Origin of the sequence: [Borrelia] tanukii (genome assembly GCF_030439725.2) — a bacterium.
Lineage (GTDB): Bacteria > Spirochaetota > Spirochaetia > Borreliales > Borreliaceae > Borreliella > Borreliella tanukii.
Genome location: NZ_CP124034.1, coordinates 173015 through 288357, shown reverse-complemented (window position 1 = coordinate 288357; position 115343 = coordinate 173015). Strand labels below are relative to the sequence as shown.

Annotated in this window: 104 protein-coding genes, 5 tRNA genes and 1 pseudogene (2 of these 110 running past the window's edge); 62 read left to right on the top strand and 48 right to left on the bottom strand. The window is 28.4% G+C overall.

Annotation, left to right across the window (positions count from 1 at the left end; genetic code table 11):
- The 13 genes in view from QIA27_RS01885 to QIA27_RS01825 are tightly spaced (at most 35 nt apart) and all read left to right on the top strand, a layout consistent with a single transcriptional unit that may run on beyond the window.
- Positions 1 to 420, top strand: partial view of a flagellar biosynthesis protein FliZ gene (locus tag QIA27_RS01885; protein ID WP_301386312.1) — the 3' portion only. It extends 204 nt beyond the left edge of the window; 420 of the gene's 624 nt are visible here — the last part of the coding sequence; the start codon falls outside the window, past its left edge; its stop codon occupies positions 418 to 420.
- Between the two features lie 10 nt (positions 421 to 430).
- The gene (gene fliP, locus QIA27_RS01880) at positions 431 to 1195 is read left to right on the top strand and encodes a flagellar type III secretion system pore protein FliP (RefSeq protein ID WP_301386311.1); all 765 of its coding nucleotides are present in this window, start codon (positions 431 to 433) and stop codon (positions 1193 to 1195) included.
- Positions 1196 to 1201: 6 nt separating this feature from the next.
- The gene (fliQ, locus tag QIA27_RS01875; protein ID WP_038628195.1) at positions 1202 to 1465 is read left to right on the top strand and encodes a flagellar biosynthesis protein FliQ; all 264 of its coding nucleotides are present in this window, start codon (positions 1202 to 1204) and stop codon (positions 1463 to 1465) included.
- 35 nt (positions 1466 to 1500) lie between these two features.
- A complete protein-coding gene (gene fliR / locus QIA27_RS01870; protein ID WP_301353573.1) occupies positions 1501 to 2289 on the top strand; it encodes a flagellar biosynthetic protein FliR in 789 nt (262 codons plus the stop codon).
- The gene (gene flhB, locus QIA27_RS01865) at positions 2289 to 3407 is read left to right on the top strand and encodes a flagellar biosynthesis protein FlhB (protein WP_301403516.1); all 1119 of its coding nucleotides are present in this window, start codon (positions 2289 to 2291) and stop codon (positions 3405 to 3407) included. The genes fliR and flhB overlap by 1 nt, the downstream gene beginning before the upstream one ends.
- Before the next feature lie 8 nt (positions 3408 to 3415).
- Positions 3416 to 5509, top strand: a complete 2094-nt coding sequence (gene flhA / locus QIA27_RS01860; protein ID WP_301403515.1) for a flagellar biosynthesis protein FlhA — start codon at positions 3416 to 3418, stop codon at positions 5507 to 5509.
- Positions 5510 to 5513: 4 nt separating this feature from the next.
- Positions 5514 to 6680, top strand: coding sequence for a flagellar biosynthesis protein FlhF (gene flhF, locus QIA27_RS01855; protein WP_301354316.1), 1167 nt, complete (start codon positions 5514 to 5516; stop codon positions 6678 to 6680).
- An 11-nt stretch (positions 6681 to 6691) separates the two neighbouring features.
- Positions 6692 to 7579, top strand: coding sequence for a MinD/ParA family protein (locus tag QIA27_RS01850; RefSeq protein WP_183220274.1), 888 nt, complete (start codon positions 6692 to 6694; stop codon positions 7577 to 7579).
- Positions 7580 to 7585: 6 nt separating this feature from the next.
- Entirely contained in the window at positions 7586 to 8065 is a 480-nt protein-coding gene (locus QIA27_RS01845) for a hypothetical protein (RefSeq protein ID WP_301353570.1), read from the top strand.
- A 2-nt stretch (positions 8066 to 8067) separates the two neighbouring features.
- Positions 8068 to 9972 (top strand): FapA family protein, encoded by a 1905-nt coding sequence (locus tag QIA27_RS01840; protein ID WP_301403514.1) that lies wholly within the window; start codon positions 8068 to 8070, stop codon positions 9970 to 9972.
- Between the two features lie 25 nt (positions 9973 to 9997).
- A complete protein-coding gene (locus QIA27_RS01835) occupies positions 9998 to 10300 on the top strand; it encodes a hypothetical protein (protein WP_301403513.1) in 303 nt (100 codons plus the stop codon).
- Between the two features lie 19 nt (positions 10301 to 10319).
- Entirely contained in the window at positions 10320 to 10841 is a 522-nt protein-coding gene (locus QIA27_RS01830) for a hypothetical protein (RefSeq protein WP_301353566.1), read from the top strand.
- Positions 10819 to 12288 carry an Hsp70 family protein gene (locus QIA27_RS01825; RefSeq protein ID WP_301386307.1) on the top strand — a complete coding sequence of 490 codons (1470 nt, stop codon included), beginning with the start codon at positions 10819 to 10821 and terminating at the stop codon, positions 12286 to 12288. The genes QIA27_RS01830 and QIA27_RS01825 overlap by 23 nt, the downstream gene beginning before the upstream one ends.
- 23 nt (positions 12289 to 12311) lie before the next feature.
- Here QIA27_RS01825 and lepB read toward each other — a convergent pair whose 3' ends face one another.
- Positions 12312 to 12818 carry a signal peptidase I gene (lepB, locus tag QIA27_RS01820; protein WP_301386306.1) on the bottom strand — a complete coding sequence of 169 codons (507 nt, stop codon included), beginning with the start codon at positions 12816 to 12818 and terminating at the stop codon, positions 12312 to 12314.
- Positions 12819 to 12879: 61 nt separating this feature from the next.
- On the opposite strand from lepB, the gene QIA27_RS01815 reads away from it, so the two are divergent.
- A complete protein-coding gene (locus tag QIA27_RS01815) occupies positions 12880 to 14133 on the top strand; it encodes a M23 family metallopeptidase (protein ID WP_301403512.1) in 1254 nt (417 codons plus the stop codon).
- Between the two features lie 6 nt (positions 14134 to 14139).
- Here QIA27_RS01815 and QIA27_RS01810 read toward each other — a convergent pair whose 3' ends face one another.
- Positions 14140 to 15522 carry a tetratricopeptide repeat protein gene (locus tag QIA27_RS01810; RefSeq protein ID WP_301353560.1) on the bottom strand — a complete coding sequence of 461 codons (1383 nt, stop codon included), beginning with the start codon at positions 15520 to 15522 and terminating at the stop codon, positions 14140 to 14142.
- 202 nt (positions 15523 to 15724) lie between these two features.
- On the opposite strand from QIA27_RS01810, the gene QIA27_RS01805 reads away from it, so the two are divergent.
- The 4 genes from QIA27_RS01805 to QIA27_RS01790 are packed head-to-tail and all read left to right on the top strand — an operon-like array spanning position 15725 to position 22065.
- Entirely contained in the window at positions 15725 to 16756 is a 1032-nt protein-coding gene (locus tag QIA27_RS01805) for a hypothetical protein (RefSeq protein WP_301403511.1), read from the top strand.
- The gene (locus tag QIA27_RS01800) at positions 16749 to 18902 is read left to right on the top strand and encodes a flagellar assembly lytic transglycosylase (RefSeq protein ID WP_301354315.1); all 2154 of its coding nucleotides are present in this window, start codon (positions 16749 to 16751) and stop codon (positions 18900 to 18902) included. The genes QIA27_RS01805 and QIA27_RS01800 overlap by 8 nt, the downstream gene beginning before the upstream one ends.
- 14 nt (positions 18903 to 18916) lie before the next feature.
- Positions 18917 to 19717 (top strand): undecaprenyl-diphosphate phosphatase, encoded by an 801-nt coding sequence (locus tag QIA27_RS01795; protein ID WP_301353557.1) that lies wholly within the window; start codon positions 18917 to 18919, stop codon positions 19715 to 19717.
- On the top strand, positions 19714 to 22065 hold the full coding sequence (locus QIA27_RS01790) for a DNA translocase FtsK (protein WP_301403510.1): 2352 nt from the start codon (positions 19714 to 19716) through the stop codon (positions 22063 to 22065). Before QIA27_RS01795 ends, QIA27_RS01790 begins: the two co-directional genes overlap by 4 nt.
- A gap of 37 nt (positions 22066 to 22102) precedes the next feature.
- On the opposite strand, the gene rpsU is transcribed toward QIA27_RS01790, so the two are convergent.
- The 3 genes from rpsU to recJ are packed head-to-tail and all read right to left on the bottom strand — an operon-like array spanning position 22103 to position 25390.
- Positions 22103 to 22312, bottom strand: coding sequence for a 30S ribosomal protein S21 (gene rpsU / locus QIA27_RS01785; protein WP_002656880.1), 210 nt, complete (start codon positions 22310 to 22312; stop codon positions 22103 to 22105).
- A 14-nt stretch (positions 22313 to 22326) separates the two neighbouring features.
- Entirely contained in the window at positions 22327 to 23271 is a 945-nt protein-coding gene (locus QIA27_RS01780) for a M23 family metallopeptidase (protein WP_301403509.1), read from the bottom strand.
- Positions 23264 to 25390 (bottom strand): single-stranded-DNA-specific exonuclease RecJ, encoded by a 2127-nt coding sequence (recJ, locus tag QIA27_RS01775; protein WP_301386301.1) that lies wholly within the window; start codon positions 25388 to 25390, stop codon positions 23264 to 23266. Before recJ ends, QIA27_RS01780 begins: the two co-directional genes overlap by 8 nt.
- A 274-nt stretch (positions 25391 to 25664) precedes the next feature.
- On the opposite strand from recJ, the gene lon reads away from it, so the two are divergent.
- Complete coding sequence (lon, locus tag QIA27_RS01770) at positions 25665 to 28085, top strand: endopeptidase La (RefSeq protein ID WP_301403508.1); 2421 nt, start codon at positions 25665 to 25667, stop codon at positions 28083 to 28085.
- 3 nt (positions 28086 to 28088) lie between these two features.
- Here the strand turns inward: lon and QIA27_RS01765 are convergent, their stop codons facing one another.
- From QIA27_RS01765 to rdgB, 7 genes are all read right to left on the bottom strand, one after another.
- Positions 28089 to 30377: an efflux RND transporter permease subunit gene (locus tag QIA27_RS01765; RefSeq protein ID WP_301403507.1), complete on the bottom strand. Its 2289-nt coding sequence runs from the start codon at positions 30375 to 30377 to the stop codon at positions 28089 to 28091.
- Positions 30378 to 30389: 12 nt separating this feature from the next.
- Positions 30390 to 32912: a leucine--tRNA ligase gene (gene leuS / locus QIA27_RS01760; protein ID WP_301386298.1), complete on the bottom strand. Its 2523-nt coding sequence runs from the start codon at positions 32910 to 32912 to the stop codon at positions 30390 to 30392.
- Positions 32913 to 33009: 97 nt separating this feature from the next.
- Positions 33010 to 33093: transfer RNA gene (locus QIA27_RS01755), tRNA-Leu, on the bottom strand.
- Positions 33094 to 33113: 20 nt separating this feature from the next.
- Entirely contained in the window at positions 33114 to 33728 is a 615-nt protein-coding gene (locus tag QIA27_RS01750; RefSeq protein ID WP_301386297.1) for a DedA family protein, read from the bottom strand.
- Positions 33725 to 34429 carry a phosphatidylcholine synthase gene (pcsA, locus tag QIA27_RS01745; RefSeq protein WP_301353544.1) on the bottom strand — a complete coding sequence of 235 codons (705 nt, stop codon included), beginning with the start codon at positions 34427 to 34429 and terminating at the stop codon, positions 33725 to 33727. The genes QIA27_RS01750 and pcsA overlap by 4 nt, the downstream gene beginning before the upstream one ends.
- Positions 34430 to 34442: 13 nt before the next feature.
- Entirely contained in the window at positions 34443 to 36215 is a 1773-nt protein-coding gene (gene pepF, locus QIA27_RS01740; protein ID WP_301403506.1) for an oligoendopeptidase F, read from the bottom strand.
- A 113-nt stretch (positions 36216 to 36328) separates the two neighbouring features.
- Positions 36329 to 36940 carry an RdgB/HAM1 family non-canonical purine NTP pyrophosphatase gene (gene rdgB / locus QIA27_RS01735; protein ID WP_301386295.1) on the bottom strand — a complete coding sequence of 204 codons (612 nt, stop codon included), beginning with the start codon at positions 36938 to 36940 and terminating at the stop codon, positions 36329 to 36331.
- A gap of 195 nt (positions 36941 to 37135) precedes the next feature.
- On the opposite strand from rdgB, the gene QIA27_RS01730 reads away from it, so the two are divergent.
- Genes QIA27_RS01730 through QIA27_RS01720 form a run of 3 tightly spaced genes read left to right on the top strand, consistent with a single transcriptional unit; the run spans position 37136 to position 39197 of the window.
- Entirely contained in the window at positions 37136 to 38161 is a 1026-nt protein-coding gene (locus QIA27_RS01730; protein ID WP_301353541.1) for a M23 family metallopeptidase, read from the top strand.
- Entirely contained in the window at positions 38162 to 38716 is a 555-nt protein-coding gene (locus tag QIA27_RS01725; protein WP_301353540.1) for a bactofilin family protein, read from the top strand. It begins immediately after the preceding gene.
- A complete protein-coding gene (locus tag QIA27_RS01720; RefSeq protein ID WP_301353539.1) occupies positions 38703 to 39197 on the top strand; it encodes a DUF327 family protein in 495 nt (164 codons plus the stop codon). Before QIA27_RS01725 ends, QIA27_RS01720 begins: the two co-directional genes overlap by 14 nt.
- 86 nt (positions 39198 to 39283) lie before the next feature.
- On the opposite strand, the gene QIA27_RS01715 is transcribed toward QIA27_RS01720, so the two are convergent.
- The 3 genes from QIA27_RS01715 to QIA27_RS01705 all read right to left on the bottom strand — a co-directional run bounded on the left by QIA27_RS01715 (position 39284) and on the right by QIA27_RS01705 (position 43288).
- A complete protein-coding gene (locus tag QIA27_RS01715; RefSeq protein WP_301403505.1) occupies positions 39284 to 40873 on the bottom strand; it encodes a glycerol-3-phosphate dehydrogenase/oxidase in 1590 nt (529 codons plus the stop codon).
- A 107-nt stretch (positions 40874 to 40980) separates the two neighbouring features.
- Positions 40981 to 42486 (bottom strand): glycerol kinase GlpK, encoded by a 1506-nt coding sequence (glpK, locus tag QIA27_RS01710; protein ID WP_301403504.1) that lies wholly within the window; start codon positions 42484 to 42486, stop codon positions 40981 to 40983.
- Positions 42487 to 42523: 37 nt separating this feature from the next.
- On the bottom strand, positions 42524 to 43288 hold the full coding sequence (locus QIA27_RS01705) for an MIP/aquaporin family protein (protein WP_301353536.1): 765 nt from the start codon (positions 43286 to 43288) through the stop codon (positions 42524 to 42526).
- Between the two features lie 408 nt (positions 43289 to 43696).
- Here QIA27_RS01705 and QIA27_RS01700 point away from each other — a divergent pair, with 408 nt between their 5' ends.
- Complete coding sequence (locus tag QIA27_RS01700; RefSeq protein ID WP_301353535.1) at positions 43697 to 44299, top strand: deoxynucleoside kinase; 603 nt, start codon at positions 43697 to 43699, stop codon at positions 44297 to 44299.
- A gap of 63 nt (positions 44300 to 44362) precedes the next feature.
- Positions 44363 to 45133 carry a hypothetical protein gene (locus QIA27_RS01695; RefSeq protein WP_301403503.1) on the top strand — a complete coding sequence of 257 codons (771 nt, stop codon included), beginning with the start codon at positions 44363 to 44365 and terminating at the stop codon, positions 45131 to 45133.
- On the opposite strand, the gene lnt is transcribed toward QIA27_RS01695, so the two are convergent.
- Complete coding sequence (gene lnt / locus QIA27_RS01690) at positions 45073 to 46638, bottom strand: apolipoprotein N-acyltransferase (protein WP_301353532.1); 1566 nt, start codon at positions 46636 to 46638, stop codon at positions 45073 to 45075. The two genes, QIA27_RS01695 and lnt, sit on opposite strands and share 61 nt — an antisense overlap.
- Before the next feature lie 148 nt (positions 46639 to 46786).
- On the opposite strand from lnt, the gene QIA27_RS01685 reads away from it, so the two are divergent.
- The 8 genes from QIA27_RS01685 to QIA27_RS01650 all read left to right on the top strand — a co-directional run bounded on the left by QIA27_RS01685 (position 46787) and on the right by QIA27_RS01650 (position 53781).
- Entirely contained in the window at positions 46787 to 48793 is a 2007-nt protein-coding gene (locus QIA27_RS01685; protein ID WP_301403502.1) for a hypothetical protein, read from the top strand.
- A 32-nt stretch (positions 48794 to 48825) separates the two neighbouring features.
- Positions 48826 to 49932, top strand: coding sequence for a redox-regulated ATPase YchF (gene ychF / locus QIA27_RS01680; protein WP_301353530.1), 1107 nt, complete (start codon positions 48826 to 48828; stop codon positions 49930 to 49932).
- Between the two features lie 14 nt (positions 49933 to 49946).
- Entirely contained in the window at positions 49947 to 50774 is an 828-nt protein-coding gene (locus tag QIA27_RS01675; RefSeq protein WP_301386289.1) for a hypothetical protein, read from the top strand.
- A 69-nt stretch (positions 50775 to 50843) separates the two neighbouring features.
- Entirely contained in the window at positions 50844 to 51101 is a 258-nt protein-coding gene (gene rpsT / locus QIA27_RS01670; protein ID WP_301353527.1) for a 30S ribosomal protein S20, read from the top strand.
- Between the two features lie 12 nt (positions 51102 to 51113).
- On the top strand, positions 51114 to 51440 hold the full coding sequence (locus QIA27_RS01665; RefSeq protein WP_301353526.1) for an HU family DNA-binding protein: 327 nt from the start codon (positions 51114 to 51116) through the stop codon (positions 51438 to 51440).
- Positions 51441 to 51848, top strand: a complete 408-nt coding sequence (locus QIA27_RS01660; RefSeq protein ID WP_301353523.1) for a bactofilin family protein — start codon at positions 51441 to 51443, stop codon at positions 51846 to 51848.
- A 79-nt stretch (positions 51849 to 51927) separates the two neighbouring features.
- Positions 51928 to 53475, top strand: a complete 1548-nt coding sequence (gene rho, locus QIA27_RS01655; protein ID WP_301403501.1) for a transcription termination factor Rho — start codon at positions 51928 to 51930, stop codon at positions 53473 to 53475.
- Positions 53476 to 53535: 60 nt separating this feature from the next.
- On the top strand, positions 53536 to 53781 hold the full coding sequence (locus QIA27_RS01650; RefSeq protein ID WP_151551523.1) for a type B 50S ribosomal protein L31: 246 nt from the start codon (positions 53536 to 53538) through the stop codon (positions 53779 to 53781).
- 34 nt (positions 53782 to 53815) lie between these two features.
- Here QIA27_RS01650 and QIA27_RS01645 read toward each other — a convergent pair whose 3' ends face one another.
- Positions 53816 to 56731: an insulinase family protein gene (locus QIA27_RS01645; RefSeq protein ID WP_301403500.1), complete on the bottom strand. Its 2916-nt coding sequence runs from the start codon at positions 56729 to 56731 to the stop codon at positions 53816 to 53818.
- A 15-nt stretch (positions 56732 to 56746) separates the two neighbouring features.
- The gene (locus QIA27_RS01640) at positions 56747 to 57448 is read right to left on the bottom strand and encodes a hypothetical protein (protein ID WP_301403499.1); all 702 of its coding nucleotides are present in this window, start codon (positions 57446 to 57448) and stop codon (positions 56747 to 56749) included.
- Between the two features lie 129 nt (positions 57449 to 57577).
- Here QIA27_RS01640 and serS point away from each other — a divergent pair, with 129 nt between their 5' ends.
- On the top strand, positions 57578 to 58855 hold the full coding sequence (gene serS / locus QIA27_RS01635; RefSeq protein WP_301403498.1) for a serine--tRNA ligase: 1278 nt from the start codon (positions 57578 to 57580) through the stop codon (positions 58853 to 58855).
- On the opposite strand, the gene dusA is transcribed toward serS, so the two are convergent.
- Positions 58845 to 59852 carry a tRNA dihydrouridine(20/20a) synthase DusA gene (gene dusA / locus QIA27_RS01630; RefSeq protein WP_301353517.1) on the bottom strand — a complete coding sequence of 336 codons (1008 nt, stop codon included), beginning with the start codon at positions 59850 to 59852 and terminating at the stop codon, positions 58845 to 58847. The two genes, serS and dusA, sit on opposite strands and share 11 nt — an antisense overlap.
- 69 nt (positions 59853 to 59921) lie before the next feature.
- Between dusA and QIA27_RS01625 the strand changes: the two genes are divergently transcribed.
- Genes QIA27_RS01625 through QIA27_RS01600 form a run of 6 tightly spaced genes read left to right on the top strand, consistent with a single transcriptional unit; the run spans position 59922 to position 65202 of the window.
- A complete protein-coding gene (locus tag QIA27_RS01625; RefSeq protein ID WP_301353516.1) occupies positions 59922 to 60245 on the top strand; it encodes an SIMPL domain-containing protein in 324 nt (107 codons plus the stop codon).
- Positions 60246 to 60295: 50 nt separating this feature from the next.
- Positions 60296 to 60619, top strand: a complete 324-nt coding sequence (locus QIA27_RS01620) for an SIMPL domain-containing protein (protein ID WP_301353515.1) — start codon at positions 60296 to 60298, stop codon at positions 60617 to 60619.
- Between the two features lie 24 nt (positions 60620 to 60643).
- The gene (locus QIA27_RS01615) at positions 60644 to 61351 is read left to right on the top strand and encodes a 6-phosphogluconolactonase (protein ID WP_301353514.1); all 708 of its coding nucleotides are present in this window, start codon (positions 60644 to 60646) and stop codon (positions 61349 to 61351) included.
- Positions 61338 to 62555 carry a flagellar motor switch protein FliG gene (locus QIA27_RS01610; RefSeq protein ID WP_301354314.1) on the top strand — a complete coding sequence of 406 codons (1218 nt, stop codon included), beginning with the start codon at positions 61338 to 61340 and terminating at the stop codon, positions 62553 to 62555. The genes QIA27_RS01615 and QIA27_RS01610 overlap by 14 nt, the downstream gene beginning before the upstream one ends.
- Positions 62555 to 64339: an alanine--tRNA ligase gene (locus QIA27_RS01605; protein ID WP_301403497.1), complete on the top strand. Its 1785-nt coding sequence runs from the start codon at positions 62555 to 62557 to the stop codon at positions 64337 to 64339. The genes QIA27_RS01610 and QIA27_RS01605 overlap by 1 nt, the downstream gene beginning before the upstream one ends.
- A gap of 41 nt (positions 64340 to 64380) precedes the next feature.
- Complete coding sequence (locus QIA27_RS01600) at positions 64381 to 65202, top strand: ZIP family metal transporter (protein ID WP_301353512.1); 822 nt, start codon at positions 64381 to 64383, stop codon at positions 65200 to 65202.
- 2 nt (positions 65203 to 65204) lie between these two features.
- On the opposite strand, the gene pstB is transcribed toward QIA27_RS01600, so the two are convergent.
- From pstB to QIA27_RS01580, 4 genes are all read right to left on the bottom strand, one after another.
- Positions 65205 to 65987, bottom strand: a complete 783-nt coding sequence (gene pstB, locus QIA27_RS01595; protein WP_301386282.1) for a phosphate ABC transporter ATP-binding protein PstB — start codon at positions 65985 to 65987, stop codon at positions 65205 to 65207.
- Complete coding sequence (gene pstA, locus QIA27_RS01590) at positions 65988 to 67424, bottom strand: phosphate ABC transporter permease PstA (protein ID WP_301403496.1); 1437 nt, start codon at positions 67422 to 67424, stop codon at positions 65988 to 65990.
- A 104-nt stretch (positions 67425 to 67528) separates the two neighbouring features.
- Positions 67529 to 68437, bottom strand: coding sequence for a phosphate ABC transporter permease subunit PstC (gene pstC, locus QIA27_RS01585; protein WP_301353508.1), 909 nt, complete (start codon positions 68435 to 68437; stop codon positions 67529 to 67531).
- Between the two features lie 89 nt (positions 68438 to 68526).
- Complete coding sequence (locus QIA27_RS01580; RefSeq protein ID WP_301353507.1) at positions 68527 to 69366, bottom strand: extracellular solute-binding protein; 840 nt, start codon at positions 69364 to 69366, stop codon at positions 68527 to 68529.
- 159 nt (positions 69367 to 69525) lie between these two features.
- On the opposite strand from QIA27_RS01580, the gene efp reads away from it, so the two are divergent.
- Positions 69526 to 70104, top strand: coding sequence for an elongation factor P (gene efp, locus QIA27_RS01575; RefSeq protein ID WP_301353506.1), 579 nt, complete (start codon positions 69526 to 69528; stop codon positions 70102 to 70104).
- Positions 70082 to 70735: a hypothetical protein gene (locus QIA27_RS01570; protein WP_301353505.1), complete on the top strand. Its 654-nt coding sequence runs from the start codon at positions 70082 to 70084 to the stop codon at positions 70733 to 70735. Before efp ends, QIA27_RS01570 begins: the two co-directional genes overlap by 23 nt.
- 11 nt (positions 70736 to 70746) lie before the next feature.
- Here the strand turns inward: QIA27_RS01570 and QIA27_RS01565 are convergent.
- From QIA27_RS01565 to QIA27_RS01535, 7 genes are all read right to left on the bottom strand, one after another.
- Positions 70747 to 70820 (bottom strand) — tRNA-Ile (locus QIA27_RS01565).
- A 27-nt stretch (positions 70821 to 70847) separates the two neighbouring features.
- Positions 70848 to 71882 carry a hypothetical protein gene (locus QIA27_RS01560; RefSeq protein ID WP_301386278.1) on the bottom strand — a complete coding sequence of 345 codons (1035 nt, stop codon included), beginning with the start codon at positions 71880 to 71882 and terminating at the stop codon, positions 70848 to 70850.
- Between the two features lie 18 nt (positions 71883 to 71900).
- The gene (mutL, locus tag QIA27_RS01555; protein WP_301353503.1) at positions 71901 to 73736 is read right to left on the bottom strand and encodes a DNA mismatch repair endonuclease MutL; all 1836 of its coding nucleotides are present in this window, start codon (positions 73734 to 73736) and stop codon (positions 71901 to 71903) included.
- 6 nt (positions 73737 to 73742) lie between these two features.
- Positions 73743 to 76778, bottom strand: coding sequence for a tetratricopeptide repeat protein (locus tag QIA27_RS01550; protein ID WP_301403495.1), 3036 nt, complete (start codon positions 76776 to 76778; stop codon positions 73743 to 73745).
- Positions 76771 to 77538, bottom strand: coding sequence for a tetratricopeptide repeat protein (locus QIA27_RS01545; RefSeq protein WP_301353502.1), 768 nt, complete (start codon positions 77536 to 77538; stop codon positions 76771 to 76773). The genes QIA27_RS01550 and QIA27_RS01545 overlap by 8 nt, the downstream gene beginning before the upstream one ends.
- Before the next feature lie 26 nt (positions 77539 to 77564).
- Positions 77565 to 79313: a BB_0208 family protein gene (locus QIA27_RS01540; RefSeq protein WP_301403494.1), complete on the bottom strand. Its 1749-nt coding sequence runs from the start codon at positions 79311 to 79313 to the stop codon at positions 77565 to 77567.
- On the bottom strand, positions 79300 to 80136 hold the full coding sequence (locus tag QIA27_RS01535; RefSeq protein ID WP_301353499.1) for a UTP--glucose-1-phosphate uridylyltransferase: 837 nt from the start codon (positions 80134 to 80136) through the stop codon (positions 79300 to 79302). Before QIA27_RS01535 ends, QIA27_RS01540 begins: the two co-directional genes overlap by 14 nt.
- Before the next feature lie 52 nt (positions 80137 to 80188).
- On the opposite strand from QIA27_RS01535, the gene rsmD reads away from it, so the two are divergent.
- The gene (rsmD, locus tag QIA27_RS01530; protein WP_301386273.1) at positions 80189 to 80758 is read left to right on the top strand and encodes a 16S rRNA (guanine(966)-N(2))-methyltransferase RsmD; all 570 of its coding nucleotides are present in this window, start codon (positions 80189 to 80191) and stop codon (positions 80756 to 80758) included.
- Here rsmD and QIA27_RS01525 read toward each other — a convergent pair.
- The 7 genes from QIA27_RS01525 to QIA27_RS01495 form a co-directional block, all read right to left on the bottom strand.
- Complete coding sequence (locus QIA27_RS01525; protein WP_301386272.1) at positions 80736 to 82313, bottom strand: HD domain-containing phosphohydrolase; 1578 nt, start codon at positions 82311 to 82313, stop codon at positions 80736 to 80738. The two genes, rsmD and QIA27_RS01525, sit on opposite strands and share 23 nt — an antisense overlap.
- 28 nt (positions 82314 to 82341) lie before the next feature.
- Positions 82342 to 82414, bottom strand: a tRNA-Phe gene (locus tag QIA27_RS01520).
- Between the two features lie 19 nt (positions 82415 to 82433).
- Positions 82434 to 82506 (bottom strand) — tRNA-Phe (locus QIA27_RS01515).
- Between the two features lie 271 nt (positions 82507 to 82777).
- Positions 82778 to 83749: a protease modulator HflC gene (gene hflC, locus QIA27_RS01510; protein WP_301386271.1), complete on the bottom strand. Its 972-nt coding sequence runs from the start codon at positions 83747 to 83749 to the stop codon at positions 82778 to 82780.
- Complete coding sequence (hflK, locus tag QIA27_RS01505; RefSeq protein WP_301353495.1) at positions 83750 to 84685, bottom strand: FtsH protease activity modulator HflK; 936 nt, start codon at positions 84683 to 84685, stop codon at positions 83750 to 83752.
- Between the two features lie 49 nt (positions 84686 to 84734).
- On the bottom strand, positions 84735 to 85973 hold the full coding sequence (locus tag QIA27_RS01500) for a hemolysin family protein (protein WP_301353494.1): 1239 nt from the start codon (positions 85971 to 85973) through the stop codon (positions 84735 to 84737).
- Between the two features lie 84 nt (positions 85974 to 86057).
- Positions 86058 to 86130 (bottom strand) — tRNA-Cys (locus QIA27_RS01495).
- Positions 86131 to 86244: 114 nt separating this feature from the next.
- Between QIA27_RS01495 and QIA27_RS01490 the strand changes: the two genes are divergently transcribed.
- Both QIA27_RS01490 and QIA27_RS01485 read left to right on the top strand, forming a co-directional pair.
- Positions 86245 to 87771, top strand: a complete 1527-nt coding sequence (locus tag QIA27_RS01490; RefSeq protein ID WP_301386270.1) for a UDP-N-acetylmuramoyl-L-alanyl-D-glutamate--2,6-diaminopimelate ligase — start codon at positions 86245 to 86247, stop codon at positions 87769 to 87771.
- Between the two features lies 1 nt (position 87772).
- Positions 87773 to 88858 (top strand): D-alanine--D-alanine ligase, encoded by a 1086-nt coding sequence (locus QIA27_RS01485; RefSeq protein WP_301386269.1) that lies wholly within the window; start codon positions 87773 to 87775, stop codon positions 88856 to 88858.
- 4 nt (positions 88859 to 88862) lie between these two features.
- Here the strand turns inward: QIA27_RS01485 and QIA27_RS01480 are convergent, their stop codons facing one another.
- From QIA27_RS01480 to prfA, 4 genes and pseudogenes are all read right to left on the bottom strand, one after another.
- Positions 88863 to 91127 (bottom strand): hypothetical protein, encoded by a 2265-nt coding sequence (locus tag QIA27_RS01480; RefSeq protein WP_301403493.1) that lies wholly within the window; start codon positions 91125 to 91127, stop codon positions 88863 to 88865.
- A complete protein-coding gene (gene spoT / locus QIA27_RS01475) occupies positions 91117 to 93120 on the bottom strand; it encodes a guanosine-3',5'-bis(diphosphate) 3'-pyrophosphohydrolase (RefSeq protein WP_301353490.1) in 2004 nt (667 codons plus the stop codon). The genes QIA27_RS01480 and spoT overlap by 11 nt, the downstream gene beginning before the upstream one ends.
- A pseudogene (gene prmC / locus QIA27_RS01470) lies at positions 93104 to 93938 on the bottom strand (peptide chain release factor N(5)-glutamine methyltransferase). The gene spoT and the pseudogene prmC overlap by 17 nt, the downstream one beginning before the upstream one ends.
- A gap of 2 nt (positions 93939 to 93940) precedes the next feature.
- Positions 93941 to 95014: a peptide chain release factor 1 gene (prfA, locus tag QIA27_RS01465; RefSeq protein ID WP_301353488.1), complete on the bottom strand. Its 1074-nt coding sequence runs from the start codon at positions 95012 to 95014 to the stop codon at positions 93941 to 93943.
- Positions 95015 to 95352: 338 nt separating this feature from the next.
- Here prfA and QIA27_RS01460 point away from each other — a divergent pair, with 338 nt between their 5' ends.
- Both QIA27_RS01460 and QIA27_RS01455 read left to right on the top strand, forming a co-directional pair.
- Positions 95353 to 96492 (top strand): tetratricopeptide repeat protein, encoded by a 1140-nt coding sequence (locus tag QIA27_RS01460; RefSeq protein ID WP_301353486.1) that lies wholly within the window; start codon positions 95353 to 95355, stop codon positions 96490 to 96492.
- Positions 96489 to 97298, top strand: coding sequence for a TatD family hydrolase (locus tag QIA27_RS01455; protein ID WP_301353485.1), 810 nt, complete (start codon positions 96489 to 96491; stop codon positions 97296 to 97298). Before QIA27_RS01460 ends, QIA27_RS01455 begins: the two co-directional genes overlap by 4 nt.
- Before the next feature lie 55 nt (positions 97299 to 97353).
- Here the strand turns inward: QIA27_RS01455 and QIA27_RS01450 are convergent, their stop codons facing one another.
- Positions 97354 to 98094, bottom strand: a complete 741-nt coding sequence (locus tag QIA27_RS01450; protein WP_301386265.1) for a hypothetical protein — start codon at positions 98092 to 98094, stop codon at positions 97354 to 97356.
- 1 nt (position 98095) lies between these two features.
- On the bottom strand, positions 98096 to 98749 hold the full coding sequence (locus tag QIA27_RS01445; protein WP_301386264.1) for a hypothetical protein: 654 nt from the start codon (positions 98747 to 98749) through the stop codon (positions 98096 to 98098).
- A 197-nt stretch (positions 98750 to 98946) separates the two neighbouring features.
- Here QIA27_RS01445 and infC point away from each other — a divergent pair, with 197 nt between their 5' ends.
- The 6 genes from infC to tsaB all read left to right on the top strand — a co-directional run bounded on the left by infC (position 98947) and on the right by tsaB (position 101627).
- Complete coding sequence (infC, locus tag QIA27_RS01440) at positions 98947 to 99507, top strand: translation initiation factor IF-3 (RefSeq protein ID WP_301353482.1); 561 nt, start codon at positions 98947 to 98949, stop codon at positions 99505 to 99507.
- 22 nt (positions 99508 to 99529) lie between these two features.
- Positions 99530 to 99730: a 50S ribosomal protein L35 gene (gene rpmI, locus QIA27_RS01435; RefSeq protein ID WP_301353481.1), complete on the top strand. Its 201-nt coding sequence runs from the start codon at positions 99530 to 99532 to the stop codon at positions 99728 to 99730.
- Positions 99731 to 99749: 19 nt separating this feature from the next.
- Positions 99750 to 100097 (top strand): 50S ribosomal protein L20, encoded by a 348-nt coding sequence (rplT, locus tag QIA27_RS01430; protein WP_301353480.1) that lies wholly within the window; start codon positions 99750 to 99752, stop codon positions 100095 to 100097.
- 213 nt (positions 100098 to 100310) lie between these two features.
- The gene (locus QIA27_RS01425) at positions 100311 to 100571 is read left to right on the top strand and encodes a hypothetical protein (RefSeq protein WP_301353479.1); all 261 of its coding nucleotides are present in this window, start codon (positions 100311 to 100313) and stop codon (positions 100569 to 100571) included.
- The gene (tsaE, locus tag QIA27_RS01420) at positions 100568 to 100981 is read left to right on the top strand and encodes a tRNA (adenosine(37)-N6)-threonylcarbamoyltransferase complex ATPase subunit type 1 TsaE (RefSeq protein WP_301386262.1); all 414 of its coding nucleotides are present in this window, start codon (positions 100568 to 100570) and stop codon (positions 100979 to 100981) included. The genes QIA27_RS01425 and tsaE overlap by 4 nt, the downstream gene beginning before the upstream one ends.
- Complete coding sequence (gene tsaB / locus QIA27_RS01415) at positions 100974 to 101627, top strand: tRNA (adenosine(37)-N6)-threonylcarbamoyltransferase complex dimerization subunit type 1 TsaB (RefSeq protein ID WP_301403491.1); 654 nt, start codon at positions 100974 to 100976, stop codon at positions 101625 to 101627. The genes tsaE and tsaB overlap by 8 nt, the downstream gene beginning before the upstream one ends.
- Here tsaB and csrA read toward each other — a convergent pair.
- From csrA to QIA27_RS01390, 5 genes are read right to left on the bottom strand one after another with little or no spacing between them, the layout of a single operon-like run.
- Positions 101611 to 101856: a carbon storage regulator CsrA gene (gene csrA, locus QIA27_RS01410; RefSeq protein WP_004790391.1), complete on the bottom strand. Its 246-nt coding sequence runs from the start codon at positions 101854 to 101856 to the stop codon at positions 101611 to 101613. The genes tsaB and csrA overlap by 17 nt on opposite strands.
- 2 nt (positions 101857 to 101858) lie before the next feature.
- Positions 101859 to 102251 carry a flagellar assembly protein FliW gene (gene fliW, locus QIA27_RS01405; RefSeq protein WP_301403490.1) on the bottom strand — a complete coding sequence of 131 codons (393 nt, stop codon included), beginning with the start codon at positions 102249 to 102251 and terminating at the stop codon, positions 101859 to 101861.
- A gap of 1 nt (position 102252) precedes the next feature.
- Positions 102253 to 103527, bottom strand: coding sequence for a flagellar hook-associated protein 3 (locus QIA27_RS01400; protein WP_301386260.1), 1275 nt, complete (start codon positions 103525 to 103527; stop codon positions 102253 to 102255).
- Positions 103528 to 103529: 2 nt separating this feature from the next.
- A complete protein-coding gene (gene flgK / locus QIA27_RS01395; RefSeq protein WP_301353474.1) occupies positions 103530 to 105413 on the bottom strand; it encodes a flagellar hook-associated protein FlgK in 1884 nt (627 codons plus the stop codon).
- Between the two features lie 11 nt (positions 105414 to 105424).
- Complete coding sequence (locus QIA27_RS01390) at positions 105425 to 105919, bottom strand: flagellar protein FlbF (protein WP_301386258.1); 495 nt, start codon at positions 105917 to 105919, stop codon at positions 105425 to 105427.
- 81 nt (positions 105920 to 106000) lie between these two features.
- Here QIA27_RS01390 and mnmE point away from each other — a divergent pair, with 81 nt between their 5' ends.
- The 10 genes in view from mnmE to QIA27_RS01340 are tightly spaced (at most 60 nt apart) and all read left to right on the top strand, a layout consistent with a single transcriptional unit that may run on beyond the window.
- Positions 106001 to 107395 carry a tRNA uridine-5-carboxymethylaminomethyl(34) synthesis GTPase MnmE gene (mnmE, locus tag QIA27_RS01385; protein ID WP_301403489.1) on the top strand — a complete coding sequence of 465 codons (1395 nt, stop codon included), beginning with the start codon at positions 106001 to 106003 and terminating at the stop codon, positions 107393 to 107395.
- 2 nt (positions 107396 to 107397) lie between these two features.
- A complete protein-coding gene (gene mnmG / locus QIA27_RS01380; RefSeq protein WP_301403488.1) occupies positions 107398 to 109263 on the top strand; it encodes a tRNA uridine-5-carboxymethylaminomethyl(34) synthesis enzyme MnmG in 1866 nt (621 codons plus the stop codon).
- Positions 109260 to 109886: a 16S rRNA (guanine(527)-N(7))-methyltransferase RsmG gene (gene rsmG / locus QIA27_RS01375; protein ID WP_301403487.1), complete on the top strand. Its 627-nt coding sequence runs from the start codon at positions 109260 to 109262 to the stop codon at positions 109884 to 109886. Before mnmG ends, rsmG begins: the two co-directional genes overlap by 4 nt.
- Positions 109887 to 109946: 60 nt before the next feature.
- Positions 109947 to 110939: an AAA family ATPase gene (locus QIA27_RS01370; protein WP_301353469.1), complete on the top strand. Its 993-nt coding sequence runs from the start codon at positions 109947 to 109949 to the stop codon at positions 110937 to 110939.
- A gap of 15 nt (positions 110940 to 110954) precedes the next feature.
- Entirely contained in the window at positions 110955 to 111830 is an 876-nt protein-coding gene (locus QIA27_RS01365) for a DUF58 domain-containing protein (protein ID WP_301353468.1), read from the top strand.
- A 3-nt stretch (positions 111831 to 111833) separates the two neighbouring features.
- Positions 111834 to 112733, top strand: coding sequence for a hypothetical protein (locus tag QIA27_RS01360; RefSeq protein WP_301353467.1), 900 nt, complete (start codon positions 111834 to 111836; stop codon positions 112731 to 112733).
- Positions 112720 to 113721 carry a vWA domain-containing protein gene (locus QIA27_RS01355; protein ID WP_301403486.1) on the top strand — a complete coding sequence of 334 codons (1002 nt, stop codon included), beginning with the start codon at positions 112720 to 112722 and terminating at the stop codon, positions 113719 to 113721. The genes QIA27_RS01360 and QIA27_RS01355 overlap by 14 nt, the downstream gene beginning before the upstream one ends.
- Positions 113718 to 114704 (top strand): vWA domain-containing protein, encoded by a 987-nt coding sequence (locus QIA27_RS01350; RefSeq protein WP_301386255.1) that lies wholly within the window; start codon positions 113718 to 113720, stop codon positions 114702 to 114704. Before QIA27_RS01355 ends, QIA27_RS01350 begins: the two co-directional genes overlap by 4 nt.
- Entirely contained in the window at positions 114686 to 115273 is a 588-nt protein-coding gene (locus tag QIA27_RS01345) for a tetratricopeptide repeat protein (protein WP_301353464.1), read from the top strand. Before QIA27_RS01350 ends, QIA27_RS01345 begins: the two co-directional genes overlap by 19 nt.
- Positions 115267 to 115343 carry the 5' end (the start) of an SH3 domain-containing protein gene (locus QIA27_RS01340; protein ID WP_301403709.1) on the top strand. 1930 nt of this gene lie beyond the right edge of the window, so the window shows 77 of its 2007 coding nt (coding positions 1-77); its start codon is at positions 115267 to 115269; its stop codon lies beyond the right edge, outside the window. Before QIA27_RS01345 ends, QIA27_RS01340 begins: the two co-directional genes overlap by 7 nt.

Here is a 115343-nt window from a genome sequence, read left to right as displayed (position 1 = left end):
GTTTTATTTTTGCTTATTGCTTTTTTTATCTTTTTTTTATTTAAGAAATTGATTTTTCATTCAAAAAAAAGCAAATATGAACAAAATTCTAATTTAATTAAGGAGCTTGTTTTTTACGAGATAGATTTTAAAAATTCAATAAGAATTATAAACATATTAGACAATGTTTATATATTTTTAGTTTCCAGTAATTCTTCTACTTTGCTCAAAGAGATTAAATCTGAAGAAGAGTTAGAGGATTTAAAACTTAAGCTTAGCAAGATTAATAATTTTTCTAAGAAAGATTCTTTTAAATCAATCTTTAAGAAAATGTTGCTCAAAAAAGAAGAGGTTCCTTTTTCCAGTAATGATTATGTTAAACTTGAGAAGAAAATTGAGACTTCGCTTAAGGATAAACAAGATAGATTAAAAAAATTTTAGAGGGTTTATTTTGAGAAAGTGTTTTAATTTTTTTTTATTTTTTAGTGTAACAAGTTTATCTTTTGCCCAAACAAAATCTTTGCAGGCCACCAAAGGTCTTAATTTCCCATTTTTAAATTTTGAAAATATTAGTGGTTCAGAGATAGCTTTTTCTTTGCAGCTTTTGATTTTATTAACCATTATTACTCTTTCTCCGGCATTTTTAGTTTTAATGACTTCGTTTTTGCGAATATCCATAGTTTTGGATTTTATTAGACGTGCTTTATCTCTCCAACAATCTCCTCCCACTCAAATAGTAATGGGATTGGCTTTATTTTTAACTATTTTTACTATGTGGCCAACCTTTAATGTTATATATAAACAAGCTTATTTGCCTCTTAAAGAGTCAAAAATAAATTTTGATGAATTTTATAACAAAGGAATTGCGCCTCTTAGAATTTTTATGTATAAGCAGATGTCTGATGGGCGTCACGAAGAAATTAGGTTATTTATGAGTATTAGTAGTTATGATCGACCAAAAAATTTTAGCGAAGTGCCAACACATGTTTTAATTGCAGCTTTTATTTTGCATGAGCTTAAAGTGGCCTTCAAGATGGGAATTTTAATATTTTTACCTTTTATAGTTTTAGACATTATTGTTGCTTCTGTTTTAATGGCTATGGGTATGATAATGTTACCCCCTGTAATGATATCTTTGCCTTTTAAGTTGATTCTTTTTGTAATGGTAGATGGCTGGACTTTAATTACTAATGGCCTTATTAAAAGTTTTATGTAGGGTTATATGACAGCAGGACACATTCTTTATTTAATTAGAATTTCTATTGAAAACATTATTATTTTGTCAGCTCCAATGTTGATTATAGCTCTTATAGTTGGCCTTTTGATTTCAATTTTTCAAGCTATTACTTCAATTCAAGATCAAACTTTAAGTTTTATTCCAAAGATTATTGTTATACTTTTAACTATTGTGATTTTTGGTCCTTGGATTTTAAATAAGCTTATGCAATTTACCTATATGATTTTTAATCAATTGCAAAATGTTTAATTTATGACTTTAAATTATATTATTTGGATGAAATTTTGAATTTGAGTTTTTTAGTTTTAAAATCTTTTACAATTTTACCTGTGTTGGTTAGAATTTTTATGTTTTTAAAATTTTCTCCATTTTTTTCAACAATAAAAATCGGATATTTCAATTTTTTCTTTTCTTTGATTCTCTCTGTAATTGTTGTTGAGAAGATTAAAATTACTTATCCTTTAGACAATATGTTTTCTTTTGTGTTAATTTTATTAGGGGAGGCTATTTTAGGTCTTATTCAGGCATTTTTTGTTAATATAATTTTCAGCGTTTTCCATTTAGTTGGATTCTTCTTTTCTAATCAAATTGGGCTTGCTTATGCAAATATTTTTGATGTTTTTTCAGAAGAAGATAGTATGATTATTTCGCAAATTTTTGCTTATTTATTTTTGCTTTTGTTTTTATCAAGCGATTTTTTACTTCGGTTTTTTGTGATTGGCATACATGATTCTGTTTTGAACATTAGGGTTGAACATTTGGTCAATATGAGAAATTCAGAATTTATCAAACTTTTGCTTATGTCTTTTGGATTTCTTTTTGAAAAAGCTTTATTAATTTCATTTCCAATATTGGCTTTGCTTTTACTTTTTTATCTGGTATTAGGAATACTTTCAAAAGCATCACCCCAGATTAATTTATTAATAATTAGTTTTTCAACTTCGTTATTTTTGGGGCTGTTAATTTTGTATATTGGATTTCCAAGCTTAGCAATATCTTCAAAAAGAGTAATTGAACTTTCTTTAGATTCTCTTGCTAGTTTTTTAAAATTGTTTTCTAGAGTTTTAAAATAATGATAAAAGATGAACTTTTGATTAAAAGTTGGTATATTCCCCTTGATTTTTTTTCTGCAGATGATGAGGGAAGAACTGAATTACCCACTGATCAGAAAAAGCAAAAAGCAAGAGAAGAAGGGCGGGTATTAAAGTCTGCTGAAATTAATACCGCTGTTAGTCTTTTATTGTTATTTGCATTGTTTTTTGTCATGCTTTCTTATTTTGCTTTGGATCTAATAGCTGTTTTTAAAGAACAGGCTAGCAAGCTTCCTGAAGTTATGAGGATGAGTGTTTATGCTATGGGTTTTGCATACATTAGATCCATCATAGGCTATGTTGTTTTATTTTTTTTTGCATCCTTAGCTGTTAATTTTTTTGTTAATATTATTCAAGTAGGCTTTTTTATTACTTTTAAATCTTTGGAGCCAAGGTGGGATAAAATTAGTTTTAATTTTTCCAGGTGGGCAAAAAATTCTTTTTTTTCAGCTGGGGCTTTTTTCAATTTATTTAAAAGTTTGTTAAAAGTTGTTATAATATGCTTGATATTCTATTTTATTATAGAAAACAATATAGGCAAAATTTCTAAGCTTTCGGAGTATACGCTTCAGACTGGGATTTCTATTGTGTTAGTGCTTGCCTATAAGATATGTTTTTTCTCAGTAATATTTTTGGCAATTGTCGGAGTGTTTGATTATTTGTTTCAAAGATCTCAATATATTGAGAGTTTGAAAATGACAAAAGAAGAGGTAAAGCAGGAGAGAAAGGAAATGGAGGGTGATCCTTTACTTCGATCTAGAATAAAAGAGAGAATGAGGAGCGTTTTAAGTGCTAATTTAAGAGTAGCTGTTCCTCAAGCAGATGTAGTAATTACAAATCCAGAACATTTTGCGGTTGCTATTAAGTGGGATAGCGAAACAATGCTAGCTCCAAGGGTGCTTGCAAAAGGTCAGGATGAAATGGCCCTCACAATTAAAAAAATTGCAAGAGAAAATAATATCCCTTTAATGGAAAATAAGCTGCTTGCAAGAGCGCTTTATGCTAATGTTAAGGTTAACGAAGAGATTCCAAGAGAATATTGGGAGGTTGTTTCAAAAATTCTTGTGAGAGTATATTCTATTACTAAAAAGTTTAATTAGAGGTTCTATTGTTGGATGCTAGAAAAAATTCTATATTAGGATATTTGGGGCTTAATAATAAGTCTGATTTAATAATTTCGGTTGGTTTAATATTTATTGTTGCTGGGTTTATTTTACCCCTTCCTGCGGTTATTTTGGATGTTTTGATTACGGTTAATTTGGTAATAAGTCTTTTAATTATTTTAATTGTTCTTTATTCTAAGAGATCTCTAGATTTTTCTGTTTTTCCCACTTTGTTACTTGTGATGACTATTTTTGGACTTGTTCTTAATATTTCTTCTACCAGATTAATTTTAACTAAAGGTATAAATTTTGATGGGCAAATGATAAGAACATTTGGCACATTTGTTGTAGGTAGTTCTGGAATTCAAGGACTTGTTATTGGGTTTGTAATATTTATAATAATCATTGCTGTTCAATTTATTGTAATTACCAAAGGAGCAACAAGGGTAGCTGAAGTTGCAGCTCGATTTGCTCTTGATGCACTTCCCGGCAAGCAAATGGCCATTGACTCTGCTTACAGTTCTGGAAATTTGACAGAAGAAGAGGCTACAAGGCAAAAGAATGATTTGCAATCTGAAGTCAATTTTTATGGCGCAATGGATGGAGCTTCTAAGTTTGTATCGGGAAACGTTAAGGTTGGATTTTTGATAACCCTTATAAATATTCTTGGTGGTTTGTTGGTAGGAATAACTTTGCAAGGTCTTAACTTTAGCGAAGCTCTTAATAATTATGTGTCATTGACGGTTGGTGATGGACTTGTTTCTCAATTACCGGCTCTTTTAATTTCAACGGCTACGGGTTTGATTGTTACTAGGTCTATTTCAAAAAATAGTTTTGGTGGCGAGATTTTTGAGCAATTCACAAATCATTTAGGAATTTATTGGATTGTTTCTGGATTTTTGTTTTTTTTAGCTTTTCTTCCTGGATTTCCAACTTTAATTCTTATTTTTTTAAGTTTGTTAATTGCATTTTTAGCTTATTCTCTTTCAGGCGTAAGACGTAGAGAAGAAATTGATGAAAAAATGAAACTGGAAGAAGAGCAAGCGGCAATTTATTCAGATAAAGATGTTGCGCCTGTTGTTCCTCTTGATCCGTTAGCTCTTGAGATTGGATATAATCTTGTCCCAATAGTTGATGATACAAAAACTTCTGAACTACTTGATCGTATTGTTAAAATAAGGCGTGAGATTGCATTTGAATTTGGAATAGTTGTGCCTAAGATTAGAATAGTTGACAATATGCGACTTCAGCCCAATGCTTATTCTTTTAAACTAAGAGGAGTTGAAGTTGGGCGAGGTGAGATTAAGCTTGGTAAATTTTTAGTGATAAATATTGGAATTGATTCTGGAATAGATGGAGATCTTGTTAGAGATCCTTCATTTGGACTTCCTTCTCTTTGGGTAAATGATGATGGGCGAGAAACTGCTGAAAAATTGGGATATACTGTTGTAGATCCTCCTTCTATTATTGCTACTCATATGACGGAGCTTATTAAAAGACATTCTTACGAAATTTTGACTCGTCAAGATGTTCAAAATACCCTTGATGTTTTTAAGAAAGATTATGGAGCTATTGTTGAAGAGGTCCTTAAGAATTTTTCAGTTGGAGAGATTCAAAGGGTTTTACAGGGCCTATTAAAAGAGCAGGTTTCAATTCGCAATTTGGTTACAATTTTTGAAACAATTGCAGATTTTACAAGTATTACTAAGGATATATTTTTCTTGATTGAAAAATGTAGACAATCAATTGGAAGACAAATAACTAGTGGATATTTAGACTTAAATTCTGAGCTTAATGTAATAACTTTAAATCCCAGTTTTGAGCAAATAATAATTGATTCTCGTATAGAATCTAATAACAATCTTATAAGTTCAATTGATCCTAATTTGAAAACTAAATTTATTTATGAACTTTTCAAAATTGTAAATGAGGTTCAAGCAGAAGGTTTTTATCCAGTTGTTCTCTCAAGCGAATCGTCAAGACCTATAATAAAAGTGATAACAAGTAGAGAGATTCCAGAGCTTGTTGTTATGTCTGTTTTAGAGGTTCCCCAAAATATTAAAGTTAATGTTCTTAAAACAGTAGAGGTTGAAGAATAATATTATGGTTCAGTATTTTACAGAAAAAGGTCCAACTTATAATGAAGTTATAGAAATAATTAAGAAAAAATATGGCAAGAATGCTAGGGTCATGACCTATAAAACCATTCCTCATGGAGGAATTTTGGGTTTGTTTAGCAAAGATTGGGTTGAAGTCTCAGGTTATGTTAGATACGACATTGGTAATCAACAGATTAATGTTGAGGATGAAAAGCGAAAGATCCTTCAAAGCATTAAAAGAGAAGAAAATTCTTCAATTGAAGATGTGCTTAAAGAAGTTAAGTCTCTTAAAACAGAACTTGCTCACAAAAAAGAAAATATTAATCATCCGACAATTACAAAAATTGAAGATATTTTAAGAGAAAATGATTTTTCTGAAAATTATATTAAAGACATTAATGAGTTTATTAAGAGAGAATTCAGTTTGTCCGATCTTGATGATTATGAGAGAGTTAGAGAGGATGTTGTTTTGTATATTGCAAGGACAATTAAATGTTCAGGATCTATTATTGATGATCTTAAGAAAAGGGTTTTTATTTTAGTTGGTCCAACAGGTGTTGGAAAGACCACTACAATTGCAAAACTTGCAGCAATTTATGGTATTAATGGAGAATCTAAGAGTTTAAATATTAAGATTATTACTATTGATAATTATCGTATTGGGGCTAAAAAACAAATTCAAACTTATGGTGATATTATGGGCATTCCGGTTAGAGCAATTGAGTCTTTTAAAGATTTAAAAGATGAAATTACTGATTCAAAGGATTTCGATCTTATACTTGTTGATACAATTGGCAAAAGTCCTAAAGATTTTATGAAGCTTGCTGAGATGAAGGAGCTTCTTAATGCTTGTGGAAGAGATGCTGAATTTCATTTGGCTGTGAGTTCTACTACAAAAACATCAGATGTTAAAGAAATATTTCACCAATTCTCTCCTTTTAATTATAAAACTGTGATTTTTACCAAAGTGGATGAAACCACTTGTGTTGGAAATTTGATAAGTTTGATTTATGAAATGAAGAAAGTAGTTTCTTATGTTACGGATGGGCAAATTGTTCCTCATAATATCAGTGTTGCAGAACCACTTACTTTTATTAGAAGAATAAATGGCTACAGAATAAGCGATGATGCAGAGTTTATTAAGAAAATAAAAAGTAAATCTTATTATTAAGGAAAGTTATAATGGAAGATCAAGCTCAAAGTTTAAGAGATATGATGAAATTAAATGGTAAATTTAATTTTTCAGTTGATGAGAAAGTTCAAAACAGTAAAACAAGATTTATTGCTGTTAGTAGTGGTAAAGGCGGTGTTGGCAAAAGCAATATTGCAATTGGACTTGCTCTTAAATATTCTGAGCTTGGCAAAAAGGTGTTAATACTTGATGCTGACATTGGAATGGCTAATGTTAATATTTTGCTTGGAGTTATTCCTAAGTACAGTATATATCATATGATTGCTCAAAGTCGTGATATTAGAGAAGTAATAACAAAGACAGAATACAATATTGATCTTTTAGCCGGTGCTTCTGGTACAATGGAGCTTTTAGATCTCTCTGATGTTGATGTTAATAAATTTATAAAAGAATTATTAAAAATATATGAATATGATATAGTTGTAATAGATACTAGTGCTGGGATTTCAAGGCAAGTTATTTCGTTTTTGCTTTCTAGTGACGATGTTGTTATTGTTACTACTCCAGAGCCCACTTCGATTACGGATGCTTATGGAATAATAAAGGTATTGTCTTACAAGATGGAGAATTTAAAAAATTTAAGACTTATTGTTAATAGAGTAGCTAATGTTAGTGAAGCTAAGGGAGTTGCCAAAAAGGTTATAGATATTTCAGGGCAATTTTTAAACTTAAATATTGATTATTTGGGATATATTTATGAGGATCAAAATGTTAGGAGTTCTGTTTTTAAGCAAAAACCTTTTGTTTTGGTAAATCCAAATAGCAAAGCTAGTTATTGTCTTGATTCTATTGTTGCCACTCTTGAGGAGGTTTCTCTAGACAGCAGAAAAAGAAGAGGTGTTATAGGCTTTATATTAAGATTTTTTGGTGTGGAATAGGGCATTATGTTTGTAAGTAGGGAATTAAAGTATATTTTATTAGCTAGTATGTCGGCATTGTTTATTTCGGCAATTTTAGGTTTGTTTTGTGGTTTGTCATTTTTTACAATCTTAATAAGGTCTTTTTTACAGTTTGTATTTTTTTTTGTTATTGGACTTTTAATTGAGTTTATTTATAAGAAATATTTATCGAATCTTTTTTCAACAGAATTGTCTGGTGATACGGAAAATAAGCTTCAAGATGATAAGAAGGTTTATAAGGACTTGAACGAAAATCAAGATTTTCGAAATAAAAATCCTCTTCATGAGAATTATCAAAATAACAGTAGTAATGTTGATTTTATAAAAGAAGTCAAAAAGTATAAATTTGAGACTGAAGACATGAGTAAGGGGAGTGACAAGATTAAAAAAATGTCATTTATTGAAGATAATGATCCAAAAGTTGTTGCAGATGCTATTAAAACTTTAATGAGCAAGAAGGAATAAATATGGACGGCAGAGTTATAAATTTTTCTGAACTTTGTGATAAAATGCGATCTTATTTGGAAAGAGAAAATCATGTTGATTTGATAGAAATAGAAGCAGATACTCTTGAAGAAGCCTTAAACGATGCTTCTTTAGAGCTTTCAGTGCCTTATAAAGAATTAGATTATGAGATTTTGTTAAAAGGTAGTAATGGCATATTAGGGTACGGGAAGAAAAAATGGAGAATAGTTGCCTATAGACATTCTTCTAGCAAGCCTAAAGTGTCTCTTGATTCAAAAGATGATTCAGGAGAAGAAAAAACAATTTCATCGGATGGTGAATTTTTTATTAGGAAATCTTCTAAGGGTGTATTTCTAAAGGTTACCTCATCTAAGGGGCAAGGAATTCCTATTAAGTATCAAGATGTTTTTTCTAAATTAGAATTACATGGCAATATTGAAAAGTTTGATAAAGACATTGTGAAAGGTATAGTTGAAAATGCTAGTGGATACTATGAAAAAATTGCTGATTTTGAATCTGATCCTTCTGAAAATGTTACAATGATGGTTCAAATATCAGAAAATTCAATGTCAGTTACTATTGAATTTACTACGCCCGGAATTAATGGGGCTGAAATTTTTGCACAAGATATTTTCAATATCCTGAGAAAATATGGAGTAATAGATATTGCAATACTTAAGGATAAAGTATCAAAATTTGTGGATTACCCTGTTTATGGTGAGCCTATTGAGCTTGCAAGGGGGTTAGAACCAGTAAAGGGCAGGGATTCTTATGTTGATTTTATTGTTGATGAAAATAATAGACTTGGTGAATATGAGGTTTCAAGTATAGGATTTAGGAATGTTGTTGAAGGCGAGGAATTGGCTAGAATTATTCCCTTTGAGAAAGGTGTAGACGGTTATACCGTTTTTGGCAAAGTATTAAGATCAGAGAGTGGACAAGATATTAATTTTGTTTTAGGTGAAAATACTTTTAAAGATGGTTATAAAATTCGTGCAAAATGTAATGGGTATATGTCTGTTTCAGATGGTGTAATATCTGTCCATAATGTTTATTTGGTCAAGGGTGATGTTGGGCCTGCTACTGGAGATATAGTAAATAATGGAATGGTTCTTGTCCAAGGTAATGTTTTAGATGGATACAACATTATGGCTAAAAGCGGAATAGAAGTGAAAGGATTGGTGGGGCGATGCAATTTAAAAACTGATGGGCCTATTATTTTCCATAGTGGTGTGAATGGTAAAGGTGATTCTAAGATCTATGCACGAGGTAATATTAGGGCTAAGTTTTTAGAAAATGTTACTTTAAATTGTGGTGGAGAAGTTGAAGTGTTAAGGGGCATTGTGAATTCTTCAGTTTCTTCTAAAAAGAGAGTTCTTTGCATAGGTAAAAAATCAAAAATAGTTGGTTCTAATGTTTATGCTAAAGAAGAGGTTAGAGCGTATTCTATAGGTTCTGATAGAAGCTGCGAAACTTGTATTGATGTTGGCTATGATCCTGAAATTAAAGATTTACTAACTAGGTTTAACAATCATCTTGAAAAGATTGAAAAGCGACTAGAAGTTTTAACTAAAGATATTGTTGCGTTAAAAAAGAATATTGTGCTCATTACAGATAAGGCAGAAAAATCCTTAAAGATTGATAGTTACAATGAATTTGTTAATGAGAGTAAAATTCTTAGAATGGAAATAAAAATGATAGAGACTAAGCGAATTGATTTACAAAATGAGCTTGAAAATACTAAGATAGAGGGTAAGGTTTCTGTTGAAAATATAGCTTGCTCAGGCGTTAAGCTTTATATTAAAAATGCTTTTTATGAGCTTTCAAAAGATTACAGCAACGTTACTTTTGTAGAAGATGATAATTATATTAAAGTTATGACTTATATTCCTTTTAAGTCTGGGTGAAGATCTTTAATATAAGGATTTGTATATGGATGTATATGAAGTTTTTAAAATATCTGTTGTTAGTTCTTTTAAGGCTAGACAATTTTTAAGTGAAGATGAAAAGCGTAAAAGATTAAAAATTAATCAAAATACCAGGTTTAGATTTTTAAGAAATTATCATACTGATTCTGAGGTTAGTAATGTATGTGCAGTTAGTAAAGTTGAGAATAATTTTTTGCTTTCATTTCCAGTAAAAAAAAATAAGAATGAAGATAAGGCAATGCTTAGTTTATATTCTGGTAAATTTGAGGATCCTAAAATTGGTAAAAATGTTAACATTAAGAGATAAAATGTTTTAGGATTTTTATATGTTTGTTGTTTTTTATTTTATTTTAATTATATTTATTTTTATATATTTTCATGTGTATGTTAATTTGAAAATAAAATCTAATAGCATACTTAAAAAGTTCAAAAGCGAGGTAGATAAAACAATTATTGAAATCAATCAAGCTACGGATAGAAATATAAATATTATTGAAATAAAAATTGAAAGTTTAAATAGAATCATTAAAGAGGTTGATGAGAGAATTGAAATTCTTGATCAAAGATTGTTGGGTTTTAACAATAGTTCTATTCCTGGGAATAGTTCTTCTAGTTTTGGATCTAAGAGCGATGGAATTTATAAAAGCAATTTGGATTATTCTATACCTACTATTGAAAAAAATATAATAAAAGAAAGTTATAATGTTCGCAATCAGATTATTTTACTCCATGAACAAGGCATGTCTTTTGAAGCTATTGCTAAAAAGTTCAAGTTAGATCTAGGCGAGGTTGAGCTAATTGTTTCAATACATAGGGGAGGTATTCATGAAAAAATGGATAGGTATTGATCTTGGAACCACAAATACTGTAGCATCGTATTTTGATGTTAGTTCCAAGATAATATTAAATGAAAGGGGTGAGCGAATGACTCCTTCTATTGTTTCTTTCTCAGATAAGGATGTTCTTGTTGGAAGTTCTGCTAAAAATCAAATATTAGTTAATCCTCAAAAAACATTCTATGATTTTAAGACCAATATGGGTTCTAATACTTTTTATAAAGTAGATGGCGAATTTTATAGAGCAGAATATCTTTCAGCACATTTGCTTTCTAGTGTCAAAAAGAATGCTGAAAAATTTTTAGAGGAAGAGATTGAAAATGCTGTAATAACAGTTCCTGCATATTTTTCAGAGATTCAAAGGAGAGGTGTTGTTGAGGCTGCAAATTTTGCTGGTTTGAATTGTAAGGCCATACTTAATGAACCAACTGCGGCTGCTATTGCTTATGCTTTTGAAAGACAGATTGATGGAATTTTTCTTATTTACGATCTTGGGGGTGGAACTTTTGATGTAACTCTTATGGAAAAACAAGGTGATACTTATACTGTTCTTTCGGTTAAAGGACAAAGCCGACTTGGAGGTAATGATTTTAATAAAATCATCGAAAAGCATGTTTTAGATAGTTTTAAAAATGAATACCCTGATTTTAATTTAGAAGATGTTGTGCTTCTTGAACAGCTGAGAGAACGAATTGAAGAGGGTAAAAAAAATTTATCTGTTATGGAAGAAGTTGATATCACTTTACTTTTCCTTGATGGCAAGCATTTAAATTATAAGCTTAAAAGGAATGAATTTAATTCAATGATAAGTGAATATATTGACAAAACTATTCAATTATCTATGGAATGTATTACTGATTCTGGGGTTGATATTAGTAGTGTTTCGAAAATCATACTTTCTGGTGGTTCAACAAGGATCCCCTTGATTGAAAAAGTTTTAAAAGAATCTTTTCCTTCTGTTTCGATTTTAGACGCTTTAAATCAAGATGAAGTTGTAGCTATTGGTGCAGGTATTCATGCCTTTAGCCTTTCTAGAAATGACTCTGTTATTAAGTTTAAAGATGTGACTCCTTATTCTCTTGGGCTTGAGATAAGGGGTAATGAATTTTTTACTTTAATAGAGAGAAATACTGCTTTACCAATTTCTAGGAGTAAGCTATTTACGACCACCAATGATTATCAAGATGAAATTGAGATTCATATACTTCAAGGTGAATATAAAAAAGCTTCTTTGAATTATTCTATAGGTAGGTTTTCTTTTGGCAACATTCAAAAAGCTTTAAAAGGAATTCCTAAAATAGAGGTACTTTTTACTTTAAATGAAAGTGGTATTTTGAGTGTTAATGCTAAAGACTTGGCGACAAATTCTTCTAATTTTATTGAAATAAAAATTACAAGTTCATCTGACAATGTAGCAAAAGAAAGTCTTTCAAATACTTTTACATGTATTATTGATTAAAGACTTAAAAGGGATAAGATTTTTTAAAAGTAATAAATTATTTTTCCCAATATGTTATCAATTTTTACAAATCCGTAATCTCTTGAGTCTAATGAAGTCTGTTTATTTTCTCCTATGACTAAATAGTGATTATCAGGAATTTTTTTAGTATTTTTTTTTAAAATATTTTCATCTATTTTAAAATTTAATTCATGTATGCATATTTTATTTTTTTCTATTTGTTTAAATTTTTCTCCTGGAATTGCAAAGATTTTTTTTATGGCAATTTTGTTTGTTATAGGATCTTTAATAAGTACCATTTCATTTTTTTGTGGGTTTTTCCATAATAAAAGGTATTTTTGATGATTTTTAAGTCTAAGTCCATATGCAAATTTGTGATTTACAATCCAATTTTTTTCAAATATTGTTGGGGTCATTGATTCGCCTTTTACTATGTAAAATGATAAAAACAACTTTATTAAGGTTATTAAAAATAAGGAAGCAGCTAAAATTGATGCTAGTTCATATTTGTGAGCTTTAAATATTCTCATAACTTTTAAACAATGCTTTCATTAAAATGCAATTTTCCATTGTATAATGGAATAGCATGTTATGATTATACCAAAAAAGAAGCAAAGGGTAGAAAAACGTAAAAAAAAATTTTTATTCAATAATAAAAAGAATATTAATTTTGAATTAAAAGATTTTGCCAATATTAGGAATATTGGCAAAAGAAGAAAAAAAGTTTTTAAATTTAGAAACTTTTTTAAAAAAAAAATAAATTTTCTTAAAAAAGTTTCTTTATTTTTCTATAATTTTAAAATACAAAATATTAATCATTATGAATATAAATATCATTATAAGAACTTTAAAGAGAAATTTTTTGACATGCTTAGCTTAAAATTTGATTATAAGCTTGTTTTTAAGCTTAATTCAATAATCTTTATTTTTATATTAATATTTTATATTAATATTTTTTCTTACTACGGTTCGTATATTTTTTTAAATAGACTTACTTTTCCCAAAGATTATTTTATTGATACATTTTTATATTATAGTGATCAAGATATAGCGCAAATTAGTAGTTATTTGCTTGAATCTAATGTTTCTTCAAATGCTCCTGGATTTAAAAAAAATTTTGTATTAAAGGTGTTTGATCATAAAATTAAGCCTGGAGAGACGCTTTCTCATGTTGCAGCTAGATATCAGATAACTAGTGAAACTTTGATTTCTTTTAATGAAATTAAAGATGTGAGAAATATTAAGCCAAATTCAGTTATTAAAGTTCCCAATATGAAAGGAATTGTTTATGTTGTTAAAAAAAATGATTCTATTTCATCTATAGCTAGTGCTTACAATGTTCCCAAGGTGGATATTTTAGATTCTAATAATCTTGATAATGAAGTTTTATTTTTAGGGCAAAAATTGTTTATTCCGGGAGGAAGATTACCTAAAGATTTTTTAAAAGAGGTATTAGGAGAGACTTTTATTTATCCTGTACAAGGCGTTATTACTTCGGGATATGGTTATCGACCAGATCCGTTTACAGGGGTTATTAGCTTCCACAATGGGATAGATATTGCAAATTTAGCTAATACTCCCATTAAAGCCTCAAGAGAGGGTATTGTTGTAACTGTGGGATTTAATGCGGGAGGATATGGTAAATATATTGTTATTTCTCATAGTAGCGGATTTCAAACTTTATATGCGCATTTAAATTCTTTTGCTGTTAAAGTTGGGAAAAAAGTTTCAAGGGGAACAGTAATAGGCTATATGGGAAGTACTGGTTATAGCACAGGCAACCACTTACATTTTACCATTTTCAAAAATGGTAAAACTGAAAATCCTATGAAATATTTAAGGTAGTATTTTTCATGTGTATTTGGATATGTTGATTTTTTTAAGTATTTGAGTTAGTTTTTTGCCTTCTACTAAATCAATAAGCCTTCCTTCAATCATTTGTTTAGCTTTTAAAGAAAATTTTGATGGAGCAATACAGAGCCCCTTTATTTTATTTTCTTTTATTTTTGAAATGAAATCTTTTAAAAATAATTCACCAAAAGTATCTTGTTCAGTTCTTACAAAGCGTACTATTAAATTTTCTTCCCACTGATTGTTAGCTAAGTGAAAGTTCATGTCAATAAATTGTGATGTTATTTCGTTTATTTTAGAATCTCTTACTTGGAATTTATTTAAATATAGTTTTAAAATAATTTCATTTGCTATTTTCCCAAAATTTTCTTTTGAGCTGCGCAAATATATTCTTAGTGCTATGTTTTCGTTTAATCTTTTGCTAAATTCTAATTTTTCTTTAATTTTTTTGTAATTTGGATCAATATCTTCAACTTTGCTAAAAGCTTCTGTAGCTTTTTGGTAATTTTCAACAGAGATTTGGAGTTCTCCAAGATTATAAAATAATTCAAGGAAAACTTTTTTAGGCAAGTCAGGTTTTACTTTTATTATTTCTTTAATATTTTGTTCTAATTTTTCTAATTCTTTATTTTTTGAATGAATTTCAGATGTAATTAATAAAGCCTCATAAATCATTCCATCTTTTTGTTTTATTTTGTTAGCAATCTCTAGTGCCAGATAATCTTGATTCATTTTTGACAAAGACTTAGCATACGCCAAAAGAGCGTCAATGTCGCCTTGTATGTGTTTTTTTATATTATTAAATATTCCAGCAGCTTTTCTATAGCTTTCCAGATTAAATAAAGCTATTCCTATGTGTTTTAGGATGTCTTGATTATTTTTATTAAACTTGTAGACTTTTGTAAGATAGTATAGAGCTTCTTTATACATTTCGTTTTTTAAGAATGCTATACCAAGATAATAATTTGCATCTTCATCTGATTTTTTTATCAAATAAGCTTTTTTTAAAAATTCTAAGGCTTCCCTGTTAAAATTTCTTTTAAGGTTATAAAATCCATAGCTTAAAAAGGCTTTAAATGTGTTTATTTCTTGGCTTATTGGGTTGTCTTCTATTAATTGGCATAATTTTTTTGCATATTTTATACCATTTTCGTAGTCTTTATTTTTGTAGTAATAATTATTTAAAATTTCAAGAGCACCTATTTCATTTGGATTTGTTTTTAATAGAGAAATTGCTCTTTCGATTAATTTTCGCGTTCTCTCATCATCTTTTTTTATTTTTCCTCTAGTTTTTCCTATTGTAAGTTTTAATGCTATTTTAAAAAATAAAAATACTAAAATAAATACTATCAATGAAGAGATTACTATAAATAGCGATAACACTCGTATTGCTCCTAAATTCAAAATATCTCATTAATTTGCATAATCATAGCTACCTTTAATAAAAGTTATTTACTTAAAATAAAAGTAATTTGTAAGTTGAACATCACATTATTTATATTATATTATAGTTATAATAATAATGATAACTATAATTATTATATAAGTTTGGTTTCAATAAAATAAAGCAAAGAGGTTGTAATTTTTGAAAGGGTTTTTAGCGATAAAATTATCTAATAATGAATATTATTCGGTTTTGAATTTAGATGATAGTTCTGTTAAGAGAGTAGTATTGGGCAAGATTGCAGGTGATACTAGTATTAAGTTGAATTTTTATGTCAGTGAATATGAAGATTTTTCGGATCCTTTTTTAGTTGGTTCTTTTTTCTTGGATAATTTAAAACAGGAAAGCTTGAGTGTCAATGTTTATTTTAAAGTTATGGATGAAATACTTTATGTTTATAGTGAATCTGATGGAATTCAAGATAAATCGAAATTTGATTTAAGTCTTGTAGATTTTAATCAAACCGTTAAAGGATCTAATGATAATAGTCTTTTAGATGATTTTAAAAGTGGTATTGGTAATGATTTGTCTGTTGAAAATTTGGGTTCTGAATTTGATTTAAATTTTGAAGAGAAAGATGATTTTGTTAAAAAAGATGTTTCTGATTTAAGTATGCCTACTATTAATTCTTTAGATCTAAAAACCGAAGAAGATCAAAAAATCGAGTCAAATGATTCAGATTTTGAAGATTTTGATGATAATGACGATGATAATGATAATGATGATAGTTATGTTGATTCTAAAGAGTTTAATTTAGAAAATAAAAAAGCTGAGTATATTAATGAGGATCCTTTGAATTTTAATAATTTTGAGTTTCAAAAATTAGAAGAACTCTCTTCAGAGGAAGAAGAAAATTTGCATGATTTAAGCGTTGAAGACATTATTGCAGACATTGACAAAGATTTAATAGATACTTCAGATGAAGATGTTGAACTAGATCTTAGAGAAGATTTTGATAGTGATGTTGCTAAAAATAATTTTAAATTAAATTCAAGTGAAGGAGTAGTTCATTCTCCTATGCTGTATTTAAGCCTTATTTCTCTTTTTCTTTTGATATTTTTTTCTTTGTTTTTAGTTTTTTCAAAAATTTTAAAGCCTAGAGATTTTGTCTCATATTGCTTTGAATGTAATAAAAAGAAAATTGAGAGATATGGAAAAGATCAATATGTTTAACAAAAGTTCTTATGTATTGCACAATTTTCTTTTTCTTTTTTTATTTTTGACTTTATTTTCTTGTTTTGTTAAAAAAGAAATTTCAGGCAATGATTTTATTAAGTCGCATTCAAAAGAGTTTGATTTAAATAATTTAAATTGGTTATGGAATTTTGATTATTCAAAAAAAAAATTTGATGAATATTTTAATATAGATCCAAGTTCTTATATATATGTTGCTTATTTGTTTAAAAAAATAGGATTTGAAGAAAAATTTGTAGAGTATATGAAAAAGGCTATAGCTCAAGGGGACAATATTTCATCTCAGTTTGCTGGAATTAAACTTATTGAATATTTTAACTCAATAAAAGATTATTTTGCTTCTGAATTGATTGGGGAAAGGCTTTATAAAAAATACGAAAATAATAAATTTATTATACTAGGGTACTTCAAAAGTCTTTATTGGCAAAAGAAAAACGATAAAGCACTTAGTCTTTTAAATAGGCTTGATAAGATGAAATTTTCTGATTATCAGGAAAATGAAAATATTTTATTAAAAGCAGCTCTTTATCTTAATCTTTCTAATGTAAGTGAGTCAAAAATTTATTTTAATAAACTTTTTGAGAGTTTACCTGCAAATTATTTACATGTAAGAGCTTATGATTACTTTATTATTGAAAATAAGTCTAAGTACTTTGGCACAAATTTTCTAAATCTTGTTAGATTTAAGTATGAAGTGGCGAATGGTAATTTTAATAGTGCAATAAATATATTGAATAAAAATGGTTTAAATGGTTATTATGACAATAACATTGTGTTAAGTGATGTTTATAAGGCTTTTATTAGTTCTGGCAAAATTTCAAATGCGTTAACATTTTTTAGTAAAATAAAAAGCAAATATAAGAATTATTATTTGGGTATTTTAAATCTTAGGAGAAAAAATAATTTAGGCCTTCTTATTTTAAAAGAGTATCTTGAAGGTGTAAATCTTAATAATGAGATTAATAGGCTTACTTTACTTAATACGGCTTTTAGTAATTTAATTTTTACTAAAAGTGCAAGAGATTATTTTGCCGAAAGCATAGCCAAATTTTATACTGAGAGCGATAAAAAAAATTCTACTTTTATTAAGATCTTAGAAGATTATATTTTGGAATCAATTCAGCTTGAAGATTATGACAATCTTTATAAACTTTATTCTAATGCTCAAAAAGTCATTTCTGATTCTATTTTGTCTAAGCTTGCCTTTATTAATGCAAGACTTATTTATCATAAATTAATTAAACCTAGTGTAAGCGGAGAATATAAGAGTCTTTTGCATTCTGCGGTTAATTATGATAAATGGTCATATTCTTCATTTATGAGCAGATACTTATTAGATCAAAATATTGATGAATTTTTTACAAATGGGCTTGATGTTAAATATGAGCAATCTGATTATGAGATTTTTTTGGAGGGTTTTTTAAAATTTAATCTTTGTCATTATGTTAGAGGGTTTATTTCTGAGGATTTTAGGAATGGATATAAATTTTCACTCGATTTTTATCGAAGAGTATACGATGAACTTTTAAAGAGTGAAAATTATTACGATGCAACTCTTGTGATTAATTATCTTGTAAATCAAGATGAATCTGCTTTAATGGAAAATGACTATAAAAGGCTTTATCCTTATTTGTATGGATCTTTAGTAGAATATTGGGCTAAAAGGCGTGGGCTTGAAACCAGTATTGTATTTTCTTTAATAAAAGCGGAAAGCAGCTTTGAAAAAAATGCTGTCTCAAAGCCTGGCGCTGTTGGCCTTATGCAGATTATGCCGGCAACAGCGAATGATATTTCTAAAGAACTTAAATATTTTGATTATGATTTAAAGACTCCAAAAGATAATATAATAATTGGGACATATTATTTAAAAAAAAGAATATCAACAACCGGTAGTCTTTATAAGGCTCTTGCATCTTACAATGGGGGTATTGGTAATGTTAGAAAATGGGAAAAAAGTTATGGACATTTATCGAAAGAGCTTTTTATTGAGGCAATTCCTTTTAGTCAGACTAGAAATTATATTAAAAAAATATTAGTTTATTCGGTATTTTATGACGCTTTGTATGAAAAGAAGGGAATAGATTCGGTAATAGTTAAAATTATGGGCGAATTTCCCAAAAATTAATATTGGAGCATTTAATGACAAATATTTTAAGTGCAATTATTTTGGGTATTGTTCAAGGTATTACAGAGTTTTTACCAATATCTAGTTCGGGACATTTGTTGCTTTTTAGTCATTTTATGCATTTAAAGCTTCCAATAATATTTGATATTTATTTACACCTTGCAACAGTTTTAGTGATTATTATTTACTATCGCCAAAGGATTTTAGAGCTTATTTTAGCTTTTATTAGATTTTCTTTAAGAAAAACTAATAAATCTGATTTAACAAATTTGAAATTAATGTTGCTATTATTAATAATAACTATTGTTACCGGAGTTGTTGGAATTTTTATTTCAAAATACGAGAGAATGTTTACATTGCCTTTTGTTTTAATTAATTTTGTTATAACAGGGATTTTAATCTTGATGCTAGAATTTAATTTTTTTAAAATTAATTTTAAAGGTAATATTTTGTTAGTAGGAATTTTTATGGGGCTGATGCAAGGCTTAGGTGCGCTTCCAGGAATCTCTCGTTCAGGTATTACAATTTTTTCTGCGACGGCTCTTGGATTTAATAGAAAAAGTGCATTTGAAATTTCATTTTTGTCTTTAATCCCAATAGTTTTTGGAGCAATTTTATTAAAGCATAAAGAATTTTATGATATTTTTATGGTTTTGAATTTTTTTGAAATAAACTTAGGAGCATTGGTTGCTTTTGTTGTTGGTATTTTTTCAATAAATTTCTTTTTTAAAATGCTTAATAGCAAAAAACTATATTATTTCTCAATATATTTATTTGCACTTTCAATTACAGTTTGTTATTTTTTTAGAATATGAAAGATTTTTATCAGTATTTTCAATTTTTGTTTTTTTTTATGCTTTCGGTTATTTCTTTTTCTCTTTTTGTAGCATTGACTCCTTTGAGCAATATGTTTATATTTTTTGTTTTCAATCTAATAGGACAAATACTGCTTAATGTTTTTTCATTCTTGTCATTTTATTTAATAATTTATCCACTTGTTAATTGGTACGCTTACAAAAAACATATTTTTACTAAACGATTTATATTTAATTGGAATTATACGGTAATATTGTTTTTTACTTTGATTTTTTTAATAAAAATTAATTCTAATGTTGAAAAATCTTATCTTATTAAGATATTTCTTATTAATTTCGGCATAATATTGGGAAATCTTTTTATTTTTATTCTTTTGATTTTAGAATTTGTTGTTTGGATTTACTTGAATTATGTCCTTTTCAAGGATGTTAATTTTATTTTAGATGCTTTTAAATTTTTAGAGTTTAAGATCAAAATTTTGTTTGAAAATATATTAAGTTATTTCCCCTTTTCAAATTCATTGGATGTAAAAAAAGATATAAAAGTTTATGGAGATTTTGAAGAAGATCTAAAAGATTCTCAAGTTTTTGATGAGAAAAATAATATTATTAATGATGAGGAATATCAAGCTTTATGGTCATTTAGTGCTTTTTTAAGAAACAATAAAAAACCTTCTAATGTTAATTTAGCCAAAACTGTTTTTGAAGGCTCAGATTCCGTAGAAGCAAGCTCTTCGGATAAGGAGACTTCAAATGATAATGCTTTAAATACAGATGAAATTGATGAGTCTTGTGAGTATAAATATTTGGACAATCTTGAAGATAATAAGTTAATTATTAGCGGAAAGGTTAAGGCTGGCGAAATAAGGACTAAAGGCATAATTAGCCAAGTTACTATTCCACATGTTCATAATGAAAATGTAGTTTTGAATAAAAAAAATGATTCTTACGTTATTGATATTTCAGTTTTTGACCAGAAAGAGGTTAAAAATGATGTAGAGGATATTGAATATGAAAAAGAAATTCAAAAGCAATCAGTGATTCTCCAGGAGACATTAAAAGAGTTTAATATTAATGCTAAATTAATAGATATTATTAAAGGGCCTGTTGTGACAATGTATGCTGTTCGTCCGGATAAGGGAATTAAGCTTTCTAAGATTACTTCTATTTCTGATAATATTGCCTTAAGACTTGCAGCTATTAGGGTTAGAATTATTGCTCCGATTCCTGGCAGAGAAGCTGTAGGAATTGAAATTCCTAATAAAAGACGTGAGTTTATTTTAATTTCAGAGATAATAGACAGCAAGGAATTCAGGGGTGATTTTAGAATTCCTTTTGCTCTTGGAAAAGAAATTAGTGGAGAAAATATTGTTTTTGATCTTGTTAATTCTCCACATCTATTAATAGCTGGTGCAACTGGGGCAGGTAAATCGGTTTGTGTTAACTCTTTAATTGCCTCAATTATTTTTTCAAAATCTCCAGACGAAGTGAAATTAATTATGATAGATCCCAAAATAGTTGAGCTTAAACTTTTCAATGACATTCCTCATTTATTAACTCCAGTTATTACAGATGTAAAGAGAGCTTTAGAAGCTCTTAGATGGTGTCTTGATGAAATGGAGCGAAGGTATGTGCTTCTTGATAATTTATTGGTAAGAGATATTTCTTCTTATAATAAAAAAGTAAAAGATGAGAATTTGAATTTAATGGTTTTACCATATCTTGTAATAATTATTGATGAATTTGCAGATCTTATTCTTTCTGCAAGGAAAGATTTGGAAAATTTAATTTCTAGACTTGCTGCAATGGCTAGAGCTGTGGGGATTCATTTGGTTCTTGCGACTCAAAGACCCTCAGTTGACGTTATTACAGGGGTAATAAAAGCTAATTTTCCTTCAAGGATTTCTTTTATGGTAGCTAGCTCTATGGATTCTAGAATAATTCTTGGATCTTCTGGTGCTGAAAAGCTTTTAGGAAAGGGGGACATGCTTTATATTAGTTCTTTAAATCCTTTTCCTCAAAGAATTCAAGGTGGATTTTTAAAGGAAAGAGAAGTTTACAGACTTGTTGAAGAGGTTAAAAAATTTGGTTCTCCAAATTATATTGATGATGAGATATTTATTGATAGTGTAAAAGAGCCAGATTTAGTTGCTCTTGGGCCTTCTGATGAGCCAATGTTTGATGAAGCTCTTGAGATTGTTAAAGCCACAAGAAAAGCATCAGCATCTTATCTACAAAGAAGGTTGAAAATAGGTTACAATAGAGCAGCTCGAATTATTGAAATTATGGAAGATATGGGGTATGTAGGACCTGTTAATGGATCAAAACCAAGAGAGGTATTAATTTAAAATAAAGAGATATCCATTTGAACATCTCTTGTTATCTCTACCTATTAGTTTTTTGTTTTAATTTTCTTACTTTTTTTGCTTGTTTTCTTTTAAAAGCTTTTTCCTTTTTAACACGGATTGTGGATGGTTTTTCATAGTATTCTCTTCTTTTCCATTCGCGAATAATTGCTTCTTTTTCAATCATTCTTTTAAAACGTTTCAATGCTTTTTCAAGATTTTCATTTTTGTCCACAGTGACTGTTACCAAAAAATCACCTCCTTTTACTCTATTCTTTTAATATTATTTATTATTTTATTTTTGTCAATAAGCATGCCATTTAAAAGGAAATCTGGGTTTATTGCTATACCATTAATTCTTACTTCGAAGTGTAAATGAGGGCCTGTTGAGAGGCCTGTATTTCCAGTATGTCCTATATATTCGCCAGCACTAACTATTTTATTTTCACTTATTCCCAATTTTGAGAGGTGAAGGTAAATTGTAAAGACGCCCGGTAAATGCTGTATTATAAGGGTATTACCCGTTAGTTCTCTATTTTGTGCAAATACAACTTTTCCTTTGCCAGCAGCAAAAATTGGAGTATTTTCTCTTTTAAATGGTGCATAATCAATTCCATTGTGCATTGTATAATTTGAAATTTTTTTGCTACCATGCATGTAAAGCCTTAAATCTCCGTAGTGGCTTGTTATAACGTATTGATCTTTTATTGGTTTGACTAAAGCATCGTAGTGGTATATTGTTGTATCCCCAATATTGCCAATAATGTTCCATAAAGTCAAAGCTTGTTCTTTTTGTTTTGTTGATTTTTTTTGCGTAATAAGCTTGGCTTTTTCTTTATTAAAACTAATTTTTGTTTTTTTGAAGTTAAATTTTTTTATTTCTATTTCTTTGATATAGCTTTTATTTTTGAATTCTATTTGAATTTTTCTTTTGCCTTCTTTTATCATTGGCGTAATTCCCATAAATGCTATGTAGTAAATTTTACTTCCTACTGTAAATTTGAATGGAGAAGAGCTTATGATTGGATTTTTATTTGTGCTTAAAAGTGATAACTTTTTAAAGTTTTCATTGCTTGCAAAGTATATGTAATCTCCTTGAAATGCTTCTTTTTTATATTGAACTTTAGGAATAGTATTTGTTATTTCTGAATTTATATTCTCTATTCCTAGAATACAAAATATAAGTAAGGTTTTTTGTATTCTATACATTGGTTTGAGCACTCTTTTTTATGTCTATGATTTTCAAAATTTTTTCTCTAGGGCAGTAAAAATCTTCATTAACTGTAAAAATGATGTCTAAATATTGATCTTCTTTTATATTCAATTCTTCTATTTTTTTTGTTCCGTTAAAAAAAATAGCTTTATAGTAATCGTTTTGTGATTTAATGCGCATATTTATATGTTTTGAGCTGTGATTTTTGTCAATTATTTTGAGTTCTTGAAGGTAAACATTTTCCATCATTAATATTGGCTCTCTAAATTCATATCCATAAGGTTCAAATATTTCTATTGTTTTAAAAAGAGAATCTTTTGTTAAATCTTTTGGGAAAATAGCATCTATTGATATTGATTCGTTTTCATTAGTAGTTTCATAGTCAATTTTTGTAGTTGCATATTCTAATTCTTTAATAAAGTCTTCAAGCAAATTCTCATGCAATGTAAATCCAGCAGCAGCTTTATGTCCTCCCGAATTTATTATTAAATGAGAAGGCACTATTGATATTAGTGTTTTTGAATTAATTTTATTGTTTGACCTAATTGATCCTTTGATAATATTATCTTGCTTTGTTAGAAAAATAGCAACTTTTTGGTAGTAAGCAGAAAGTCTAGTTGCAATTCTAGAACTTATTCCTTTTGGTGTATTTTTATCATAGCAGACTATGAATTTATCGTTTTTTAAAATAGTATTTTTATTATGTGAATTCCAAGCTTTTTCTTCTTCATATTTTCTCAGCTCGTTGATTTCTTTTATTTCTTTAAATTTATTTTCTATTTGATTAATGTCGCTAGTTAGTAAAAAATTTATTGCAATATCTGCTTTTTCGAGCCTTCCTGCTGAGTTTAGTATTGGTGCAATTTTATATGCGATATCTGTTGCGGTTATATTGGGCTTTGTTAATATGTTTGCATCTTTTAATAGATAATTGATAGACATCCTTTCTCTTAGTGCAATTTCTTTAAGTCCTGCTTTTAGGATTATTCTGTTTTCATTAATAATAGGCATATTGTCTGCTATTGTTCCTATTGCAACAAAGCTGAGTCTTTTTAGACATTTTTGGAGCAAATTTTTGTTAGTTTCAAAAATTATGTTGTAAAATACGTAGTAAAGCTTGTCTTTAATCTCAACTTCTTTATATTTAAAATACTTAGTTGCTTGGATTAAGTCTTGTAATGTTTTTTTTCTAAAATTTGGGTATTTTTTTATAAAATTTTCACTAATATCAATTGTGCTCATATTTATGCTTCTTTTGAAGTGTTTGTTTAATAATTGACCTTGATCTTCTTTGTTAAAGATTACTATATATCTGTTTTGTACAAATTTTTCTAGTTTGTTTAAGTTAATTAAAGGGTCATTCTTGTTATTTAATCTTAGATATTGTTTTAAAATATAGTTGTTTATTTCTATTGCATGAAGAATAATTTCGCTGTTTGTTTTTTCTAAAAATAAAAATACAAGGTTTTTAGAATAAAGATCTGTAAAGGACATACTAAGAGCAAGACAAGTTTTAAAACTTACGCAACAACCCGCTATTTCTTTGAATGGATATTTATCATCTTTTAGATGAGGATTTATAACTATGCTTTCAGTTTGAAAATCTTCGCTTGGAAGATGGTGGTCTGTGATTATTATTTCTATTCCTTTTGAATTTGCATAGTTTATTTCTTCAATACTAGAGATACCGTTATCAACAGTTATTATTAAAGAGATTTGTTTTTCTAAAGCCATGTTGATTAATTCGTTTGAAAGTCCATAAAATTCCCCATTTGAAGGTATTTTATAACTAACGTTAAGTCCAAAATCTTTAAGAGTTTCGTACATTATTATTGTTGCCGTGATTCCATCAGCATCTTTATCTCCAAAGATTAATATGTTTTCATTTTCTTTAATTGCTTTATTAATTCTGTTTATGAATTTATCTATATTTTTTAATAAAAATGGATTGTGCAGTAAATTTACGCTGCCTTCAAGGAAAAACAGGAAATCTTCTTCTTTTATTTCTCGCTTTGTAAGCAAAGTTGCTTCAAAAAGATTGATATTATATTGCTTAGCAATGCGAGATAATTCTTTGGGTTGTATATTAGTTTCTTTTTGTTTCCAAATTTTCATTTACTTCTCTAAAATTTATTTTTAATCGATTTTTAAGGATTCTTCTTTATTAATTTCACCATAGATTAATTAATTTTAATTAGCATTCATTGTGTTTATTATTGAATGGTATAGCTTTGGTGGATTGTAATTTTTGCCATAATCCAAATTCATGATCATAATTTTAACTGTGCAAATTCTCATTTTATTATTCTATAATAAAAAAAAATATTATTAAATGAATTTCCATAAAATATTTGTTTTGTTATAATTAGCTTAGGAGATTTCAAATTTTATGGATGAATTTAAAAAAGCTAGGTTAGGAGATAAAAAGAAAGAAAAAACCGTAGCTGGGATTTTGCCTCATTCTAATAAACCCGCAAGAGTACCTTTAATAGCGGTTCCTTCTCATCCAGTTTTCCCCGGGATGTTTATTCCGATTGTTATAATCTCTGATTCTGATATGAAAGCAATCGATTACGCTATGAAAGGCAATGGAATCATTGCTTTGTTTGTTTTAAATGATAAATTTTTAGAAAAAAACAATAATAACGCTCAACAGAAATTAATTATTGATTATAGTAAAGATATTTATTCTGTTGGAGTTACTGGAAAGATAATAAAGAAAATTAATCTTCCAGATGGTGGTTATAATATATTCGTTTCAACTTTTGATAGGATTAAATTTGTTAAAGTTGTTATTAATGATAAATTTCCCATAATCGAAATTGATTATTTAAAGCAAATTCCAGTTAGAAAAGATGATATTCAATCAAAGGCAGTTTACAGTAGTATTTTGCTGAGAACTAAAGAGATATTTTCACATAGAAAAATGCCAGAAGTTCAATTAAATATGGTTAATATTGAAGATAAGGGAAAATTATGTGATATTGTGGCCAGTACTATTTCATCTTCGAAAAATGATCATCAAATAGTTCTTGAAACTTTAAATGTAAAAGATAGGCTTAAAAAAGTTTTAGAGTTAATTTATGAAGAGCTTAATTTGATTGAAATTCAAAATAAAATTGCTAAGGGCATTCAAGAGAGATTAGAGAAACAACAAAAAGAGTTTTTTTTAAAAGAACAGCTTAAAGCTATTAAAGCTGAACTTGGTATAGGCGATAAAAAAAGTAGCGATTTAGAAAAGCTTAAAACTAAACTAAAGGCTTTAGATTTGAAAGGAGAGTCTTTAGAGGTAGTTGAAAAAGAATTGGAAAAATTTTCACTTCTTGAGACAAGCTCGGCTGAATATATTGTTATTAGAAATTATCTTGAACTTATTACTGAGCTTCCTTGGAGAAATTTGAAAATTAATTTTGATAAGTTGGATTTGCAAAAATCTAAAAAAATTTTAGATAAAACTCATTATGGAATGACAGAAGTTAAAGATAGAATTATTGAATATATTTCTGTTCTTAAATTAAGAAAGACCCAAAAGGGGGCTATTGTTCTTTTGGTAGGACCTCCTGGCGTGGGGAAAACTTCTATTGGGGCAGCTATTGCAAAGGTTTTGCGCACCAAGCTTTTTAGATTTTCTGTTGGGGGAATGCGTGATGAATCAGAGATTAAGGGGCACAGAAGAACTTATGTTGGTGCTTTGCCTGGTAAAATTATTCAAGGCTTAAGAATTACTAAGACAAATTCTCCTGTTTTTCTAATTGATGAGGTGGATAAAATTTCTGCTTCAAATTATGGGGATCCTTTTTCAGTTCTTCTTGAAGTTTTAGATCCCGAACAGAATGTTAAATTTAGAGACCATTATCTTGACCTTCCTTTTGATATTTCGAATGTATTTTTTATTTTAACTGCTAATTCTATTGAAACAATCCCACGACCTTTGTTAAATAGAATGGAGATTATTGAAATTTCTGGATATGTTGATAACGAAAAAATAGAGATTGCAAGAAAGTATTTAATTCCTAAGGTTTTAAGTGAAAACGGAGTTGATAAAGATTCTTTGAAATTTCAAAGTTCAGCTCTTGTTCAGATCGCACAAGAGTATGCAAGAGATAATGGAGTGAGAAATTTTGAAAAATATTTAAACAAAATTGTACGAAAGGTCGCAAGAAAGCTTATTGAGAATACTGAGGTTAAATCTTATCAAATTTCTAATGATAATCTAGAAGAATATGTTGGTGTACCTGTTTTTAGAAAGGAAAGTATGCCCAATGCTATGTATTCGGGGATGGTAATGGGTCTTGCTTGGACAAATTATGGAGGCTCAACTTTAATGATTGAGACTGTAAAGACGGAGTCCAAGGTAGGCGGAATTAAATTGACAGGTAGGCTTGGGGATGTTATGAAAGAATCTGCTAATATTGCCTATACTTATGTTAATAGCATTAAAGGAGATCTAAACATTAGCAAATCTTTTTTTGAAAAAAATATTATTCATTTACATATTCCAGAAGGAGCTACCCCAAAAGATGGGCCTTCTGCAGGAATTACAATAGCTAGTGCTTTTATCTCTCTTGCTCTTAATAAGGTTGTTAGACCCCATTTGGCTATGACAGGGGAACTTTCTCTTACTGGGAATGTAATGATGATAGGAGGCCTTAGGGAAAAAATAATTGCAGCAAAGCGTAGTGGTGTGGAGCACATTATTATTCCCCGGGCAAATAGAGTAGACTTAGAAGAGATTCCTATTAACATTAAGAACGGTATTAATTTTTATCTTGTAGACAATATGCGTGAAGTTATTAAATTATTGTTTTAATTTTTAAAATTGTTGTTTGGAGGCTAATTTAACTCTAGGTTTAAATAAATGAATTAATAATGGAAGAAGAGTTAACGATGCAAGAGATGTCGTTAGCATTGTAAAGGCAATTATTGCCCCAAGAGTTGATATTATTTTATAGACTGAAAATGTTAGGGTTAAAAATCCTATTCCAACAGAAATAGAATTTGCAAATATTCCATTAAATACGCTTGGTATTGATTCAAGAAGCGCAGTTTTATAGATTTGAGTTTTTTGGTATTTTAAAATGAAAGTATTGAAAAAATGAATTGAATAATCCACTCCGACTCCCATGCTTACAGATGCAATTGTTGCTGTTGCAGGGTTTAAGGTTATTCCAAATAATCTCATTACAGCAAAGTTTAAAAATACTGACCATGCTACTGGGATTGCAATAATTATTCCGGTTTTTATAGATTTAAAGAAAAACATAAGTAATAGTGTTATTGATCCAAGAGTTGTTATAATGTTTATAATCTGCTCTCTTACCATTGTTTTAGCTATTAACACCTTATCATATACTCCCGAAAAATGATACTTATTATTTCCCATATGTTCATTAATTGTTTTAATAGCATATTTTTCAAATTTTTTTATTCCTTCGGTTGAGTTGTCTTCAATTCTTACTATAATAGATATTAATGACCAATCATCATTAATATACATTTTTTTATTGTCTTTAGTCCAATCGCTTCTATCTATTAAATTTATTAGTTTGTTTAGTATGGTTTTGTTTTCAGGCAGTTTATACTCTAGTGGCGATTCTTTTTTAATTTTAAAATTTGTAAATTTTAAAATTCCGTTAATAGAGCTGGATTGAGTTTTTGCGGAAAATGCATCAAGCTTATCTGTAATTAAATCTAGGGTTTGCATTGCTTTAGCATTTTTAAATTCACCGGGTTTGCCTTCAAGTTCTATTTTGAAAATCGATATTCCCCCCATTTCTTTTTGCATTAGATTTAATGTTTTTTTTACATTTGTAGTTTCTTTAAAGTAGTCTTTTTCATCAAAATTGATTTCGATCTTTAAAAGACCCGCAATAGAAATTCCCAGTATAATGAGAACTATTATGGAGGATGTATATTTTCTTTGTAATATAGACTTTGTTATTTGTGTATTTAGCTTGGCAAGTCTTTCAAGGAAAAATATTTTATGCAGTTTATTTTCTTTTTGTTTTTCAAGAGACTTTTTTTTTGCAAATGGGATTAATGTTATTATTCCAGGTAAAACGGTTAATGAGATTGCCATTGAGATAATTACTCCAATTGACATGAAAATGCCCATTGTTTTGTAAGCATTAATTGAAGAGGTTGTAAGAGATAAAAATCCAAATGCAGTTGTAAGAGATGTTAGTAAAATAGGTGTTTTAAGTTTTTTAATTGTTGTTTTTATTGATTCTGTTGAGAGTTGTTCTTTTTTTATTAATTTAAATATTCCATTTATTATGTGTACAGCATTAGCGCATCCGATTGAAATAAGTAAAACAATCATTGAGGTTTCGGGCACCGTAATGGGGGACTGTACAAGTCCTTTAATTCCAAAAGTCCAAATTAATGACAACAATGCAATAAAAATAGGAATTAATGCACCAATTAGATTTTTTATAATAAGATAAAGTGAAATTATTACTACAAGAGTAGCAAGGGGCCCTAAGATCTTGAAGTCTTCAACCATGTAGTTTAAGATTTTTTCTCTTACTATTAAATCTCCTGTAAGATACAACTTTAGGTCGTTTGTTTCATATTTTTTAATTGTTTTTTCCATCTCATCAAGTTCGGTTTTTAAATTCCTACTGAAGTTGATTTTGTCACTTTCTGATGGGATTATTATGAAATATATTAAATTTTCTGAGTTGCCTAAGAATGTGTTTTTTACAAATGGAGTTGACTTTATTTTATTTTTTATTTCCTCCATGTCTTTATCTGTGTAGGTTTCTTTTTTAAATTGTGGAAAATAAGAAAATATGCTTGTAACGGCATTTGGAGATACTTTCAAAATTTTGGTTATTTCATTGATTACACTGTTTATTATTTCAAAATTTTTTTTATTGAAAATATTTTTTTTGTCTTGAAATATTACTATTGTAGATAAAAGTGAATTACTTTTGTCAATGTCTATTAAGCTTTCAGTTTCTTTAGTCTTGGGGATAAGTTTTAATATGTTTGCATCGAATTTAAGATTTTTTAAAAAAAATCCTAAAAAAATAGTAATTAATATAAATATTGTGAATATAATTCCTTTATATTTAATGCTTAGGCTTTCAAAATCCATACATGCCTCTTTTTACTTTATCACTATGTTGACAAGCTTGTTTTTAATTACAATTATTTTTACTATTTTTTTATTGAATAAATTTGATTTTATTTTGCTGTTTTCTATTGCTATTTTTTTTAATTCTTCTTCATCTATCTCTTTGTTTAGTAAAATTTTGTCTTTTATTTTTCCATTTATTTGCAGGACAATTTCTTTTGTTTCTTTAATAATAAGGGTTTCATCGAATTTTGGCCATTTTGAATTTTTGAATAAGCTGGGTGGCTCTCCAATATATTCCCACAACTCTTCTGCTAAATGGGGTGCGTACGGGGATAGAATAATGATAAATGGTTTAAATATATTTAAATAATTTTTTTCATACTTTTGAAGCTCATTTATAAATATCATCATGGCAGAGATTGCTGTGTTGAAATTTAGTTTTTCTGTGTCTTCTGTGACTTTTTTTATTACTTTATGTAGTTGAGATATTATTTCCTTTGGGGGATTGTCTTTTGATAGTTCTTTTTCTCTTAAATTCCAAATTTTGTTTAAAAATCGAAAAACACCGATGATGCCTTTAGTGTTCCAAGGTTTAGAATCTGTTAGTGGTCCCATAAACATTTCATAAATTCTTATTGAGTCTGCTCCAAATTCTTTAATAATGTCGTCTGGGGTTACTACGTTTTTTAAAGATTTTGACATTTTGGCAATTACTTGGGTTACTTCTTCATTATCTTTTTTGTCAAAAAATTTATTGTCTTTTTCTATAACTTGGTCATTAGGTATTAAAATTCCATTTTCTTTTTGATAAGAAAATGCCGTTATTATTCCCTGATTTATTAACCTTTTAAAAGGTTCTTTGGTATTTACATATCCTAGATCATAAAGGACCTTGTGCCAAAACCTTGAGTAAAGTAGGTGTAATACTGTATGTTCGACCCCACCTATGTATAGGTCAACTGGCATCCAATATTCAATTTTTTTTTTATTTGCAAATTCTTTTGGGTTTTTAGGGTCAAGGTATCTTAAATAATACCAACAAGAGCCTGCCCATTGAGGCATTGTGTTTGTTTCTCTTGTAAAATCTGTATCTTTTACTTTTACCCAATCTTTAATTCTTGATAAAGGAGATTCTCCTGTTTTAGAAGGTTTATAGTTTGCAGTTTCTGGAAGCTTTAAGGGAAGTTCATTTTCTTCTAAAGGTATTGTATTTCCAAGCTTATCAAACAAAATGGGTATAGGCTCCCCCCAATATCTTTGTCTTGAAAAAATCCAATCTCTAAGCTTGTAGGTAACTTTTTCTTTTCCTTTATTGTTTTTAGTAAGCCATTCTATTACTTTATCTTTTACTTCGGAATTTTTAAGATTATTAAATTCATTAGGAGAATTTATTGAGATTCCATCGTCAATAAATGCTTTTTCTAATATTTCATTTTTTCCCGATTTTGATATCACGGGTAAAATTTTTAATTTATACTTTTTAGCAAATTGAAAGTCTCTCTCATCATGTGCTGGAACGCCCATTACAGCTCCACTACCATAAGTTCCTAGTACGTAGCTTCCAACCCAAATTGGTATTTTGTCATTTGTTATTGGATGAAATGCATAAGATCCTGTGAAAACCCCCGATTTATCTTTTTCAAGAGAGGTTCTCTTAAGATCACTTTTGAGCTCTTCTTGTTTTACATATTTTAAGACACTTTTTTTAAAGTTATTTTTTGTTATTTTTTCTATTAGTTTATTTTCTGGTGCTATTACTAAATATGTGATACCAAAGATTGTGTCTGGTCTTGTTGTAAAGACTTTGATTTTATCATTATAACCTTCAATTTCAAAGTCGATTTCAACTCCTGTTGATTTGCCAATCCAATTTCGCTGCATTTCTTTTACTGGCTCAGGCCATTCTAATTCTTCAAGATCGTTTAACAATCTTTCAGCATACTCTGTGATTTTTAAAACCCATTGTCTTAAATATTTTTTTTCGACGTTGTGAAATCCTCTCTCAGATTTTGGTCCATTCGGAGTTTGAATAATCTCTTCATTTGCCAATACTGTTCCAAGTTCAGGACAGTACCATACGGGCATTTCTTTTGCATAAGCCAGACCTTTTTTATATAATTGCAAAAAAATCCACTGTGTCCATTTATAGTAATTCTCGTCATGTGTTTTAATTTCTCGATCCCAATCATAGGCAAATCCCAAAGCTTTTATTTGTTTTTTAAACCTATTAATATTTTCTTCTGTACTTTTTTGAGGATGAGTTCCTGTTTGTATTGCATAATTTTCAGCAGGAAGTCCAAAACTATCAAATCCTATTGGATGAAGTACATGAAATCCATTTAAAAGCTTGTATCTTCCAAATATGTCGGTAGCCGTGTATCCTTCTGGATGGCCAACATGGAGTCCGCTGGCAGAAGGATAGGGGAACATGTCAAGTATGTATAATCTTTTTTCTTTGGGAATGCTTGGATCTTCTTCTACTTTGTATGTTTTGTTATTGTCCCAAAATTCTTGCCATTTTTTTTCAATTTTTATGAATTCGTATTTAGACATTTGTCCTCTTGAAAATTAATCTACAAAATTTATTTTCTAGTACACTTTTAGATCACATTGTTGTTAATTTCATTTAATAAGCTACTAACAATTTTGATGCTGTGAACTGGACTTGAACCAGCATGAGCTTGCGCCCACTAGCCCCTCAAGCTAGCGTGTCTACCACTTCCACCACCACAGCATTACTAATCATTATATTTTTTATTTTAAATTTTTGTCAACTTTTTTATTTTTTTTAATTACGCAAATTATTATTGTTGTTGCGATTACGGTAATAAATATTGTAAATATAATTATTTTTATTTTTGAAAATATTATTTCAAATGATTGTCCTAGTTTAAAGCTTAGAGTAAAGTAAACTATTGTTGAGAGTAAAGTTGCAAAAAAGTCAGAAACAATAAATAGATTGGATTTCATATTTCCCATTCCTGCTGATATAAATATTGCATTTCTAACTCCAAAGGGTATAAACCTTCCTATAAATAAAGTTAATACCCCGTATTGACCGTAATAGTAATTTATTTTGTCAAGCAGGTTATTGACTTTTTTATTTTTAAACAATTTATTTCCCATTAATTTTCCAATGTAAAAAGATATTATGTCTCCAAGATAGGCTCCCCAAAAAATTCCTAAAAATATTAATATAGTGTATTCATTTTTTCGACTAGATAGAATTCCACCCATTAATACTATTGCATCTTCAGAGATGGGAACATTAAGCCCTGCTAAAATTAACAAAGAAAAAAATACTATTGGGGAATAAGCTATGTTTGAATCAATGGATTCTATTATTTTGTTTATATACATTGTTGTCATCTATTTCTTGTTTTATAGGTTAAATATATGCTTGCTAAGGTTAAATATGCAAAGTAAATGACGAGAATCGTTTTTGATATTTTCAATGCTGTTTCGGATAACTCTAAAAATATTGATACAACAAATATTAGACAACTTATTATTGTTATTGGTATGGTGATTTCCCTTAGTTCTTTAGTTTTTGATGGATAAATAAATTTTATTGGAATAAAGCTTATTATAATGCATATTGATATCATAATAAGATTTGTTATTTGTTCTATTTTAAAGATTATGTTTAATATTACAAAGACATTCCATAAAGAAGGAAATCCTCTAAAGTAGTCATCATTTGTTTTTGCATCTGTTCTTGAGAATTGGTATGCCGATGAGAGTAAGATTCCAATGCAAATGGCGACTTTGTATTTTTCCTCAATAAATTCTCCTAAATAAAAAAATATAACGGGTATGAATGTGTAGTTTATGTAATCTGTAATATTATCAAGTAAAGTTCCATCAATCTCAGGTATTAATTCTTTTACCCTAAGCTTTCTTGCCATAGTTCCATCAATTCCATCTATTATAAGTCCTATTATTATTAACTTTAGAAGAAGAGAATAGTTGCCATTTATAATTGAAATTATTGAGTAAAGTCCTACAATCAAGCCAGATGCTGTAAAAATATGCACAAGCCAAGCTAAAATCAAATTGATATTTTTCACAGTAAATCTCCTTTTATTGGAATATTTTCTTTATCTCTTCAAGCCTATATTTAAAAATGTTAATGGTATTTTCTATTGTTTCTTTTTTTGTTAAATCTACTCCGGTAATATTTAAAGAATCTAATGGATATTTAGAACCACCTGTTTTTAAAAATTTTAGATAATTTTCTACTGCATCTTTTTTATTTTCTTTAATGTCTTTATATATTGATAGTGCGGCTGCAATGCCTGTTGCATACTGATATACATAAAAGGGTGAATAAAAGTGAGGAATTCTAAAGCATTCAAGTGAACTTAATTCATCAAATTTTAGACTAGGTCCAAAGTATTTTTTTAACAAATTCATATAAGTTTCTGTTAGTGTTTCTTTTACTACAGGCTCTTCTTTGCTAATCATTTCATGAATAATGTACTCAAATTCAGCAAACATTGTTTGTCGGAAGAATGTTGAGATCATGTCGTCAATTTGTGTGAGTTTTATATATTTTATTTTGTTAGTATCGATTTCGGTTTTAAGTAAATACTCTGCTAATATTTGTTCGTTAATTATTGATGCTATTTCTGCTTCAAAAATGGAATAATTATAGTGTGGAAATGGGTTGTTTTTTATGCTAAAGTAAGAGTGCATTGAATGTCCCGCTTCGTGTGCAAGCGTAAACACATCTCTTATTGATTCGTCTTTGTAATTAAGAAGTATATAAGGTTTTCCATTGTATGATCCAGCGCTAAAAGCCCCCGATCTTTTTCCGGCATTCTCGTATTTATCAACCCATCTTTCTTTTAAAAGCCCGTTTCTTAAAATTTCTGTATATTCATTTCCCAATATCTCTAAAGATTTTAATATTTTTTCACAAGCTTCTTCGAACGAATTTTTAAATGTTATTCCTTTTGTTAATGGTACGTAAACATCGTAGTGATATAAATTTTCTTGATTTAAAACTTTTTTTCTAAATTCATAATAGTCATTAAGCGCAGATAAATTTTCATTGACAGTTTCGATTAAATTTGTATAAACTTTTTTGTCAATATTATTTGAAAAGAGTTGCATTGAAAAAGTGTTTTGAAACTTTCTTGTCTTTGCAATGAAGTGATTTTTTTTAAGGTCTGAAATAATAAGATTAGCAAGTGTATTTTCGTTGTTTTTGTATTTTTGATAAAATTTCAAAAAAGCTTCTTTTCGTATTTTTTGATCTTCATTTTGTAAAAATAGTATGTAGGTAGAATTGGTTAAAGGTTGTCCATTAATTTCTCCGAATTCCATATCAGCATTTGTTAATGCTGAGAATATGTTTTGATAAGATGAGTAAAGAGGGGTGTAGTTAGCAAGTATTTCTTCTTCTTGTTCGGTTAAAATATGGTTTTTTTCTCTTAGTATTTTTTCAATTGCAATTTTTTTCTCCTCAAGCTCTGGTGCATTTATCCAGGCTTGAATTTTTTTTGCATCTGTTTTTAGTATTTTGGGCATGAAGAATGAGGTAGTATTAGATACTTTTGTAGTTAAATTGACGCACGTAGAATATATTTTATTTGAATTCTTGTTGGTTACATCTGTTTCTAATTTAAGCATTGCATAGTAAGAGACTTTCTCTAAATCTTCCATAATTTCATAGTATTTGTTTAAAGTTTCTTTAAACAAGGCAAAATTTAATTCCAATTTTTCATATTTGTTAAATTCTTTAGTTTTGATTTCAATAGCATTGATTGCTTTTGCATATTCTTCTTCATTTTCAAATAGAAAAGATAAATCCCATTTATCGTTCTCATTGATTTCATTTCTATTTATCACTAGATTCTCCTTTTCCTTTTTTCATTATTTGGAAAGAAATAGTACATTGAAATTTTACAAACATTATGCTTTTTATTTTACAATAAAGTCTAAACTTTATATATAAAAAGCTTTTAAGTTTGACTGTTGAATAAAGATTCTAATAAAAATTTTTTAAATTTTAAAAATGCTATTCCTCGATGGGATATTTTGTTTTTTTCTTCAAGTTTTAGATCGCTAAGCTTTTTATTATTTTTAGTTAAAAATATTGAATCATAACCAAATCCATAGTTTTTATTATCATTTAAACTTAATGCAATTTTTCCCTTAAGAATTCCTTCAAAATTTAATATTTGGCTATTTTTTGAGATATAACTTATGTTGCATATAAAATATGCGTTTCTGTTTTTTTCATTTTTCATTAAGTCTAAAATAAGTTGATTTTTTTCATTAGTGCTTAATTTTTTACATAGCTTATAAGTGTCATATCTTTTAGAGTAAATTCCAGGTTCCAAGTTTAGTGCTTCGATGCACAATCCAGAATCTTCCCCAAAAACATTTTGATTTTTATTTAAAATTTCAAACAGCGCTTTTGCTTTAATTAAAGAGTTTTCTTTAAATGTTTTTCCCGTTTCTTTTATGTTAAAATTTTGAGGGACTATTAAGTTTAAATTAGGTATATCTAATATATTTTTTACTTCATTTATTTTATTTTCATTTGTTGTTGCAAAAAATAGCGTTTTCATTTATATAATAATAAAGTATTTGTGGTTTTAATTGTATAATTACATTGGCTTTAAGTATTATTTTCTTTAATTATGTGAATTTGTTGAGTATTTTTGTACCAGGTTTTTATCGAAAAATTTGGATTTTTGTCTAAAATATTAAAATTAATTTTTAATTTTTTTGTTTGAGCGTGGTAATTTTTGGTAAGGTTTGTTATGAAGAAAAGAATTAAATTTAAAATTATTTTGGGTTTCAAAGGAATTCTAAAGTTTTTTTTGGTTATTTATAATTCTTTGTTTATAGCCCTTAAAGTTATACGTTCTTTTTTTAAGCAAAATATTAGCTTTATGATCATTCCTCATGTTAAAGGGAATGTAAAAAATATTAAAATTTCTTTTTTGACTTTATTTTTCTTTTCTACTTTTTTTTTAGGCGGTTTTATAGGGTTTGTTTTGCTCGCTGTCAATTATGTTACTCTCTCATCAATTGTGAAATCTACAGAGAAAAATTACTCTTTAGCAGAATCTGAGATTGAAGATTTTAGAAATACAGTTGTGGAAATTAATTCTGTTGCAAAAAATTTTTCCAAAATTTTAGATGAGCTTAAAACCTCTTTGAAAATTAATCCTAATGGTGTTGATTTAAATAAAAACAAACTAGATGGAGATCTTTCTGATTTTATTGATTTGCAAATTTTAGAAGCCAATTCAATAAAAGAGCTTAGCGATCTTAAAAATATTAAAAGCAAAATAGAAAGTTCAATTCCTCCTCTTAAAAGCATAGTTAAGGTCTTGCACGCTCAAGATAAGCTTTTAAATGATATTCCTTCTTTATGGCCTCTTGCGGGGGGATCTGGAATTGTTACTTTGCATTTTGGTCCTGCTATTGAACCTTTTACTAGGCAGTGGTACATTCACAAAGGTATAGATCTTGGGGGTGTTAGAATTGGAACTCCTATTGTTGCAACTGCTGATGGGGAGGTTGTTAGGGCAAGTTATCAATCAGCAGGCTATGGCAATTTTGTTCAAATTAAACATAAGTATGGACTTGCAACTCTTTATGCACATATGTCGCGTCTTAACACTTCTAAAGGGTCTTATGTTAAAAAGGGGCAAATAATTGGATTTATGGGGCAAACAGGCTATGCAACAGGCCCACATGTTCATTATGAGGTTCGTGTAGGTTCTCAAGTTATTAATCCTGATATGTATTTGAATTTAGCAACAGGAGCTTCAAAATAGATGTTAAATTTTTTGACTGCGAAAAAAGAAAGAAAATCACCGTCTTTGTTTATTTTTGATGAAATAAAAACAATAGTGGGTGTTGGTGATTTTTTTAAAGGAGACTTAGTTTCAAATAATTTTATTCGACTTGATGGCGATTTTATGGGCACTATTAGTTCTACTAAAAGAGTAATTATTGGAGAGAGTGGTAGGGTTAAGTCTAGTATTGATGCTAACGAGCTTGTTATTTCTGGAATGGTTGTGGGCAATATTTATGCTAAAAGCAAAATTAAAATATTTGCATCGGGGTGTGTTATTGGGAATATTTCTTGTAAGTCGATTGAAGTTGAAGAGGGCGCTATTATTGATGGGTATATGGATATTGGTGCTGAGTATCTTAGAACCCCCGAAAGAAATACATTTTTTTATACCGGTTCTTATAAGGTTAATGAAGATCTTTTAATTGAAATCAATAAGGAGTATCAAGAAGAAAAAAAATCTTTTCAACCTTTAGAAGGTGAAGATGATAAATGTTTTTCAAGTGTTATGAGTAAAATAGATGAAAGTAAATAATTTGATTGCTGGAGCATTAAATCTTAATTCAAAAGATTATAAAAAAGGTGGCAAAAAAGTATTTTCTGATAAAGGCAATGTTTTTTCTTCGGTGTTTCAGATTGAAAGTGTTAAAGAGGATAAGCATTTTATTTTGCTTGAAAATGGTGAATTTAATCTTGATTTGATTAAAAATATGTTAGATGGAATTAACGAGATTGGCGAGAGACTTTTGAGCGAACCTTCCAGGCAAAATGTGATTTTTTACAAAAAAGTTATTTCAGAGTTTATATCCATTATTATATCATCTTCTGTTTGTTTGAAAGAGCAGAAAGGAGGCCGCTTGGGAGATCCTAAGCGGCCCAAGTATAGAATTATTAAGATTATTAACGACAAATTGGACAAACTTGCTTATTCTGTTTTACAAAATCAAATGACTCAGATTAAACTGTTAGATAGCATTGAAGAGATTCAAGGTTTGCTTGTAAATTTACTAATGTGATTAGGTTTAAGACCTTTAAAATGTTTAAGCTTTAAATTAAAAGGGATTGTTTAACAATCCCTTTTTTAATGGTAAATATTATTAAATTAATTTTCAATTAAATATTTTTTACTTATCTCTAAAAAGTTTTTTATTTGTTCATTTTTCCACTCTTCAGATTTATTTAATTTTTTCATCATTATTTCAGCAACTCTTGGAGCAGCTTCAATTGTAGCTTGAGGATTTAAAAGTAACGACCTTGTTCTTCTAGCTAAAACATCGTCAATAGTTTTGGCTTGCTCAAATTCAATTGAAAAAGCTATTTGAGCTTCATTTAAATCCAAATTTTCGTGTATTTTTTTGTCAAAACCTTCCATATTTTTTAGAATTTCAAAGTCACTACCATAAGCTCTAAAAGGTTCAGGAATTTTTATTGCTTCTTCTTTTTTAAGATACCCGTGTAACTTTAAATTTTCTGTGGTTGATGTATAATTTGGTATTAAATTTTTTTCTATGGCCTTGAGCAAGGTTTTTTCTGCCATTTTTCTATATGTAGTATATTTTCCCCCCGCTATTGTAATAAGATTTGAATCTGATATAAATATTTTTTCATTTCTTGAAATTTTTGAAGTGTTGCCTTCAGCTTTTGGATCCATTATTAATGGTCTTATTCCAGTATATACACTTTTTATATCTGATTTTTCTATCTTAATATTTAAATAGTTGTTTAAATTATTTATTATAAAGTCAATCTCTTCATCAAATCTTTTAGGTTCTTCTTCTATTTCTTTTATTGGAATGTCGGTACTTCCGCAAACAACACTATCATACCAAGGAATAGCGAATAAAATTCTATTATCACTAGTTTTAGGCATTAATATTGCATGATTTTTGGGGAATTTGTCTTTTTTGACTATTAAATGGCTACCTTGAGAAGGTTTGATAATGTTTAAAGCTTTTTCATCATCTAATCTTCTTATTTTATCTGAAAATATTCCTGTTGCGTTTATTATGCATTTGCTTTTCAATGAAATTTGTTCTTTTGACAATTTGTTTTGTATAATGACCCCCGAAAGTTTTCCGTTTTCCTTGTTGAATTTTTTAAGCTCTGTGTAGTTAAGGGCAATGCCCCCTTTTTCGGTAAAAGTTCTTAATAATGTTATTGCCATTCTAGCATCATCGAATGAATCATCGTAATATAGAACAGAGCATTTAAGGCCTTCTGCTTTAATATTAGGAGCTTTTTCAATAGTAGATGCTTTGGATAGTAATTTAGTTTTGCGTTTGGTAGCTTTTTCCTTCCCCATAAGATTGTGGTAATAGCTTAATCCAAAATAATAATAAGGTATTTCTAAAATGTTATAAATAGGAGTAATAAGCGCACATTCGTTAATTAAATGGGGTGCATTTTTTTCAAGAATGGCTTTTTCATGCAAAGCTTCTTTAACCAAAGAAATATTCCATTGAGCTAAATATCTTACACCACCGTGAATTAATTTGGTTGATCTAGAGGAAGTTCCTTTTGCGTAATCAAATTTTTCTATAAGTATTGCTTTATATCCTCTTGTAATTGCGTCTACTGCGATGCCAAGACCTGTTGCGCCTCCTCCAATTATTATGAGATCAAATTCTTGATTTTCAAGATCTTTTAATTTTGTTTCTTTGTTATTATTCATGGAATTTAAATATTCCTCCATTTTAGTTAATTTCTTTTCTTCTTAATTAAAGCTAGATTTGAAAAATTCGCAAAGATCATTTGTTTTAATTTTATTAAATAGCATTATAAACGTCTTGTTTTGAACTTTTATAGATTATGAGAATCCTGTATCCAGGATTTTGATCTTTCAACTGCTTTGTTCCAATTCTCAAGAAGATTTTCTCTTTGATTTTTTGGCATTGAAGGTTCAAATATTTTATCTGCTTGCCAAAGGCTTATGATTTCTTCGGCGCTTTGCCAATAACCTGATGCAAGTCCTGCAAGATAAGCGGCCCCAAGAGCGGTTGTTTCTGTTATTTTAGGTCTTACAACTTTGCATTCTAAAAGATCAGCTTGAAATTGCATTAATAGATTGTTTTGACTTGCCCCCCCGTCTACTCTTAGTTCTTTAATTTCAAAGTTGGGAACAGATTTTTTCATGGTATTTAGTATGTCAAAACTTTGAAATGCTATGCTTTCAAGAGCAGCTCTTGTAATGTGAGCTTTTGTTGATCCTCTTGTTATTCCTAGGATTGTTCCTCTTGCATAGGAATCCCAATGAGGTGCACCAAGTCCAACGAATGCTGGGACAAAATAAACCCCCCCATTATCTGGAGCAGAGCTTGCTAATGATTCTGCATCTGAACTTTTTCTGAAAAATTCAAGACCGTCTCTTAACCACTGGATTACGGCTCCACCAATAAAAACACTTCCTTCAAGAACATAGGTTACGGATTTTTTTCTTCCCCATGCAATTGAAGTTAAAAGCTTTTCGTGGTTAATAATTGGTTCTTTACCTATATTTACTGTTAAAAAGCAACCAGTTCCATATGTGTTTTTAGCCATACCTTTTTTAAGACAGGCTTGTCCAAATGTCGCTGCAAATTGATCTCCGGCAATTCCTGCAATAGGAATTTCCGCTCCAAATAGTGATTTATCTGTTTCGCCATATATTGTAGAACTTTCTTTAAGTTCTGGCAAAATTGCTTTTGGAATATTCAATATACTTAAAAGTTCATCATCCCATTCTAATGTTCTAATGTTTAACAATAATGTTCTTGAAGCATTAGAATAATCAGTTGCATGTACTTTTTTTTGAGTCAGATTCCATAATAGCCATGTATCTATTGTTCCAAAGCATAATTCACCATTTTCAGCTTTTTGTCTAGCACCTTCTACATTATCCAAGATCCACAGTATTTTTGTTCCACTAAAATAAGAATCTAGCACCAAGCCTGTTTTTTCCAAAATAATTTTATCTTTTCCTTCTTTTTTTAATTGGTCGCAAATTTTTGCAGTTCTTCTGTCTTGCCATACTATTGCATTATAAATAGGTTTTCCTGTACTTTTTTCCCATACAACTGTAGTTTCTCTTTGATTAGTTATTCCAATAGCATCAATTTCATTTGGTAAAATTCCCGAATTTGCAAGAGCTTCTGTTATAACTCCAAGTTGTGATCCCCATATTTCGTTAGGATCATGTTCCACCCAACTTGGTTGTGGATAAATTTGAGTAAATTCTTTTTGGGCAAGCCCTTTTATGTTTGCATTTTTATCAAATACTATTGCTCTTGAGCTAGTAGTACCTTGATCAATAGATAAAATGTATTTCATAATTCTTCCTTTTTATTTTGACAAAGATCAATATCTTTTAGTCTTTGTTATTTTTTAGTGTAAATTCGTAGATTGTAGCGCCTAAAATTGCTCCAATTATTGGACCAATTATTGGCACAATAAATATGCTTAGGTTGTTAAAGCCATGATTTTTAAATCCAGCAAATAAGAGTAAAATTCTTGGTCCTAAATCCCTTGCAGGATTAATAGCGTAGCCGTTCATTCCTCCAAAACTTATTCCTATTGCTAAAACCACTGATCCCACAATGAATGGAATAAATGGGTTATCATTATGGTTTTTTACAAAATCTCCAACAACAGAAATTAAAAACATTAGCAAAAAAGTTCCAAAAATTTGATCAATAAATCCGGGCAAAAATCCAGGAATAGCAGGGAAAGTTGCCATTATGCCTTGAGTATTTTCTAGGCCAGGATCTATTTCTATCCATTTAGGATAAAATACGACAAGTGTCATTAATGCGCCTGTAAATGCTCCTAATATTTGCGCTACAATGTAATGGAAAAGTTTTGAAGCGGGAAATTTTCCAACAGTTGCTAATCCTATGCTAACGGCTGGATTTAGATGTGCTCCACTAATTCTTGCTGATGTGTAAATACCAAATGTTACACCCAATCCCCATCCAAATACTATATTTGTATATCCCCCTTTTATTATTTCTCCTGATATTTCAGGACTTGAGGGAAATAATACTGTCATTGCGACAGATCCAGTTCCTAGAGCTAATAGTATAAATGTTCCCAAAAATTCCGATATAAATTCTTGGAATTTTGTATAATTCATATTTTATCTCCTTGTTTTTATAATAATTTTATTTTTTCTTAAAAAGTTTTAATTTTTGATTTTTCAATTTGGATTTATTAAATTTTTTTAATCAAATTTTGTATTATTTTTTTAAATAGTTAGGATTTTTATATTTTAGCCTCTTGCTTTCAAAAAAAATTAATATTTTTAATTATAAATTTATAAATTTCGTATTTAATATATTATTTTTAATTAAGATTAATGTCAATAATTTAAAAATTTTAATTTTTAAATTATTGATTTCTTTTATAAAAATTTGTTTAAGGATTTTTTATTTTATATTAAAATTTTTACATTGGATTTTTTTATTAAATTAAGTTTTATGTTTTAGCAATTCTTTTTTAGCTTATATGTGAGTTATTTAAGTTATTTTTGGAGGTAGACTTGGTGATTGTAATAGAAGGTTTAATTGGAGTAGGAAAAACTACTCTTGGAAATATTTTATCAAAGGAGCTAAAAGTTCCTTTTTACAGTGAACTGAATAATGATTTTACTTTGGCCATATTAGGTAAATTTTATAAGGATAAATCTAGATGGGCATTTCCAGTTCAAATTAATTTTCTCAATGAGAGGTTTAAGTTAATAAAGGGTGTGTTTAGAACAAAAGGGGGCATACTTGACAGATCTATTTATGGTGATTGCGTGTTTGCATCTCTTTTAAATTGCGATGGATATATCTCTGATGAGGAGTATAAAATATATATTGATCTTCTTGACAATATGCTTGAACATTCGCAGCGACCAAGTTTGCTTGTTTATCTTGATTGCAGTATTGATGAGGTTGAGCGCAGAATTAAAAATAGAAATAGGAGTTTTGAAATGAATATTCCCAGAGATTATCTTGAGGGTCTTAATAGTAAATATTTGAAGTGGTATAATGAATATAGCTTGTCTTCAAAGATAAAATTTTCTTACGATGATATAAATATTTTTAACGAAGAAGATAAGAATAAAGTGATTTCTTTAATTAGAGATAAACTTGTATTATAATTACTTATAGTAGATTGACATTCTTTTGTTTTATTTAAAAGTTGAGTGTTAATGGAGGTTCTTATGGGGAGATTATTTCTTCTGTATTTTTTATTTTCTTTTGTTTTTTTAAATTTGTTTGCTCAAGATAGTTCTTCTTATGTTGATAAGCAAAAAGAGCTTGCTATTTTTTATTATGAGGTTGGTCAAAGGTATATAAACGTTGGTAAAGTTAAAAAGGGAAAGCTTTTCCAAGCAAAAGCTTTAAAAATTTATCCAGATTTGAAAAAGGGAGTTAATATCAAGCTTGCAGTTAAAGAGCTTGATGCTAGGATTAAGGATGACAATTCCAAGGTTGTTATGCTTGAGGATGTTAAGCTTGAGGAAATACCTGGAATAGTGCACGAAAAAATAGAAATTAATGATTTTACAAATGCTCCTAAGATAGAATATATTGCTCAAATAGAGAGAAGCAAAAATCAAGATAAAATTATTAAGTTTCAATTTGGAAAGTTTGCAAGAGCTTTAATTTCTCAGAACTTTGATTTGTTTGCTTCTGTTATTGCAGATAAAGTTGATGTTATGGGTCAGCTTGAATCAAAAGATGATTTTATATCAACTTTGTCAAGTGCTTCATCTAAGATTGATGCGGATGAGCGAGAGTATTTATCAGTTGATGATTATTACGATTTAAAGTCTTTGAAAATTTCAAAATCCAACGATACTTCTTTTGCTGTTAATGTGAATGCCAAGAAAAATGATTTTACTAAAAATTTTCCATTTTGGAAAGAACGTCAGACTTTAATTTTTACTAAAGAGGATGATAATAATTGGTTTTTGTCTTCCATAAAGTAAAATCTTAGCGTTGTAATTAAAAACATCATCATTAATATATATATAAACGAGTCTCCAATTTTTTCATAAATGGTTGTGAATGTTGGGGACAGTTTTACAGTTGATAATAAGTAACCTTTTGTAAAAGTTTCTAATTTTTTAATGCTTTCTCCATATTCGTTGATGATTGCAGTAATTCCTGAATTTGTAGCTCTAATGGTTTTGATTCCATTTTCAATGCTTCTAAATTTAGCCACAACAAAGTGTTGCCATTCTGCTGAATTTGTTTTTGACCAAGAGTCGTTTGAAAAATTTAACAATGTATTGGCGCCTTGGATTTTATAAAACCTTGAAAGTTCTGGAAATGCATCATCATAACATATTAAGGGAGCAAATTTAAATTTTTTCAATTTCAATATTTCAATTTTATTGCCTTCAATCTGTCCCAAGATTCTAAAATTTTTTAAAAAAAAGTTTCTTACAAATTCATATTCGTAAAATGGAATTTTTTCTGCAAAAGGAACTAAGAATATTTTAGAGTATATGTTTGCAATGTTAAGGTCTGGTTCTATCATATAAATAGAATTTTGTTGAATCCCTATAGTTTTGTCGACATTTGAGGGAGCACCAACGGCAAATGGAATTTTTCGTTCTTTTATAAAATTTTTCAGCTCATTATGTAAGTCATAATTTTTAAAGTACCGGTCTTCTTTGCTAAAAGGGTAGGTTAGTACTCCTTCGCTCCAGATTACAAATTCTATTTGTGGATTTTCTTTTAAGGCTTGTTCTGTGATCTCAATAGAATCTCTTATTCCTTTCTCGTCATTTCCGGGCAACCATGGGTCAATGTTAAGCTGAATGGCTGCAATGTTTAGACTATCTATTTCTTTTGATAATAAGCTTTTTAGTTCTGTTTTTTTAAGTATTCCGTAAGTAAAAGATGTTGTTACTAACAATATTGGAAATATTGTGTTTAGCAGATTTGTTTTGTTTTTATGGATTAAAAAGTCCGCAATTCCTGAGTTTAAAAAGTAGACTGTAAATGATACAAAAAATACACCGAAAATGTCTGCTACTTGAATTAAATTGTTGAAGTTATTTACTGTGAAAGCTGCAAGTCCCCAGGGATATGCTAAAAATCCAATTGATCTTAAATAATCATAAAATGTAAAAAGCATTGTTATTGTCATTGTCTTATTTTTAAAGCTTTTTAAAGAGTAATGAAGAAAATAACCCAAAGTTAATGAATATGGAATGTATCCTATTATCACTCCTATGAATGTAATCCATCCAAATGCATGAAAAAATCCAAGCCAAAAATTTTGTAAACTGTTAGCTATTATGAAGTAAAATACTGTTAATCCTATTAATGTTTTTTTATCTTCTAGCTTGTTTAAGGCCATAAAAAACGGCACATAAGCAACAAATCCCAGGATTGAATATCCGGTTTCTTTAATTTCATTTGGAATCGCAAGTGTTGTAAGAATTCCTGAAAATGCGGCTAGGCAAAAGCATCTGGTTTTCATTTTTCCTCTTTTTTACTATTATTAGTAGTAGCATAATGATGTAATATATTTAACATTATCATTAATAATTTTATATGATAGCATTAAATTTTAGTATTTTTTTGGAAAATTTATGCTTGTAGTAGGTCTTTAAAGAGTAAAGGAGATTATGTTAGCTTTTGTTTTTATTGGTTTGTTTTTTTTAAATTTTTTCAGTTTGCATGCTCAAGGAATAGTTACCAATAAAGATGCTCAAGAAGAGTTTAAATGGGCTCTTAATTCCTATAATAATGGAATTTATGATGATGCTCTTTTATCTTTTAAAAAAATTTTAAGTTTTGATCCTAATAACCTTGATTATCATTTTTGGACTGGTAATGTTTATTACAGACTAGGTTATGTTGAAGAAGCTTTAATGGAATGGAGAAATTTAAAAGATCAAGGTTATAAGGTTCCCTATCTTAGACATTTGATTTCTACTATTGAACAAAGGAGAGGTATTTTTTCAAATTATGAACTTAACTTTAAAAAACTTGTAAAAGTTGCTTCTCTTGATAATTCTATTTACAAAAGGCCGCACGGGTATCAGATTACATCTTTGAGGGCTGATAGGTACGGTGGATATTATGCTGCTAATTTTGTAGGTAATGAAATATTGTATTTTGATGTTAATAATAATGCTAATACTTTGGTTAAAGATGGATTTAGTTATTTAAAATCACCTTATGATGTTATTGAAGTTAATAATTTGCTTTATGTGACTCTTTATTCAAGTGATGAAGTTGGTGTTTACGACAAAGTTCTTGGAGTTAAAAGGAGATCTATTGGGAAAAAAGGCACAAAAGATGGCGAATTGCTTGCTCCTCAGTATATGGCTATTGATAAGAGAAACTATATTTATGTGAGTGAGTGGGGGAATAAAAGGGTTAGTAAATTTGGACTTGATGGTGATTTTATTCTGCATTTTGGCTATAGAACTTCGGGTTACAAGGGTCTTTTGGGTCCCACAGGTGTTACTTATTTGAATGAAAATATTTATGTTGCAGATTCTTTGAGAAATACTATTGAAGTTTTTGATACTAGTGGCAATCATTTGTATTCAGTTTTTACTTCTATTGAAGGAATAGAGGGGCTTAGTAGCGATTTTACCGGTAACAATGTTATAGTATCTTCAAAATATGGTGTTTATAAGTACAATATTGCCAAAAAGACAATTACAAAAATTTTAAATGCAGATAAAGCGAATTCTAAAATTTCTTCATCTATTTTGGATGCTAATAATCAGATGATTGTCTCAGATTTTAATAATGCCAAGGTTTCAGTTTACAAGAGTGATTCAAGTCTTTACGACAGTTTAAATGTTGATGTTAGAAGAATAGTTAGACTTGGAGGCCCTAAAATTTACGTTGAACTTAATGTAAGCAGTAAAAGCGGGTTACCGGTTGTTGGGCTTAAAAGTGAAAATTTTTCAATTGCAAATGAAAATTATTATATTGTCAATCCCAAGGTAGCATACAATGTAAATGCTTCAAAAGATATTAATATAGCAGTTGTTTTTGATAAATCTTCTTATATGAAAAATTATGATTTAGATCAAATTGTAGGTTTAAATGCTTTAATGGAGTCGTCAAAAAATAAAAACTTTAGTTTTATAAATGCAACAAATGTGCCTATTATAGATAATATTGAAAGCTTGACAAGTAGTATTAAAAACACAAGTTCTCTTGGTCCTTATAGTACAGATGCCGTAAAAACAGATGTTAGTTTGAAATTAGCAGGTTCTGGGCTTATGTCAAAAAGCTCAAGAAGAGCAGTAGTTTATTTTAGCGGTGGTTTTTTAAATCGCAAAGCTTTTGAAAAATATTCTTTAGATACAATAGTAAGCTATTATAAAAATAATGATATAAGGTTTTACTTAATATTGTTTGGCAATGATCCTGTTAATAGTAAGCTTCAGTATTTGGTTAATGAAACAGGTGGCGCTATAATTCCTTTTTCTTCTTATGAAGGAGTATCTAAAGTTTATGATTTAATTTTAGAACAAAAAACAGGCACTTATTTGCTAGAATATTATTATCCAGGTCCTCAAGAGCCTAATAAATATTTTAATTTATCTGTTGAAGTAAATATAAATCAACAGACAGGAAGAGGGGAGTTTGCATATTTTATTAATTAGATTGCTTTTTGATTTTATTAGAGGTTTGAGATATGAAACTTAATGCGGGAATTGTGGGACTTCCCAATGTGGGCAAATCTACTTTATTTGCATCTTTGACATCATCTAAGGTTGAGATTGCTAATTATCCTTTTTGTACTATTGAGCCAAATGTAGGAATAGTAGAGATTCCTGATGAAAGGCTTTTAAAAATTGCAGAGTGCATTGTTCCACAAAAGATTATTCCTGCTGTTATGGAATTTGTGGATATTGCAGGTCTTGTTAAAGGAGCATCAACAGGTGAAGGGCTTGGTAATAAATTTTTGGCTAATATTCGAGAAGTTTCTCTTATTGTTCATGTTGTAAGATGTTTTGAAGAAAAAGAAGTTATTCATATTAATAATGAGATTAATCCTGAGAGAGATATAACTACAATCAATGTTGAACTTTGTCTATCAGATCTTGAAACTGTTCAAAAAAGCCTTCAAAAGCAGGAAAAAAATGCTAAAAGCACTGATAAAAAAATTAGTGAATCTTCTAAGGCAATTGTTTTAATGCTAAAAAGACTTGAAAATCATTTAAGCAATATGAATCCTGCTATTGAGTTTGAATTTGATGATTTCGAATACAACTTTATTAGATCTTTAAATCTTTTGACTTTTAAAAAAGTTTTATATGTTTGCAATGTTGATGAAAATTCACTTAGTGGCAATAAATATACAGATATTGTAAAAAATATTGCTTTGAAAGAAGGGAATGATTTTTTAGTATTATGTGCCAAAATTGAAGCCGAGCTTGCTGGAATAAAGGATATATCTTATAAAAATGAAATGTTAGAATTATTTGGAATAAATGATAGCGGTCTTAGTAATTTAATTAAAAAAGCCTATTATACTTTGGGACTTAGAACTTATTTTACAGCAGGTTTGCAAGAAGTTAGAGCTTGGACATTTAAGCACGGTATGAAAGCTCCTAAAGCTGCTGGAGTAATTCATAGTGATTTTGAGAGGGGTTTTATTAAAGCAGAAGTTTATTCTTGTGAGGATTTGTTTAAATTTCAAAGTGCTCAAAAACTAAAAGAGAAAGGGCTTATTAGAATTGAGGGTAAAGAGTATCTGGTAAGAGATGGAGATGTAATCTTTTTTAAATTTAATGTTTAAATTTATTTTATATTATGGGTAATTTATTTTTCAATAATATAAAATTAGTTAGTTTGTTTGTTTTTAATATTGTAATTTGTTTGCTTTATTTGTTTTTGTATGATACAAGTTTTTTTTACTCTGTTCTGGCACTTCTTTTAGTAAATTTTTTTGTAATTCTTTTTTATTTAAGATATTTTTGTTCCATTTCTTTTAAGGGATCTAAAATTTATTATAAGAGCATTTTTTTTAGTTGTAATTTTGATTTTAATGACATTATTTCGCTTGAAAAAAGATTGCCAGACAATGTTTTGATTTTGAAATTAAAAAATAAAAAAAAGATTAAAATTTATTTTTTGATAAGCAATGGTTCGAGTGAATTATTTAAAGAGCTTAAATTTAAAAGAAAAGATTTGTTTATCCTAAAATTAGAAAATTTTCCAATAAGATATTATTTGTCTTATGCATATCTTTGTATGTTTTTAGCTCGTATTATGATTAGTTTATTTGTTTATTATATTTCATTAAGTAATATATTTATTTTTTTATTTATTTGTTTTATTGACATTAAAGTTTTGTTGGGTGATTTTTCGGTTATTAGTAATATAGTGTTGTTTTATGAATTCAGGAAAGATTCAATTTATGAAAGGAAAATCTTTAAAAGTGAAATTTATTTTTATGAATTTTTTGAAAAAATTTTTATTACCAGGGAATTCGAATTTAACAATAAAAATTATTTGTGTTTTTCCTATAAAGGGAATCATTCGTCAAAAAAAGTATATATTTTGAATAAAAAAATTTCTTATTCCATGCAAAAGGTTTTTGAATATATTAATCAAAAGTATAATGCTGAATTAATTTAAGCTTTGATTGACTATATTTGAATTAGTTGGTATATTAAATTCATTGTTTAATAAATTAAGGAGTATCACTTGAGAAAAAATGCATCTGCATTGAAGCGCTCTCGTCAAAATTTAAAAAGAAAGATTAGAAATGTAAGTGTAAAAAGTGAATTAAAAACGATAGAAAAACGCTGTATCAACATGATTAAAGCGGGCAATAAAGACGAAGCTATTGAATTTTTTAAGTTTGTTGCAAAAAAACTAGACACTGCTGCTAGAAAGCGAATAATTCATAAAAATAAGGCTGCTAGAAAAAAATCTCGTTTAAATGTTTTGCTGTTAAAGTAAGGAAATTAGTTTATGTCTTTTCCAAGAAGACCAAAGATTACTAAGTCAGATATTGTTGATCAAATATCTTTAAATATTAGAAATAATAATCTAAAATTAGAAAAAAAATACATAAGACTTGTAATAGATGCTTTTTTTGAAGAGCTTAAAAGCAATCTTTGTTTGAATAATGTTATTGAGTTTAGATCTTTTGGTACATTCGAAGTTAGAAAAAGAAAGGGACGTTTAAATGCGCGCAATCCTCAAACAGGGGAATATGTTAAGGTTCTAGACCACCATGTTGCGTATTTTCGTCCAGGCAAAGATTTGAAAGAGAGAGTGTGGGGTATTAAAGGTTAAATGCCGGTTAATATGGTAGATTCTTATAAATGGGATTGTAAGCTGGATTCTAGTTTAACTTTTAGAGGAAAATTAAAATTTGAAGGAACTTTGTATCTCGATTCTTCTTTTGAGGGTGAAATATCTTCAAAAGGGGGTGTGCTTTTTATTGGCAAAAACAGCAAGGTTATCACCGATGTGGTAATTTGTGATACATTAATAGTAGAAGGAATTTTGAAGGGCAATGTAAATGCTGCTAGTAAAGTTTATTTAAACAGCGGTTGTAAAATATATGGGGATGTAAAGACAAAAAAAATATTTATTAATGATAATATAATTTTTGATGGTAAGTGTGAAATGATAAAGTCTAATGAAATTGTAGATTTGTTTTCTTTCACCGTTTCACAAATAAAAGATACTTTGCAATAGGTTCGGTGTTTTTTATTAATTAATAATAAGTAGATTTTTATAAAATCCTTTCTCAAAAATTTAATTCGTAGAGGAAAGTATGGATAAAAAAAATGGTGAATTTGATTTAGAAAGTGAAATAAGGCGGTTGGATATTTCTAAAGAGTTTAAAATTGAAGATAATTTGAAAAAAAAAGTGGTTAAAGTTGTTGCCAAAAAGGATTCTGCATCTAACGCAACAAAATCTGCAGATTTAAGTAGCGCAAAGGATGCAAATGGCGTAGTGTTTCCCGAATTTGATTATGATATTTCTGCTTCAGGTTTAGAAAATAATATTAAAACTTTAGAGCAAAGTAATATCATTAAGTTTTTTAATGGCAAAGATTATTTAGAGATTGAAAAACTTTATGACAAGCCAATTACAGAGGTTAGAAAAATTGTTGAAGGTCTTGGAACCAATCATACTATTGCTGTAACAATGAAAAAAACCGAATTAATATTTTTGTTGGTAAAAATATTAAGTGAAAATAATATTAATGTTTTATTTACAGGCGTGCTTGATGTGCTTAGTGATGGCTATGGGTTTTTGAGAACCGCATCAAATTCTTATCTTTCAGGAGGCAATGATGTTTACGTTTCTCCTTCTCAGATTAGACTTTTTAATTTAAGGACAGGTGATATTTTATATGGGCAAATTAGATCGCCTAGAGATGGTGAGAGGTTTTTTGCCATGGTTAAAATTAAATCTATTAATAATCAAGATCCTACATTTGCTCAAAACAGAATACCTTTTGATAATTTAACTCCTCTTTATCCTAATATTAAATTGAATCTTGAATATGAAAATTGCAATATTTCTACAAGGCTTATTAATCTTTTTTCACCTATAGGTAAGGGACAAAGGGCTTTAATAGTGTCTCCTCCAAAAGCGGGAAAGACCACTTTGCTTCAAAAAATAGCTAATGCAATAACTACTAATTATTCGGATGTTATTTTGATGATATTGCTTATTGATGAGAGACCAGAAGAAGTTACAGATATGATTCGCAGTGTTAAAGGTGAAGTGATTGCGTCTAATTTTGATGAACAAGCTAGTAGGCATGTTCAGGTAGCAGAGATGGTTATTGAAAAGGCAAAAAGGCTTGTTGAAAACAAAAAAGATGTTGTTATTTTGCTTGATTCTATTACAAGACTTGCAAGAGCATATAATCAAACTATGCCAACTTCTGGTAAAATTTTATCTGGCGGGGTAGATTCTAATGCTCTTCATAAGCCAAAGAGGTTTTTTGGATCTGCTAGAAATATTGAGGAAGGGGGAAGTTTAACTATTATAGCTACTGCTTTGGTTGATACCGGGAGTAAAATGGATGAAGTTATTTTTGAAGAATTTAAAAGTACCGGTAATATGGAATTAATTCTTGATAGAAGTTTGGCAGACAGAAGACTTTTCCCTGCTATTAATATTAAAAAGTCGGGTACCAGAAAAGAAGAGTTACTTCTTAGCGAAGAGGAGCGTTCTAAGATTTTGCTTATTAGAAGAATACTCGGAGGTGTTGATGATTATGAGGGAGTTGAAGTTCTGATAGAAAAGATGAAAAAAAGCAAAAATAATGAGATTTTTTTAAAGACAATGAGTAATGGTAGTTAAAAAAATTGACATTATTTCTAATGTAAATTAAACTTTAGTGAAGGTTGAAAGGAGGATTTTATGAGAAAAGATATACATCCTAAAAATAATTTGGTGGTATTTAAAGACGGATCAAATGGAGCAATGTTTTTAACCAGGTCTACCTTGAATTCAAAGGAAACTATTAAATATATTGATGGAAAGGAATATCCACTGATTACTGTGGAGATTACAAGCAAATCACATCCTTTTTATACTGGTCAACAAAAGTTTGTTGATGCTGCAGGAAGAATTGATAAATTTAATAAAAGGTATAAAAAGTCTTAAAAATTAGTTTTTTGCATGAAATTTTGAGAAAATATTAATAAATTTTTTTTACGTTATACTCCTTTCCTATTAATCTTTCCAGATTATTTTTTTCTTCTTCATATGTTTGGTTATTTACGAAAGCCACAATGCTATTGTGTTGTCTCAATTGTGTTAGAATCTTTTCGGATATTTCTTTAATATCTTGAGGTGTAATTGTAAAGTAGGCATCTCGAATGGTTTGTCTTAAACTATCACTAATGTTTAACATTTTTCTTCTATAGCTTTGCAAAGCTTCTGTAGCTTTAGTTTTTACATATATGTTGGTCCCTATTAAACCTATTAAGTAGGTATAAATCTCTTCATTTGTCATTTTATTATTAGCCAATTCTTCTAAAGAGTTTTCGAAAGCTTGGTACGTTTTAATAAAATTGGGGTCTCTGTAGGATGCAAAAGAGAAAATCCCGTTAGCGATCGATGCGCTTGCTCCGTATGCACCGCCTATTACCCTTATTTTTTCCCAAAAAATTCCACTTCTTAATATATGTTCCAAAAAATTTGCTTTTGGATAATTCTCATCGTTGATTTTGTAACTGGGGAAACATATGGCATTGAAAGCTACTTTTGATTGGATAATTATTATCTCTTTTAATGCTTTGTTGTTTGTCTCAATATTGAGCAATCCATTGTAATAATTATTTTCTTTTAGGTTTTCTTTTAGATTAAACAATTCATTTTCCAAGTTTTTAAGAATATCGTCAGTGTTTCCCATTATTAGTGCAGATAGATTGTTTTTTAAAATTATTTTATTTTTTAAATTGTCTAATTTATTTGCGATTTCTTTTAAAGACTCTGTATCGATTTTTATTTTTTGCCAAAATTCTCTACCTGTTATTCCATTTTGCAATTCTTTCAAATATTCATTTAATTTTAGCTTTGATTTGGATCTTAATGTTGCCAAAAGATGTCCTTTGGGGATTAATAATGATTTAAAATCGTTTTTCAAGCTTAGTGTTATTTCTTTTAATCTCTCATAATCATGGAAGTTAATATTAATTAAAATTTCCTTGATTAGTTCAAATGATTCTTTGACTTTATGGTTAAAAGATTTAAAGCTAATATTAAATGAATTTAAAATGTTTTCATTAATATCCTCGTCGTAACTTTCAGATATATTTATTTGCCCCAAAGTATTTTGGATTTTGTTGTTAATATCTATATAAGAATAGTTTCTTGTAGATAAATCTTGGAGAGCTCTTTTGAATAAAGACAGGTATACATAATCTTCTTTTTCTAAAAAATTTAGTTTAAAAAATAAGTTTACATTAAAAATATTGTTATTCTTAAATTTAAAAGAATGTAGATTTAGTTCTTTTATTTCATTAAGATCCAAACTTTTTTCTATTTGTTTTGGCAAGTCTTCTATCTTTAGTAGAGGAAGTTTTGCTATATCTGCTTTAGAATCTTTTTTATTTTGGTATTTTTTGAACTGATTAAAGTCTTTTTTAAATTGTAAAAATTCTTCTGGATTTTGTTTAATTTCAATTTCCTTTGCCATTAATTTTTTTTCAATTTCTTCTTCCATTTCTTTTTCTGTATCATGCGATGGAATAAAGCTTATTAATGTGTAATGATTGTTAAGTATTAGATATTTTTCGATTAAGTTTTCGAAGTAATAAATTCCTTTTTCCAATTTATTTGTAATTTCATTTATATAGTGGCTTGTTTGTAATGTTTTAATTGGGTGCATGCCATTTAGCCATCCTTTGAAACTTTTTATCATTAAAGCGATGGGGAAATTTTGCCCTTTTTCTTCTTTTAGAGCAAATTCGTAGCCAAAAAGAATTCCTTTTATTAGGTCTTTTGGAATTTTATTTTTTACTAAATTTTTAAGCTCATTGAAAATTAAATTTTTAAATTCTTTTTCTTTTTTTTCAACAACATTTTGAAGTCCAAATGAAAAAATGGATTCTTTTAAATCCGTATTGATTCCGCTAATAGGGGCTATATCTTCTCCAATCCCGCTTTTTAAGATATTGATTGTGAATGAACAAGAATCATCTAAGAGTATTTCTGAGAGAATTTCAAGACCAATGCTGTCTTCAATATTGTTAATTTCTGTACAAAGCCAGTTTATTGTGTATACCCCAAGGGTATTATCGTTTTCTTTAGGAATTTTGTATGTTAATTTTTTCCCTTTTTCCCATCTTTTAACATTTTCTATTTCAATATTAACATTGCTTTTTTCCTTTTTATAAGGCCTTATTATATATTTTTCAATGAAATTTAGATTTTTTTCAGTCTGAGTGTTTCCGCATAAAAATATTTTGCAGTTTTCAAGTGTATAATATTTTTTATAAAAATCCAAAAAACTTTCATAGGTAAGATCAATAATATTTGTTGGAATCCCGCCCGAATCGTATTTATATGCTCCCTCTTCAAAAAGAGAACTACTTGCTATTTCGTTGATTAGAGAATTTTTATTTGAGTAGCTGCCCTTCATTTCATTAAAAACAATTCCAGATACTTTGAAATCTTTTGGATTTATATTGTATCCTTCTTGCATAAATGCTTCTTTTTTAAGCAATGGGTGAAATATAGAATCGGCATAGATATGAAATAAATTAAAATAGTCTTTTTCGATTGTTGATGCTGCTGGGTAGATGGTTTTGTCTGGGAATGTCATTGCATTTAAAAATGTGTTTAGGCTTCCCTTTAATAGATAAAGAAATGGATCTTTTATTTTATATTTGTTAGAACCACAAAAAATTGTATGTTCTAAAACATGTGCAACTCCAGTGTTGTTTGAAGGTATTGTCTTGAAAGCTATGCAAAATGCATTCTCTTTAAAAGAATCGCTTTTTAAGTGAAATATTTCAAGACCGCTGTCGTGTTTAAAATAAGATCCTTCTGCATCATATTCTTCTAAATAAGTTTTTGAAATTAGCTTAAAAATTTTTTTCTTTTTCATTTATGGTTTTAATCCTTATTTTACAAATTGTTCTATTTCGCTTGCATTAAATTCAAATATGTTTTGGAGCTCCTCTGTGTCGTCCAGTTTAAATGTGTATTCAGGGAATTTAATAATAATTTTTTTGTTTTCAAAGTAAATTACTGCTTGCTGTAAATCAAATAATAATTCGTTAGGTAAAATTTTTTCTTTAATTTTTTTTATAAAAAATGGGAATGCTTCATCTGTTTTAATTATGTCGTCAATGTTATGAACATAATTCCCTTTATCTTGAATGTAATAGGCTCTGTAATTTGTAATAGGACTATCATGTATTTCTTGAGTTGCAATAAGTATTATTGTATAAGTATTGTACCCATGGTGAATTTCATAGTCTATTTTTAAGCTAAATTTTTTGTCCTCAGGTTTAAGCTCGTTACTAACAATATCAAGTCTTGCTACAATTTGACTTACATATTCATTAAGTTCATTATTAAATTCCTCAAGATTTCCTTTTTCTTTTCCTTCAATTATTAATTTAGGTATTCTAATGTTGTATTCATAAAATTTTGATTCTTCTTTTGAACTCATTGAAGTTATTATTAAAGAATTCATTTCGTTGTTATTTGAGTTAATTTCTTTAAAATTGATTTTGGTTGTTTTTTTTGCACATCCGTTAAAAATCATTAATGTAGATATTAACACAAAAGTTACATTTATTGTTTTTGGATTTAGCATACGGCGATTTCTCCCTGCAATATTTATTCTAATCCTGTTATAAGATATTATATAATAACCTTGATATGAATTAATATTATTTGTAATTTTGTTTTAAAATTTTACTTAAGATATATCTTAGGAGATAAGATGCTTGATTTGAAATTTATTAGAGATAATCTTGATCTTGTTAAGAGAAGTATTAAAGCAAGGGGTCTTGTTTTAGATATTGATAAGTTAATTTATCTTGATGATAAGAGAAAAAAAATAGTTACTGAAATTGGCGAGCTTAATGCAAAAAGAAATGAAAATTCCTCTAAAATGCGAGAAAATCTTGATGAGGATTTGAAAATTTCTTTAATAGAAACCGGAAAGATTTTTAAAAAACAGCTTATTGATCTAGAAGAAGAGCTTGAGAGGATATCTTTTGATTTTGATCTTGAAAATAGGCGAGTACCCAATATTTTGTCGCCCGATGTGCCTATTGGCAATAGTGAAGAGAGTAACTTTGAGATAAAAAAAGTGGGAGTTGTTCCAAGGTTTGATTTTAAGCCAAAAGATCATTTAGAGCTTGGCAGAGGCTTAGATCTTCTAGATTTTGACAGAGCACGTGAGGTTAGCGGAAATAAATTTTATTATCTTAAAAATGAAGCGGTTTTTTTAGAAATTGCTCTAATTAATTTCTCTTTAAATAAATTAAGAGAAAAAGGTTTTGATGTTTTTATTACTCCTGATGTTGCAAGAGAGTTTATAGTTGATGGGATTGGCTTTAATCCTCGTGGCAATGAAAGTAATATTTATAAGATTGAAGATACAGATAAATATCTCGTAGGTACTTCTGAGATTACGCTTGGTGGTTACTATTATAATAAAATAATAGATCTCACTTCGCCAATAAGAATGGCAGGATTTTCACATTGTTTTCGAAAAGAAGCTGGAGCATACGGTCAGCTTTCGAAAGGCCTTTATAGAGTTCATCAGTTTAGCAAGGTGGAGATGTTTTGTTTTTGTAAAGCAGAAGAATCTCAGGTTATTCACGATGAATTTTTGGGCATTCAAGAGCAAATTTTTACTGAGCTTGAAATTCCTTATAGGGTTTTAAATATTTGTTCTTTTGATCTTGGTTCTCCAGCATATAAAAAATATGATATCGAAGCATGGATGCCTGGAAGAGATGGTAAAGGTAGTTATGGGGAGGTTACCTCAACATCAAATTGTACAGATTATCAGTCAAGAAGGCTTAAAATTAGATATAAAGATCAAGATGGACAAAATAAATTTGCACACATGGTAAATGGAACAGCAATAGCTACAACAAGAGTTATTATTTCCATACTTGAAAACTTTCAAGATGAAAAGGGAGGGGTTAGAATTCCTAAAAGTTTGGTTAAGTATACAGGGTTTGATTACATTCCTTTTAAAAATTAGAATTTAGTATTTTTTCTGGCAATGTTTCTATAGCTTTTAGCAATATTTCATGTTTTCTTAAGTTTTTTGGAAATGGTGCTGTTAAATTTTGCCTAAATTTTTTAGCTCCTTCTTTGGAAAATGTTATTCCCATAAGATGTTTGAATAATATATTTATTGATAAATAATTTTCGTATTCTTTAATATATTCTACCATTTGCATCAATATATCTTTTCTTGTGGGAATTTCAGCAGTTTCGTTTAGAAATTCTCTTGAGGCCTTTGCAATAAAGTATGGATTTTCAAACGCACTTCTTCCAATCATAACAGAATCAACGACAGACAAGTGGTTTTTAATTTGCTCTGAGCTGTTGATGCCTCCGTTTGTTTCAATAAACAAATTTTTATTTTCTTTTTTGAGATTATGTACAAATTCATGTCTTAATTTTGGGATATTCCTATTATTTTTAGGAGAAAATCCTTTTAATATTGCAACTCTTGCATGTACAATAAAATTTTTGATACCAAAATCTGAGATTGTCTTGACAAAGCTTTTTACCTCAGAATAACTTTCATTTTTGTAATCACTAGGTAAAAGCCTTATGCCCAATCTATGTTTAATTGAAATAGGTTTATTTGTGCTTTCTTTCATTGTTTTTAAAATTTCACCTACTTGATTAGCATTACTCATTAGACAAGCCCCATAATTTGCATTTTGGATTTTTAGCGATGGACATCCAACATTAAGGTTGTATTCATCAAAATTGAAGTGTTTTTCAAGAATTTGAATGGCTTTAAGAGCATCATTTTTAGAATTTGTTGCTATTTGGATTGCAATTGGAGATTCTAAGGGCGTTTGTTTTACAATTTTTTTTACATCACCCATAATTATTGACTTTGCAGAAATCATTGGTGTATATAATGTAACTTTTTTTGATAAAAGTCTTATTAAATATCTGAAATGCTCGTCTGTAATGTTTACCATTGGAGCTATTGATATTTTACGATTCATTAACATTACATAATATGTTAGAATAAACGAGCTAATTTAACAATTATTTGTTCTTGTTTTTAGGAGGAATTGTCTTTGTTTGGAAGAAAAGATTTGTTTTTTTTACCACTTTTTCTAGCATTGTCAAGTGTAATTTCTTATAGAATAAAAAACATTAAAACCAAGAATGGTAATTATATTACAATTAAGGGAATAAATGAAAAAGAAATCTTCTTAATATCTTTGAGTTCGAATTTACAATATGATTTGGATGGTGATACGGTTGATGACAGTATTAGAGTAAATAATTTAAATTTACTTAACAAGATTAAAAGTTTTTTTATTAAATGTGGGTTCAATGAAAACCATATAAAAATAGGATTTATGTTTAATGAGTGGAGTTATAAAAACTCTCATTAAAGGTACACATGTATGTTTCTTAAATTGCCAATACAATTGATGTTGAGAAAATGAAAATATTAAAGAAAAATATTATTGAGCTTTATGATCAAGTTCTTTTGATTGGTAATAATGGAGGTTCAATATATTGTTTTGATAAAATCAATGATATAAAGTCCGAAATGCTAGCAAATTTAATAAGAAATGCAGAATTGGCAGCTTTGGAATTTGCAAGATATTTTGGTTTAAAATTAGGTAAAATTAAAAATGCAAATCAAAAATACTTTGAATTTTTTTCAGTTGATAGAAGCTTTGATAACCAAAAGCTTTATCCCAAAAGAATATTAATGATTATTGCAACCATTTCTTATTATTTACCATTTTTTATTATTTAGATTAATATGTATAAAGGAAATTAAATGGAGTTTTTATATTCTGATGAAGAGAATTATTTAAAAAATAGATTTTTTGATTTTTTTAATATGAATATAGATAAAGATAAATATACAAGTATTGGAATTTGTGGTGGTAGAAGTATAGTCACTTTTTTAAGTGTTTTTCTTAAACAAAATTTTTCTTTTAAAAGAGCACATTTTTTTTTAGTTGATGAACGGTGTGTTCCATTGAATAGCAAGAATAGCAACTATAATCTTTTGAATAAAAATTTTTTTTCCAAAATGGTTGATAAAAATTTAATAAGCATTTCTAAATTTCATGCTTTTACTTATAACGAAATAGACGAAAAAACTGCTATTTATGACTATAATATTGAATTTAATTCTAGGTTTAATATTTTTGATTTTATTTTAGTTTCTGCTGGTGAGGATGGTCACATTGCATCGCTTTTTCCTTCAAGTAAATTGTTGTTTTCAGATGTAGAAGGTTATCAGTATGAATACAATTCCCCCAAATTTCCTAGTAAAAGAATAAGCTTGACGCCAAAAACCTTGTTTAATTCAAAAGCTGTTGTTTTGTTATTTATGGGAGTTGACAAAAAGCGTGCTTTAGAAAATTTTTTAGGTTTTAATAGTTCTATTAATGAATGTCCAGCCAGACTTCTCAAAGAGCATCCAAATTTATTAGTTCTTACAAACATTAAAAGAGATGAAAGTTATGCAGGATCCTAGGCTTTCTAAGTATAAAAATACTAAAAATTTAAGCAAAAAAACCGTTGAAGAAATTGATACTTTTAATTTAAATAAAAACTTTTCCGATTCAGAGATTCAAGGCTCTATGCTTAGATCTTGGATAAGTTTAGTTAAGGGTAATAAAAATAAAGCACCTATTGAATCTAAATCTGATAATATTAATGATTTAAAGCCAGGATTTATTCGCAAAGAGAGTAAGGTTACAAAGATTGCAAAATATTTTTTGGCTATTGGGCTTGAAAGATCTGCAAAGATTATGTCTGAGCTTGATGATTCGGATATAATCTTGATCACCAGAGAAATTTCAAAGATTAGTTATATTGCTCCAGAAGAAAAAGATCATATTATTAAAGAATTTGAAGAGTTATTAAGAAATGAAAAGAGGTATGTTAAGGTTGATGATAATTTTGCTTATGAATTATTAAATAAAACGTTAGGAAAATCTAAAGCAAAATCAATTTATAAAAAAGTTACTGGCAATGATATTTTTATTCCTTTTGATTATTTATCTCAAATTGAGCATGAACAACTTTGGGCATTAATTAAAGATGAGAATATTAAAACGCTAGTTATATTATATAATTATTTAAATAAAGATCAAAAAAAGTATGTTTTTTCGATGCTAGGAGAAGAAGATAGAAGAGAATTTATAAAAGATCTTGCTAAACCAAGGCAATTGAGTATGGAGACAATAGAGGCAATTTCAAATAAGCTTAAAGATAGATTTAAGATACAAGGAAGTCTTAAGACAGATAAGCTTGATGGATCTAAGATACTTGTTGATATTTTAAGCTATATGGATTCTAATGAAGAGAAAAATCTGCTTAGTAAGATTAATATGAGGGATTTAAATCCTGTTGTGGACAGTGAAATTCGAGAAAAAATATTTGATATTAATGTAATATTGAGAATCATGGATAATGATCTGCATAATATTTTAAGAGAGTTTACAGACAAAGAAATTGCAATTATTATTAAAGATAAAACCGATGAGGTTAGAGATAAAATGCTTTCAAATGTTTCAAAAAGGCGTAAAGAAATTATTTTAGATGAAGAAGCTTTTTTAGGAAAAATAAGTAAAAAAGATTTAAAAACCATGACATTATCTTTTATTAATTATATTAAAAATTTAACTTTAAAAGGTGATTTAGTAATATATAGAAAAAATGAGGAATTTATTTAATGACACTTGATAAGTTGCGTAAAAAATATATTGATTTTTTTAAATCAAAAAAACATTTTGAAATAATGGGTAAATCATTGGTTCCCGAAAATGATCCTACAGTTCTTTTCAATACAGCTGGCATGCAGCCTCTTATTCCTTATCTTCTTGGGGAAGCGCATCCATCAGGAGATATGCTTGTTAATGTTCAAAAATGTTTAAGAACAGGAGACATTGATGAGGTTGGAGATTTAACCCATTTAACTTTTTTTGAAATGCTTGGAAATTGGTCTCTTGGAGCTTATTTTAAAGAGTATTCTGTAAAGTGTAGTTTTGAATTTTTGACTTCTTCTGATTATTTAAACATTCCAAAAGACAGTCTTTATGTGAGTGTTTTTGAAGGCGATCAAGAAATTCCTCGTGATACAGAGACGGCTAAAGTTTGGGAAAGCTTGGGTATTCCCAAAGATAGAATATATTATCTTTCTAAAGACCATAATTTTTGGGGACCTGTTGGATCTAAAGGGCCTTGTGGACCAGATACTGAAATATATGTGGATACCGGAAAGGTTAAGTGCTCTCTTGACTGTAATATTACGTGTTCTTGTGGCAAGTATTTTGAAATTTGGAATAATGTTTTTATGCAATACAATAAAGATGAAAATGGTAATTACATAGAATTGGATCGAAAATGTGTTGATACGGGAATGGGACTTGAGAGAACAATTGCTTTCTTGCAGGGCAAATCTTCAGTTTATGATACAGATGCATTTATGCCCATAATAAAGAGAATAGAATTTATTTCTGGTAAAATTTATGGCCAAAAAGAAGACGATGATAGATGTATTAGAATAATTTCTGATCATATTAAAGCGGCTTGCTTTATTCTTGCTGATAGTTCTGTTGTTTTTCCCTCGAATTTGGGCCAAGGATATGTTTTAAGAAGATTAATAAGGCGATCGATTAGATATGCAAAGAAGCTTGGAATAAAATCCCATTTTTTAGCTGATCTTGTTGATTCTGTAGAGACCATTTATGGATCTTTTTATAGTGAGTTAACAGAAAAAAAAGATTTTATCAAAAAGGAGTTGAGTACAGAAGAAGAAAAGTTTTTTAAAACTTTATTTCAAGGTGAGCAAGAATTTATTAAAGTAACACGAAATTTATCTTCCAAGACTATTCCTGGTGATATTGCTTTTAAACTTTACGATACCTATGGTTTTCCATATGAAGTAACAGAAGAGCTTGCTTTTGAATATGGCTTTAATGTTGATAAATTAGGTTTTAATGAGTATTTTAAAAAGCATCAAAAGATTTCAAAGAAAGGGGGTGACAAAGTCTTTAAAGGAGGGCTTGCTGATTATACTTATGAAACCACTAAGTTGCATACAGCGACGCATTTGCTTCATAAGGCGCTTCAATTAGTACTAGGTGATCATGTTAAGCAAAAAGGAAGCAATATTACTGCTGAGCGATTAAGGTTTGATTTTGTTCATTCTGAAAAGATGACGGATGATGAGATAAAAAAAGTTGAAGAAATTGTTAATTTACAGATAAAAAATTCTTTATCTGTAAAAAAATATATAATGGAATTAAGTGAAGCTCGAGAAAAAGGCGCTATGGCTCTTTTTGGAGAAAAATATGATAATTTGGTGAGCGTTTACGAGATAGATGGATTTTCACTTGAAGTTTGTGGAGGCCCTCATGTAGAGAATACCAATGAACTTGGTACTTTTAAAATACAAAAAGAACAATCCTCATCTTCAGGTATAAGAAGAATAAAAGCTATTTTGATTGATGAGTAAAATTGTTTATTAATTGTTGATTTATTGTAATAGGAGGCTTTATGATAAACTCAATTTTGGATTATTTGTTGACTTTGCATCCTGTACTATTAGGACTTTTAGGTTCTACTTTCACTTGGTTTACTACAGCTTTTGGAGCAGGAGCAGTTTTTTTCTTTAGGAAGGTAGATAATAAAATAATGGACGCTATGCTTGGTTTTTCAGCAGGTATTATGATAGCGGCCAGTTTTTTTTCGCTTATTCAGCCGGCTATAGAAAGAGCTGAAGAGCTTGGATACATTACTTGGGTGCCCGCTGTTTTTGGATTTCTTGTTGGAGCATTTTTTATATATATTGTAGATGTATTTGTTCCAGATCTTGATAAGCTTACTTTTATTGATGAAGATTTAACTAAACACGGTAAAAAAGATTTTTTACTTTTTACTGCTGTTACTTTGCACAATTTCCCAGAAGGATTGGCTGTTGGAGTTGCTTTTGGAGCCTTAGCGTCTAATCCAGATATTCAAACTTTAGTTGGGGCTATGCTTCTTACGCTTGGTATTGGAATTCAAAATATTCCTGAAGGAGCAGCTATTTCTCTGCCTTTAAGAAGAGGTAATGTTGCTTTAATAAAGTGCTTTAATTATGGCCAAATGTCGGGATTAGTGGAAATTGTAGGGGGCCTTATGGGTGCTTATGCAGTTTATTCTTTTACCCGAATTTTACCTTTTGCTTTAGCTTTCTCAGCAGGAGCTATGATTTATGTGTCAATTGAACAATTAATACCTGAAGCTAAGAGAAAAGACATTGATAATAAAGTGCCAAGTATATTTGGTGTTATTGGTTTTACATTAATGATGTTTCTTGATGTTTCATTAGGTTGAAATTATCCAAATTTTCCACTGATATATTCTTCAGTTTTAGTATTTTTAGGATTGAAGAATAGTTCATCAGTTGGACTTTCTTCTTCAATGCATCCATTAAGGAAAAATGCAGTTCTGTCAGATATTCTACCGGCTTGTTGCATGTTGTGAGTTACAATGATTATTGTATAACTTTCTTTTAAGTTTATTATTAGCTCTTCAATTTTGCCTGTTGATATTGGATCGAGTGCAGAAGTAGGTTCATCCATTAGTATTACATTCGGTTCTATTGCAAGAGTTCTTGCAATGCAGAGTCTTTGTTGTTGACCCCCTGACAGGCTTAAGGCATTTGTATTAAGTTTGTCTTTGACCTCGTTCCAGAGTGCAGATTTTATTAGTGATTGTTCTACTATTTCGTCTAGTGTTTTTTTATCTTTTGTTCCGTGAATTTTTGGACCATAGCTTATATTGTCGTAGATAGACATTAAAAATGGGTTGGGAGTTTGGAATACCATTCCTATTTTTCTTCTAAGCTCTAGGACATCGAAATTATTTGAATAAATGTTTTTCCCCTCATATATTACATTGCCTTCTATTTTAATGCCCTCAACAAGGTCATTCATTCTGTTTAGAGTTCTTAAGAATGTTGATTTACCGCAGCCAGATGGTCCTATTAAAGCGGTAATGCTATTTTTTAGTATTTTAATATTTATTTTATTTAAAGCCTTAAAATCTGTATAAAATAGATTTAAATTTTCTGTTTCTATTATAATTTCATTTTTTGGTTTATCTTTTTCTTTTACCACTTATTTAATCCTATATAATTTGTTTATTAAAAATTTTGATGTTAAATTTATTATGAGTATCATTATTACAAGTATTGAAGCCGTTCCAAATCCTTTGTCCAGGTGTCCTTCTTGAAATAACATCAGTAAGTGCACAGTTAATGTTCTTGATGGTTCATTTAAGTTTGTTGCGAGCCCCAAGTTTGTTCCCATTGTAAAAAGTAATACAGCTGTTTCTCCTAAAGCCCGTCCTATTGCAAGAACTATTCCCGTTAATATTCCAGGAATAGCTGCCGGAACCATAATTAAAATTATGGTTTCTGTTTTGTTTGCTCCTAAGGCGAATGAAGCATACTTGTATGATTTTGGGATTGTTTTAAATGTTTCTTCAGTTGTTTTAACAATCATTGGTAATATCATTAAGGAGCTTGTTATTGCTCCTGAAAGTATTCCCATTCCAAAAATGGGCACAAAAAATATTAGCCCAAAAAGTCCAAAAATTATTGCAGGAATTGAAGACAAAATATCAACACTCATAGATAGTATTTTGTAAAATATTTTGTTAGAAGTATATTCGGCAAGCATTATACCAGTTCCTATTCCAATGCATATTGAAATAGCAGTTGTTAGTAATATTACATAAAAAGTATTTAAAATTAAGTAAGAAATCCCACCATATGCACCAGAATCTCTTGGAATAGATAATATGAAATTTAAATTCAAAGGACTACTTTTATCAAAGTAATGCATTTTAATAAAGGGTGCTTTAATATTTTGAAAATAATGCCAAGGTACGACTGCTAGTGTGCCTTCTGTTTTTTCTATAGTTTGTATTATTTTTTCTTTTTGATCAAAATATTTTATTATTTTTAATTTGATATCCTTTGATATTAAATTAATCCATTTTTCTTTACCTTTAATAAGTTTTTCAACTTCATCAACACCCAGTGTATTGATGATTTCATTTTCGTTTTTTGTTAAAGTTTTTTTACTTATTAGGACAGACATAGTTTTTATTTTTAAAGCTTTAATATTGGGATATAGCTTAAAATCCAAGGATTCGAATTCTTCTTTTGTTAGGTAACTTACAGAACCTATTGTGCTATTTATGGTTTGAAGTATTTTTTTGGTAGATGGTTCGATTTTTATGTATCTTTTATTAAATTCATTATTTTTGATTAGTGTTCTTAGAATAGCTTTGTTAGATATACTATCAATTGAATTGGCAATAGGTATAATATCGATTCCTTGATCTGAAATGCTTCCCCAGTGTGAAATTTTATTATTATATATGTTGTAAATGTCTTCTGTTGAGATTTTATCTATATTTATATTTTTATTAACAATAAAGGCAATTTGTATTTCTTTGTCGTCTTCTGTTTTAAATGGTACAAAGTTTTGAGTTTTATTTAAAAATAAAGTTTGTTTTTTTTTGAAATAAAACAAAGAGTTGTACAATATATACGCTATTAGAAAAATTAATAGCGCTGTTAAAAAATAAGCAATAAAATTGATTATAAAGAAATAGAACTTGTTAATCAATTTGTTTATTTGAGTTTTGGTCACTTTTTCTTTAGCCTTTTATTTGAAGATAGTATGAAATTTTTGAGTAAATTTGTAATTATTGAAAATAATAATAATACTAGAGCTGTAGAGAAGAGCGCTTCTCTGTGTGTGCCTGAGGCATATCCCATGTCCATAGCAATATTTACAGTTAGTGTTCTAATGGGAGAAAATACATTTTTTATAAAAAGAGGAGATCCCCCCCCGACCATTAATACTGCCACTGTTTCTCCAATAGCTCTTCCTATTGCTAATATTGTTCCTGCTAAAATGCCGCGACTAGCTGATGGTATTGTTATTTTATATATTGTTTGCCAGTCTGTTGCTGCTAATGCAAGAGATGCAAATTTATATGATTTGGGAACGGCTTTAAGCGATGAATAACAAACGCTAATTATTGTAGGAACTATCATTATGCTTAATATGAGTGATGAGCTTATTAAATTGTATCCCAAATTGTCTTCCCTTTGAAAAATGTTTTTTACTAAAGCGGCAATAAATGTGCTTCCAAAAAATCCATAAACCACACTAGGAATTCCTGCCAAAAGCTCTATTACTGTTTGCAAAAATTTTCGATAAAATCCTTTTGCTTTTTCAAGTAAATATATTGCAAATCCCAATCCAATTGGCAAAGCAATTAAAATAGAAAAAAGTGTAGTTAAAAAGGAATTAATAATGAACGATAAGATGCCATAAGATTTTTGTAGATTATTAGTAGGATCCCAATTTGTACTAAATAAAAAGTTGAAAATTTTAATTTTGTTATTAATAAATGGTGTTATTCCGGTTTTTAATATAAACGCACCTAAAAACATTATTGATAAGGAGCTGATTATTGCAGATATAAGAATAAAAGACTTGAAAATAATTCCAATTATCTTTCTTTTTGTCTTTAAGCTTAGATGCATTTTTTAAAAGAATCCCTTAAAGCTCATCTCAGTGATATATTGTATTACTTGACTTAATAGCAAGTCAAGTAATCTTTTCTTTAATTTAATTATGTTTTTACCCCTAAAAAACCTTGTTCTTCAACGATATCTTGTCCGGTTGAGCTTGTCATAAAATCAATAAATTGAGTTACGCTTTTATCCTCATATTTATTATTTGTAACTACTATTAAATTTCTTTTAATAGTATATTTATTGCTATTTATTGTTTCTTTTGTAGGGTATGTGCTGTTGATAGAAAGTATATTTAAACCCTTTTCTATTGAATTTTTTGCGTATCCAAGACCTATATATCCTATTGAGTATGGAGTAAGACTTGTTTTTTCAATTACTTCTCCATTAGATTTTACTACTATTCCGTCTTGTCTAAATTGAGATTCTTCATGAGTTTTAAATATTTTATTAAGAAGTAGATCTTTTATAGACGAATAAGAGCCAGAAGAGGAGTCTCGATTAATAAAGTTGATTTTAGCATCAGGGCCCCCCACTTGTTTCCAATTTTGAATTTTTCCATTTAATATTTTAGCTAAATTTTCTTCTGTAATATTTGTAATTTTTATTTCAGGGCTTGTGATGAAAATTAAAGCGTCATAAGCGAATACAGTTTCTTTTGCTCCTTGTTCAATTTCCTCTTGTGTCAAATCTCTTGATGATATAGCTATTTTATATATTTTGTTAAATAGTCCGTTTATGCCAACACTACTTCCTTGTGCATCGTATGTTACTTTGGTATTATTTTTTATTTTATTGTATCTTAAAATCATTTCGTCTAGTATTGGGCTTACAGTTGTAGATCCCCCAATTGGTACAATTTTTTCATTGTCTTGATTTTTACAGTTGTATAATAAACTTGTTGATAGCATAAAAATTAAGATAATAAATTTTTTCATCAAGTAAACTCCTTTGTTTAAGTATATAATAGCATTAATTTAAAATAAGTCAATTATACTTTATTGACTGAGTTATAATTGGGGAATAATAGCAAATATTTTAATTTTTTGGTATAAATTACTACTAGATTTGTATGTTAAGTTTTGCGAGGTATTTAAATGGCGGTAGTGAAATCTAGTGAGATTGAAAAAGGTTCTTTTTTGCTTATCAAAGGGGCTCCCCACATTGTTCTTGAAAGAGAATTTTCAAAAACAGGTAGGGGAGGGGCAATAGTAAGGTTAAAGCTTAAGAACTTAAAAAACAAATTTGTCATTAGAGAAACTTTAAAAGGTGCAGATACTGCAGAAGCGATTGAAATTTATGAGGTCAGTGCTCAGTATTTATACAAAGATAAAGACGTTTTGGTTTTCATGGATTTGGAAACTTATGATCAAGTTAGTTTGGACTTAAAGGAAATTGCTAGTTTCCAAGATAAGGTGCCTTTTTTGCAGGAATCGGAAATCTATTCTCTTATAACGTTTGACAATGTGGTTATTGATATTAAGTTGGCTCCAAAGATTGCTTTTGAAGTTGTAGAGGTTGAAGCAGCTGTTAAAGGCGACACTGTAACAAATGCAATGAAAAATATTACTCTTAATACAGGGCTTGTAGTAAAAGCTCCGCTTTTTATTAACGTTGGAGATAAAGTTTTAGTTAATTCTGAAACCAAAGAGTATGCAGAGCGGATTAAAAGCTAAATTAATATTGTTTTTTTGTTGTGTTGTTTGTTCTTGTGAAATAGATTACCCGGAGATAAAAGAGCTTGATTATAAGATAAATTATTATTTTACTGAGAATCGCTTAGATTATTTTATGAGTTTTGATTTTGCAATTAAAGTTTTCAATCCAAAAGATGTTTTTAAATTATCAATAGAGAATAAAAATACTAATGAGTTTATTCAAGTGATTAATAATAATTATAGCTCTTTTTTTATTGATTCTAGTCTTGGCAAGGATATTCTATATTGTAGGGATTTGAGGTTTAATTTTTTTGATGAAACTTTTGAAGACTTTACTTCGTGTGTTCGTCTTTTTGATAAGGGTATGAGGGTATACAGTAAAGAGCTTGTTGTTTCTTTAGGTATGTCAAAATATGATTTAGATGATATTCATAATTATGTATATAAGTCTAAAGATATGGCAATGTTAAATAAGTTAAGCAATTCTCAAGTATTTTTTATTAAAACTTTTAAAGATAAGCTATATCCTGCCTCTTCAGTTGCTAAAATTGATTCAATAGATACTTTAGAGATTGATAAAACATTAGATAATTATATAAGTTTTTATTATGTCGAAAAAAATTCAAATCTTTTTTTTAAGGTCAATTAAAAAGATCAAGTTGGGCCCACCAGGACTTGAACCTGGGACCTACCGATTATGAGTCGGGTGCTCTAACCAACTGAGCTATGGGCCCTTAGCTTTAATTTATTATATTTATTTTTTATTCATTGTCAAGTTCATTTTGAATAACTTCTATTTTGGAAGTTAATGCATCTAATTTGTTATTAATTTTATCTTTTTCTTTTGTTAGAGCTTGCATTTTTTGTTGAATGTTTTTTATTTCTTCCTGTTTTGTTATTTTTATTAAATCGTTACCTAAGTTTAATATTTTTTGGTTTATTTTTTCTATTTTTTGGATTACTGAGTTGATTGCATTGGTTTTAGCTGTAATTTTATCTTTTTTTGTGGTTTCAATAAATTCTTCAGCAATTTTTTTTAAAATATTTTCTTTGTTTTTTATAATAACATTGATTTCGTTTTTTATTTGATTCTTTTTGTATGTTTTTTCTTTTTTACTTGTATATATTAATTGTTTTATTTCTTCTTTTGTGTTTTTTATATTTGTTTTGATTTCATTTATTATTTTGAATTCTTTAATAATTGCATTGCTTAATTTTTGATTTAATGAAAATTCATTAATTATGCTTTCAAAGTTTTCAGAAAGGTAATATTTTGTGAATACTTGTTTTTCGAATTCTTTTGATATTTTGTATACATTTATCATATTTATAATATTTTTTATTGCTGAGGCGACTTTAAGTATTATTCTTTGTAAAGAATTTTTTGTTTTTAAATCACTTGCTAATTCTATTTTTTGATATTTTTCAAGTTTCAATTTAGAAAAATTCATGTTGTATTTTGATATTAATTCTAGATTTTGAGGATAGGTTTTGATTATTGTTTTAGCAATTTCTTTAAGTTTTATTTTATATGATTTGCTGACGGATTTGTATTCTGTTTTAAGAATATAAATCTGTTTGTTTAAATTTTTTAATGTGTTTTCATTTTCTTCTGATTTGCTTAAATTGCTTTTCATTTGGTACAATTCTTTTTCTACTGATTTTAGATTAGGATAGTGGTTTAAATTTTTTAATTCTACTATATTGCTACTTTTTAATATTTTTCCAAGTTCAATTAAACTTTTTTCTTTTTCTAGTTTTAACGAGCTGATTTCAGATTTGATTTTTTTCATCATGGGAACTCTGGTTTTATTTTATGCTCTGTCAACTTTTTTTTCAAGCTCAAATTTAGATATTTTATAATAAATTTTTCGTCCATGAGGACAATGTTTGATTTCTAGTTTAAAAAATTCAGTTATTAAAAATTTGCTAAATTCAATGCTTAATATGTCATTTGTTTTAACAGCCTTTCTGCAGGCAATAGTTGCATATAAATCAGATTCAAGAGAATTTATTGTTCTACTTCTTCTTGATTGAAAAAAGTTAATAAGAGTATTTTCATATTGATTGCAAATGTTAGGAATAGATTCAAGTTGATATTTTTTAGGGCCTATTTTAGAGATTATAATGTCCATTTTTTTGTATTCTTCGATTTCACTATCTACAATTTCTTCTATGTTCTTATCAGCTATTGTGAATTCAATTGGTATTAGAAGCTTTTGAACAGTTTTTTTTGAATTTCTAAGTTTTTCATATATTATTTTTTCGTGAACTGCATGTTGGTCTATGAAGTAAATTTCATTTACCCTTTCAACGATCAAAAATTCAGAGAATATTTGTCCAATATAGTTAAATTTTATTTCTTCTTTTTCAGGTTTGCTTGTTGACTCTTCAAATTCTAAAAAGTTGTCAGAGAAAATGTTTGTAATGCTTTCCTTAAGCGATGGTCTATTTTGTATGATTGAATTATATTTTACAAGGTTAATATCGTTTTGTATTGTGTTTTTGTTTAATTCGTTTACATTATCTTCTGTTTCTAAATTTTTGTTTTGTGATACATCATATGTGTCAAGTTTATTAAAGTTTTCTGATTGATTTATCATTTCTATTAAATGGTGATCTTCTGTTAATTGTCTTTTTATTATTATGTCGTTGTAGTTATTTATGTCTTTATTGAAAAAATTATTTATATTGTCAGAGATTAGTTTAAATAAAAACGGAAGATTGAAAAATCTTACTTCTTTTTTTTGAGGATGAACATTAAAGTCAATATATTCGGGGTTTATTTCTAAGAATAAATAACATATTGGGAAGTTTCCAGGGGAAAGTATTCTACTGTGACCATTAGTTATTGCTTCTAAGAGATCTTTTTGATCGATGGGTCTTCTGTTGACAAACGTTTTAATATGTCTTTTACTTTTTTTAGAAAAATTAGCTGGTGCTAAAAATATTTCTAATTTTATATTTTCATGCTCTTTTTTTAAGACCTTAAATTTATTATTGTCTATTACATTCCCATATACGTTTTGCACCCTATCAATTAACGATTCTTTAAAGTAAATTTTTCTTAATTTTTGATTTAAATTGATTTCGAAATTGATTTCGGGGTGAGTTATTATTTTTTCTTCTAAAACTTTTAAACACATTTTTGTTTCAATGGGTTCTTGTTTTAGAAATCTTTTTCTTGCTGGAAAGTTGTGAAATATTTTTGTAACGTCTACTATTGTTCCGTTTATGGCTGGTTGTTTTTTAAAGCATTTTTCAATTCCATTTTCTACTTCTATTTGATAGCTTTCGTTGTTAGTTGTTGAGCTTGTTATTGAAATATTAGAGCAAATTGCAATACTGGAGAGGGCTTCTCCTCTAAATCCCAGAGTTTCTATTTTTCTTAAATCTTCTTCTGATGATATTTTTGAAGTAGTGTGTGGTAGGTAGCAGATTTTTAAATCTTCTTGACTTATTCCGCTTCCATTGTCTATTATTAAGATTTTGTGAATTCCCCCCTCTTCAAGAAAGACCTCAATTTTAGTAGCTCCAGAATCTATTGAATTGTCTAGCAATTCCCTTAATATTGAACATGGTCTGTCTATTGATTCTCCCGCTGCTATTTTTTGAACCAAGTATTTATCTAAGAATCTTATTTTGTTCATTAAAATTTATATTCCTATGATTTTTTTAATATTTTCATTTTTTTTGTAATTTGGAAATTTTTTAACAAGTTCTCTTAATGTTTGATCATTGTTATTCTCATTATATTCTATTATTCCGAGTGCATGTAAGGCTTCTGGATTGTTTGGTTTTAATTTTGTGTATTCCTTTAGAAGGTCTTTAGCTCTTGCGTTATCATTAATTTCAATTAGAGTGGTTGCAAGATTATATTTTGCTTCAATATCTGAATTGATTATTGCTTTTTCAAAAATTTCAATTGCTTTTTGATAATTTTTTTCTTTTTTATAAAGTATTCCAAGATTGTTTAAGGCTAATTTATTGTTTTTGTTTATTATCTTTTCAAGAGTTGAGATCGCTTGAGTCTTATTTCCTAATTTTTCGTATGCTTTTGCTAGGTTTATATAGGCTGAAGTATTTTCAGGGTTTTTTTCAATTACTAAGTTGTAAAGTAATATAGCATTTTGGTAATTTTTGTTTTTAAGATTTATAGATGCTTTTAAATATAAATATTCATTTTTTTCTGGATTTAAATTGATGGCCTTGTTTATTGCTTCAAGAGATTCTTCAAGTTTATTGTTCTCAAATTTTGCTATTGATAGGTTATAAATAGCAATTTCGTTAGGGTTTTTTGTATTGTCATTAAAAAAACTTAAATACTCTTCACTTTTTTTGAAATTGCCTAAGTTGTTTGATACTATTCCAGCTTTTAAAGCGTAATTAAGCTTTTTGTCGATATTATAGGCGTTTTTAAAGCTTTCAAATGCTTGTTGCATATCTCCATTTTTTTCTTCTGCTATTCCTTTTTGGTAGTAGGCAGTGTCATAATTTTTATCAATTTGTATTGCTTTTTCAAAAGATTCTATTGCTTTTTTGTTTTGATTTAGCATCATTAAAGCTATTCCTTTGTTATTATGTGCTTTTTTATGTTTTGGGTCGAGCCTTATTGCTTGATCAAATGATTCTATTGAATGTTCATATTTTTTAAGCTTGAATCTAATGATTCCAAGTTTATAGTAATCTTCTTTGGTATTTTTGAGCTTAGTAATTTTTTCATATATATTTTCTGCTTTTAGTAAATCTCCATTGTTTTCATGAGCTTGAGCTAAAGTTTTAGAGGTATGGATGTCATTGGGATTGATTGTCAAGAATTCGTTTAGATCTTTAATGGCCTGTTGACGGGTGTTTGGGTTTTCAAGATCAACAGGCTTTATTGAATAAACCCTAGATTTAAGGTCTTCTAAGTGTTGTATTTTATTGGCTTGAGCTAAAGTTTTAGAGGCATGGATGTCATTGGGATTGATTGTCAAGAATTCGTTTAGATCTTTGATTGCCTGTTGACGGGTGTTTGGGTTTTCAAGATCAACAGGTTTTATTGAATAAACCCTAGATTTAAGGTCTTCCAAGTGTTGTATTTTATTGGCTTGAGCTAAAGTTTTAGAGGCATGGATGTCATTGGGATTGATTGTCAAGAATTCGTTTAGATCTTTAATGGCCTGTTGACGGGTGTTTGGGTTTTCAAGATCAATAGGTTTTATTGAATAAACCTTAGATTTAAGGTCTTCTAAGTGTTGTATTTTATTGGCTTGAGCTAAAGTTTTAGAAGCATGGATGTCATTGGGATTGATTGTTAAGAATTCGTTTAGATCTTTAATGGCCTGTTGACGGGTGTTTGGGTTTTCAAGATCAATAGGTTTTATTGAATAAACCTTAGATTTAAGGTCTTCTAAGTGTTGTATTTTATTGGCTTGAGCTAAAGTTTTAGAAGCATGGATGTCATTGGGATTGATTGTTAAGAATTCGTTTAGATCTTTAATGGCCTGTTGACGGGTGTTTGGGTTTTCAAGATCAACAGGTTTTATTGAATAAACCTTAGATTTAAGGTCTTCCAAATATTGAGTTTTCTTGTCTTCTTTATTTAATTGAAGAATGTCTTTTTTGTAAGTATCTTTTGGTACATTAATTAAATTTGGTTCAATATCTTTTTTTATTAAGGTTAATAGTAAATTAGAGGCTTCTTTATGCTTTAAGCTTTCAATCAACTCATTTACTTTTTGAAATTTGTCGCTTAAACCTTTTTTAATTAATTCTTTTAATCTGTTTTTTCCAAGTGTGACTCTACCAGTATTAATATCGTCTAATATTTCATAGAGCTCTTTTTTTATTAAGTAACTATATGGTCTATGAATTTTTCCTATTATTGTTTGACTAGATGGAGAAAGATCACTTTCTTTTTTAGAATTTGAAGAAATCTTTTTTAAAGATGTAGCATTATCATTGTTTAAATATTTACTGTTGTCTGGAGTTTTTAAAATATGTTCTAAATTTTTTTCTTTGGAAGAATTTGTGTTTTGCTTATTATTTTCTATTTTTTGAGGATTGTTTAAAATATTTTCATTATTTGATTTTTCACTTAAATTTTTTTTTAGTTTTTCCAAATTAAAAAAATTTTTTTGATCATTGGCGTTTAATTTGGAATTTGGGGATTGTATTGTTTGATCTTCTTCTTTTGGTTTTGTATTTAGGTTTATTTTTTCTGGGATTTTGCTTTTTTTAAATTCAGATATGTCTTCATCTTCAATGCCAACGTCATCGTTTCTGTCAGAGTAGTTTTCTGTTATTGCGCTGTCTTTAATGTATCTATTATTAAATGCGATATCAAAATTTTCGTTTACATTTGTTTTTGCATTGTCTTTACCTTTGATCTTATCTAGTATTTGATTTGCAGAATCTTTTTGCAAGTCGTTTGATTCAAAAGGGCTACTGTTGGCAATTTCTGCTAGTGTATTTGTAAGCATCGCAATATCCTCATTTTTTGGGTATTTGTCTTGCAGAAGTTTTGCAACAGAATATGCTTTTTTATAGTTTCGATCTATTACACTATTTTTAACTTCGTTTAGCATTATTTCTCGATTTTTGTCATTTAATTTACTTTGATATATATAGTAACCAAAGCCACCAAATGATAAGATAAGTAAGAAAATTAAAAGCAATAATACCGAAAAATTTGTACGTTTTTTATTCATCTATGTATAACTCCTCTTGCCAATTAAGTTTTTCTAGCTCAATTAAAGAATTTGTTTCCAGGTTGTCTTTAAAACTATCTTTAAGTATTTGATTTTTATCTTCTTTTGCGTATACAATATGATCGGTTCGTCCCTTTAAACTTTTGTCAAGTTTTTCAAGATTAATTTTTTCATTTCTTAAGTAGCTTATTATAAGCAAAATGCTGTCTTTTTTTTCTGTTTTTGATCTAAGGGTAATAAATTGTGAATAGTCATGGATAGCCATAGTATATGAGTCCCAAGCCTTTTGGTATTCTTTTTCTTTAGATGTTATTTTGCCCTGTTGAACGTAGGCATTAGCTCTGTTTAGCAGTGCGCTGTCATAATTGGGTTTACTTTTAATAGAATTAGAATAATATTTTATTGCTAGAGGATAGTAACCTTCTCCTCTGTTAAACATTATGTTACCTAATTCATAATATAGTATGTAATCGATTTCACCTCCTACTGCAATTCCATCAAGCAAGGCTCCTTCTGCTTCTGTTAGTTGGTTATTTTCTCTGTATGCTATTGATAAAAAGTAATAGCCGAGTTGTACTTTTGGATATTTTTTAATAGCGTCGCTTAGTGTTTCGATTGCTTGAATATAATTTTTGTTTTTCATTTCTTCTTTGCCGATTCTAATTAGTCTTTGAGAATATGCCAATTTTGAATTAAATATTAAAAGTAAAAATAAAATAAAAATTTTACAATTTTTATTTAATAATAAATAAACTTTCATTTTTTTTCCATTATACTTAATTTAGACTAAATGCCTTTAGATTTCATAAGCTCTTTTTTAAAATTTATTTTTTGCTTCAATTTTGTTTTGAAAAAAGAAATAAATTCTAATAAACTATTTTTTTCATTAGATTTTATCTTTACATTGTTTCTTAATTCTACCAGATTCTCACAATATATTAAATAGCATATTGCAGGTAATAATTTTTTCTCATTTTCATCTTCCAGCTTTTCAATAAGATTAAATCTTATATTTTTGAGAATAATTTTTAAAATTCTTGATCTTGTTTTTAGTGATTTTATTAAAAGGTATGATCTTTGGTAATCTAGCTGATTGGGATTTATTTTTTGTATTTTTATTATTTTTTTAGGTATTGTAATTTTATTTTCGTCAAGGTAAAGCAGTATATCTGATATAAATTTGAAATGTTTATTTTCAATATTGGGATAAAAAGATAAAAAATATACAAATATTTGATTTTGTATTTCAAAGGTTTTAGTTTTGAAAAATTCTTTTATGTGTTGACAAAAATTTTTTTTATCCCTATTATCAGCATAAATATAGAATGCAATCCATCCATAAGTTTCGATATTTTGAGAATTTTTTTCAACATGGTTTATGATGCTTTCTAAGAATGCATTTTTAATGTATTCTTCTTTAAATATGATTGAGCTTTCGTAAGGGTTGAAATTTGTTTTGTCAAAAGAAATAAAAAAGTCTTCTGTTTGAAATTTTGCACTTATAATTTCTTTGATTTTTTCTTTTATGTTGATTAATTTGTGTTTTTCAATGTATTCAAGTGCATATATGAAAGATTCCCAATTATTCGATATTTTATCCTTGAAAAACCAAGTTAAATATTTTTTTGTTATTGTTTTTTCGACTACATATAAATAACACTTTAATGTGCCTTGAAAATCCTTTGGAGTGTATTGTGTAAAATCACTGAAAAAATAATTAAAATTAATATTTTTGCTCGAACCTTTATAAAAAATTTCATTAAGACTTAAAGCTTTTATTGCGCGTAAGTAGTTTAAAATTTCATTGTATTTTAGTGCTAGAATTTCTTCTTCTAAGTATTTGTAATGTTTTATTAAAATTTTGATAAAAATGTTTTTACTTAAACATCCAACCGGCCAATATGTAAGTATTAGTATTCTTGTTAGTTTTATTAGTCTGCTTTCTTTATTAATTAAGCTTGATTTAAAAACTTTTTGATTTTCTGATTGATTTTTTGAATTTTTATTTAAAATATTTAATATTTTAGATTTATTTTTGTTTCTTACAGCTACTAGAATATCTATTGTTTGCTCTAAGTTGTCAATGTTAATGTTGCTAGAAAAATTTAATATAATTTGTTTGTAAATATCTTTTTTTTCTTGAGAATAATAAGGGTTATTTTGTATTTCAATTAGTTTTAAAAAGTTGTTAGATTTTAGTTTATATGTTATTCCTAGTTTTTTGGTGTTGAAGCTGGCTTCTTTGCTTATTTGAGCGAAGTTTTTACTTCTTACTATTTCTAGTATCCATTTTTTAATTATTTCATTTTGAGTTTTTTTGTAGTAGTATTCCTCGAGTGAATTATTTAATACATTTTTTTCCTTTTCATAATCATTGCTAATTTTTATAAGTTCAATTATTTCAGGTTTTTCTAATTTGTAAAGTTGGGAAAAAATACTGTATTTTAAAACTTTTTCTTCTATATATTTTATTATGTACTTTTTTAATGTAGCAAGGGAATCATAAAATTCTGGATCCTTTTTAAGTGTTTTCATTTATTCCTTTTTTTATAATTTCCATTAAATTTTTATCTTTTTTTGCAAAATTTATTATTGCCTCCAGATAACCTTCAAGAGTTCCTATGTCAATTCTTTTCCCCTTAATATTTTTATATAATACTTTTTTTTGATCCATCAGTTTTTTTAAAGCATAAATATGATAGTATTCACCTTTTTGATGCAGTTTAAATCCTTCTTCTAAATGTTCAAAAAATTCATAGTTGTACAAAAATCTTCCAATAGAGGCTTTATTGCTAGGCTCACTTCCAATTTTTGGTTTTTCAACAATGTTTTTTACATGGATTTTGTCCTTGTAAAGATCTATTACCCCGTATCTGTTTATATTTTCTGGATTTTCAATGATAGATATTATGTTTTTTCCAGTTTTTTCATAAAGCTTGATCAATTGTAAGCTTAGTGGTGGATTCCCGATGTGAAGATCGTCAGGGTAAGCCACAATTACAGGTTCTCTGTTTATCCAAGGTTTTGCATAAAGTAGTGCATTTCCTGTGCCCTGCATTTCTTTTTGCCTTATGAAGCTTATGTTAATTTTTTTGCTTTTAATCTTTTCTAATTCATTTTTTTTATTTTCTTTTAAAAAGATATTTTCAAGTTCAATTTCTCTATCGAAATAATCTTCAAGAACTTTTTTTCGTCTTGAACTTATTAATAAAATGTCTTTTATTCCTGAATCGATAAATTCTTGGATAATATAATCTATGGCTGGTTTGTTTAAAATTGGTAACATTTCTTTTGGAATTGTTTTTGTTATTGGTAAAAATCTTGTCCCATATCCAGCTGCCAGAATAATGCCTTTCATACTTTTCTCTCTTGAAATAAGATTATAGCAAAAATTTAATTTTGTATATTCAATGTTTTTTGAAATTGTTTTAAAATCTTTATTTATGTATGTGAGTTCGGGTAAATATAAAGGTAAAAAAATTTTGTTTCCCAAGACTTGTGCTGTTCGTCCTGTCATGTCTCTTGTCAGAGAAGCCTTTTTTTCTATTATTTTCAAGGATATTGTTAATTCAAAATTTTTGGATGTTTTTGCAGGGACCGGCATAATGTCTGTTGAAGCTCTTAGCAGGGGAGCAAGTCTTGCCCATCTTGTTGAATGTAATAAGAAAACTAAAATTACATTGGTGAAAAATTTTAGTTTTGTTGAGGAATTTTATAAATTTTTTTTCCAAAAAGCAGAGGATTTTTTGAGTAAAAAAGATCTTTTTTACGATTTTATTTATCTTGATCCCCCTTTTAATTATAAAAATAAGGTTAATCTGCTTGAGATTATTTTAAAAGGTAAAATTTTAAATGATAAAGTTAATATCATTATGCATTGTCCTTTTAGCGAAGATTTAGACATAGATACATCAAAGTTCTCAGTTTATAATTTGAAAAGATATGGGGGATCAAAACTTATTTTTTTGAGAATATTGTAGGATTTGATTTTTTGTCATAGCTAAAGAGAATTAGTTGAATTTCATTTTTATTTAATTCTGGAATATTGTTTTTTATTACAAAATCATCCACATTTTTTAATGGATTTTTTTTGTAATTTCCATTTGCATCTTTTATTAAAATTTCTTTGTTTTCAAGATCCATTATTATTTCTTCTATTTTGTAAGTCTGGTTTTTTTTGTTTATTATAGATAAATTTGGCATAATGTTCATTTTGTACTCAATAACAGCAGCTTGAAAAAGATTTTCATTATTATTTTTTTTGTTTACACTTACTATTTGCCCATAATCAAAGGGCGCAAGTATTGTTAAAAAATTTTCTAGCATTTTGATGTCAAATTTTTTGTTTTTTGTTTGCTCGTTTGGGTCTTTTCTGCTCCAATAGTATTTTTCGCTATTTTCTATTAGGAATTTAATAGCTTCTAAAGGGTTAGCGCTTTCTTTTATTATTATTGGATTTACCAATTCATCGTAAGTATCTATTATGCAGAAAATTCTAACAAGTTCATGAATAAATTTGTTGATTTTTAGTTGTGGATATCCAGTGGCATCAAGGTATTCTTTTTGTCCATTGATTATCATTTTTGTAATAGCTGAAATATCATCTCTTATTCTAAACAAATTCTTAGCAATGTTAATATTTTTTTCCAAGTGTTCTATTTTTAATTTGTGCTGTTCTTTGAAATTTTTGTCTTTAAGGCTTATTTTATTTCCTATGTTTTCTAATATTGTTATATGCATCAATCCTATTGAGTGGAGCAATGATCCAAGTGCGGCTTGTAGTATCATGTCTTCTGCATAAAAAAATTCTGTAAATTCGGTATATTCAGTTTTATCAAGAAAAAATTTGATAGTTGAGCGAGGTGCATTTTGTAAAGATCTTATTTTGTTTAAATTTGCAATTGTAATTAGAAAATAAATTGTTGTGTCGACTGAATGTAGTAGTATTGAATCGCCTTCTGTTTTGACTTTTCCTTTAAAAAATTCATAATCTCTTCTAGCCGAATATAAATATAATTTTTTTAAAGTTTTTTTGTCTTTAAGGTTTTCTTTTGTTCTAAGCTTTTGAACATCAAAATAATGATATATTTCTAATAAAATTTTTTGCAATGATGCTATTTTATGTCTTGGAAGTATTTTAAAGCTTCCTTCCAATATTTCTTTCCAATAAATTTGATTTGGCTCAGCTTCCATCAATGTATTTATTTTCATGAGTGGCTTTTTCCCTTTGGCAGAAAATATTGGGTCATCTTCCTTAAAGGGCTTGTATACGTCTTTTAGATTATCTATTAGCTTTTCTCTTAAGTAGCCAAGATCATCATTTAAAATTTCTTCATTTATTTTTTTTATCAGGTCCTCATATGATACATCTTCTTCTTTTTTTAGTACAGGAATGTACGGTGTATTGCCTTTAGCAAGTATTTTAATAATTTTTTCATTTACTCTTGTGCCAAGTTTTGACAAATTTCCTATTCTTGCAAAAATTATGTCTTGTTCGTTTAGATCTTTTATTTGCTTTAATTCTTTAAGTATCACTTTTAGATCCTTCTAATCTTTAAATAAATGTCGCCGAGGAGAATCGAACTCCTGACACAAGGATTTTCAGTCCTATGCTCTACCAACTGAGCTACAGCGACAATTGTAATCTAATTAACATGCTGCCGAGGAGAATCGAACTCCTGACACAAGGATTTTCAGTCCTATGCTCTACCAACTGAGCTACAGCAGCGTTTTTATTCTAATACCTTAATTTTTTCATAAGTATATATGTTTGTCAACTCTTTTTAAAGAGTAGCTTTTGAACGTAGTGCTAAAAAATGATTTATAGTTAGTTTTGGGCTTTAAAATAAGCGATTATTTTTTATTGGGGATTTTTTAAATGATTTTATGTGTTTTTTAAATTTAAACAAAGGTTTACATTGATGCTTAGTTATAGTAAAACAGTACTTTAGAATTTCTATTTTATAGGTATTTAAAGAGAAAATTTATACAATAAATTTTCAATTTCTTTTGTGAAGATATTTAAAGAAATCCATATCTGTTGAGAAAATTTTTCTTTTATCTTTTAGTACTGCTTTATAGCTTTCTAATGCCTGCCAAAATTTGTAAAATTCAATATTTTTACCATATGTATTTGAATAAATTTTTGCGGCCTCCCGGTCCCCTTCGGCTTTTATTTTTGCAGCAGTGGCTTTTGCTTCGCTTAATAGCCTTAGCTTTTCTTTTTCTATGCTTCCAAGAATTTCTGTTTTTTCAGCTAATCCTATGCTTCTTTGTTCTTCTGCGATTTGTTGTCTTTCTGAAATCATTCTGTTGTTTACAGATTCAATAAGGCTTGGGTCGTAAGTAACTTTTCTTATTAGTACATCTACAATTTCAATCCCAATGTCTTTGGTATTGTTGTTTGCTATATGAATTATTTCTTTTTCGATTATCTTTCGTCCTTTTGTTATTTTATAAATACCATTAATTTTTGTTTCTTGTGGAGTTAGTACACCGTTAGACAAACGTTGAATTGGATCGTTTGAGCTTCTTATAATTTCAAGCAAAGGGTATTTTGCTATGACTCCTCTAACAGCAGGTTCAATTGCTGCATCAATTCTAATGTAAGCTCTACTCATTGTTTTTATTGTTGTGTAAAATTTATTTATGTCTGCAATTTTCCATCTAGCTGTTGTATCAATCCATATTAATTGCTTTTCTTCTCCTCCTGTTGGGATTCTTTGGGGTTCCCCATCCCATCTAAGAATAATTTTGGGAAATATTTGTACATTTTCAATTAATGGGATTTTATATTTAAGCCCAGCTAAACTATCAGTTCTTTGAATTTTTCCAAGTCGAGTGGTTATTGAAATTTCATTTTCTTTCAAAATATAAATTGGTTGAAAAATAGATAAAATAGTCAAGCAAATTATTATTGCAAAGGTTACAATTTTTACAGTAGATAATAAAAGATTTATTATAAATTTCATTTATTTTACCTCTTTAAATGGTAGAAAATTTTTTAAGTTTTTGTCAATTAATTCAATATTATCTTTGTTTTCAAGTATTTCTTTCATAGCTTCATTGTAAAGCCTTTCTTTTGTAATGTCGGGATTTTTTAAGTAAGCGTCTAGTATACCATTGAAAATTTCTGTGTCCGCTAATGCATTGTTTATTCTGCTTTCTTTGTATCCTCTGGCTTCTTCAATAACTTTTAATGCTTCACCTTTAATTTTAGGAACTATTTGATTAAATTCTTTTTTACCCTCGTTTATGTATTTATTTTTATCTTGAATGGCAATGTTTACGTCTTCAAAAGCTTCGTAAACTTTTCCTTTTGGGGGTAGGGCATTTCTAATTTGTACTTGCACTACATCAATGCCTAAATTATAATTATCTATTATTTCATTCATAGAAGATTTCACACCTTCTGTCACTCCCACTCTGTTATCATTGATTATTTCAAAAATAGTATTGTCTCCAATTAATCTATTCATTGATGACTTTGCAATATCTTTAATTGTTGTCTCAGGGTCTTCTACTTTAAATTTGAATGAGTAAGGATCTCTTATTTTGTATTGCACTAGCCATTCAATATTTATGATATTTAAATCTCCAGTGATAATCATGCCCTCATCGCTTGCATTGTCATATTCTCTAATATCGTTTGGAGATATTATAAATCCAAATTTAATTTCTTGGACTATTTTTACAGGTAAGATAAACTTTTCTTCGATTAATGGAATCTTTACATGTATTCCTGAATCAAGAGTTCTATTGAGCTTGCCAAGACGAAGTACAATTGCTTCTTCTGATGGCCCGACTATGAATATGTTTGCAATAAGTATTATTGATATTAGTATTAAAGTAATAATAATTATTAAATATTCGTAAGTTTTATTAAAAATTTGTTTTATTTCAAACATTTGTTTCTCCCAATGTTTTTAATTATTTTTTTGTAAGCGAATTTTATCGCTACTTTTTAGATTTGATAAAAGTTATTGTTTCGATTTTATTATTCTGAATTTCCTTAATAAAATATTCTCCATCGATTGTTTTTACGGTTTCGTTTTTTGTTGGTATTTTGTCAAGTAAATCTATTAAGTATCCCCCAATTGTATTTGTATACTCTTTATGTTTAATAGATATTCCAATTATCTCTTCAATCTCGTCAAAAGTGGTTTCTCCAAGTATTGAGTAAGTATTGTCGTTGATTTGCGTAATCAGAGATTTTTCTTCTTTAATATCGTATTCGTCAGATATTGCTCCAAAAATTTTTTCTACTATGTCTTCTATTGTAAGTATTCCTGAAAAACCACCGTACTCATCAATTACGATTGCCATTATTTTTTGTTTTTTTCTCATAATGTCTAATATATCTTTTATTCTTTTGTTTTGCTGTACAAATACAGCTGGTTTAATAAATTGAGAAACGTTTTTATTCATATCTTTTTTATTGACTTCTATGAGGTCTTTGGCTATTAAAATTCCAATTATTTGCTCTCTGCTTTGCCCTTTGTATATAGGAATTCTAGAGTATCCTTCCTCTTTGATCAATTTAATTACAGCTTTTAGCTTTGATGAGCTTGAGAGTGAAAAAACCTCTGTTCTGTGAGTCATGATTTCAGAAGCCCTTACCTGATCTATGTCTAACATTTTTTGCATAAATATTCTAGAGTCGTTTTTTAGAATTCCCAAATTTCCTGCTAAAGAGAGCATATTTTTAATGCTCTCTTTGGTCATTTTATGGTTTGTCTTAATTTTAAAGAGATTTAATATTTTTTTTATTATTTTATTTATTATATATATTAGTGGGGTAAATATAAAAATTAATGGTTTTAAAAAAAATGAAGTAGATAGAGCAATGATTTCATTATTTAGAATTGCAATTTGTTTTGGAAGTATTTCTGCAAAAATTAGAACGATTATTGTTATTAGGCCTGTTGATACTGCAAGTGCGCTATTTCCGTATTTTTCAAGTACAAATTTTGTTGTAAGTGTGCTTGCTATAATATTTGATATATTGTTACCAATAAGAATAGTAGTGATTAATTTTGAAGGAGATTGAACCAAGTTGTACACCGATATTCCTGATTTCCCTTTTTTTCTTATATCTTGTATTTGAATTATGCTTAAGGAAGTGTAAGCTGTCTCAGATGCTGAGAAAATAGCAGATAATATTATAAATAGTAGTATCACGATTAATTCTAACATATATGTATTATTTTAATTTATCTTTAATAAAAATGCTTTAAATTATACTCTTAAGTAATAAAAATATTTTTAATTTGATTTTAAAGGCGCTGACCGGAATCGAACCGGCGAATCAAAGTTTTGCAGACTTCTCCCTTAGCCACTTGGGTACAGCGCCTTGTAACATTGCTTAGTTTATTAAAAAAATAGGAAATTGTAAATATATTTTCTATTTAAGCATAATTTTGAATTTCTTAGCTATTTTTATTAGTTTTATGTAAACTTTTAATGTATGAAGAAAAAGCTTAATGACGTTTTATTTAAATTAGATCAAGATTTAATAAAATATGTAAAAGGTTCTCTTGATTTGGAAATATCAGGAATTACTTACAGTTCTAAATTAGTTTTACCCGGGTTTGTGTTTTTTGCTCTTCCAGGGATTCATTTTGATGGACATGATTTTATTGAAATTGCAATTCAAAAGGGCAGCAATGTTATTGTGTGTTCACGAGATATGGATTTTTATAGTCCCAATGTTACTTATATTAAGATAGATGACTTTAACATAAGAAGATTTATGTCTAATTTTTCAAATATTTTTTATGATGAGCCTTCAAAAAAATTAAAAGTTATTGGAGTCACTGGTACTGATGGTAAAAGTTCTGTTTGTTATTATATATACCTTCTTTTTAAAAAAAAAGGTGTTAAAGTAGGTTTTATATCAACTGTATTTTTTGATGATGGGAGTGGGAGTTTGATTAAAAATCCTTACAGACAATCAACCCCTGAGTCTACAGAAATACATTTATTTTTAAGCAATATGGTTAAAAATAAGGTTCAATATGCAATCCTTGAATCTACTTCTCATGGACTTGATCTTGAAACAGCAAGGCTTATTGATGTTAATTATTTTGCAGCTGTTTTTACTAATATTGGACATGAGCATCTTGAATTTCATGGTACAATTCAAAATTATTTAAATGTAAAATTAGGTCTTTTTCGATCTGTTAGTGATGATGCTGGCTTTGGCGTTATTAATCTTGACGACTTTTATTCTTCTGACTTTAAGAATGCTATTAAAAAATCTTTTACTTATAGTTTAAAAAATAGTCAAGCAGATTTTTTTGTCAGTTTTATTAATGAAAAAACAGATTCTACTGAGTTTGAATTTTGTCACAAAGGGGTTAAATATTTTGCTAATGTTAACCTGTTGGGGAGTTTTAATGTTGAGAATATAATGGCTGCTCTTATTTTAGTTTCTCAGATTTTAAATAGCGATATTCAAGACATTGTTGACAGTCTCATTTGTATTAAAAGTCTTGATGGGCGTATGAATAGTGTTAATTTGGGACAAAATTTTTCTGTAATAATTGATTATGCCCACACTCCTGGTGCTTTTTCTAAACTTTTTCCTATTTTTAAAAAATTTGTTACAAATAGATTAATTTCTGTTTTTGGCTCTGCAGGAGAAAGAGATATTGCAAAAAGATTTTTACAAGGTCAAATTTCAGATATTTATTCTGATTTAATAGTGCTTTGTGATGAAGATCCAAGAGGTGAGAATAGTATGTGTATAATTAAAGATATTGCAAAAGGAATTGTTAATAAAGTTGTAAATAAGGATTTATTTTTTATTCCTGATAGAAAGCAGGCTATTGAAAAAGCAATAAGTCTTGCAAAGGCGGGGGATTTGGTTGTAGCTTTGGGTAAAGGCCATGAAAGTTCAATGATTTATAAAAATAAAGAGATTTTTTGGAATGAACAAGAGGTAGTTAAAAATGCTATTTTAAGTTTAAAAAAATCAGAAAAGGAGAAGTAATGTGAAGAAAAATCTTATGTTAATATTTGGTGGTGTTTCTTTTGAACATGAAATTTCTTGTAAATCTGCTTATAGCATTTATTTAACCCTTTTAGATTTAAATAAGTATAATATTTATCCTGTTTATATTGATAAGTGTACAGGTATTTGGTATTTATTAGATTCTGTTTCTGATCCTCCAAAGCCCATCGATGTAGATGTTTTGCCTATTGTTAGTCTATTGCCAGGTCTTGGAATTTTTGCAAATAACAAAAATCTTGAGATTGATGTTGTTTTTCCTGTTGTTCATGGAAGAACCGGTGAGGATGGTGCTATTCAGGGAGTTTTAAAAGTTATGGACATTCCTTGTGTTGGTGCTGGTATTATGGGGAGTGCTATTTCTAGTAATAAGTATTTTTGCAAACTTTTGCTTAAAAGTTTTAATGTCCCTTTAGTGCCTTTTATTGGATTTAGACAGTATGATTATTTTTTAGATAAAGAGGAAATAAAAAGAAATGTAAAGGAATCTTTGGGCTATCCTGTTATTGTTAAACCCGCAGTATTGGGGTCTTCGATTGGAATAAATGTAGCCTACAGTGAGAATCAGATTGAATCCTTTATTAAGGAAGCTTTAAAGTATGACCTTACTATTGTAATAGAGAAATTTATTGAGGCTAGAGAGATTGAGTGTTCTATTATTGGGAATGAAAAGATTAAAATATTTTCTCCTGGAGAAGTTGTTGTTCAGGATTTTATATTTTATGATTATGATGCTAAATATTCTGTTATTCCTGGAAATTCTATTATCTTTAATATCCCCGCACATCTTGAGACAAATCAGTTATTAAGCATTAAGGAATATGCCTTTCTTGTTTATAAGAATTTAGAACTCAGAGGTATGGCAAGAGTTGATTTTTTTGTTGAAAAAAAATCAGGAACAATTTATCTTAATGAAATAAATACTATTCCTGGATTTACTGATATATCTATGTTTGCAAAAATGTGTAGTCATGATGGCCTTCAGTTTAAAGACCTGGTGGATAATTTAATTGATTATGCTTTTCAGAGTTTCATTAATAGGAAAAAAAGGATTAATTTTGAAGATTAGAAGATTAATTTAATTTTAAAGTTTTTAGGTTTTCAATCTCTTTATCATTTTTTAGCTTGAAGTATTCAAGATTTTTGTATTTTTCTGCTTTAGGTAATATTCCTGAATATTTTATCTTGTAAGAGTAATTTATTTTTATATTTTTTTCTTCTGCATTATTGGTTTTATTGTAAATTTTAATTTGATTTTTTTTAATATGAAGATTTGCAAATGCTTCATATTCTATGTCATCTTGAGATTTAAGAGTAAATGCAATTGTTGTTTTTTTAGAGTTAATGTTTTTAAGTGAAAAGATAATTTTATTAGCCAATATTTTGTAAGGAGTATTGCTTTGATAGATTATTAGCTTAGATGCGTTTTTAAAATGTAAGTCGATTTGATTTGCAATTTTTTGAGTAACCAAATTGATGCTATAAACAGCTCTTTCTGCTATATCTATTTTTTCAAAATCAATACTCATTAGCTCATCATAGACTTTAATACTAGTTTCTAATGTTTTTTTGTTTGCTTGTAAAGTTAGGTTAAAATCATTTGAAATTATTTGGATAGGATTTTTATTGTCTTTCAGGTATTCAATTTTTATTTTATTTATTTTTTCTGGAAAGCTAACCGTTTGCTCTATTTGTATTACATGCCCTTCTTTATCGATATTGCTATATATTATGATTGTGATTATTAAAAAAAAGGTTACAAAACCAAGTTTTTCAGCTTTTTTAAAATTTTGTTTAATTTTTGAGAGTTTAGATTTTAAATGTTCTGAGGCATTAATAAATATTGTAGAAAAAAGACAAATTGAGATTAGATAGCTTAGTGTAAGTGTATTTGTGATTGATGTAGTATTTTGTATTAATGTTATTAATACAAAATTGATTATCCAAATAATTAATACTATTATTTTTTGAATAATAGTATTTTTATTTGGTTTTAATAATAGCAGTATGCTTTTTATTATAATTATTAAAATAAATTCTATTTTAATAAACATTAATATTATTAGTTCAATAATAGAGGTTGATATTGCCAGGTATTTAAGTTGTCTGTAATTTAAATATATTGTGAAATTATATGTAAAAAGAGAAAAAAGGTTATGTATGAGTAAAGTTGTAAAAAAGGTTATTAGATATTTGGGATTTGTTATACTGTAAACCGCTGTGTTTTCATAGCTTACAAATATTTTATTTGCAATTAATAAGGATAGATACGTGCTTAAAAATAAAGTAAAAAACAATCTTACCAATTTGTAGTAATTATTTTTTATTTTCTTCAAGACCAATCCAGCTTCTTTAAATTTTCTAATAAATACAATTATAATTAAGTTGTAGCAAATGTAAATTAATGATATTAAGGCAATTTCATTAATTATTATTTTTTTAAAAGGAGTATCAATTACAATATAGTGTATTTCATTAGTATTTTTACTTTTGTACTGACTGGTCAACGCTTCTTCGATTGATTTGTAAATTTTAAGAATATTGTTTTTATTTTGAGTTAAAATAGGATTCAAATTGTTATTTATTATTAAAAAGGGTATAGATTCATCCCAATATAGATTGTATAAGTTGTTTAATTTTTTTTCAGTTATTTTTGCTGTATTAAAATCAAGTTTATTTTTTTCAAAGGTCCTTATAATAGTTTTTAAAAATCCCAAATTTGTTTTTGAATTTGTTATGAAAGATTCATTTTTTAAGCTAATTTTATTTTTTATTCTATTTTCGTTTAGCATTAAGTATATTGTGTTTGTATTTTTTCTTAAATAATTATTGCTAAGCAAAATTCTGCTGCTAATTATTGTATTTTCTTCTAAAGAATCATCCTCAACAAAAAAAAAATTTATGTTGTTTTCAGGGTTAGTATTTTTAAGTTTGTTTAAAAGTTCAATAGCAATTCCAATTGCTAAATTATTTTTTAAATTATTTTGTATTTTAATTGGAATGATTATATTATAAATAGCTGTGCTTTTCCCTTTGATTCTGGAATGTATTATTTTTTGCGAATACCCAATAAATCCAATTTCTTGTAAAGAATATTCCATATATTTAATTTCATTTATATTAAAATATTTTTTTATATAATTAAAAGTGTTTATTATATTTTCTTGTTTTTTGTTTAGTTGATTAATTTTTCTAATATGAGCTTTTATATTATTTTCAGTTTCTATGTTTGCAATTTTATTGCTTGGATTGGATACATTTTTTTTCATTTTATTTGGCGCAATGGGGGTGTTTGTTAAGTTGATTAACAATAATGATAATATTATCTTAATTATCATAATTTTTAATGTCTTCTTCTACTTGCATTATTTGTAAAATATTTGGGTTTTCTTTTAAAGCGGAAATAATTTTTGCGATACTTTTAGCATTTGACGAGACTATTATGTTTGTTATTCCATGACCATTACCACAGTCTTCTATTTTTTCGCTAATAAGTCTTACGTCATTGATTGTGAAAATGTTTTCAAGATAACTAAATATTCCTTTCAATTCTTTCAAAAGCAAAATAATGTGATGTACTTTTCTAGTTGGTGTTGCTTCCCACTCAACTTCAATCAATTGATTTTTTTTATAGTATTTGAGCTTTTGACAATTTTCATTATGTACTATTATCTCGTCTTTATGTATTATTCCAATAATATCTTCACCTGTTGTGGGATTGCATTCAGAGTCTATTGCAATTCTTTTTATTTTGTTTTTAGTATAAGCTTTAAATAAGCTAAAAAGCTTTCTTTGTTCTTTGTTTGCTCCAACAAGGTACGCAATAATATTATTGTCTACAAGAATTGTGTTGTCGTTTTTGTTAAGCCATGATCTGATTTTTGATCTGGCTTTTTTTGTTCTTACACTGTTTAGCCATATTACGTCTGGTTTTGAATCTTTTGATGTGAATATTTCAACAATTTGTTCGTTTTTAAGCGGCTTTGTGATTGAACTTATTTTCCCATTTATTTTTGCATAAAGAGCTTGGTCTCCAATATCTGTGTGTATTATGTATGCAAAATCAATTGAATTTGATCCAAAAGGAAGCTCTACCACTTCTCCTTCTGGAGTATAAACATATATGAATGTATTTAACAATTCTTTGTGTATATCGTTCATCGAATATTGACTTTTGTTAGCCGATTCTTGTTGCCATTTTTTTATTCGATTTATAAATGAAAGATCATCAGCTTTAAGTTCAATTTGTTCTTTGTATATCCAGTGGGCTGCAACTCCATAATTAGCAATTCTGTCCATTTCTTCTGTTCGAATTTGTATTTCAATAAGCTGATTGTCCTCAGGTATTCTTACGGTAGTGTGTAGTGATTGGTATTTATTTTCTTTTGGACTTGCAATATAGTCTTTAAGTCTTCCTGGGATTGGTTTCCAAACTCTGTGAACAATTTCTAATATCTCATAACATTCTTTTTGTTTTTTGCAAATTATTCTTATTCCTAGAGTATCAAAAATTTGGGTAAGCTTGTTTGTTCTTGCTTGCATTTTTCTAAATATTGAATAAAAGTGTTTTGATCTTACTGTAATTTCTGCTTCAATTCCGCTTTTTTGAAGTTCTTTTTCTATTGATAATTTGCCTTTGTATAATTTTTTTTCTCTTTCTATTTTTGTTTCAGATAAAAAATTTTTTATCTCTTTATAGTCTTTAGGATAAAGATGCTTAAATGAAAGATCTTCAAGATATGTTTTAAGAGATGAGATTCCAAGGCGTTCTGCTATTGGAACATAAGTTGAAAGGCAATCTTTTGCAATCCTATCTTGTCTGTTTTTAGGCAAATAAGAGAGAGTAGTCATGTTATGAAGTTTGTCTGCCAGCTTTATTATTATTATTCTAATGTCATGCGTCATTGCAAAAAACATTTTTGAAATAGTATTAGCTTCTTTTATGCTTCTTGTTTTATTGTGTAAATCATGAATTTTGGTTACACCGTCGATTAAGCTTAGAATTTCTTCGTCAAATTCTTTTACTATTTCTTCTTTTTCAATATTTGTGTCTTCAAGTACGTCATGGAGTAGTCCAGCAATAGTTGCTTTAAAATCCAGTTGAAATTTAGCAAGAAATAATGAGACCATTATTGGATGAATAATGTAAGGTTCCCCACTTTCTCTGTATTGGCCATAGTGGAGCTGTTCTGCTATTTCTAGAGCCTTAAATATGCTTTTTCGTTCAAATTCATCCTTGTAGGTATTCTCAACAGTTTTTTTGAAAATATTTCTAGCTTTTTCAAGATCGTTTATTTTTATTAAATGTGCAATTTCATATGCTTGTATCATGCTCTTTGTCCTAATACCAGCGCTCTTGCTCTTTTTTCAAGATCATAAATGGTTTTTAAATGTGTAAATCCTTTTTTGATTGCAAAATCTTTCAAGCTTTTCATTTGCCAAGGAGCTGATTCTATTATTATAAGTCCATTTGGGTTAAGCTTTTCTTTTGCTTGGCTTAATATTTTTCTAGAAATATTAAGTCCATCTTTTCCAAATCCCAAAAGAGCTTTTGTGGGTTCTTTGTTTATTTTATTTTTTATCTCTAATTCTTCTTTGTTTAAATAAGGAGGATTTGTAATAATTATATCAAGCCCCATCCCTATACATTTTAGCAAATTAGAGTGAATTATTTCTACAAATTTTTCAAGTTTGAGCTTTTTTGTATTTTTTGAGGCTATTTGCAAAGCTTTTATTGAAATGTCTGAGAGCATTACTTTTTTTTTAGTGTAATAGGCAATAGAAAGCCCTATGCATCCGCTGCCGCAGCATAAGTCTAATATTTTTTTAAAGCCATTTTGTTGAATTTGAATTAAGGCTTCTTCTGCCAAACATTCTGTATCAAACCTTGGAATTAAGACATGCTTGTTTAGGTAAAATTCAATGCCCATAAATTCTTTCTTTTGCAGTATGTAGTGAATAGGGGTTCCTTTTTCTATTTTATCTATTTGATCAAAAAAAAGTTTTTTTTCCCTTTTTGTTAAGCTTTTTTTTATATTTGTAAATATTAACTCTTTTTTGGTTTTTAAAATTAATTCAAGTATTAGTAGTGCTTCTATTGTATCTAAATTTTTATTTTTAGCATAATTTATAGCTTCGTTTACATTCATTACTATATGTTGTTGCTTTTTAATATTTCTTCTTGAAGCTCTATTGTCAAGGGATCAAGAAGCTGATCAAGTTCTCCTTGCATAAATTCTTCTAATTTATAAAGAGTGATGTTTGCTCTGTGATCCGTTATTCTATTTTGAGGGAAATTATAGGTTCTAATTCTTTCAGATCTATCTCCTGAGCCTACTTGCTGTTTCCTATTGTTTGATCTTTGCTCTTGTTTTTTGGAATCTTCAAATTCATAAAGCCTTGCTCTTAATATTTTCATTGCTTGATCTTTGTTTTTATGTTGACTTCTTTCGTTTTGGCACTGTACGACAATTCCTGTTGGTAAGTGTGTTATTCTAACCGCAGAATCGGTTGTATTGACGTGTTGTCCACCAGCTCCAGATGATCTGTAAACATCAATTCTTAAATCTTTTTCATTGATATCAATTTCAGTTTCTTCAATATTAGGTAGTACCGCTACAGTAGCAGCCGAGGTTTGAAGTCTTCCGTTAGACTCTGTTATAGGTATTCTTTGCACTCTATGAACACCACTTTCGTATTTTAATTTTTTAAAAACATCTTTTCCTTTGATTTCAAAAATTATTTCTTTAAATCCCCCAAGTTCTGTTTCATTAAAGTTTATGATTTCTGTTTTCCATTTCTTTTTCTCTGAATATTTTATATACATGCTATAAAGATTGTTTGCAAAAAGAGCGGCTTCTTCTCCGCCTGTTCCAGCCCTAATTTCAATTATTATGTTTTTACTGTCATTTTCATCTTGAGGTAAAAGTAGTATTTTTATTTGATGTTCAAGATCTTCTTTTTTTTTATCCAGATCAATTAGCTCTTGTTTTATTAGTTCTTTCATCTCTTGTTGCTCTTCTTTTTCTAAGATGGTTTTGTTATCATTGATTTGACTTAGTATTTTTTCGTATTCAATTTTTTTAGTATTTATTTTTTCTAAATGTGTGTATTCTTTTATTATTTTAGAATATTCTTTTTGATTTTTAATTAGGTTTATATCTTGCAATTTTTCTTCTATTGACTTAATCTTACTTGTTGCTGAATTTAATTTTTCTAAAAACATTATGATTTCTCCTGAAAGATAGTAATAGTTTATATTAATTTTAGATTTTTTTGTTAGACTTTTTGGCAAGTTTCATGTTAGGATGCGCATTTTTATGTTTTATTTCAATATGATTTTTTAAAACTGCTTTTATTGGAATAAATAGAATAAGCTTGAGTAAAAAATCAATTATATTTTTTCATGTTTTTTTATATAATAAATGTTATTAAGTTGGATATTAAAGTTAGATTAATTTTTGTTGTATTTGTATATAAATTGAGCTTTGCGTATTATTATTTGTGGTGTGTTCAAGGTAGTTAAAGTTATATCTTTGATAAACCGATTTAAAAGGGGTATTTATGTTAAATGAAAAAATTTTGGATGCTTTAGAGGATCTCTCAAACATTTCTGATGATCAGCTTCTTGATGTCACTGAGAAATCAAAAAGAGGGTATCAGTTGATCAAAGAAGAAAGGCTTCCTGAAGCAGAAAGTTTGTTTTCTGATATCCTTGAAAAGGATAATGAGAATAATTATGCTCTTGTTGGACTTGGGGATATTGAAAGGAAGAAGAATAATTACGATAAAGCAATAGTTTATTATCAAAAGTGTCTAGTAAAGCATCCAAACAATAATTATGCTCTTTTTGGACTTGGAGATTGTTACAGAAATTTGGATGATTATAAAAAAGCTACAGAGATATGGGAAGAGTATTTAAAATATGATCCTGAGAATATAACGGTTTTAACAAGAGTTGCGTCATCTTACAGAAAGCTAAAAAATTTTCAAAAATCTAAGCAAACGTATCTTAAGGTAATGGAATTAATGCCTGAGAATGATTATGCGCTTGTGGGGATTGGCCATTTATATTACGACTTTAAAGAATATAAAGAGGCTTTGAAGTATTGGCTTAAAATGTACGAATTAAATCAATCCAAGGTTGATGTTAGAGTATTAACTTCAATTGGCAATTGTTATCGTAAACTAAGGGAATTTACCAGAGGAATTTATTTTTTTCAAAAAGCTTTAGAAATTTCACCTAGCAATTTTTATGCTGTTTTTGGACTTGCTGATTGTTATAGGGGGAATAAGGAGTATAAAGAGGCTTTAAAGTATTGGTTTGATATTATCGAAAAAGATCCAAAAAATAATTTGGTTCTTACAAGGATAGGAGATGCTTATCGTTATTTGAATGATTATGAAAATTCTCAAATTTATTATAAAAAGGCTCTTGATGTTGATTTTGATATGTTTGCTATACTTGGACTTGCCCTTCTTCAAAAGGAGCAAGGTAAATATGAAGAAGCATTAATAGCTATTAAAAGCTTAATTAAAAACAATCCTAAAAATTCAGCATTATATGTTAGTGCTGCTGAATGTTATGAGGCATTAGGACAGATTGGAAATGCTGTTGATATTTTATCAAGCTTTTTGCATCTTGGCATGAAAAATATTGTTGTTATTGACTATCTTACGGCTCTTAGGAAAAAAATGGAATGATGGACTGCTTACTTGAAACTGAAAAATCTATTTTTTTTGATAAATTAATAGATACTCATGTTCACTTTTATGAATTAAAGAAAAAGTCCCTGGATGTCAATTATATTATTAATGAATGTTTTAAAAACGGATTTTCTTATTTTCTTGACGTTGGTTTGCACCCTAGTGATTTTAATGATAGGAAAAATCTTTTAAGCCCTTATTCCAATGTGTTTTTAACAGCAGGTATTCATCCTTTAAATTTAGGTGATAATTTTAAAGATGATATTAAGCAGCTTGAAAATATTTTGATTAATGAGAATGTTGTTGCTGTTGGTGAGATAGGTCTTGATTATTTTAAGGCAGATAACAAGAAATTTCAAATTAAAGCCTTTGAAGAGCAATTGTATTTGGCTGATAGATATAAAAAGCCAGTTATTTTGCATATAAGAGATGCCTATGATGATGCCTATAATATTGTAAGGTCTTTAAATTTTTTTAATAGGGGTATATTGCATTGTTATTCAGGAAATTATGAATGTGCTAAGAAATTTATTGATTTGGGATTTAAAGTTTCTTTTTCAGGTAATATAACTTTTAAAAATGCAGAACCTTTGAGGATTGTTGCTAGCAAATTAAATACCAACGATCTTTTAATAGAAACGGATAGTCCTTTTTTAGCTCCAGTGCCATTAAGAGGTAAAATAAATTCGCCTTTGTTTTTAGGATATGTATGTCTTGAGATTGCAAGGATTAAAAATTGCTCTGTTAATGATGTTGCTATTGCCGTATACAATAGTTTTAAAGATCTTCTATTGTTGCATTAAATTGTTTATTTAAACAGTTTGCATATTTTATTATTAGTTGCAAATTTAATAATTCTCATTGTTTGTAAATGTTAAATTCATATTGAAAATCTTTTTCAACATCTTTTACTATTTTTATCAAATCAGATTCTTTAAGAGTGATTATATATTTTAGCTTAATAATTTTTAAGTCTTTTCTTGTATTACCAATTAGTACAAAGTTTATATTTTTGAAAAAAGGTGAATTTGATATCCTTTTTAAAATAATATTATTATCTCTTAAAGAGAATAATATTATTGTTTTTATTTGGGGAGTAATGAATGTTTTTATATAGGATATGTTTGTTTCGTTTATTAGGGTGATATTAACGTTTTTTTCTTTACCATTTTTTTCCAAGTATTCAAGATCTTCGTTATTTAGAGATTTGTCTCTAAATAACAATGTTTTTTGCAAGTTTATTGATTTTCCATTAAGCAGAAAATCAATAGATTTTTTTAGAGAAAATTTTATTTTTGATAGATAAAAAATTTTCTCTTTTAGAATTTCGTTATTTAATAGCTCATTATTTGATTTGTGGGTTAATAGTATTTTTTTTGTTGTTTTGAGTTTATCTTTTACAATTTCTAAGTTTTTGTCATTTATAAATAGTATTTCGTTTTTTATGAATGGAGTTTTTTGAATTTCAAAAAAATATTCGGTTGCATCCGAGAAAATTATTGCGTAATTAAATTGTTTTTCAATAATGGAAGATTCTTTGCACCCTTGTGTTAAAATTATTAAGAGTGCTATTATAGCAAGTGTTTTTGGACTAGGCATTTTATTTCCTAGCATATTTATTATTAATTGCTATAAATATTAAAACCAATGCAAATATTATTAATGTATAGATACCCATATTGGTTAAAATTAATGTTTTCAAGGTTGCAATACATAATCCTAAAAATAGAATAGGAGAAAGGATGATTTTGTATTCTTTTACCGAATATTTTTGGCATTTTTTAATTGTCTTTTCAAAGATTATGGCTGAAAATATTAACTCTATTGTATTAATTATTGGTAATTCAATGTATTCATAGATTCCAAAAATTTTGCTATTTAGGATTGCTATTTCTAGGTTTTTAGAAAATATTAATCCAAATGCAAAATGTATAAGAATTGTTAAATTTTTTCTAAATGAAGAATTTTCATTTAGAGTAAAAAAAAATATAAATATTAATAGTGGGAATATATAGTAGTATAAATGTTCTTTGATAAATATTGAAATTCCTAGGCTTATTCTTGATGTGTAATTTAATTCAAATGATCTGTATAGAATAAATTCTTGAGTTAAATAAAGAAAAGAAAAAATTGTTATTGCAAAAAATATTACTAAAACATGGGCTTGAGTATTTTTTGTTTTACTTTGTTTTAATTGAGTATTCATATAAATTTTTAATATTAATGGTAGGCTCGTTAATAAAAATAAATTCATTGCAAGTATAATTCTACTTTTAAATGTTTTTTAAATCAATTGATTGGTTAAAAACTTGTGTGATTTGGATATTTATTTTTTTATTAATGTTTTTAATTTTTGCAAACATTATTCTTTGAATTTACTTTTTGGTGAATGTATATTAGAATTAAGTATTAATGTTAATTATTAATTGCTTTAGGAGTATATATTTTTAGATGATAAATAGAAATGCCAATAGAGATAGGGATAGGTCCAGATCAAATGACAAAGAATTGAAAATTAATTACAGAATTAAGGCTCGCGAGGTAAGAGTTATTTTTGAAAATGGAACACAAGAGGTTTTATTAATTGAGGATGCTATTAAAAAAGCAAAAGAAGCTGGACTTGATTTGGTTGAGGTTTCTCCCAATGTGTCTCCTCCGGTTTGCAAGATTATTGATTATGGAAAATATAAATTTCATCAAGAAAAGCGTCAAAAAGAGCAGAAAAAGAATCAAAAAGTAATTAAGCTTAAGGAAGTCAGAATGCAGCCCAAGATAGATACTCATGACCTTGATTTTAAATCAAAAAACATTTTAACTTTTCTCAAAGAGGGTAATAAGGTGAAGGTTACAATAAGATTTAGAGGTCGCGAACTTGCTCATACGTATTTAGGATATGGTATTTTGAATAGTATTCTTGAAAAAGTAGGAGATGTGAATTACGTTTTGGAGTCTGCAGCTAAAATGGAAGGTAAAACAATGTTTTTGATTGTAGCGCCTAAGTTTAAAAAATAAATGCTAAATTAAAGGGGATAAAATGGCAAGTAAAATGAAAACACGAAAAAGTGCAAAAAAAAGGTATTCTTTTACTGTAAATGGTAAGGTTAAGTATAAAAAGCAAAATTTAAGGCATATTTTGACAAAAAAGTCTTCTAAGCGTAAGAGAAATTTAAGGAAATTGGGCAATATTTCTTGTTTTGAAGTTAAAAGAATTAAAACTTTATTACCTTATGGTTAAAATATTTTAGGAGATAGATATGGCTAGGGCTAAAAACGGCACAGTGCATGTTGCAAGGCGTAAGCGAATTTTAAAAAAAACAAAAGGGTTTTGGGGTACAAAAAAGAGTAACTATAAAAAAGCTAAGGATACCTTGAGAAAGGGTATGATGTATGCTACAAGAGATAGAAAAGCTAGGAAAAGAGATTTCAGGCGCTTGTGGATTTCAAGAATTTCGGCTGCTTTAAGTGATACTGGGGTTAGTTATTCAAGATTTATTGAGGGTTTATTGAAATCTAATATAAAAATTAATAGAAAAATTTTGTCTAATTTGGCAATTGAAGATGCTGAAGCTTTTAAAGCAATTGTTTTAGAAATAAGAAAATGAAAAATTAAAACTCCTGGGGGGTTTAATTTTAAGAATTGGAGTTATTTTTTTGCGACATCTCATTAAATTTAGGAATTTGAAAATTTTTAGTCGATGATAGCTAAATGCAATTCAAAGGTTAAGAATAAAAATTCCGCCTTGAAAAATAGCGCTAAATAAAAATGTTCTTATGTTGGCTTTTTGGGAGTTTGATTTATTTTAAGGATTGTTATTGTGCAACTTGTTTCTCTTAATAATATTGAAAAGCAAGAAAGTTTTATTCATTATAGAAATGTATATTTTGCTGATGTTGTTTATAAGTATAACGACGTGTTGGAAACCAAAAAAGTAAAGTTTGTTATTGAGGCTACACCCTTAGGAGAAAAACATGTCACTATTGATTTTGTAGATCCTTTGAATTATCCCGTTTTAAAGTTAATGGTTGCAATTAAAAGGCGTGTAATTGATTTGGAATTTAAGGGGAAGCTTTCTTGATTTTGGAATTTAAATCAGAAAAAAAAATGATAAATTTTTCCAAATCTTTTTTTTATCCTTTGCCTATTGGTAAAATATTTGCTTTAATTGGTGATATGGGGTCTGGAAAAACTAGTTTTTTAAAGGGACTTGCCCTTAACCTTGGAATTTCTTATTTTACAAGTCCAACTTATAACATTTTCAATGTTTATGATTTTGTAGATTTTAAGTTTTATCATATTGATTTATATAGGGTATTTTCTTTAGAAGAATTTGAACTTATTGGAGGATTGGAAATACTTATGGATCTTGATTCAATTATTGCTATTGAATGGCCACAAATTGCTTTGAGTATTGTTCCAAAAGACAGATTATTTTCTTTAACTTTTAAAATAGTTGGTTCAGGCAGGATTATAGAATTAAATGATTAATGCACTTGCATTTGAGTATTCATATAAAGCATTAATAATTTATTGTAGAATTAATAATAAGGATTTTTCATTAGTTGAATTTAAATCGAATTCTAATTTTAGTATTCCAAAAATTTTCAATGATTTTGTAATTAAAAATAACATCGATATTAATCAAATTGAATTAATTATAAATTCTTGTGGACCCGGTTCTTTTACTGGTCTTAGAATTAGTTTAAGTTTTGTCAAAGGTCTTGCCTTAGGCCTTTCTATTCCCTTTGTCAATATTCCTACATTGGATGTTTTTGCAAATTCGGCTAAAAACAGTTCCAATGTAATTGTATTAACTTTTACTGCCGGTAAATATTTTCTTGGGCGTTATAAAAATTGCGAATTAATAGGGAAGATTTTGTGTTTTTCTAAGGAAGATTTATTTGAATATCTAACTCAGATTGATTCAAATTCAGTGCTTATTGGGAACAATCTTGAGGATGTTTGCAAAGAATTCAATTATAAATTTAAAATCAATGAAAATTTAAGTTCGTTTGGAAAAATTTTAACAGAACTTGGGATAGCTAAATACTTAAAAAATCGCAAAAGCGATGATATTTTGTCGGGACCTCTTTATGTAAGACAAAGTGATGCAGAGCTTAATTTTCATTCTTGAAATAGTGATTGAATAGACTTTTAATCTTGCCGATATTGTGTTTGTCTTTTAGTATTGATTTTTTATTTTCTTCTATAATAAATTCATAAATTTCAGATCTAAATATTTTAATGTTTTCAGGAGCTTTAATTGCTATTTTAACAGTATCCTTTTTTATCTCTAATATTAAAACTTCAATGTTAGAGTTTATTTTAATACTTTCATTTACTTTTCTTGACAATACTAGCATTTTTATTCCTTGAAAACTTTATGGTGTAGTGAGTATTTTTCATTTGTGCATATAGCTTGTTTTCCAAGTAATTTTTTTTTGTTTATTATGATTGGTGCTTTTAGGTTAGCTGTAATGTCTTTATAATCATTAACGTGCATATTGATTATACATAGTATAACTTTTTCATCTTCTGCTTTTGCCTCAATGTCCAACCAATCTTTTTCCTGGATATTTGGTAAGTATTCGCTTAAAAAATTAAAAGGAGATGTCACTAAAAAACTTACGTCTTTATTTATGGATTGCATAATAGAAAAAGGCTTATATTTAGAGTCTTTTATTATAAATTTTTTAATGTTCTCAAATCCAAGTATCCCTTCAGGGAAATCAAATTCTATACTTTTTTCATGTATCATTCTATTTAATAAAATCTAATAAAGTTGTTTGCATTATTTTAGCGGAGATTCCTAAAGATACTTGATAAGCTAAGCTTGCCATATTTAAATTAGTTATTGCTTTTGTTACGTCAAGATCGGTGTATTGGACCATATCTTCTTTCATGTCTGCAGCCTCTTTGCTTATTCTTTCATAGCTTCTATCAAGTCTATTTTCTTTTGCTCCAAGATCTGCAACTGATATAAGTAATCTTTTTAAACTTTCATCAATTTCTGCCAGGCTTCTACTTCCAACAAGCTCTTCTTTATTATTGTAAAGTGTGTCTCTAAGCTCAATAAGAGCATCGAAAATGGATCTGCTTCTAACTTCTGTACTGCTAGAAAGGTTGTAGGGAGGTAGTTTAGTATCATTGTTTTTAGTAAGTATTCCAAGTGTTTGTAAAACATTTGATTCTTTTTCTTCTGTTATCCAAATTTGGTGTGGAGTTGTAGTTTTAATAGATAATGAGTTTAAAACTGGATCAATGCTTGCTTCAACAGGCGCCGAAGATTCATTTATTTTTGCAACAATGTCAAGAGCAGTATCCCCTGCTGTTAGTCCTATTTCAATGTTGTCAATATAAATTTTTGTATTTTCTTTTACAGTAAACCCATTAGTGTTTATTGATGAGATAATATGTTGGTTTTGTGAGAAAAATATTTCATTTCCAGGGTAATTGTTTGACATGTGTACTTCATTGTATACCTCTGTTTTTTTTTCAGCTTGGTTGCCGCTGTATTCTACTTTGATTATTTGAGGGCCTTCACCGTCTTTACTTATTTTGCTTATTTTGTTCTCTCTGGTTACTTTAAATGCCTCGCTATCAATTTTGGTTCCCGAAAATATACTGTATCCATCAGGTCCTTTAGCGTTTGCTATTGCAACAGCATCTTCAAGCAAAGCATTTACTTCTTTTGATATCATTTTTTTGTCATCTGCTTCGTAAGTTCCGCTTGCTCCTTGAATGGCAATTTCTTTAGCTCGTGTTAAAATATTTGCAAGAGATTGTAAGTATCCTTCTGTATACCGTAGGTTGCTTTTAGAAGCACCAATGTTTTTTATGTATACATTTAGCTTAAATATGTCATTATCTAGTCTTATTGCGTGAGTAACGCCTGTTGGATCGTTTCTTAGTTTTACAATCCTTTTGCCGCCTTTGTATAAATTTTCTAAAAGTTTTGTAATTTTGGACTCTTGCTCTGCTGCAGAGGTTTTTAAATTTTCATATGTTAATGGATGACTTACTCTATTTATCATGCTTATACTCCCATTTTATTTATTACTGTGTCTATTAGTTCAGCAGAAACTGTGATAAATTTACTTGCTGCAATAAAAGCTTGTTGAAATTCGATCATATTTGCAAGTTCTTCATCCTTATTTACTCCAGAAATAGACAGTCTTAAATCTGTTAAATCTTTTAATATTTGAGATTGGCTTTCTTTTGTTATTTCTGATATTTGTCCTTTTATTGCTATATTTGATGCTGTATTTGCAAAGTAATCATTTAATGTTGAATTTTTACCAATCATAATCTGAGAATTTCCGAAAGAGGAGATTCTCAGTGCTGCTTGGTTATCTCCAATAGATATTTCATTTGTTGGATTTTTGATTCCTGCTGCTATTTTTGAAGGATCTGAGTCTATTGTGTCTGCAACTTTTATCCATGCCGCAGGATTTTTTAGGGGTGAGATTGAATAAGTAGAGTTAGGTGTTAATTTATCTGTTGTGTCAATATTTTTATAATCATAAGCCCCCTCAGGCCCAGATTCATTTAATATCCCTGTATATTTTGTTAGAAACAAGCCAGAATCTTCTATATGTTTGATTTTAAATGTTATGTTCTCATTTTCTTGTTCTTTAACTGCTTTTATTTCAAGCTTGCCTTCTGAGTTAATTCTTGCTGTAACTTGTGCATTGGAATTGTTTATTTTATTTATCACATCTTGAACTGTATCTGGAGCATTGTAAGGTATTTCTATTATCTCATTGCTATTCGTAGCCTCAAATTTAAGAGTTCCGTAAAATCCCAATTTTTCTTCTGGAAATATTTCGTTTGTACTATTAATTTTGAAAATATGAACGGAATCAAATTGACCATTTCCGTTAGTATCATATCTACCGCGATCATCAGTTAGTTTTAGTTCTTGAGAAAAAAAGCTTCTCCCACTTTTTTTATCCATTCCATGTCCTACTTCATGTATTTCGTTAACAAGCTCTACAATGTTGGCAGCTATATTATTCAGTTCATCGATTTCATTTTTAATCTCTTCATCTCTTATGTTAAGCAAAGATCCCAGCTTTCCCGTTTTAAGGTTAACTTTGTCATTATTTGCCCATAAAATGTTCCATCTGGTCCTGGTAGGTCCATTTGCAGCTTCTAGTTTAAATTCATTAGCAATTGAACCTTGTACAAGGTGCCTTCCTTCTGAGTGAATTAAAAATTCATTGGGATCTTGTTTGTTTTCAATTGATATGCCTATTAAATTTCCCAATTTTTCAACCATTAAATCTCTTGCATCCATTAAATCGTTTGGATTGTCTTTCATTGCTTGAGATTTTGAAATTTGTTTATTAAGATTTGCAATGTTTCTAATGTAATTGTTTGCCTCATCTGTTGTAATTTTTACTTCATCATTTGCCATTATGTAAATTCTTTCAAGAGAATGAAATCTGCTTCTTATTCCTTCGCAAAAAGATTTGCCTCTTTCTAGAATTATCTTTCTTTCTGCTAAACCTTGTGGTTGATTTGCTAGATCATGCCAACTTTCCCAAAAATCATTTAATCTTTTTCTTATTGATTGATCTTCAGGTTCGTTATAAACATCTTCTAGCATTGATATAAACTTGTCTTGCGAAGTCCAGTATCCTAGTCGGTGAGATTCTTCAATGATCCTTGTGTTAAGTAGTTCATCCTTTACTCTGTCTATAGATTGGACCATGATTCCCTGACCCAGTTGTCCTTGCTTTTTGGCTCTATTTAGTTGTGGAGCATAAAGAGGGGTTACGGTTTTCATTGTTACTCTTTGCCTTGAATATCCGGGCTTTGTAGCATTGGATAAATTGTGCCCAACTGTATTCATGGCATCTTTGTGTGCAAATAAACTTCTTTTGCCAATTTCTATTCCTGAGAATGTTGAATCCACTCTAAACTCCTTTAAAGTTTTTTATTTATTAAAACGGAAGCTTCGTTTGAGCATCCAATTTTTGGCCCGTAAGGGTTTTTGTAAGTTACATTTTCTACACTTTCTTGGATATCTTGAAATATTATTGATAACATGTCAAGGGATGTGTTTACATAGTTTTGTATTATGTAGTTTAAATTTTTGATATTCAGTATTCCAATTTTCAATTTATGTAGATAGTCGTATATTTCTTTTTTGCAAATTGTAGTTAATTTTTCTATAGCTTCGTAAGTTGACCCAAAGTTTTCATTTTTGGTAAATTTTTTCCAAATTTCGTCTCTTTCGCTTTCAATTTCTTTAAAGTTTTCAAGTGATATTTTTGTTTTATTTACAATCTCTTTAAGCCCCATTTCATTTTTATTGTCAATATTTTCTTTTATTTTTAAGTATGCGCTATATATTTCTTCTACCAAGAGAATTTCTTTTTTTAAAATTTCTCTTAGCTCAATTTCAAGTTTTGCTTTCATTTTTATAAAGTTAATTATAAGTCATTGCAAATATATTTACAAATCAACTTTGTTTTTTATTGTGTTATAATACATTAAGGTATGAGTAAGCTTTTTGAGAGAGATGATGATATTGTAGCTCTTGCAACTCCTTTTTTAAGTAGCGCTTTATGTGTGATTCGTAGTAGCGGGGCTTCTTCCATTTCTAAGTTTTCTAAAATCTTTTCAAATCATTCAGCTCTTAATTCGGCATCTGGGAATACTATTCATTATGGTTATATATTAGATAATGAGAATAATTGCAAGGTAGATGAAGTTGTTGTGTGTTTGTATCGAGCTCCAAAGAGCTTTACGGGGCAAGATGCTATTGAAGTTATGGCTCATGGTTCTATGGTTGGAATTAAAAAAATTATAGATTTGTTTTTAAAAAGTGGGTTTAGAATGGCTGAGCCTGGTGAGTTTACTTTACGTGCATTTCTTGCTAAAAAAATTGATCTTACAAAGGCAGAAGCAATTAATGAGATTGTTTTTGCCAAGACCAATAAAACTTATTCTCTTGCAGTTAATAAACTTTCTGGAGCCTTGTTTGTTAAAATAGATACAATAAAAAAAAGTATTTTAAATTTTCTCTCAGCTGTTAGTGTTTATCTTGATTATGAGGTTGATGACCATGAGATTAGCATTCCTTTTGACTTGATTTTAAACAGTAAAGCTGAGCTTAAAAAATTAATTAATTCTTATAAGATTTATGAAAAAATCGATCATGGGGTTACTTTGGTTTTAGCAGGTTCTGTTAATGCTGGGAAGTCTTCGTTATTTAATTTATTTCTCAAAAAAGATAGATCAATTGTCTCTTCATATCCTGGTACCACAAGAGATTATATTGAAGCAAGTTTTGAGCTTGAGGGTATTTTATTTAATCTTTTTGATACAGCAGGGCTTAGAGATGCTGACAATTTTGTTGAGAGATTGGGAATTGAGAAAAGTAATTCTTTAATAAAAGAAGCATCTTTAGTAATTTATATGATCGATGTTAATTCAAATTTAACAAGAGACGATATCTTATTTATTGATAAAAATAAGTCTAATAGTAAAATACTGTTCGTTTTAAATAAGATAGATTTAAAAATAAATAAATCCACTGAAGAATTTGTTCGCTCTAGTGTCTTAAATTCTTCAAATTTGATAATGATTAGCACTAAAAATTTGGAAGGAATAGATATTCTTTATGACAAAATAAAGACGCTAATCTCTTATGAGAGAGTAGAGGTTGGACTTGATGATATAATAATATCATCAAGACGTCAGATGCAACTTTTAGAAAAAGCTTATGCTTTGATTGTAGATTTATTGGGTAAAATTGATCGCCAAGTAAGTTATGATATGTTAGCATTTGATGCTTATGAGATTATTAACTGTTTAGGGGAAATAACAGGAGAAGTTAGCAGTGAAGATGTTCTTAACAATATGTTTAAGAATTTTTGTTTGGGGAAATAAATATGGATTTTGAAGCAATTGTTATTGGAGGAGGGCATGCGGGGATTGAAGCTGCTCTTGCTCTTTCAAGGTTGAATTTTAAAACCTTAATGATTACTCAAAATTTAGATACAATCGGTAAGCTTTCTTGCAATCCTGCTATTGGCGGACTTGCTAAGGGCAATATGGTTAGAGAAATTGATGCTCTTGGCGGTGAAATGGGCCGTATTATTGACTTTAGCATGATTCAGTTTAGAGTTTTAAACAAAAGTCGTGGTCCTGCAGTTCAAGCTCCACGTGCCCAAGCTGATAAATTAATGTACCAAACCAAGGCCAAAGAAACTTTGGAGCGTCAAGACAATCTTGATCTTTTTCAAGATACAGTTGTTGATTTTCTTCTTAATTCTATGAGAAATGAAATTGAAGGTGTTGTTACAGAGAGAGGTAATAAGTTTAGAGCAAGTGTTGTGGTGCTTACAACAGGAACGTTTCTTCGAGGTAAAATATTTATTGGTGAGTATAGAGCTAATATGGGTAGGCTTGCTGAATTTTCTGCTTATGGACTTGATAAAACTTTGCTTAGTCTTGGATTTGAAATGGGTAGGCTTAAAACGGGCACTCCGGCAAGAATTCATAGAAAAAGTGTAGACTTTTCAAAGACTGAGGTTCAATTTGGAGATTCAGATATCATCCCCTTTTCTTTTTCAAATGGCAAGTTAGACAAATCTCAACTTTCATGTTACGTGACCTATACCAATAAAAGAACACACGAAATAATTAGTGAAAATATGCATTTGTCACCCCTTTATTCCGGCGAAATTGTAGGTAATGGCCCAAGATATTGTCCTTCTATTGAGGATAAGATAGTAAAGTTTAAAGATAAAGATAGACATCAAATTTTTATTGAACCTGAAGGATTTAATACGGAAGAAATGTATCTTAATGGTCTTAGTTCTTCTTTGCCTGAAAATGTTCAGCAAAAATTGATTAATAGTATTGAAGGACTTGAGAATGCTGTTATTACAAGGCCTGGCTATGCTGTTGAGTATGATTATATAAATCCAATTGAACTTTATCCAAATCTTGAGAGCAAAAGAGTTAAAGGGCTTTTTATAGCAGGTCAGACCAATGGCTCTTCAGGATATGAAGAAGCAGCAGCTCAAGGTTTAATGGCTGGAATTAATGCTGCTCTTAGACTTCAAAATAAAAAGCCAATGATTTTAACAAGAACTAGTTCTTATATTGGAGTTCTTATTGACGATCTTGTTACCAAAGGAACTAAAGAACCCTATAGGATGTTTACTTCTAGGGCTGAGCACAGACTTAATTTAAGGCACGATACTAGTGATAAGCGTTTGATTAAGATTGGATATGATCTTGGACTTGTTGATGAGGAGAGATATTCAAGATATCTTTTTAAGAAAAGGAGAGTTGAAGAGATAAAGGAGCTTTTAAGGCAAAGGCGTCTTAGCTTAAAAGATGTTGCTGATGAACAATTAAAAAAGCATGTTAGCAAAGATTTTTATCATATTTTAAAAGATCCTTCTGTTAGTTTGGATAATCTGATAAAGATCGATCCAAGTTTAAATGATTCAAAAGTAATTTTAGAGCAAGTTGAATTAGATGTTAAATATGAAGGTTATATTAATAGACAAAAAGACTTGATTAAAAAACTTCATAATCTAGAACTTGTCAAGCTTCCATTTGATTTTAATTACGAGATTATTGAAGGCCTTTCAAGAGAAGCTAGAGAGAAATTTTCCAAGGTGCAACCAGCTACTCTTGCTCAAGCAAGTCGAATTCCTGGAATAAGAAATACTGATATTACTGTTTTGTTTATATATTTTTCAAATCCTAAAAATAAGGTAGTTCTAAATTTTTCTTTATGATAAGTAATATTGAATTTGCTTTGTCAGAGTTTAATTTTCAGTTCGCTTACAAAGATCTTCAAAAAATAGATTTATATATAAAGAGAATTTTACTTTTAAATACCAGATTTAATTTAATTTCAAATAGCAATAGTAATTTCAATGCTATTCTTAATTTACACGTTATAGATTCTTTTTTGGGATTGCCTACTATTAAAGAGATTAATCCTTCTGAAATTCTTGATGTTGGAAGTGGTGCTGGATTTCCAGGTATTATTTTGGCTATTTTTGACACTTCTAGAAAATATTATCTTTTAGAGAGAAGTAAAAAAAAGTCTACTTTTTTGAAAATGATAAAATTAGAACTTGATTTAGAAAATGTAAAAATTTTAGAATATGAGATTGAAAGAGAAAAAAAGAAGTACGAATTTATTACAATTCGAGCTTTTAGAAGTATGAATGAATATGCTTTAGTTTTAAAGAATCTTTTAAAGGATGGAGGCTTGATTATGGCATATAAGGGTAAATTTGATAAAATTAACCTTGAAGTTAGTCAAATAAAAGATTTGTTTAGCAAAATAGAAGTAAAGTCTTTAAATCCAAAATTAAGCGTAGACAGAAATTTGGTTTTACTTTACAAATAATATTAGTATCGTTTAGGTTCAATTTATATTTTAGATAGAGTGATTTTGACTAGGAGTATTATGAAGAGTAGTTTTCAGATAGATTCAGAAGTAGAGAATGCATTACATTTGATAAATAAATTTAGAAGAGAGGTTTCAAGTAGGGTTCTTGGTCAAAAAGAAATGATAGATGCTATTTTAATGGGGCTTTTAACAGAGGGGCATGTTTTGCTTGAAGGGGTTCCAGGTCTTGCCAAGACTCTTGCAATTCAAACTGTATCTGATGTTCTTGATTTAGAGTTTAAGCGTATACAGTTTACTCCAGATCTTTTGCCTTCTGATCTTACGGGTAATATGGTTTATAAAAGTGCTACAGGGACTTTTAAGGTTAGAAAAGGTCCAGTATTTTCAAATATTATTTTAGCAGATGAAATTAATAGGGCTCCTGCAAAAGTTCAATCTGCTCTTCTTGAGGCTATGGGAGAAAGACAAGTAACTCTTGGAGATGAAACTCATAGGCTTCCGGATCCGTTTTTTGTTCTTGCTACTCAAAATCCAATAGAGCAAGAGGGGACTTATAATTTGCCAGAATCTCAGCTTGATAGATTTTTATTAAAAGTCAATGTTCATTATCCATCAGTGCAGGATGAAGTAAGACTTTTGAAAATATTTTCAGTGGATGGACGTCTTGAAAACATTAAAGTTGCAAAGGTTATGAATGCTTATTCTTTGGCTGATATTAAGAGAACGGTTGGCAGGGTAAAAGTTGATGACAAAATAATGCTTTATATTGTTACTTTAATTTCTGCATCTCGAGAGAGAGATAAGAAAACTTATCCGTTTGCCAAATATATTGAATTTGGTGCATCTCCCAGGGCTTCTCTTAGTTTATTAAAGTGTGCTCGTGTTAATGCTCTTTATGAGGGTCGAATATTTGTTCTACCAGAAGATGTTAAAGCTGTAGCTTACAGTGTATTAAGGCATAGAATTACACCATCTTACGAGGCAGAGGTAGAGGAAATGAGTATTGATGATATTATTAGAATGCTTCTTTCTGCTGTAGCGCTTCCTTAGGAAATAATTTTTTAAATGATAGAAGATAATGAGATAAGTAGTAGTACTAAAACTAAGATAAAAGCTTTAAAGTTCTTTTCAAGAAAAATGCTTTCAGAGCTTAATTTTGGTGGCTATCGTTCAATTTTTAAAGGACTTGGTCTTGAATTTCATGAATTTAGACCGTATGAAGATTCTGATGATGCTAGATTTATTGATTGGAATGTGAGTTCAAAAGCCGATAGTATTTTTTCAAAGGTTTTCAAAGAAGATAGGGGAATGAATCTTCATCTTCTTGTAGACAATTCACTTTCCATGAGCTTGGGGGGTAAGGTAAATAAAAAGGATGTTCAGGATTTGTTGGTTTCTATTTTTGCACATATGGCATTCTTTAATAATGATAAAATAGGTGTTACCTTTTTCTCAAGTGGAACAGACAAGTTCATACCCTCTAGCAAAGGTCATTCACACTTAGGATTGATATTAAGTGAAACGATCAATAGAAATCTTAAGCCGGGTAGTAGCTTAGCTTATATTTTTAAAAATACGGCAGAATATTATAAAAAAAGATCTTTGGTTATAATTATTTCTGATTTTAAGGCTAATGCTTATTTCAAATCTTTAAATGTTTTGAGCAAGAGACATAATGTTATTGCTATAAGAATTACAGATTTTTTTGATGAAAATTTTCCTAAAATTGGAACTTTGATTTGCGAAGATGTTGAAACCGGAGAAAATTTTTTGGTTTCGGGGTTTAGCAAGTTGACATTAAGTGGTTATAAAAACTATTGGACGCTTGATAAAATAAAATGGAAAAAAGAGTGTATTAAAAAAAATATTAGTTTTATTGAGATTGATACTAAAGAAGATGTTTTTAAAAAACTTAAAATTCTTCTTAAAAAAGGATCATAGGTTTTGAAGAGAATTATTTTAAATCTTTTTCTTTTTTCAACCTTATTTTTACATTCTTATGAAATAAAGAATGAAATATTTATGCCAACTCGTTATTATGTGGGTGATTCTGTTGATTTTAAAGTTTCATTAATTTTAGATGCTGGTGAGGAATTTTTTCCTGTAGATTTTAAAGAGATTAAAGATGAATTTGTTGAAGTAAATTCGATTAGCTTTAATAATGTAACAAATGAAATAATAGTTAATTTTGTTTCTTTTTATATTGGAAGTAGTTCTCTTCCTTCTATTTATATTGGGGATGTAATTAGCAATGGTAAAAAAAATAAAGTTGTTCTAGAAAATGTAAAAATCAATACAGACAAACTAGTATCTAATAATTCTGATTTTAAAATTAAAAATATAGAAGGCGTTTTATTTATTCCTGGAACAAGTACTTATTTGGTTTTATTTATTCTTGTTTTATTTTTGATCCCTTATTTGATTATTAAGCTTTTAAAGCTTTTAAATCGACTTTTAATTTACCTGATAGTTAAGCATGGACTTAGAAAGCCTTATAAAGTATTGCAAAGACAGTTTGTTATGCTGTCCAAATACGTTAGAGAAGGTGGGGATCAAAGTACATTTTATAATTTAATAAATTCTTCTTTAAGGGTTTATTTATCTAAAAAAACAGGTTTCGACTTTAATGCGATTACTACAACAGAAATTTCTATAATTTTGCAAGATCTTAAGGTTCCTTACGAGATTCGTTCAACTTTTATTAATACGTTAAGGCTTTCTGATTTTAGTAAATTTAGTGGTGTTGATTTAACATTTGATAGCTTGCCGTTTGTTTTAGAGGATTTAAAAACTGCAGCATCGAATTTTGAAGAATTTAATAGAGGTGCTAATGTTAACATTTAATGAGCCCTTGTATTTATTTTTATTGGTAATTTTTCCTTTAATAATTTATTTTAATCATTTTTTTAAAAATAGAGGGGGCAAGATAAAGTTTCCAATATCGCTTTATGGCAATTTTAATTCTTTAAAGCTTAAGGATTATAAATTAAATTTGATGTATTTTTTTACTTATACTTTTTTATATTTAGCTGCAATGGTTATGGTGTTTGCTTTAGCAGGTCCTTCGGTTTCAAAAAAGAAGATGATACATCTTAGTGCTGGTGCTGACATTGTCATTGTTCTTGATATATCGCCTAGTATGGGGGCTGTTGAGTTTTCTTCTAAGAATAGACTTGAGTTTTCAAAAGAATTGATTAAACGTTTTATTTCTCAACGTGAAAATGATAATATTGGCTTGGTAGCTTTTGCAAAAGATGCTTCAATAGTAGTGCCTATAACAACAGATAGAGATTTTTTTAATAAAAAGTTAGATGATATTTATATTATGGATCTGGGCAATGGGTCTGCTTTAGGATTAGGCATTTCTATTGCGTTGTCTCATTTAAAGTATTCTGAAGCTCCTAAAAGATCAATAGTGGTTTTAACAGATGGGGTTGTTAATTCAGACGAGATTTATAAAGATCAAGTAATTAACCTTGCTCAAGGTTTAAATGTTAAGATTTATTCTATTGGTATTGGGAGTTTTGAGGAATTTAGTGTTGAGTTTAAATTAAGATCTGGAAAATTTTATCAAGGAAGTTTGAAAGAGGTTTATGATCCTAGCATGCTTGTTGAGATTTCAAATAAAACAGGAGGACTTTTTTATTCTGTTAATGATGATTTTTCTTTTCAATTTGCAATTCAAGATTTTTCAAAAAAGGAAAATTTGGAGAGAAAAATTAAAATAGCCGTGGACAATAAAGATATTTATAAAGAATTTTTGGTTTTAGCGTTTTGCCTATTGCTTGTTTATTTTATTTTTTCAAAAATTTTCTTAAAAGAGATACTATGAGTATAAATAATTATAGCGCTTTATACTTTTTTTTAATTTTAATGTGGATTTTCTTTGTGTGTGTGCTTAACTTTAGACGAAATATTCCGTTTTTTAAAACCTTAAGCTTTATGTATGGAGACAATTCTTATATTCAAAATTACTACATTAAAAAAGTTCTCATGACAATATTTTTTATTTTTAGCTTGATTTTCCTAATTTTATCCATTTTGGATATTTCTTGGGGACAAAAAGCTGTTGAGGATGAGAGAAGTAAATTGAGAATTTCTTTTATTTTTGACATTTCTCGTAGCATGTTAAGTGTGGATGAAGGTAAAATTATTAATAGGCTTGAGAGTGCTAAAAATATGATTAGCTTAATTTTAAGCAATTTTGAGAGTGCAGAATATTCCCTGACTATTTTTAAAGGCAAACCTATATTGGTTTTGCCTTTTTCTAAGGATAAAAACAGTTTAAACAAGATGTTGAATTATATAGAGCCCGATTTAATAAGCTCCCCTGGGAGTTTTTTAGGAGATGCTGTTTTTAGTGTAATCTCTAGCATACAAGATGACTCTTATTATAATTTTTTAGTTATTTTAACAGATGGTGATGATTGGGGAGAAAATAATTATTATAGGTTTTCTAAATTTGTCAATAATTTGAAGTTGGAAAGTTTTGTGGTTGGGATTGGAGGGAATAATCCCGTTTTGTTTGATCATAACTTAAGTATTAAGGATGAAAATGGAAATCTTGTTAAAACTGTGATAAATGAAGAAAATTTACTTCTTCTTGCCGCTTCTCTTAAAGGATCATATTATAATTTGTATTTGAAAGGGATTAACTTTGTTGTCAATGATATAAGAAATGGTATAATAAGAAGAACGTCAAATGATATTATACTAGTTGATGTATCAAGGTATAAAATTTTTTTGGTTATTTCGTTGTTGTTTATTTTTATGTATTTATTTGTCAGGATGATAAAGTGGGACGAAACTTTTTAGCAGTTTTATATGCTTGCTTTTTGTGTTTAAGTTTTTTGTCTTGTTCAAATGTTAAGTCGATGTCTTTAATGGCTATTGGCAATTATGAATATGTTAGAGGAAATTACCAAAATGCAATTTCAAATTATTACAATCTTGTAGAGGATAAAAAATATTCTGCTTGGGGATATTACAATCTTGGTATTGTATACTATTCTTTGGGTGAGTATGAAAGTTCTCTTAGAATATTCTCTTATGCAAAGAAAACCAATGATATTTTTTTAAATTTTAGTGTCAATTATAACGAGGGAATAATATACTATAATCAAGGGCTTTATCATAAGGCCGAGATAGCTTTTAAGGAGGCTTTGAAAATTAATCCTGGCAGCTATAATGCTAAATATAATCTTGAACTTGCAATAATAAAAAAGCGAACAGTGCGTGATAGTTTGAATTCTTTAAGTGTAGAAAAAAGTAAAAATTTTGTTGAAAGCAATGAAAATTTTTTAAGGTATATTGAAAATCTTGAGAGGGTTGTATGGTTGAGAAAAATAGACGAGAGCCTGGTTGTTCCAAAAGAAGATTGGTAATATTTTTTATTTATTTTTTTTCAATCGCAAGACTTTATTCTCTTACGGGTATTGATTTTGTTCAAAATAT

What these genes read in the sequence shown, in the direction of transcription:
- fliQ (WP_038628195.1), top strand. Translation starts at nt 1,202, where the DNA reads ATGACAGCAGGACACATTCTTTATTTAATTAGAATTTCTATTGAAAAC.
- flhB (WP_301403516.1), top strand. Translation starts at nt 2,289, where the DNA reads ATGATAAAAGATGAACTTTTGATTAAAAGTTGGTATATTCCCCTTGAT.
- flhF (WP_301354316.1), top strand. Translation starts at nt 5,514, where the DNA reads ATGGTTCAGTATTTTACAGAAAAAGGTCCAACTTATAATGAAGTTATA.
- QIA27_RS01850 (WP_183220274.1), top strand. Translation starts at nt 6,692, where the DNA reads ATGGAAGATCAAGCTCAAAGTTTAAGAGATATGATGAAATTAAATGGT.
- QIA27_RS01845 (WP_301353570.1), top strand. Translation starts at nt 7,586, where the DNA reads ATGTTTGTAAGTAGGGAATTAAAGTATATTTTATTAGCTAGTATGTCG.
- QIA27_RS01840 (WP_301403514.1), top strand. Translation starts at nt 8,068, where the DNA reads ATGGACGGCAGAGTTATAAATTTTTCTGAACTTTGTGATAAAATGCGA.
- QIA27_RS01835 (WP_301403513.1), top strand. Translation starts at nt 9,998, where the DNA reads ATGGATGTATATGAAGTTTTTAAAATATCTGTTGTTAGTTCTTTTAAG.
- QIA27_RS01830 (WP_301353566.1), top strand. Translation starts at nt 10,320, where the DNA reads ATGTTTGTTGTTTTTTATTTTATTTTAATTATATTTATTTTTATATAT.
- QIA27_RS01825 (WP_301386307.1), top strand. Translation starts at nt 10,819, where the DNA reads ATGAAAAAATGGATAGGTATTGATCTTGGAACCACAAATACTGTAGCA.
- lepB (WP_301386306.1), bottom strand. Translation starts at nt 12,818, where the DNA reads ATGAGAATATTTAAAGCTCACAAATATGAACTAGCATCAATTTTAGCT.
- QIA27_RS01815 (WP_301403512.1), top strand. Translation starts at nt 12,880, where the DNA reads ATGATTATACCAAAAAAGAAGCAAAGGGTAGAAAAACGTAAAAAAAAA.
- QIA27_RS01800 (WP_301354315.1), top strand. Translation starts at nt 16,749, where the DNA reads ATGTTTAACAAAAGTTCTTATGTATTGCACAATTTTCTTTTTCTTTTT.
- QIA27_RS01795 (WP_301353557.1), top strand. Translation starts at nt 18,917, where the DNA reads ATGACAAATATTTTAAGTGCAATTATTTTGGGTATTGTTCAAGGTATT.
- QIA27_RS01790 (WP_301403510.1), top strand. Translation starts at nt 19,714, where the DNA reads ATGAAAGATTTTTATCAGTATTTTCAATTTTTGTTTTTTTTTATGCTT.
- QIA27_RS01780 (WP_301403509.1), bottom strand. Translation starts at nt 23,271, where the DNA reads ATGTATAGAATACAAAAAACCTTACTTATATTTTGTATTCTAGGAATA.
- recJ (WP_301386301.1), bottom strand. Translation starts at nt 25,390, where the DNA reads ATGAAAATTTGGAAACAAAAAGAAACTAATATACAACCCAAAGAATTA.
- lon (WP_301403508.1), top strand. Translation starts at nt 25,665, where the DNA reads ATGGATGAATTTAAAAAAGCTAGGTTAGGAGATAAAAAGAAAGAAAAA.
- QIA27_RS01765 (WP_301403507.1), bottom strand. Translation starts at nt 30,377, where the DNA reads ATGGATTTTGAAAGCCTAAGCATTAAATATAAAGGAATTATATTCACA.
- leuS (WP_301386298.1), bottom strand. Translation starts at nt 32,912, where the DNA reads ATGTCTAAATACGAATTCATAAAAATTGAAAAAAAATGGCAAGAATTT.
- QIA27_RS01750 (WP_301386297.1), bottom strand. Translation starts at nt 33,728, where the DNA reads ATGACAACAATGTATATAAACAAAATAATAGAATCCATTGATTCAAAC.
- rdgB (WP_301386295.1), bottom strand. Translation starts at nt 36,940, where the DNA reads ATGAAAACGCTATTTTTTGCAACAACAAATGAAAATAAAATAAATGAA.
- QIA27_RS01730 (WP_301353541.1), top strand. Translation starts at nt 37,136, where the DNA reads ATGAAGAAAAGAATTAAATTTAAAATTATTTTGGGTTTCAAAGGAATT.
- QIA27_RS01725 (WP_301353540.1), top strand. Translation starts at nt 38,162, where the DNA reads ATGTTAAATTTTTTGACTGCGAAAAAAGAAAGAAAATCACCGTCTTTG.
- QIA27_RS01720 (WP_301353539.1), top strand. Translation starts at nt 38,703, where the DNA reads ATGAAAGTAAATAATTTGATTGCTGGAGCATTAAATCTTAATTCAAAA.
- QIA27_RS01715 (WP_301403505.1), bottom strand. Translation starts at nt 40,873, where the DNA reads ATGGAGGAATATTTAAATTCCATGAATAATAACAAAGAAACAAAATTA.
- glpK (WP_301403504.1), bottom strand. Translation starts at nt 42,486, where the DNA reads ATGAAATACATTTTATCTATTGATCAAGGTACTACTAGCTCAAGAGCA.
- QIA27_RS01705 (WP_301353536.1), bottom strand. Translation starts at nt 43,288, where the DNA reads ATGAATTATACAAAATTCCAAGAATTTATATCGGAATTTTTGGGAACA.
- QIA27_RS01695 (WP_301403503.1), top strand. Translation starts at nt 44,363, where the DNA reads ATGGGGAGATTATTTCTTCTGTATTTTTTATTTTCTTTTGTTTTTTTA.
- lnt (WP_301353532.1), bottom strand. Translation starts at nt 46,638, where the DNA reads ATGAAAACCAGATGCTTTTGCCTAGCCGCATTTTCAGGAATTCTTACA.
- QIA27_RS01685 (WP_301403502.1), top strand. Translation starts at nt 46,787, where the DNA reads ATGTTAGCTTTTGTTTTTATTGGTTTGTTTTTTTTAAATTTTTTCAGT.
- ychF (WP_301353530.1), top strand. Translation starts at nt 48,826, where the DNA reads ATGAAACTTAATGCGGGAATTGTGGGACTTCCCAATGTGGGCAAATCT.
- QIA27_RS01675 (WP_301386289.1), top strand. Translation starts at nt 49,947, where the DNA reads ATGGGTAATTTATTTTTCAATAATATAAAATTAGTTAGTTTGTTTGTT.
- QIA27_RS01665 (WP_301353526.1), top strand. Translation starts at nt 51,114, where the DNA reads ATGTCTTTTCCAAGAAGACCAAAGATTACTAAGTCAGATATTGTTGAT.
- QIA27_RS01660 (WP_301353523.1), top strand. Translation starts at nt 51,441, where the DNA reads ATGCCGGTTAATATGGTAGATTCTTATAAATGGGATTGTAAGCTGGAT.
- rho (WP_301403501.1), top strand. Translation starts at nt 51,928, where the DNA reads ATGGATAAAAAAAATGGTGAATTTGATTTAGAAAGTGAAATAAGGCGG.
- QIA27_RS01650 (WP_151551523.1), top strand. Translation starts at nt 53,536, where the DNA reads ATGAGAAAAGATATACATCCTAAAAATAATTTGGTGGTATTTAAAGAC.
- QIA27_RS01645 (WP_301403500.1), bottom strand. Translation starts at nt 56,731, where the DNA reads ATGAAAAAGAAAAAAATTTTTAAGCTAATTTCAAAAACTTATTTAGAA.
- QIA27_RS01640 (WP_301403499.1), bottom strand. Translation starts at nt 57,448, where the DNA reads ATGCTAAATCCAAAAACAATAAATGTAACTTTTGTGTTAATATCTACA.
- serS (WP_301403498.1), top strand. Translation starts at nt 57,578, where the DNA reads ATGCTTGATTTGAAATTTATTAGAGATAATCTTGATCTTGTTAAGAGA.
- dusA (WP_301353517.1), bottom strand. Translation starts at nt 59,852, where the DNA reads ATGTTAATGAATCGTAAAATATCAATAGCTCCAATGGTAAACATTACA.
- QIA27_RS01620 (WP_301353515.1), top strand. Translation starts at nt 60,296, where the DNA reads ATGAAAATATTAAAGAAAAATATTATTGAGCTTTATGATCAAGTTCTT.
- QIA27_RS01615 (WP_301353514.1), top strand. Translation starts at nt 60,644, where the DNA reads ATGGAGTTTTTATATTCTGATGAAGAGAATTATTTAAAAAATAGATTT.
- QIA27_RS01610 (WP_301354314.1), top strand. Translation starts at nt 61,338, where the DNA reads ATGCAGGATCCTAGGCTTTCTAAGTATAAAAATACTAAAAATTTAAGC.
- QIA27_RS01605 (WP_301403497.1), top strand. Translation starts at nt 62,555, where the DNA reads ATGACACTTGATAAGTTGCGTAAAAAATATATTGATTTTTTTAAATCA.
- QIA27_RS01600 (WP_301353512.1), top strand. Translation starts at nt 64,381, where the DNA reads ATGATAAACTCAATTTTGGATTATTTGTTGACTTTGCATCCTGTACTA.
- pstC (WP_301353508.1), bottom strand. Translation starts at nt 68,437, where the DNA reads ATGCATCTAAGCTTAAAGACAAAAAGAAAGATAATTGGAATTATTTTC.
- QIA27_RS01580 (WP_301353507.1), bottom strand. Translation starts at nt 69,366, where the DNA reads ATGAAAAAATTTATTATCTTAATTTTTATGCTATCAACAAGTTTATTA.
- efp (WP_301353506.1), top strand. Translation starts at nt 69,526, where the DNA reads ATGGCGGTAGTGAAATCTAGTGAGATTGAAAAAGGTTCTTTTTTGCTT.
- QIA27_RS01570 (WP_301353505.1), top strand. Translation starts at nt 70,082, where the DNA reads ATGCAGAGCGGATTAAAAGCTAAATTAATATTGTTTTTTTGTTGTGTT.
- QIA27_RS01560 (WP_301386278.1), bottom strand. Translation starts at nt 71,882, where the DNA reads ATGATGAAAAAAATCAAATCTGAAATCAGCTCGTTAAAACTAGAAAAA.
- mutL (WP_301353503.1), bottom strand. Translation starts at nt 73,736, where the DNA reads ATGAACAAAATAAGATTCTTAGATAAATACTTGGTTCAAAAAATAGCA.
- QIA27_RS01550 (WP_301403495.1), bottom strand. Translation starts at nt 76,778, where the DNA reads ATGAATAAAAAACGTACAAATTTTTCGGTATTATTGCTTTTAATTTTC.
- QIA27_RS01545 (WP_301353502.1), bottom strand. Translation starts at nt 77,538, where the DNA reads ATGAAAGTTTATTTATTATTAAATAAAAATTGTAAAATTTTTATTTTA.
- QIA27_RS01540 (WP_301403494.1), bottom strand. Translation starts at nt 79,313, where the DNA reads ATGAAAACACTTAAAAAGGATCCAGAATTTTATGATTCCCTTGCTACA.
- QIA27_RS01535 (WP_301353499.1), bottom strand. Translation starts at nt 80,136, where the DNA reads ATGAAAGGCATTATTCTGGCAGCTGGATATGGGACAAGATTTTTACCA.
- rsmD (WP_301386273.1), top strand. Translation starts at nt 80,189, where the DNA reads ATGTTTTTTGAAATTGTTTTAAAATCTTTATTTATGTATGTGAGTTCG.
- hflC (WP_301386271.1), bottom strand. Translation starts at nt 83,749, where the DNA reads ATGAAATTTATAATAAATCTTTTATTATCTACTGTAAAAATTGTAACC.
- hflK (WP_301353495.1), bottom strand. Translation starts at nt 84,685, where the DNA reads ATGTTTGAAATAAAACAAATTTTTAATAAAACTTACGAATATTTAATA.
- QIA27_RS01500 (WP_301353494.1), bottom strand. Translation starts at nt 85,973, where the DNA reads ATGTTAGAATTAATCGTGATACTACTATTTATAATATTATCTGCTATT.
- QIA27_RS01490 (WP_301386270.1), top strand. Translation starts at nt 86,245, where the DNA reads ATGAAGAAAAAGCTTAATGACGTTTTATTTAAATTAGATCAAGATTTA.
- QIA27_RS01480 (WP_301403493.1), bottom strand. Translation starts at nt 91,127, where the DNA reads ATGATAATTAAGATAATATTATCATTATTGTTAATCAACTTAACAAAC.
- spoT (WP_301353490.1), bottom strand. Translation starts at nt 93,120, where the DNA reads ATGATACAAGCATATGAAATTGCACATTTAATAAAAATAAACGATCTT.
- prfA (WP_301353488.1), bottom strand. Translation starts at nt 95,014, where the DNA reads ATGTTTTTAGAAAAATTAAATTCAGCAACAAGTAAGATTAAGTCAATA.
- QIA27_RS01460 (WP_301353486.1), top strand. Translation starts at nt 95,353, where the DNA reads ATGTTAAATGAAAAAATTTTGGATGCTTTAGAGGATCTCTCAAACATT.
- QIA27_RS01455 (WP_301353485.1), top strand. Translation starts at nt 96,489, where the DNA reads ATGATGGACTGCTTACTTGAAACTGAAAAATCTATTTTTTTTGATAAA.
- QIA27_RS01450 (WP_301386265.1), bottom strand. Translation starts at nt 98,094, where the DNA reads ATGCCTAGTCCAAAAACACTTGCTATAATAGCACTCTTAATAATTTTA.
- QIA27_RS01445 (WP_301386264.1), bottom strand. Translation starts at nt 98,749, where the DNA reads ATGAATTTATTTTTATTAACGAGCCTACCATTAATATTAAAAATTTAT.
- infC (WP_301353482.1), top strand. Translation starts at nt 98,947, where the DNA reads ATGATAAATAGAAATGCCAATAGAGATAGGGATAGGTCCAGATCAAAT.
- rpmI (WP_301353481.1), top strand. Translation starts at nt 99,530, where the DNA reads ATGGCAAGTAAAATGAAAACACGAAAAAGTGCAAAAAAAAGGTATTCT.
- rplT (WP_301353480.1), top strand. Translation starts at nt 99,750, where the DNA reads ATGGCTAGGGCTAAAAACGGCACAGTGCATGTTGCAAGGCGTAAGCGA.
- tsaB (WP_301403491.1), top strand. Translation starts at nt 100,974, where the DNA reads ATGATTAATGCACTTGCATTTGAGTATTCATATAAAGCATTAATAATT.
- csrA (WP_004790391.1), bottom strand. Translation starts at nt 101,856, where the DNA reads ATGCTAGTATTGTCAAGAAAAGTAAATGAAAGTATTAAAATAAACTCT.
- fliW (WP_301403490.1), bottom strand. Translation starts at nt 102,251, where the DNA reads ATGATACATGAAAAAAGTATAGAATTTGATTTCCCTGAAGGGATACTT.
- QIA27_RS01400 (WP_301386260.1), bottom strand. Translation starts at nt 103,527, where the DNA reads ATGATAAATAGAGTAAGTCATCCATTAACATATGAAAATTTAAAAACC.
- QIA27_RS01390 (WP_301386258.1), bottom strand. Translation starts at nt 105,919, where the DNA reads ATGAAAGCAAAACTTGAAATTGAGCTAAGAGAAATTTTAAAAAAAGAA.
- mnmE (WP_301403489.1), top strand. Translation starts at nt 106,001, where the DNA reads ATGAGTAAGCTTTTTGAGAGAGATGATGATATTGTAGCTCTTGCAACT.
- mnmG (WP_301403488.1), top strand. Translation starts at nt 107,398, where the DNA reads ATGGATTTTGAAGCAATTGTTATTGGAGGAGGGCATGCGGGGATTGAA.
- rsmG (WP_301403487.1), top strand. Translation starts at nt 109,260, where the DNA reads ATGATAAGTAATATTGAATTTGCTTTGTCAGAGTTTAATTTTCAGTTC.
- QIA27_RS01370 (WP_301353469.1), top strand. Translation starts at nt 109,947, where the DNA reads ATGAAGAGTAGTTTTCAGATAGATTCAGAAGTAGAGAATGCATTACAT.
- QIA27_RS01365 (WP_301353468.1), top strand. Translation starts at nt 110,955, where the DNA reads ATGATAGAAGATAATGAGATAAGTAGTAGTACTAAAACTAAGATAAAA.
- QIA27_RS01355 (WP_301403486.1), top strand. Translation starts at nt 112,720, where the DNA reads ATGTTAACATTTAATGAGCCCTTGTATTTATTTTTATTGGTAATTTTT.
- QIA27_RS01350 (WP_301386255.1), top strand. Translation starts at nt 113,718, where the DNA reads ATGAGTATAAATAATTATAGCGCTTTATACTTTTTTTTAATTTTAATG.